This window comes from Aeromicrobium stalagmiti (assembly GCF_013283745.1).
Classification (GTDB): domain Bacteria; phylum Actinomycetota; class Actinomycetes; order Propionibacteriales; family Nocardioidaceae; genus Aeromicrobium; species Aeromicrobium stalagmiti.
On sequence record NZ_JABSTZ010000002.1, the window covers coordinates 1 to 110067 of the forward strand.

General features: G+C 70.4%; 115 protein-coding genes, 1 tRNA gene and 2 rRNA genes (1 of these 118 only partly in view). 61 read left to right on the forward strand and 57 right to left on the reverse strand.

The window, feature by feature from the left end:
- Together HQK15_RS09030 and rrf are read left to right on the forward strand one after the other, a co-directional pair.
- A 23S ribosomal RNA gene (locus tag HQK15_RS09030) occupies window positions 1–92 on the forward strand; the annotation flags it as partial.
- Between the two features lie 143 nt (window positions 93–235).
- Window positions 236–352: ribosomal RNA gene (gene rrf / locus HQK15_RS09035) — 5S ribosomal RNA — on the forward strand.
- A gap of 156 nt (window positions 353–508) precedes the next feature.
- Here rrf and HQK15_RS09040 read toward each other — a convergent pair.
- From HQK15_RS09040 to HQK15_RS09050, 3 genes are all read right to left on the reverse strand, one after another.
- Window positions 509–1090 (reverse strand): TetR/AcrR family transcriptional regulator, encoded by a 582-nt coding sequence (locus HQK15_RS09040; RefSeq protein ID WP_173491149.1) that lies wholly within the window; start codon window positions 1088–1090, stop codon window positions 509–511.
- Between the two features lie 12 nt (window positions 1091–1102).
- Entirely contained in the window at window positions 1103–2212 is a 1110-nt protein-coding gene (locus tag HQK15_RS09045) for an NAD(P)-dependent alcohol dehydrogenase (RefSeq protein ID WP_173491150.1), read from the reverse strand.
- Window positions 2213–2353: 141 nt separating this feature from the next.
- A complete protein-coding gene (locus HQK15_RS09050) occupies window positions 2354–2830 on the reverse strand; it encodes a MarR family winged helix-turn-helix transcriptional regulator (protein WP_173491151.1) in 477 nt (158 codons plus the stop codon).
- Window positions 2831–2853: 23 nt separating this feature from the next.
- On the opposite strand from HQK15_RS09050, the gene HQK15_RS09055 reads away from it, so the two are divergent.
- Window positions 2854–4917, forward strand: a complete 2064-nt coding sequence (locus HQK15_RS09055) for an MMPL family transporter (RefSeq protein WP_367649121.1) — start codon at window positions 2854–2856, stop codon at window positions 4915–4917.
- Window positions 4918–5134: 217 nt separating this feature from the next.
- Here the strand turns inward: HQK15_RS09055 and HQK15_RS09060 are convergent, their stop codons facing one another.
- On the reverse strand, window positions 5135–5983 hold the full coding sequence (locus tag HQK15_RS09060; RefSeq protein ID WP_173491152.1) for an alpha/beta fold hydrolase: 849 nt from the start codon (window positions 5981–5983) through the stop codon (window positions 5135–5137).
- Window positions 5984–6085: 102 nt separating this feature from the next.
- On the opposite strand from HQK15_RS09060, the gene HQK15_RS09065 reads away from it, so the two are divergent.
- Window positions 6086–6601: a CGNR zinc finger domain-containing protein gene (locus tag HQK15_RS09065; RefSeq protein ID WP_173491153.1), complete on the forward strand. Its 516-nt coding sequence runs from the start codon at window positions 6086–6088 to the stop codon at window positions 6599–6601.
- A gap of 193 nt (window positions 6602–6794) precedes the next feature.
- Here the strand turns inward: HQK15_RS09065 and HQK15_RS09070 are convergent, their stop codons facing one another.
- From HQK15_RS09070 to HQK15_RS09095, 6 genes are all read right to left on the reverse strand, one after another.
- Window positions 6795–7877 carry an alkene reductase gene (locus HQK15_RS09070; RefSeq protein ID WP_173491154.1) on the reverse strand — a complete coding sequence of 361 codons (1083 nt, stop codon included), beginning with the start codon at window positions 7875–7877 and terminating at the stop codon, window positions 6795–6797.
- A 138-nt stretch (window positions 7878–8015) separates the two neighbouring features.
- Window positions 8016–8837: an NAD-dependent epimerase/dehydratase family protein gene (locus tag HQK15_RS09075; RefSeq protein WP_173491155.1), complete on the reverse strand. Its 822-nt coding sequence runs from the start codon at window positions 8835–8837 to the stop codon at window positions 8016–8018.
- On the reverse strand, window positions 8837–9604 hold the full coding sequence (locus HQK15_RS09080) for an SCO1664 family protein (RefSeq protein ID WP_173491156.1): 768 nt from the start codon (window positions 9602–9604) through the stop codon (window positions 8837–8839). The genes HQK15_RS09075 and HQK15_RS09080 overlap by 1 nt, the downstream gene beginning before the upstream one ends.
- Window positions 9601–10161 (reverse strand): DUF3090 domain-containing protein, encoded by a 561-nt coding sequence (locus HQK15_RS09085; RefSeq protein ID WP_173491157.1) that lies wholly within the window; start codon window positions 10159–10161, stop codon window positions 9601–9603. The genes HQK15_RS09080 and HQK15_RS09085 overlap by 4 nt, the downstream gene beginning before the upstream one ends.
- Window positions 10162–10171: 10 nt before the next feature.
- Window positions 10172–10867 (reverse strand): histidine phosphatase family protein, encoded by a 696-nt coding sequence (locus tag HQK15_RS09090; RefSeq protein ID WP_173491158.1) that lies wholly within the window; start codon window positions 10865–10867, stop codon window positions 10172–10174.
- 38 nt (window positions 10868–10905) lie between these two features.
- The gene (locus HQK15_RS09095; protein ID WP_173491159.1) at window positions 10906–12342 is read right to left on the reverse strand and encodes a serine/threonine-protein kinase; all 1437 of its coding nucleotides are present in this window, start codon (window positions 12340–12342) and stop codon (window positions 10906–10908) included.
- A 116-nt stretch (window positions 12343–12458) separates the two neighbouring features.
- Between HQK15_RS09095 and HQK15_RS18560 the strand changes: the two genes are divergently transcribed.
- The 5 genes from HQK15_RS18560 (at window position 12459) to HQK15_RS09120 (ending at window position 18686) form a co-directional block, all read left to right on the forward strand.
- On the forward strand, window positions 12459–13250 hold the full coding sequence (locus HQK15_RS18560; RefSeq protein WP_173491160.1) for an adenylate/guanylate cyclase domain-containing protein: 792 nt from the start codon (window positions 12459–12461) through the stop codon (window positions 13248–13250).
- Window positions 13251–13320: 70 nt separating this feature from the next.
- Window positions 13321–14835, forward strand: a complete 1515-nt coding sequence (locus HQK15_RS09105) for an ABC1 kinase family protein (protein WP_173491161.1) — start codon at window positions 13321–13323, stop codon at window positions 14833–14835.
- A gap of 48 nt (window positions 14836–14883) precedes the next feature.
- A complete protein-coding gene (locus HQK15_RS09110) occupies window positions 14884–15312 on the forward strand; it encodes a Fur family transcriptional regulator (protein ID WP_173491162.1) in 429 nt (142 codons plus the stop codon).
- Window positions 15313–15328: 16 nt separating this feature from the next.
- Window positions 15329–17539, forward strand: a complete 2211-nt coding sequence (katG, locus tag HQK15_RS09115; RefSeq protein WP_173491163.1) for a catalase/peroxidase HPI — start codon at window positions 15329–15331, stop codon at window positions 17537–17539.
- A 151-nt stretch (window positions 17540–17690) separates the two neighbouring features.
- Window positions 17691–18686, forward strand: a complete 996-nt coding sequence (locus HQK15_RS09120) for an NAD(P)H-dependent flavin oxidoreductase (RefSeq protein WP_173491164.1) — start codon at window positions 17691–17693, stop codon at window positions 18684–18686.
- Window positions 18687–18867: 181 nt separating this feature from the next.
- Here the strand turns inward: HQK15_RS09120 and HQK15_RS09125 are convergent, their stop codons facing one another.
- A complete protein-coding gene (locus HQK15_RS09125) occupies window positions 18868–19635 on the reverse strand; it encodes an enoyl-CoA hydratase-related protein (protein ID WP_173491165.1) in 768 nt (255 codons plus the stop codon).
- Window positions 19636–19749: 114 nt separating this feature from the next.
- Between HQK15_RS09125 and HQK15_RS09130 the strand changes: the two genes are divergently transcribed.
- Entirely contained in the window at window positions 19750–20316 is a 567-nt protein-coding gene (locus HQK15_RS09130) for a dihydrofolate reductase family protein (RefSeq protein WP_173491166.1), read from the forward strand.
- A 15-nt stretch (window positions 20317–20331) separates the two neighbouring features.
- Here the strand turns inward: HQK15_RS09130 and HQK15_RS09135 are convergent, their stop codons facing one another.
- Window positions 20332–21960: a PucR family transcriptional regulator gene (locus HQK15_RS09135; RefSeq protein ID WP_173491167.1), complete on the reverse strand. Its 1629-nt coding sequence runs from the start codon at window positions 21958–21960 to the stop codon at window positions 20332–20334.
- Window positions 21961–22084: 124 nt separating this feature from the next.
- On the opposite strand from HQK15_RS09135, the gene HQK15_RS09140 reads away from it, so the two are divergent.
- The 5 genes from HQK15_RS09140 to HQK15_RS09160 are packed head-to-tail and all read left to right on the forward strand — an operon-like array spanning window position 22085 to window position 28045.
- Complete coding sequence (locus HQK15_RS09140; protein ID WP_173491168.1) at window positions 22085–23500, forward strand: NAD(P)/FAD-dependent oxidoreductase; 1416 nt, start codon at window positions 22085–22087, stop codon at window positions 23498–23500.
- Window positions 23497–23856, forward strand: coding sequence for a cupin domain-containing protein (locus HQK15_RS09145; protein WP_173491169.1), 360 nt, complete (start codon window positions 23497–23499; stop codon window positions 23854–23856). The genes HQK15_RS09140 and HQK15_RS09145 overlap by 4 nt, the downstream gene beginning before the upstream one ends.
- Entirely contained in the window at window positions 23853–25283 is a 1431-nt protein-coding gene (locus tag HQK15_RS09150; protein ID WP_173491170.1) for a gamma-aminobutyraldehyde dehydrogenase, read from the forward strand. The genes HQK15_RS09145 and HQK15_RS09150 overlap by 4 nt, the downstream gene beginning before the upstream one ends.
- Window position 25284: 1 nt before the next feature.
- A complete protein-coding gene (locus tag HQK15_RS09155; RefSeq protein WP_173491171.1) occupies window positions 25285–26649 on the forward strand; it encodes a flavin monoamine oxidase family protein in 1365 nt (454 codons plus the stop codon).
- Window positions 26650–26668: 19 nt separating this feature from the next.
- Entirely contained in the window at window positions 26669–28045 is a 1377-nt protein-coding gene (locus tag HQK15_RS09160; RefSeq protein ID WP_173491172.1) for an aspartate aminotransferase family protein, read from the forward strand.
- A 32-nt stretch (window positions 28046–28077) separates the two neighbouring features.
- Here HQK15_RS09160 and HQK15_RS09165 read toward each other — a convergent pair whose 3' ends face one another.
- Window positions 28078–28668 carry a TetR family transcriptional regulator gene (locus HQK15_RS09165; protein WP_173491173.1) on the reverse strand — a complete coding sequence of 197 codons (591 nt, stop codon included), beginning with the start codon at window positions 28666–28668 and terminating at the stop codon, window positions 28078–28080.
- A 94-nt stretch (window positions 28669–28762) separates the two neighbouring features.
- Between HQK15_RS09165 and HQK15_RS09170 the strand changes: the two genes are divergently transcribed.
- Window positions 28763–30196: an MFS transporter gene (locus tag HQK15_RS09170; RefSeq protein WP_173491174.1), complete on the forward strand. Its 1434-nt coding sequence runs from the start codon at window positions 28763–28765 to the stop codon at window positions 30194–30196.
- Here HQK15_RS09170 and HQK15_RS09175 read toward each other — a convergent pair.
- The gene (locus HQK15_RS09175; protein ID WP_173491175.1) at window positions 30174–31004 is read right to left on the reverse strand and encodes a PhzF family phenazine biosynthesis protein; all 831 of its coding nucleotides are present in this window, start codon (window positions 31002–31004) and stop codon (window positions 30174–30176) included. The two genes, HQK15_RS09170 and HQK15_RS09175, sit on opposite strands and share 23 nt — an antisense overlap.
- A 109-nt stretch (window positions 31005–31113) precedes the next feature.
- On the reverse strand, window positions 31114–31608 hold the full coding sequence (locus tag HQK15_RS09180; RefSeq protein ID WP_173491176.1) for an Lrp/AsnC family transcriptional regulator: 495 nt from the start codon (window positions 31606–31608) through the stop codon (window positions 31114–31116).
- Between the two features lie 121 nt (window positions 31609–31729).
- Here HQK15_RS09180 and hppD point away from each other — a divergent pair, with 121 nt between their 5' ends.
- The 4 genes from hppD to HQK15_RS09200 are packed head-to-tail and all read left to right on the forward strand — an operon-like array spanning window position 31730 to window position 36237.
- The gene (gene hppD, locus HQK15_RS09185; protein WP_173491177.1) at window positions 31730–32929 is read left to right on the forward strand and encodes a 4-hydroxyphenylpyruvate dioxygenase; all 1200 of its coding nucleotides are present in this window, start codon (window positions 31730–31732) and stop codon (window positions 32927–32929) included.
- Window positions 32930–32946: 17 nt separating this feature from the next.
- A complete protein-coding gene (locus HQK15_RS09190) occupies window positions 32947–34143 on the forward strand; it encodes a homogentisate 1,2-dioxygenase (protein WP_173491178.1) in 1197 nt (398 codons plus the stop codon).
- Window positions 34144–34150: 7 nt separating this feature from the next.
- Window positions 34151–35320, forward strand: coding sequence for a fumarylacetoacetase (gene fahA, locus HQK15_RS09195; RefSeq protein WP_173491179.1), 1170 nt, complete (start codon window positions 34151–34153; stop codon window positions 35318–35320).
- Window positions 35321–35343: 23 nt separating this feature from the next.
- Window positions 35344–36237, forward strand: a complete 894-nt coding sequence (locus HQK15_RS09200) for a phenylalanine 4-monooxygenase (protein WP_173491180.1) — start codon at window positions 35344–35346, stop codon at window positions 36235–36237.
- A 17-nt stretch (window positions 36238–36254) separates the two neighbouring features.
- Here HQK15_RS09200 and HQK15_RS09205 read toward each other — a convergent pair whose 3' ends face one another.
- Together HQK15_RS09205 and HQK15_RS09210 are read right to left on the reverse strand one after the other, a co-directional pair.
- Complete coding sequence (locus tag HQK15_RS09205) at window positions 36255–36722, reverse strand: hypothetical protein (RefSeq protein WP_173491181.1); 468 nt, start codon at window positions 36720–36722, stop codon at window positions 36255–36257.
- A 117-nt stretch (window positions 36723–36839) separates the two neighbouring features.
- Window positions 36840–37004 carry a hypothetical protein gene (locus HQK15_RS09210; protein ID WP_173491182.1) on the reverse strand — a complete coding sequence of 55 codons (165 nt, stop codon included), beginning with the start codon at window positions 37002–37004 and terminating at the stop codon, window positions 36840–36842.
- 142 nt (window positions 37005–37146) lie between these two features.
- On the opposite strand from HQK15_RS09210, the gene HQK15_RS09215 reads away from it, so the two are divergent.
- Window positions 37147–37950 carry an RNA polymerase sigma factor gene (locus HQK15_RS09215; RefSeq protein WP_173491183.1) on the forward strand — a complete coding sequence of 268 codons (804 nt, stop codon included), beginning with the start codon at window positions 37147–37149 and terminating at the stop codon, window positions 37948–37950.
- Between the two features lie 123 nt (window positions 37951–38073).
- On the opposite strand, the gene ykgO is transcribed toward HQK15_RS09215, so the two are convergent.
- From ykgO to HQK15_RS09260, 9 genes are all read right to left on the reverse strand, one after another.
- A complete protein-coding gene (gene ykgO, locus HQK15_RS09220) occupies window positions 38074–38196 on the reverse strand; it encodes a type B 50S ribosomal protein L36 (protein ID WP_173491184.1) in 123 nt (40 codons plus the stop codon).
- Window positions 38197–38255: 59 nt separating this feature from the next.
- Window positions 38256–38666 (reverse strand): alternative ribosome rescue aminoacyl-tRNA hydrolase ArfB, encoded by a 411-nt coding sequence (gene arfB, locus HQK15_RS09225; protein WP_173491185.1) that lies wholly within the window; start codon window positions 38664–38666, stop codon window positions 38256–38258.
- Between the two features lie 27 nt (window positions 38667–38693).
- A complete protein-coding gene (locus tag HQK15_RS09230) occupies window positions 38694–39284 on the reverse strand; it encodes a PadR family transcriptional regulator (RefSeq protein WP_173491186.1) in 591 nt (196 codons plus the stop codon).
- A gap of 171 nt (window positions 39285–39455) precedes the next feature.
- Window positions 39456–39887 (reverse strand): CBS domain-containing protein, encoded by a 432-nt coding sequence (locus HQK15_RS09235; RefSeq protein WP_173491187.1) that lies wholly within the window; start codon window positions 39885–39887, stop codon window positions 39456–39458.
- A gap of 69 nt (window positions 39888–39956) precedes the next feature.
- Window positions 39957–40880 carry an inositol monophosphatase family protein gene (locus HQK15_RS09240; protein WP_173491188.1) on the reverse strand — a complete coding sequence of 308 codons (924 nt, stop codon included), beginning with the start codon at window positions 40878–40880 and terminating at the stop codon, window positions 39957–39959.
- 49 nt (window positions 40881–40929) lie between these two features.
- Window positions 40930–41931, reverse strand: a complete 1002-nt coding sequence (gene rsgA, locus HQK15_RS09245; RefSeq protein WP_173491189.1) for a ribosome small subunit-dependent GTPase A — start codon at window positions 41929–41931, stop codon at window positions 40930–40932.
- 31 nt (window positions 41932–41962) lie between these two features.
- Window positions 41963–43243, reverse strand: coding sequence for a 3-phosphoshikimate 1-carboxyvinyltransferase (aroA, locus tag HQK15_RS09250; protein ID WP_173491190.1), 1281 nt, complete (start codon window positions 43241–43243; stop codon window positions 41963–41965).
- A gap of 72 nt (window positions 43244–43315) precedes the next feature.
- Window positions 43316–43801 carry a DoxX family protein gene (locus HQK15_RS09255; protein WP_173491191.1) on the reverse strand — a complete coding sequence of 162 codons (486 nt, stop codon included), beginning with the start codon at window positions 43799–43801 and terminating at the stop codon, window positions 43316–43318.
- 67 nt (window positions 43802–43868) lie between these two features.
- Window positions 43869–45491, reverse strand: coding sequence for a sigma-70 family RNA polymerase sigma factor (locus HQK15_RS09260; RefSeq protein WP_173491192.1), 1623 nt, complete (start codon window positions 45489–45491; stop codon window positions 43869–43871).
- Window positions 45492–45627: 136 nt separating this feature from the next.
- Here HQK15_RS09260 and HQK15_RS09265 point away from each other — a divergent pair, with 136 nt between their 5' ends.
- From HQK15_RS09265 to rsrA, 4 genes are all read left to right on the forward strand, one after another.
- Window positions 45628–46281, forward strand: a complete 654-nt coding sequence (locus HQK15_RS09265; protein WP_173491193.1) for a hypothetical protein — start codon at window positions 45628–45630, stop codon at window positions 46279–46281.
- 48 nt (window positions 46282–46329) lie between these two features.
- Window positions 46330–47061: an SOS response-associated peptidase gene (locus HQK15_RS09270; protein WP_173491194.1), complete on the forward strand. Its 732-nt coding sequence runs from the start codon at window positions 46330–46332 to the stop codon at window positions 47059–47061.
- Window positions 47062–47180: 119 nt separating this feature from the next.
- Window positions 47181–47810 (forward strand): sigma-70 family RNA polymerase sigma factor, encoded by a 630-nt coding sequence (locus tag HQK15_RS09275; RefSeq protein ID WP_173491195.1) that lies wholly within the window; start codon window positions 47181–47183, stop codon window positions 47808–47810.
- Window positions 47807–48076 carry a mycothiol system anti-sigma-R factor gene (rsrA, locus tag HQK15_RS09280; RefSeq protein ID WP_173491196.1) on the forward strand — a complete coding sequence of 90 codons (270 nt, stop codon included), beginning with the start codon at window positions 47807–47809 and terminating at the stop codon, window positions 48074–48076. Before HQK15_RS09275 ends, rsrA begins: the two co-directional genes overlap by 4 nt.
- A 57-nt stretch (window positions 48077–48133) precedes the next feature.
- On the opposite strand, the gene HQK15_RS19230 is transcribed toward rsrA, so the two are convergent.
- From HQK15_RS19230 to HQK15_RS09310, 7 genes are all read right to left on the reverse strand, one after another.
- Window positions 48134–48208, reverse strand: a complete 75-nt coding sequence (locus HQK15_RS19230) for a 50S ribosomal protein bL37 (protein WP_369797015.1) — start codon at window positions 48206–48208, stop codon at window positions 48134–48136.
- Between the two features lie 26 nt (window positions 48209–48234).
- Complete coding sequence (locus HQK15_RS09285; RefSeq protein WP_173491197.1) at window positions 48235–48606, reverse strand: thioesterase family protein; 372 nt, start codon at window positions 48604–48606, stop codon at window positions 48235–48237.
- 91 nt (window positions 48607–48697) lie between these two features.
- On the reverse strand, window positions 48698–50482 hold the full coding sequence (locus HQK15_RS09290) for an ABC transporter ATP-binding protein (protein ID WP_173491198.1): 1785 nt from the start codon (window positions 50480–50482) through the stop codon (window positions 48698–48700).
- Entirely contained in the window at window positions 50479–52197 is a 1719-nt protein-coding gene (locus HQK15_RS09295; protein ID WP_173491199.1) for an ABC transporter ATP-binding protein, read from the reverse strand. Before HQK15_RS09295 ends, HQK15_RS09290 begins: the two co-directional genes overlap by 4 nt.
- 45 nt (window positions 52198–52242) lie before the next feature.
- On the reverse strand, window positions 52243–53934 hold the full coding sequence (locus HQK15_RS09300) for an acetolactate synthase (RefSeq protein ID WP_173491200.1): 1692 nt from the start codon (window positions 53932–53934) through the stop codon (window positions 52243–52245).
- Window positions 53935–53971: 37 nt separating this feature from the next.
- Complete coding sequence (locus HQK15_RS09305; RefSeq protein WP_367649124.1) at window positions 53972–54889, reverse strand: DUF2785 domain-containing protein; 918 nt, start codon at window positions 54887–54889, stop codon at window positions 53972–53974.
- Window positions 54890–54947: 58 nt separating this feature from the next.
- Entirely contained in the window at window positions 54948–55631 is a 684-nt protein-coding gene (locus HQK15_RS09310; RefSeq protein WP_173491201.1) for an N-acetyltransferase, read from the reverse strand.
- Between the two features lie 47 nt (window positions 55632–55678).
- Here HQK15_RS09310 and HQK15_RS09315 point away from each other — a divergent pair, with 47 nt between their 5' ends.
- Window positions 55679–57133 carry a sensor histidine kinase gene (locus HQK15_RS09315; RefSeq protein ID WP_173491202.1) on the forward strand — a complete coding sequence of 485 codons (1455 nt, stop codon included), beginning with the start codon at window positions 55679–55681 and terminating at the stop codon, window positions 57131–57133.
- Window positions 57134–57197: 64 nt separating this feature from the next.
- On the opposite strand, the gene HQK15_RS09320 is transcribed toward HQK15_RS09315, so the two are convergent.
- Window positions 57198–57449, reverse strand: a complete 252-nt coding sequence (locus tag HQK15_RS09320) for a WhiB family transcriptional regulator (protein WP_082530375.1) — start codon at window positions 57447–57449, stop codon at window positions 57198–57200.
- Between the two features lie 159 nt (window positions 57450–57608).
- On the opposite strand from HQK15_RS09320, the gene HQK15_RS09325 reads away from it, so the two are divergent.
- The 3 genes from HQK15_RS09325 to HQK15_RS09335 all read left to right on the forward strand — a co-directional run bounded on the left by HQK15_RS09325 (window position 57609) and on the right by HQK15_RS09335 (window position 60324).
- Window positions 57609–58004 carry a hypothetical protein gene (locus tag HQK15_RS09325; protein ID WP_173491203.1) on the forward strand — a complete coding sequence of 132 codons (396 nt, stop codon included), beginning with the start codon at window positions 57609–57611 and terminating at the stop codon, window positions 58002–58004.
- A gap of 133 nt (window positions 58005–58137) precedes the next feature.
- Window positions 58138–59337, forward strand: coding sequence for an NAD(P)-dependent malic enzyme (locus HQK15_RS09330; protein ID WP_173491204.1), 1200 nt, complete (start codon window positions 58138–58140; stop codon window positions 59335–59337).
- Window positions 59338–59355: 18 nt separating this feature from the next.
- Window positions 59356–60324, forward strand: coding sequence for a zinc-binding dehydrogenase (locus HQK15_RS09335; RefSeq protein ID WP_173491205.1), 969 nt, complete (start codon window positions 59356–59358; stop codon window positions 60322–60324).
- A 39-nt stretch (window positions 60325–60363) separates the two neighbouring features.
- Here the strand turns inward: HQK15_RS09335 and HQK15_RS09340 are convergent, their stop codons facing one another.
- The 9 genes from HQK15_RS09340 to HQK15_RS09380 all read right to left on the reverse strand — a co-directional run bounded on the left by HQK15_RS09340 (window position 60364) and on the right by HQK15_RS09380 (window position 68994).
- Window positions 60364–60846, reverse strand: coding sequence for a hypothetical protein (locus tag HQK15_RS09340; protein ID WP_173491206.1), 483 nt, complete (start codon window positions 60844–60846; stop codon window positions 60364–60366).
- 43 nt (window positions 60847–60889) lie between these two features.
- Entirely contained in the window at window positions 60890–61615 is a 726-nt protein-coding gene (locus HQK15_RS09345; RefSeq protein WP_173491207.1) for an AAA family ATPase, read from the reverse strand.
- 33 nt (window positions 61616–61648) lie between these two features.
- Window positions 61649–61819, reverse strand: a complete 171-nt coding sequence (locus tag HQK15_RS09350) for a hypothetical protein (RefSeq protein ID WP_173491208.1) — start codon at window positions 61817–61819, stop codon at window positions 61649–61651.
- Between the two features lie 100 nt (window positions 61820–61919).
- Window positions 61920–62096, reverse strand: a complete 177-nt coding sequence (locus tag HQK15_RS09355; RefSeq protein WP_173491209.1) for a DUF6104 family protein — start codon at window positions 62094–62096, stop codon at window positions 61920–61922.
- 3 nt (window positions 62097–62099) lie between these two features.
- The gene (locus HQK15_RS09360) at window positions 62100–65948 is read right to left on the reverse strand and encodes a multifunctional oxoglutarate decarboxylase/oxoglutarate dehydrogenase thiamine pyrophosphate-binding subunit/dihydrolipoyllysine-residue succinyltransferase subunit (protein ID WP_173491210.1); all 3849 of its coding nucleotides are present in this window, start codon (window positions 65946–65948) and stop codon (window positions 62100–62102) included.
- Window positions 65949–66081: 133 nt separating this feature from the next.
- Window positions 66082–67125 (reverse strand): winged helix DNA-binding domain-containing protein, encoded by a 1044-nt coding sequence (locus HQK15_RS09365; protein WP_173491211.1) that lies wholly within the window; start codon window positions 67123–67125, stop codon window positions 66082–66084.
- Window positions 67126–67187: 62 nt separating this feature from the next.
- On the reverse strand, window positions 67188–67637 hold the full coding sequence (locus HQK15_RS09370) for an OsmC family peroxiredoxin (RefSeq protein WP_173491212.1): 450 nt from the start codon (window positions 67635–67637) through the stop codon (window positions 67188–67190).
- 78 nt (window positions 67638–67715) lie between these two features.
- The gene (locus HQK15_RS09375) at window positions 67716–68855 is read right to left on the reverse strand and encodes a N(5)-(carboxyethyl)ornithine synthase (RefSeq protein WP_173491213.1); all 1140 of its coding nucleotides are present in this window, start codon (window positions 68853–68855) and stop codon (window positions 67716–67718) included.
- 67 nt (window positions 68856–68922) lie between these two features.
- Window positions 68923–68994: transfer RNA gene (locus HQK15_RS09380), tRNA-Arg, on the reverse strand.
- Window positions 68995–69047: 53 nt separating this feature from the next.
- On the opposite strand from HQK15_RS09380, the gene HQK15_RS09385 reads away from it, so the two are divergent.
- From HQK15_RS09385 to HQK15_RS09400, 4 genes are all read left to right on the forward strand, one after another.
- Window positions 69048–69452 (forward strand): response regulator, encoded by a 405-nt coding sequence (locus HQK15_RS09385; protein ID WP_173491214.1) that lies wholly within the window; start codon window positions 69048–69050, stop codon window positions 69450–69452.
- A 288-nt stretch (window positions 69453–69740) separates the two neighbouring features.
- Window positions 69741–71405, forward strand: coding sequence for an arginine--tRNA ligase (gene argS / locus HQK15_RS09390; protein ID WP_173491215.1), 1665 nt, complete (start codon window positions 69741–69743; stop codon window positions 71403–71405).
- 3 nt (window positions 71406–71408) lie between these two features.
- A complete protein-coding gene (gene lysA / locus HQK15_RS09395; RefSeq protein ID WP_173491216.1) occupies window positions 71409–72803 on the forward strand; it encodes a diaminopimelate decarboxylase in 1395 nt (464 codons plus the stop codon).
- 212 nt (window positions 72804–73015) lie between these two features.
- Complete coding sequence (locus tag HQK15_RS09400; RefSeq protein ID WP_173491217.1) at window positions 73016–73513, forward strand: hypothetical protein; 498 nt, start codon at window positions 73016–73018, stop codon at window positions 73511–73513.
- Window positions 73514–73525: 12 nt separating this feature from the next.
- Here HQK15_RS09400 and soxR read toward each other — a convergent pair whose 3' ends face one another.
- From soxR to HQK15_RS09415, 3 genes are read right to left on the reverse strand one after another with little or no spacing between them, the layout of a single operon-like run.
- Window positions 73526–73972: a redox-sensitive transcriptional activator SoxR gene (gene soxR / locus HQK15_RS09405; protein ID WP_173491218.1), complete on the reverse strand. Its 447-nt coding sequence runs from the start codon at window positions 73970–73972 to the stop codon at window positions 73526–73528.
- 22 nt (window positions 73973–73994) lie between these two features.
- On the reverse strand, window positions 73995–74306 hold the full coding sequence (locus tag HQK15_RS09410) for an AzlD domain-containing protein (RefSeq protein ID WP_173491219.1): 312 nt from the start codon (window positions 74304–74306) through the stop codon (window positions 73995–73997).
- On the reverse strand, window positions 74303–75004 hold the full coding sequence (locus HQK15_RS09415) for an AzlC family ABC transporter permease (protein ID WP_367649126.1): 702 nt from the start codon (window positions 75002–75004) through the stop codon (window positions 74303–74305). The genes HQK15_RS09410 and HQK15_RS09415 overlap by 4 nt, the downstream gene beginning before the upstream one ends.
- 116 nt (window positions 75005–75120) lie before the next feature.
- Here HQK15_RS09415 and HQK15_RS09420 point away from each other — a divergent pair, with 116 nt between their 5' ends.
- The 6 genes from HQK15_RS09420 (at window position 75121) to rho (ending at window position 83061) form a co-directional block, all read left to right on the forward strand.
- Window positions 75121–76089: a zinc-binding dehydrogenase gene (locus tag HQK15_RS09420; protein ID WP_173491221.1), complete on the forward strand. Its 969-nt coding sequence runs from the start codon at window positions 75121–75123 to the stop codon at window positions 76087–76089.
- On the forward strand, window positions 76086–77450 hold the full coding sequence (locus HQK15_RS09425; RefSeq protein ID WP_173491222.1) for an MFS transporter: 1365 nt from the start codon (window positions 76086–76088) through the stop codon (window positions 77448–77450). Before HQK15_RS09420 ends, HQK15_RS09425 begins: the two co-directional genes overlap by 4 nt.
- Window positions 77451–77571: 121 nt before the next feature.
- Window positions 77572–78891 carry a homoserine dehydrogenase gene (locus HQK15_RS09430; RefSeq protein WP_173491223.1) on the forward strand — a complete coding sequence of 440 codons (1320 nt, stop codon included), beginning with the start codon at window positions 77572–77574 and terminating at the stop codon, window positions 78889–78891.
- Entirely contained in the window at window positions 78891–79955 is a 1065-nt protein-coding gene (gene thrC / locus HQK15_RS09435; RefSeq protein WP_173491224.1) for a threonine synthase, read from the forward strand. Before HQK15_RS09430 ends, thrC begins: the two co-directional genes overlap by 1 nt.
- A complete protein-coding gene (gene thrB / locus HQK15_RS09440; RefSeq protein WP_173491225.1) occupies window positions 79952–80839 on the forward strand; it encodes a homoserine kinase in 888 nt (295 codons plus the stop codon). The genes thrC and thrB overlap by 4 nt, the downstream gene beginning before the upstream one ends.
- A gap of 191 nt (window positions 80840–81030) precedes the next feature.
- Window positions 81031–83061: a transcription termination factor Rho gene (rho, locus tag HQK15_RS09445; protein WP_173491226.1), complete on the forward strand. Its 2031-nt coding sequence runs from the start codon at window positions 81031–81033 to the stop codon at window positions 83059–83061.
- A 66-nt stretch (window positions 83062–83127) separates the two neighbouring features.
- On the opposite strand, the gene HQK15_RS09450 is transcribed toward rho, so the two are convergent.
- Both HQK15_RS09450 and HQK15_RS09455 read right to left on the reverse strand, forming a co-directional pair.
- On the reverse strand, window positions 83128–84240 hold the full coding sequence (locus HQK15_RS09450) for an EAL domain-containing protein (protein ID WP_173491227.1): 1113 nt from the start codon (window positions 84238–84240) through the stop codon (window positions 83128–83130).
- 10 nt (window positions 84241–84250) lie between these two features.
- A complete protein-coding gene (locus tag HQK15_RS09455; protein ID WP_173491228.1) occupies window positions 84251–84424 on the reverse strand; it encodes a DUF1059 domain-containing protein in 174 nt (57 codons plus the stop codon).
- 171 nt (window positions 84425–84595) lie between these two features.
- Here HQK15_RS09455 and HQK15_RS09460 point away from each other — a divergent pair, with 171 nt between their 5' ends.
- The 18 genes from HQK15_RS09460 (at window position 84596) to HQK15_RS09545 (ending at window position 98208) form a co-directional block, all read left to right on the forward strand.
- Complete coding sequence (locus HQK15_RS09460; RefSeq protein ID WP_173491229.1) at window positions 84596–85081, forward strand: glutathione peroxidase; 486 nt, start codon at window positions 84596–84598, stop codon at window positions 85079–85081.
- Window positions 85082–85233: 152 nt separating this feature from the next.
- Window positions 85234–85440 (forward strand): 50S ribosomal protein L31, encoded by a 207-nt coding sequence (rpmE, locus tag HQK15_RS09465; RefSeq protein ID WP_173491230.1) that lies wholly within the window; start codon window positions 85234–85236, stop codon window positions 85438–85440.
- Window positions 85441–85526: 86 nt separating this feature from the next.
- The gene (gene prfA / locus HQK15_RS09470; protein WP_173491231.1) at window positions 85527–86606 is read left to right on the forward strand and encodes a peptide chain release factor 1; all 1080 of its coding nucleotides are present in this window, start codon (window positions 85527–85529) and stop codon (window positions 86604–86606) included.
- Window positions 86607–86610: 4 nt separating this feature from the next.
- Window positions 86611–87462 carry a peptide chain release factor N(5)-glutamine methyltransferase gene (gene prmC / locus HQK15_RS09475; protein ID WP_367649127.1) on the forward strand — a complete coding sequence of 284 codons (852 nt, stop codon included), beginning with the start codon at window positions 86611–86613 and terminating at the stop codon, window positions 87460–87462.
- A gap of 13 nt (window positions 87463–87475) precedes the next feature.
- The gene (locus HQK15_RS09480) at window positions 87476–88018 is read left to right on the forward strand and encodes a VTT domain-containing protein (protein WP_173491233.1); all 543 of its coding nucleotides are present in this window, start codon (window positions 87476–87478) and stop codon (window positions 88016–88018) included.
- Window positions 88019–88040: 22 nt separating this feature from the next.
- On the forward strand, window positions 88041–88766 hold the full coding sequence (locus HQK15_RS09485; RefSeq protein WP_173491234.1) for an L-threonylcarbamoyladenylate synthase: 726 nt from the start codon (window positions 88041–88043) through the stop codon (window positions 88764–88766).
- Window positions 88767–89888: a glycosyltransferase family 4 protein gene (locus HQK15_RS09490; RefSeq protein ID WP_173491235.1), complete on the forward strand. Its 1122-nt coding sequence runs from the start codon at window positions 88767–88769 to the stop codon at window positions 89886–89888.
- Window positions 89885–90310 (forward strand): Cg1360 family ATP-synthase-associated protein, encoded by a 426-nt coding sequence (locus HQK15_RS09495; RefSeq protein ID WP_173491236.1) that lies wholly within the window; start codon window positions 89885–89887, stop codon window positions 90308–90310. The genes HQK15_RS09490 and HQK15_RS09495 overlap by 4 nt, the downstream gene beginning before the upstream one ends.
- 135 nt (window positions 90311–90445) lie before the next feature.
- Entirely contained in the window at window positions 90446–91246 is an 801-nt protein-coding gene (atpB, locus tag HQK15_RS09500) for a F0F1 ATP synthase subunit A (RefSeq protein ID WP_367649128.1), read from the forward strand.
- A gap of 73 nt (window positions 91247–91319) precedes the next feature.
- The gene (locus tag HQK15_RS09505; protein WP_367649129.1) at window positions 91320–91529 is read left to right on the forward strand and encodes an ATP synthase subunit C-like protein; all 210 of its coding nucleotides are present in this window, start codon (window positions 91320–91322) and stop codon (window positions 91527–91529) included.
- Between the two features lie 36 nt (window positions 91530–91565).
- Complete coding sequence (locus HQK15_RS09510; protein WP_173491237.1) at window positions 91566–92120, forward strand: F0F1 ATP synthase subunit B; 555 nt, start codon at window positions 91566–91568, stop codon at window positions 92118–92120.
- On the forward strand, window positions 92120–92920 hold the full coding sequence (locus tag HQK15_RS09515; RefSeq protein ID WP_173491238.1) for a F0F1 ATP synthase subunit delta: 801 nt from the start codon (window positions 92120–92122) through the stop codon (window positions 92918–92920). The genes HQK15_RS09510 and HQK15_RS09515 overlap by 1 nt, the downstream gene beginning before the upstream one ends.
- 52 nt (window positions 92921–92972) lie before the next feature.
- On the forward strand, window positions 92973–94613 hold the full coding sequence (gene atpA, locus HQK15_RS09520; RefSeq protein WP_173491239.1) for a F0F1 ATP synthase subunit alpha: 1641 nt from the start codon (window positions 92973–92975) through the stop codon (window positions 94611–94613).
- A gap of 2 nt (window positions 94614–94615) precedes the next feature.
- Window positions 94616–95548 (forward strand): F0F1 ATP synthase subunit gamma, encoded by a 933-nt coding sequence (locus HQK15_RS09525; RefSeq protein ID WP_173491240.1) that lies wholly within the window; start codon window positions 94616–94618, stop codon window positions 95546–95548.
- Between the two features lie 5 nt (window positions 95549–95553).
- Window positions 95554–97005, forward strand: a complete 1452-nt coding sequence (gene atpD / locus HQK15_RS09530) for a F0F1 ATP synthase subunit beta (RefSeq protein ID WP_173491241.1) — start codon at window positions 95554–95556, stop codon at window positions 97003–97005.
- Window positions 97005–97385, forward strand: a complete 381-nt coding sequence (locus HQK15_RS09535) for a F0F1 ATP synthase subunit epsilon (RefSeq protein WP_173491242.1) — start codon at window positions 97005–97007, stop codon at window positions 97383–97385. The genes atpD and HQK15_RS09535 overlap by 1 nt, the downstream gene beginning before the upstream one ends.
- A gap of 23 nt (window positions 97386–97408) precedes the next feature.
- Entirely contained in the window at window positions 97409–97855 is a 447-nt protein-coding gene (locus tag HQK15_RS09540) for a DUF2550 domain-containing protein (RefSeq protein ID WP_173491243.1), read from the forward strand.
- A gap of 134 nt (window positions 97856–97989) precedes the next feature.
- The gene (locus tag HQK15_RS09545) at window positions 97990–98208 is read left to right on the forward strand and encodes a hypothetical protein (RefSeq protein ID WP_173491244.1); all 219 of its coding nucleotides are present in this window, start codon (window positions 97990–97992) and stop codon (window positions 98206–98208) included.
- Between the two features lies 1 nt (window position 98209).
- On the opposite strand, the gene HQK15_RS09550 is transcribed toward HQK15_RS09545, so the two are convergent.
- Window positions 98210–98785: a cob(I)yrinic acid a,c-diamide adenosyltransferase gene (locus HQK15_RS09550; RefSeq protein ID WP_173491245.1), complete on the reverse strand. Its 576-nt coding sequence runs from the start codon at window positions 98783–98785 to the stop codon at window positions 98210–98212.
- A gap of 91 nt (window positions 98786–98876) precedes the next feature.
- Between HQK15_RS09550 and HQK15_RS09555 the strand changes: the two genes are divergently transcribed.
- Window positions 98877–100865, forward strand: coding sequence for a protein meaA (locus HQK15_RS09555; RefSeq protein ID WP_173491246.1), 1989 nt, complete (start codon window positions 98877–98879; stop codon window positions 100863–100865).
- A 149-nt stretch (window positions 100866–101014) separates the two neighbouring features.
- On the opposite strand, the gene HQK15_RS09560 is transcribed toward HQK15_RS09555, so the two are convergent.
- The 6 genes from HQK15_RS09560 to HQK15_RS09585 form a co-directional block, all read right to left on the reverse strand.
- Complete coding sequence (locus HQK15_RS09560; RefSeq protein ID WP_173491247.1) at window positions 101015–101806, reverse strand: isocitrate lyase/PEP mutase family protein; 792 nt, start codon at window positions 101804–101806, stop codon at window positions 101015–101017.
- Window positions 101807–101854: 48 nt separating this feature from the next.
- Window positions 101855–104287: an ABC transporter permease gene (locus HQK15_RS19100; protein WP_217361572.1), complete on the reverse strand. Its 2433-nt coding sequence runs from the start codon at window positions 104285–104287 to the stop codon at window positions 101855–101857.
- Window positions 104288–104299: 12 nt separating this feature from the next.
- Window positions 104300–105064 (reverse strand): ABC transporter ATP-binding protein, encoded by a 765-nt coding sequence (locus tag HQK15_RS09570; protein ID WP_173491249.1) that lies wholly within the window; start codon window positions 105062–105064, stop codon window positions 104300–104302.
- A 113-nt stretch (window positions 105065–105177) separates the two neighbouring features.
- The gene (locus tag HQK15_RS09575) at window positions 105178–105843 is read right to left on the reverse strand and encodes a response regulator (RefSeq protein ID WP_367649130.1); all 666 of its coding nucleotides are present in this window, start codon (window positions 105841–105843) and stop codon (window positions 105178–105180) included.
- Entirely contained in the window at window positions 105840–106994 is a 1155-nt protein-coding gene (locus HQK15_RS19105) for a sensor histidine kinase (RefSeq protein WP_173491250.1), read from the reverse strand. The genes HQK15_RS09575 and HQK15_RS19105 overlap by 4 nt, the downstream gene beginning before the upstream one ends.
- Window positions 106995–107108: 114 nt before the next feature.
- Window positions 107109–107276 (reverse strand): hypothetical protein, encoded by a 168-nt coding sequence (locus HQK15_RS09585; protein ID WP_173491251.1) that lies wholly within the window; start codon window positions 107274–107276, stop codon window positions 107109–107111.
- Window positions 107277–107340: 64 nt separating this feature from the next.
- On the opposite strand from HQK15_RS09585, the gene HQK15_RS09590 reads away from it, so the two are divergent.
- Entirely contained in the window at window positions 107341–107865 is a 525-nt protein-coding gene (locus tag HQK15_RS09590) for a ferritin (RefSeq protein WP_173491252.1), read from the forward strand.
- On the forward strand, window positions 107858–108304 hold the full coding sequence (locus HQK15_RS18575; protein WP_173491253.1) for an SSI family serine proteinase inhibitor: 447 nt from the start codon (window positions 107858–107860) through the stop codon (window positions 108302–108304). The genes HQK15_RS09590 and HQK15_RS18575 overlap by 8 nt, the downstream gene beginning before the upstream one ends.
- Window positions 108305–108493: 189 nt before the next feature.
- Here HQK15_RS18575 and nucS read toward each other — a convergent pair whose 3' ends face one another.
- A complete protein-coding gene (gene nucS, locus HQK15_RS09600; protein ID WP_173491254.1) occupies window positions 108494–109171 on the reverse strand; it encodes an endonuclease NucS in 678 nt (225 codons plus the stop codon).
- On the reverse strand, window positions 109168–109557 hold the full coding sequence (locus HQK15_RS09605; protein WP_173491255.1) for a hypothetical protein: 390 nt from the start codon (window positions 109555–109557) through the stop codon (window positions 109168–109170). The genes nucS and HQK15_RS09605 overlap by 4 nt, the downstream gene beginning before the upstream one ends.
- Before the next feature lie 83 nt (window positions 109558–109640).
- Here HQK15_RS09605 and HQK15_RS09610 point away from each other — a divergent pair, with 83 nt between their 5' ends.
- Window positions 109641–110067 carry the start of a 3-hydroxyacyl-CoA dehydrogenase family protein gene (locus HQK15_RS09610; protein WP_173491256.1) on the forward strand. It continues 767 nt past the right edge of the window, so 427 of the gene's 1194 nt are visible here — the first part of the coding sequence; it begins with the start codon at window positions 109641–109643; its stop codon lies off the right edge, out of view.

Genomic DNA, 110067 nt, shown 5'->3' on the forward strand with positions numbered 1-110067 from the left:
GCCCCCAGCAGACCACTGGGTTGATAGGCCGGAGGTGGAAGCACAGCAATGTGTGGAGCCGACCGGTACTAATAGGCCGAGGGCTTGTTTCTTACAAAGATGGCTGTGCCCTCAAAAGCCAGCACCGCGTCCACTGTGAGGTTCCCGAGATATGATCGGGAACCACCCCACACCACCACACCCACGGGTTCGTGGTTGGTGAACGGGGAAGGGTTTGTTGATATCTCAATAGAGTTTCGGCGACCATGGCGAGAGGGAAATACCCGGCTACATTCCGAACCCGGAAGTCAAGCCTCTCAGCGCCGATGGTACTGCACGGGAGACTGTGTGGGAGAGTAGGACGTCGCCGGACAATCATTAGCGCGAGGCCGCCCCACTAGGGGCGGCCTCGCTGCATTGATCCAGTACTTCTGTGCGCAAGCGCCAGCTGCTGTGATCATCCAATGGCCTGTTTCGACCACCGCGGTGGTCGGAACAGGCCATTGCTGTGTCCAGGAGGTGCGAGGGGTCAGGACGCCGTGGGCCGGGGCCACCACGGTGGCATCTGGTCGCGAATGCTCTCGGCCCAGGCGACAGGATCGTCGCGGTCGCTGAGGGCCCACGCCTGGACCGAGCCGGCCAGGCCAGCGGCGGCGAACGGCACGGCCACCGGGTCGAAGACCTCGAGCGCGGTTCCGTGGCCACGCCACTCGACCAGGGCGATCTCGAGACGGCGGGCGAAGTTGGCCTCGAGGGCGTCCCGCAGGTGCGAGGAGGTGCTCGACGCGAAGGCAGCGCGGAACTGGGCACGGTCGCGGGTGATGACTCGGAACGCGTCGACCAGCGTCTCCTGGAAGTGCTCGGCCAGCTGGGGAATCGACATCTGGCTGGTGTCGGGCAGGGCGAGTGGCTGGTCCATCTCCTCGACCAGCATCGCCGTGAGGAGCTCGCCGACACCCTGGTGGTGCGTGTAGAAGCTGGTTCTGCGGACGCCGGCGACACGGCAGACCTCGCTCACTGTGATGGAGTCGAGGTCGCGGTCGACCAGCAGCCCCCGCAGCGCCTCACGGAGAGCAGCCACCGTGCGGCGCGTGCGGGGGTCGGTCGTCATGAGGCCATGGTCTCAGGCCATCGTGAGGACGGCCTTCACTGCAGCGCCCGACTGGGTGTCGGCGATGGCCTGGTCGATGTCGTCGAAGGCATACGTCGTGATGAGCTCGTCGAACGGGAAGAGCCCGGCCCGGTACAGCTGCAGCATCTGGGGGATGAAGACCTGCGGCACCGCGTCGCCCTCGATGGCTCCCACCAGGGTCTTGCCGGCTCCCGTGACCAGCGCGAGGGGGAGGACGGCGTCCGGCTTGCCCACGCCGACCAGGGCGATCGACGCGCCGAAGCGGGTGGCGTTGATCGCGTTCTCGATGACGGTCGGGACGGCGGTCGTGTCGACGGCGTAGTCGGCACCGAGACCGTCGGTGATGCCCATGATGGTGGCCACGACGTCGTCGGTGGTGCTGCCGTTCACGACGTGGGTCGCGCCGAGCTTCTGGGCGAAGGCGAGTCGCTCGTCGAGCACGTCGACAGCGATGATGGTGGTGGCCCCGGCGACCTTCGCGGCCATGATGGCGGACAGTCCGACCGCTCCGGTGCCCGAGACGATGATGCTCGAGCCGGCCGGCACGGCCAAGGAGTTGAGCACGGTCCCCGCGCCGGTCTGGATGCCGCACCCCAGCGGCCCGACGATCTCCAGGGGGACGTCCTCGGGGATCTTGACGGCGTTGCGCGCGCTGACGATGGCGTGGGTCGCGAAGGACGACTGCCCGAAGAACGAGCCGTGGACGGTCTCGCCGGCAGGTGTCTGGATCGTGGTCGACCCGTCCTCGCGGACGCCGGCGATGTTGAGCAGCATGAAGTTGAGGCAGTAGGCCTCGCGCCCGGTGAGGCAGTTGGCACAGTGGCCGCACGAGGCGAAGGAGGCGGCGACGTGGTCGCCGACGACGAAGTCGGTCACGCTGCTGCCGACCTGCTCGACGATGCCCGCACCCTCATGGCCCAGGACCAGCGGGAAGGTGCCGGGGATGTGGCCGTGGACGACCGCAAGATCGGTGTGGCACAGCCCGGTGGCGACGATCCGGACGAGGATCTCCGACGGGGTGATGTCGTCGAGGACGATGTCCTCGAAGGTGAACTCCGCGTCGGTCGCGCGGATGACGGCAGCGCGTGCAGTGGTGGTCATGGTGATGCCTTTCTCGAACGAGTGACGTCACGTCGGGGGAGCAACGTCAGGATCGTCAGAGGCCGGCGCCACAAGTACGTGACTGTTCAACTATATCGCGAGTATCGACACCTGTCGGAAAGTGTGACCGACTTCTCGCGCTCAGGCTCCGGCGGCCTCGGCGCTGGCTGCGCGGGTTGCGGTGTTGATCTGCTCCATCAGGGCCGCGGTGCGGGCCAGCTCCGCGTCGTCTTGGGTGTCGAGCACCTGGCGCATGTGGCGGGCGAGGATGCCGAACATGGATCCGCCGACGGCGATGGCCGTGTCGGTGATCTCCACGTGCACCGACCGACGATCGGTCTCGACGCGTTCACGGGTCACGTGGCCGGCGCGCTCGAGCCGGTCGAGCATGGCCGTCGTCGCCGACGGGCTCAGCCCCAGGCCGTCGCTGATGTCCTTGGGGGTCGTCGTCTCGCGATCCATGACGAGGGCGATGGCCGCCAGGTCGGTGCGATGCATCGAGTGCGTGTGGCTCATCTGCAGGATGTAGCGCTCGATCTCGCCGGCGAAGATGCGCAGCTCGCGGACGAGGTCGTCGGACGCCGCGGACCCCATGTCGCGCCGATTGGCGTTGGTCATGCCGACATCGTACTATTTCGTTCGTGGAATCATTCGATGATGGAACTAAAGTGAAGCAGCAAGCGCCTGGTCGCCGCACGTCGGTCGTCGTGACCCTGCTGTTCGTGGCGCTCTCCGCAGCGATGTTCGCCCTGGCGCCGCAGGCCCAGGAGTCTGACGCACCCACTGCAGGGCTGCCGGACTCCGCTGACTCGACGACGGTCGCCCGCCTGCAGGAGACCCTGCCCTCGAGCGATGTTGCGCCCGCGATCGTCGTCGTGAGTCGCCCGGGTGCCTCTCTCGAGGCGGGCGATCGGGCTGCCGTCGGGGACCTGGCAGACGTCCTGGGGCGGTTCACGGTCGGTGGCGGAGAGCTGAAGCCGGTCTTCTCCGACGACGGCGACGTCGCGCTGCTCGCCGTCCCGCTGACGGCGTCGAAGGGATCCGACCGGGTCGCCGACATCCGCGCTGCCGTGGCCGATGGCCTGCCGCAGGACCTGAGCGCCCAGGTGACCGGCGGGCCCGCGTTCACCGCTGACCTCGAGGACGTGTTCGCGGGCGCTGACGTGCGTCTGCTCGTCTCGACGGCGCTGGTCGTGGCGATCCTGCTGCTGGTGACCTATCGAAGCCCGTGGCTCTGGCTCGTTCCGCTCGTCGTCGTCGCGGTGGGCGACCGGGTCGCAGCCCTGGCCGTCGCAACGGCGACCCAGGTGTTCGACTACAGCGTCGACGGCTCCACGACGGGCATCACGTCGGTGCTGGTGTTCGGGGCCGGCACCAACTACGCGCTCCTGCTGATCGCCCGATACCGCGAGGAGCTGCGACGTCACGCCGACCGATTCGCCGCGATGCGCGCGGCGTGGCGCCAGGCTGCGCCGGCCATTCTGGCCAGCTCCGGCACCGTCACGCTGGCGCTGCTGACGCTCTCGTTCGCCGACACCCCGTCGAACCGTGCCCTCGGCTGGTCGGCGGCGATCGGCATCGTGGTGGCGGTCCTGTTCGGCCTCGTCGCGCTGCCGGCCGCCATGGTGCTGTTCGGGCGTGGGCTGTTCTGGCCGTTCGTGCCGCGCCTGGGCCAGGACGACCCGACGCGCACCGGTCTGTGGTCACGGGTCGGGGCCTCGGTCGTACGACGGCCCGCTTCGTTCGCCGCCGGGTCGCTGGCCCTGCTGATCCTTCTCGGTGCGGGTGCCGCCGGGCTGCAGGTCGGGCTCACGCAGAACGAGCGGTTCCGCGAGACCCCCGAGTCGGTGATCGGTCAGGAGGCGCTCGCGAAGGCCTTCCCGGCCGGCTTCGCCGAGCCGACCGTCGTGCTGGTCGAGCCGGCGGACGCCGATGCTGTGAGCGTCCGGGTGAAGGGCGTCGAGGGCGTCTCGTCCATCGCGGCCGGACCGGCGTCCGACGACTGGGCCGAGCTCGACGTGGTGCTCGACAGCGACCGGGGGTCGGACCGGGCCGCGGCGACGATCGATCGTCTGCGGGCCGAGCTCGGCGATGCTGCGCTCGTCGGTGGTCCGGACGCGCAAGACCTCGATGCCGCCGCCGCGGCCTCGCACGACCGGCTGCTCATCATCCCGGCGGTGCTGCTGATCGTGCTGGCGATCCTGCTGGTGCTGCTGAGATCGATCGTCGCGGCCGCGGTCCTGGTGCTCACGGTCGTGGCGACCTACCTGACGGCGATGGGTGCCGGGTGGTTCGTCTTCACGCACTGGTTCGACTTCCCGGCGCTCGACCTGCCGGTGCCGCTGTTCGCCTTCATCTTCCTGGTGGCGCTGGGTGTCGACTACAACATCTTCCTGGCGACCCGCGCGCGTGAGGAGTCCGCCCACCAGCCGATCGCGGGAGCCATGACGACTGCCTTGGCCGTCACCGGTGGTGTGATCACGAGTGCCGGGGTCGTGCTGGCAGCGGTGTTCGCGGTGCTGGGGGTGCTGCCGCTGGTGACGCTCACGCAGATCGGTGTCATCGTGGGCATCGGCGTGCTGCTCGACACGCTCGTGGTGCGCAGTGTCCTCGTGCCCGCGCTCGCGACCCTGATCGGCGAGCGCTTCTGGTGGCCGCGCCACCCGGGCCGCGCCGAGGAGGATGCACCGGTCAGCCGCTCGTGAGGTCGGCGACCGCGCGGGCGACGGCCCTCGATCTGTGGTGCTCGGCCAGCCAGCCCAGCCAGTCGTCGAGACCTCTGAGGTCGAGAACGTCCATCGACGGCTCCTCCGCGACCGGGGCTGGTTGGCCAAGAACCTAGCAGCGCGGATGGGCAGGACCCCCGATCAGCATCAGCCGATCGGGGGTCCGAGTCGTTGCGCAGGGATCAGCTGGCAGGGATCAGCTGGCGAGGAAGTCGAGCAGGATCGTGTTGATCTCGTCGGCGTGGGTCCACAGCAGGCCGTGCGGGGCGCCCTCGATCTCGACGTACTTCGCCGAGGGGAGCAGCTTGGTGAACTCGCGCCCCGTCGAGTCGATCGGCAGGATGTTGTCGCTCGTGCCGTGGACGATGAGCGACGGCACGTCGATCTTGGGGATGTCGGCGCGGAAGTCGGTCAGCCAGGTCGGCACGACGGCGAAGGCTGCGAACCACGATGCGCTGACGGCGGTGATCCAGCTGCCGCGCACGACGGCCTCGCTGATCCGGGTGCCGAGGTTCTCGTCGAGGTTGTAGAAGTTCTGGTAGAAGTCGTCGTACCAGCTGAACCGGTCGGCCGTGGCCGCTGCCTTGATGCCGTCGAAGACCTCGGCGGGCACGCCGGCCGGGTTGTCGTCGGTCTGGAGCAGGAACGGCTCGAGCGAGGCGAGGAACGCGGCCTTGGCGACGCGCGCCGAGCCGTAGGTGCTGATGTAGCGGCCGACCTCGCCGGTCCCCATCGAGAAGCCGACGAGCACGACGTCCGTGAGGTCGAGGGTCTCGAGCACGGTGTTGAGGTCTGCGGCGAAGGTGTCGTAGTCGTAGCCCACGGTGGGCTGGCTCGACTGCCCGAAGCCGCGGCGGTCGTAGGTCACGACCCGGTAGCCGGCGTTGAGCAGTGCGAACGTCTGCTTCTCCCACGACCGTCCGTCGAGCGGGTAGCCATGGATCAGCACGACGGTCTGGCCCGTGCCCTCGGCCAGCGGTGCGTGGTCCTCGAAGTAGATCTGGATGTCCTGGCCGTTTTCCTGGCCGACAATGACGAACGACATGATGAGCCTCTCTCGAATCTAACCGGATGAACTATTTCGTCTGGTTAGTTCCACTCAAGCACGAAGCACCTAACTCGTCAACTTCCTTGGTATGGTTAGAAGATGAACTCCCCGCCAACGCCGCCGTCGCTGCTGCTCGACCTCGTGAACTCGAGGATCGTGTGGCCCGACGGCCTGCGTGACGAGATCGGTGATGAGGCCCAGGCACGCGCCTGGCTCCGTGCGCGCGGCGGCACCGGGTCGTCCGAGGAGATCGCCGGGGCCCGCGAGGTGCGGACGGTCCTGGTGGACGTCCTGCGGGGGAATCTGGAGCGTGAGGCGCTGACGCCCTGGGTCGAGGTCATGCGCAAGAAGGCCGTGCTGGAGGCCGACGGCATGGAGTGGGTGCTCGACGTGCCCGACCGGAGCGCCGTGGGAGCTCGGGCGGTCGAGGAGTGGGCGTCGCTGCAGGCGGCGAACGGGTCGCGGATCCGTCCGTGCGCGGACCCGGACTGCCAGCACTTCCTCGTCGATCGCAGCGCGGCCAACCGGCGCAAGTGGCACTCCATGGAGGCGTGTGGCAACCGCACCAAGGCGCGGCGTCACTACGCACGGACCAAGGCCGCCGTGCAGGAGTAGCCGGCCGGTCTTCGGGTACACCGCCTTCGAGCCCGGGATTGAGACCACAGTTCGGCGGCTCGTCGAGAGCGAGCAGGGGCGACGCGTCTAGGGCGTCGGCTCTGCTCGTGCGTCAGATCGCGTGGCCCGCTGCAACGACCACGGCGCGGCCCGGATCATCCGGGACCGCGCCGTGCCAGCTCGATGCAGGTGTCTAGGCAGACGCCTCGTCGAGCGTCGGGTAGTCGGTGTAGCCCTCGGCTCCGCCACCGTAGAACGTCTCCTGGTTCGGCACGTTCAGTGCGGCTCCGGTGCGCCAGCGGACGGCGAGGTCCGGGTTGGCGATGTACTCGCGACCCACCGCGACGAGGTCGGCGAGGCCGCCGTCGACCAAGTCGGTCACCTGGTCGAGCTCGGTGACGTCGGAGAAGCCGGTGTTGGCGATGAACGTGCCGCCGAAGCGCGTCCGCAGGTCCTTGACCAGATCGGTGGTCGGGTCGGCGAGCACGCTGAGGTAGGCCAGGCCGAGCGGCGCGAGGCCGTCGACCAGGTGCGTGTACGTCGCTGCCACGTCGGCCGGATCCTCCTCGAGCACGCCCTGGATGTTGTGGGCGGGCGAGATGCGGATGCCGACCCGGTCGCCGCCGATGGCCTCGGCGACGGCTGCCGTCACCTCGAGGGTCAGACGGGCGCGGTTCTCGGGCGACCCGCCGTACTCGTCGGTGCGCTCGTTGGAGGACGGCGCGAGGAACTGGTGCAGCAGGTAGCCGTTGGCAGAGTGGATCTCGACGCCGTCGAGGCCGGCCTCGATCGCGGACTTCGCGGCGTGGACGAACTCAGCGACGATGCCGGGGATCTCGTCGGTCGCCAGGGCCCGCGGGACGACGTGATCGACCGAGCCGTTCGCCGTGATCATCTTCCCGGGCGCGGGGATCGCGCTGGGCGCGACGGTCTCGAGGCCGTTCTTGTTGTCAGGGTGCGCGATGCGTCCCACGTGCATCAGCTGGACCACGATGCGTCCGCCGTTGGCGTGCACCTCGTCGGCGACGGCACGCCAGCCGGCGACCTGCTCGGGGGTGTGGATGCCCGGCGTGTCGAGGTAGCCCTGGCCGACGGCGCTGGGCTGGGTGCCCTCGGTGATGATGAGGCCCGCTCCGGCGCGCTGCCCGTAGTAGGTCACGGCGATGTCGCGCGGCACCTGGTGCTCGCCGGCGCGGTTGCGGGTGAGGGGCGCCATCACGAAGCGCTGCGGAAGATCCCAGGTGCCGACCTTGATCGGCTCGAACACATCAGACATACCTGCTCCTGAACGTTGCGGAGGCGCGATCGGTGGACACGCGCCTTCGGGTTCAACGCCTTTGCGCAAGGAGCATTCCGACCTGGCGGTGTGGGACACCCGACACCCGTCTCGGCGTGCAGGAAGGGCCGATCCGTGTCAGTCGGCGTAGCCCTCGCGGTAGGTCGGGTGCTGCGGCACCCACCCGGTGGCCCGGAGCCGGGCGTTGGACAGTCGCTTGCCGTGGCCGAGCGCGGGGTCGGCCACGGGGGGAGCGGGCACGTCGAGCCCGGCGGCGAGATGGGCCGCCACGTCGCCCAGAAGGGCGGGCTCGTCGTCAGTGCCGACGTAGAGGCGACCGGGTGCCTCGGCGCGGGTGAGCAGGTGGACGGCCGCGGCCGCGGCGTCGTCACGGTGGATGCGGTTGGTCCAGCGGTTCGGGTCGGTGACGTTGCCCTCACGGACCTGCGTGACGAGCCGCGCGGTGCCACGGCCGTAGAGCCCGGAGAGTCGCAGCACCGTCCCGGCAGGCACCCGCTCCGCGAACAGCCGCTCGGCCTCGAGCAGCATGCGCGCGGGACCGTCGGCGGGCTGCGGCGGGGTGTCCTCGTCGAGGATCTCGTCGCCGGGCACGTCACCGTAGACGCCCGTGGACGAGATCAGCACGGCACGCCGTGGCACCTGGGCGGCACGGTCGAGCGCGTCGAGGGCCCGGCCCATCCCGTCGACGTAGGTCGCGCGATAGCTCTCCTCGCTGCGTGGTCGGGCCGTCAGCGCGACGACCAGCAGGCCGAGGTCGAGCGGGGGGAGGGCAGGCGCCTCGCGCGACAGGTCGACCGCCAGCCCCTGCAGGGGCTCGGGGACGAGCTCGGCCCGACGACGGATCGCCACGACGCCGTGGCCGCGCGCGGCCAGCCGCAGACCGATGTCGGCGCCGAGGTCGCCGCAGCCGACCAGGAGGACGTCGGGTGTGGGGCCCATCAGAACGGTGGCCAGGGGATCGCGGGCATCTCGCCACGGGGAGCAGGGAACGTGCCCCGGCGCAGCAGCCCCTCGCACCGGCCGATGAGTGCTGCGATCTCGACGTCGTTGACGAGCGGTGCGAGCACCGCCGCGAGATCGCCGTCGAGCGCAGCACGGACCCGCTCGACGGCGGCGATCTCGTCGGTGTCGAGGGGCTCGTCCAGCCAGCCCCACAGGACGGTGCGCAGCTTGTGCTCGGCGTGGAAGGTCAGACCGTGGTCGATGCCGTGCCGGTGGCCGCCCGCCATCTCCAGGACGTGCCCGCCCTTGCGATCGGCGTTGTTGACGACGATGTCGAACACGGCCATGCGGCGCAGCTCGGGGGTGTCCTCGTGGATCAGGGAGACCCGGCGATCGCGTCCGTCGTAGCCGTCGAAGACGTGGCGCCACCCGTGGTCGGGCATCCTGCCTGCGAGCACCAGGTCGACGGCGTCCTGCTCCGGATCGGTGTCCTGCCACAGCTGGACCATGCCGGGGCCGAGCGGGCCGTCGCGCAGCCAGGTGCGAGGCACGACGTCGCCGCCGAACACCTCGGAGACCAGGTAGGCAGCCACCTCGCGGTGCGCGAGGTGGCCATCGGGGAAGTCCCAGAGGGGCTGCTCGCCCGAGATCGGCTTGTAGACCACGGCGACGTCGCCGATGCGGCCGACGAAGGTGGCGTTGGATGCCGGCATGATGCGGCCCTCGAGCTCGAGGTCACCGTCGAGGTCGAGGTCGGTCGTCACCGGAACCCTTCGGGCAGCTCGCAGACGTGGTCGTCAGAGTCCATCGGGACGCTGCACAGCGGGCAGATCGGACGTCCGGCGCCGACCACCTCGCGGGTCCGCTTGGAGAACGCGCGGGCACTGCCGACCGGGATGCGGACGAGCAGGACCTCCTCGGGCTCCATCTCCGCGAGGTCGAGCGTCTCGAGCTCCTCGGGATCGACGACCAGCACCGGGAACGCCTCGATGACGACCTGGGCGGTCGACGGATCCCAGCCAAGACTCATCGCGCCGGCGCGGAACTGCTCCTCGACGGGCTGCTCGAGCGGGTCGTTGTCGACGAGACCGGCCGGCGTGAGGGCAGGGACGCTGAACGGGTTGCCGTCCTCGGCCATCAGCTCGTCGAGCACCTCCTCGATCTTCTCGGCGAGGGCGGCAGACTGCTCCTTCTCGATCGCGACGCTGACGAGCTGCTTGCCGGAGCGGGCCTGGAGGAAGAATGTCCTGGCGCCGGGCTCGCCGACCGTGCCGACGACGAACCGGTCCGGCCAGTCGAATCCGTGGACGAGGGGAGGCATGGGTTCCATGTTAGGCGGGAGCCCCGGGACCCGCTCCTCCGCCGACCGCTGCGTCGTCGCCGGCGGGCTTGGCGCGCAGCCACGACAGGTCACCGGCATCGGTGTTGGTCGCGACCACGTCGGGCCGCGCTGCGCCGTAGCGCACGATCGAGACGGATGCCGGGTTGACGTTGATGCGCTGGAACAGGTCGAGGTGCATGCCGAGGGCGTCGGCCAGGATCGACTTGATGATGTCGCCGTGGCTGACCGCGACCCAGACGGCGCCGGGACCGTGCTCGGCCTCGAACGCCGCGTCGTGACGGCGGATCGCAGCGACCGACCGGGCCTGCATCGTGGCGAGGGACTCGCCTCCGGGGAAGGCCGCGGCTGACGGCTGGCCCTGGACGACCTTCCAGAGGTCTTCCTTCGCGAGCTCGGCGAGCTTGCGGCCCTGCCACTCGCCGTAGTCGCACTCCGTGATGCCCTTCTCGATCGCCGTCGAGAGGGAGTCGGGCTGCTGCTGCAGGATCGCGCGGGCCGTCTGGCGGCACCGCTCGAGCGGACTCGTCACGAGACCGACCAGCGGGACGACGGACAGGCGCTCGCCCGTGCGGGCGGCCTGGGTGCGACCGGTCTCGTCGAGCTTGACGCCGGCGGTCCGTCCGGCGAGGACGCCGCTCGCGTTGGCGGTGGTGCGTCCGTGCCGGACGAGGATGACGGTGGCCATGACCGTGAGCCTAGTGAGTGCCACCGAGCGCGGTCGCGCTACGTGGCGCCGGAGATCAGGAAGCTGTCGCCGGACCGCACCAGCTGCAGGGTCACGCTCTCGGTGCGCTGGCGGTCGTCGTAGTCGTAGTCGTAGGTGTACGACACCGTCATCGCGTCCGGATCGCCGCGCACGTCCTTGACGTCGAGGTTGCTGACCCCGCCCCAGAACGACTCGTAGCCGGCGATCCCGCCGCTCTGGTCCTGGTACTCCGGGGTGAGCATCGCGAACCCCGCCTCGGGGTCGTTGCTCGCGGCCACCAGGTAGTCGGCCGCAAAGCCCTCCAGCTGCTCGGCCGTCGTCGCGCCGTCGCCGGCCCCGGGCGACTGCTCGGAGCTGGTCGCACCGGCGCGGGGTGCATCGGTCGCCGGCTCGTCGCCGCGTGTCAGCAGGGTCACGAGCACGATCGCCGCGACCCCGACGGCTGCACCCACTGCCAGGGCGCGGGGGGAGGGGATCGACGGCCGACGGCGAGCGGCGTCGGGTGACGTGGTGGGAACGTCCGCGGGGGCACCGAGGGGCCTGAACGCCGTGGTCGCCGAGGGCTCGGGCGTGCTCGGCGCGCTGGGGAGGGGGAGGTGCATCGTCGCCGGCTGCCGCGCGGGAGCCGGGGCCGACGACGGCGGGACGTCATTCGACGGCAGGCCGACGAGCTCGGCGACTGACCGCTCGACCGCGGCCATCGTGGGGCGGGCCGACGCGTCGTGCTGCATCATCGCCGTCACGAGTGGCTCGAGCGACGACGAGGCATCGAGGGTGGGTGGCTGCTCGTGGACGATGCGATACATCGCCCCCAGCACGTTGTCGCCCACCTCGTACGGGGGCATGCCCGTGAGTGCGTGGAAGATCGTCGCGCCGAGCGACCAGACGTCGCTGGCGGCCGTGGCCGGGCGGCCGGTCGCGACCTCGGGCGAGAGGTAGGCCGGTGAGCCGGTCAGGATGCCGGTCTGCGTCAGTGAGGCGTCGGCGTGGGCGCGGGCGATGCCGAAGTCGGAGAGCTTCGCGGTGCCGTCGGGCGTCAGCAGGATGTTGGACGGCTTGACGTCGCGGTGCACGATGCCGTGATCGTGGGCGGCCGCGAGCGCCCCGGCGACCTGGTGGAGGAGCGGTCCCACGTCGTCGGGGCTCAGCGCGCCGTCCTCGGCGATGAGCCCGGCCAGGCTCGCACCACCGACGTGCTCCATCACGAGCCACTGCTGCCCGTCGTGATCGACGAGGTCGAACACGGCGACGACGTTCTGGTGGTTGACCCGCGCGGCGAGATGGGCCTCACGCTCCGCCCGGGCGAGGTCGGGCGTGCCTCCGCCGGGCGCCATGCCGAGCTGCTTGATCGCGACCCGGCGGTCCAGCACGGTGTCGTGACCGAGCCACACCGTGCCCATGCCCCCACGACCGATCTCCCGGATCAGCTCGTAGCGGTCGGCGAGCAGCGTCAAGGGCCCGTGGCGCGCCCGCTGGCGGGGAGCGCGAGGTCGAGGGGCATGTCCACCATCCAACTCCACCTGACCGTTCGCGCAAGGTGAGGGGGGCCTCCACCCACTACGGTGGTTCCGTGTCAGCCCTCGAGGTCGTGCTGGCGGCGTCGACCGCCGCGCTCGCGACAGCACTGGTGGTCGTGGTGGTGCGGCTCGGGCGAGCGCGCCGCGAGCTGGCCCACGTCCAGGCCCAGCTCGACCGACCTCGCCTGGTGCCGTCGCCCACCGACGCGGTCCGCACGGTGCTGGGGACGGCCATGAAGGTCCGCGACCACGGGTTCGGAGGGGCGTTCCGCAGCTCGATCGACGACCTGCTGCAGTGGGCGGACGTCGAGCGCCCTGACCTGGCGCGGCTCGCGTCGACCGATGGCACGGTCACCATCATGTTCTCCGACATCCAGGACTCGACGGCCCTCAACCACCGCCTCGGTGATCGCGGCTGGGTCAGGCTCCTGGCCCGCCACGACCGCATGCTGCAGCGGGCGATCGACGCCCATGCAGGTCATGTCGTCAAGACCCAGGGAGACGGCTTCATGGTGGCCTTCGCCGAGGCGTCGCAGGCCGTCGGTGCGGCGTTCGACATCCAGCGCGAGCTGGCGCGGGTCCGTCCCGGCTCGCGGCTGCACGGCGTCGCGGTGCGCATCGGCGCCCACAAAGGATCGGCGGTCCGTCGCGACAACGACCTGTTCGGTCGCAACGTGGCGTTCGCGGCGCGCGTGGCCGCCCAGGCCGACGGGGGAGAGGTGCTGGTCAGCGAGGCCCTGGTCGGCACGCTCGGCGACGCCGTGACCGTCCTCGAGACCCGCGAGGCCGTGCTCAAGGGCGTGCCGGGAACGCACCGGATGCACGTGCTGGACTGGCGCCCGTAGCGCTGAGTGTGTCGAGCGTCGCCCGCCCGGACCCCTCGCACATTCTGTAGGTATGTGACATTCTCCGAGTATGACAACGCTTCCTGACGTCCCCGTTCTCGCCGCCCCGCCGCGGGTGGACGCGCTGATCCGCGCGTCGAGGCGGCTGGCCGACGTGCCGGGCCTGACCGAGCAGGCGCTGCGCTGGCACCAGGAGGCGGACGCCCGCCGCGCCGCCGTGGCGCGTGACGCCCGACGGCTGGCGGCGCCGCGTCTGTGGCCCGACACCGTGGCGTCCTTCGCCTCGACCGGATGGCGGGTGCTCACCGCTGCCGCGCCGGGGGCGCCGTTCCAGCTGCTCGCCGCGGCCTCGGCCGCGGTCGGGCTGCGGATCGAGCCCGCTGACGTGAGCGCGGGGACGCTCGCCCGGGTCCAGCGGCTGGTGCGCGAGAGCGGACCGGCGTACGTCAAGCTCGGTCAGTTCATCGCGACCGCGGACGGGCTCCTCCCCGACGAGTGGGTCACGGCGTTCGCGTGGTGCCGTGACGAGGCCCCGCCACTGGCCCCCGGTGTCGCGCTCGAGGTCGTCGAGCGCGAGCTCGGGCCGCTGCGTGGCCGGCTCGCGTGGCTCGACGACGAGCCGATGGCGGCCGGGTCGATCGGACAGGTGCACCGCGGCCGGCTCGACGACGGCACCGACGTCGTCGTCAAGGTCCGCCGTCCTGGCCTGCTCCGGCGGTTCCGCACGGACGTCGAGACCCTGGCCCTCGCGGCCGCAGCGGCCGAGCGGTTCAACGGTGGCGCGCGGTCGGCCAACCTGACCGGCTTCGTCGAGCTGTTCGCCCAGCTGGCGCTCGAGGAGCTCGACTTCCGCCTCGAGGCGGCCAACCTGGTCGACTCCAGCGCGGTCCTCGAGGCGCTGGGCGCCGAGCACATGATGGCGCCGCGACCGGTGCCCGGCATGGTGACCGAGCGGGTCCTGGTCATGGAGCACCTGCCCGGCGTCTCCTACGCCCGGCTGGACGGCACGAGCAACGTCGACGGGGAGCAGCTGCTGCACCTGGGCATCAAGGGCGTGCTCGAGGCGACGCTCAAGCACGGGGTGTTCCACGGCGACCTCCACGCCGGCAACGTGCTGATCGACCCGTCGCGCGGGACGTTCTCGCTCGTCGACTTCGGCATCGCCGGTCGCCTGGACGCCGCGCAGCGCGCAGGTCTCGTGCAGTACCTCGCGGCGTGGGCCGTCAACGACGCCGCCGGCCAGATCGAGGCGATGAGGGCCTTCGGGGCCATCTCGCCGGACGCCGAGGTCGGCCCCCTGGTCGACGAGCTCCAGATCGAGCTTGACCTGCTGCGTGACCGCACGCGGGGCGAGGTGACCTTCGACCAGCTCGGCGTGACGCTGGGCCGCCTCCTGCAGGTGATGGCCCGCAACGGGTTCCGCATGCCCAAGGACCTCGTGCTGTTCTTCAAGAACCTGCTCTATCTCGCCGGGTTCGCGGCCAGCGTCGCCCCCGAGACCGACGTGCTCGCCGTCGTCCAGGACATCCTGCTCGACCTCCTGCTCGACCCGGCCGCGGTCGACGGGGCGACCTTCACCGTCTGATCACCTGGCGTTTCTTGACTCGTTCAAGATTGCCGGTAGGGTCGTCCCATGACCACGACGGCCGAGCTCGAGCGCGAGCTGCGCGAGGCCTCGCTGCGCGTCACCCGGCCCCGTCTGGCGGTCCTGGCCGCGGTGCACGACCACCCGCACGCCGACACCGACTCGATCATCGGGGTCGTCCGGCAGTCCGCCGGTGACGTGTCCCACCAGGCCGTCTACGACGTCCTGAAGGCGTTCACGGCTGCGGGCCTCGTGCGTCGCATCCAGCCCTCCGGCTCCGTCGCGCGCTACGAGTCGCGGGTCGGAGACAACCACCACCACGTCATCTGCCGCTCGTGCGGCTCGATCGCCGACGTCGACTGCGCTGTCGGCGAGGCCCCGTGCCTGCACGCCTCCGACCACCACGGCTTCACGATCGACGAGGCCGAGGTCATCTACTGGGGCACCTGCCCTGCCTGCACGTCCACCCATCCCTGACCCGAGAGGATCGCTCATGTCCGAGCCCACCAACGCCGAAGTCGGCGAGATGAACGAGACGTCCGCGAAGTGCCCGGTCGCGCACGATCGTGCGCCCTATCCCACGCAGGGTGGCGGCAACCGCGGCTGGTGGCCCCAGCGCCTCAACCTCAAGATCCTCGCCAAGAACCCGGCCGAGTCCAACCCGCTCGGCGGCGACTTCGACTACGCCGCGGCGTTCTCCTCGCTCGACCTCGCCGAGGTCAAGGCCGACATCGCCGCCGTGCTGACCGACTCCAAGGACTGGTGGCCGGCCGACTACGGTCACTATGGCCCGTTCATGATCCGCATGGCGTGGCACAGCGCCGGCACCTACCGCGTGAGCGACGGGCGGGGCGGTGCAGGTGCAGGCCAGCAGCGGTTCGCGCCGCTCAACAGCTGGCCCGACAACGGCAACCTCGACAAGGCCCGTCGCCTGCTGTGGCCGGTCAAGAAGAAGTACGGCCAGAATCTCTCCTGGGCCGACCTGATGGTGCTCACGGGCAACGTCGCGCTCGAGACCATGGGCTTCGAGACGTTCGGCTTCGCCGGCGGTCGTGCCGACGTGTGGGAGCCCGACGAGGACGTCTACTGGGGACCCGAGACCGAGTGGCTCGGTGGTGAGCGCGGCGGCGAGCAGCGCTACTCCGGCGACCGTGACCTCGAGCAGCCGCTCGCGGCCGTGCAGATGGGCCTCATCTACGTCAACCCCGAGGGCCCCGAGGGCGTCCCGGACCCGCTGGCGTCGGCGCGCGACATCCGCGACACGTTCGCCCGCATGGCGATGAACGACGAGGAGACCGTCGCCCTCATCGCCGGCGGCCACACCTTCGGCAAGACCCACGGCGCGGCCAACCCCGACGACTACGTCGGCATCGAGCCCGAGGGTGCGGGCCTGGAGGAGATGGGCCTGGGCTGGAAGGGCTCGTACGAGTCCGGCAAGGGTGAGCACGCCATCACCTCCGGCCTCGAGGTCACCTGGACCTCGACCCCGACGCAGTGGAGCAACGGCTACTTCGACAACCTCTTCGGCTACGAGTGGGAGCTCACCAAGAGCCCCGCGGGCGCGCACCAGTGGCAGCCCAAGGACGGCGCGGGCAAGGACGCCGTCCCCGGCCCCGCCCCGGACTCGGCGCGTCGCGTGCCGACGATGCTGACGACCGACCTGGCGCTGCGTGTCGACCCGATCTACGAGCCGATCTCGCGTCGCTTCCACGAGAACCCGGCCGAGTTCGCCGACGCGTTCGCGCGCGCCTGGTTCAAGCTGACGCACCGCGACATGGGTCCGATCCAGCGTTACCTCGGCCCCGAGGTCCCCAACGAGGTGCTGCTCTGGCAGGACCCCGTGCCTGCGGGCGTCGCGCTCTCCGACGAGGACGTCGCCGCGCTCAAGCAGCAGATCCTCGCGTCGGGCCTCACGGTGTCGCAGCTGGTCTCGACCGCATGGGCGGCGGCCTCGTCGTTCCGTGCGAGCGACAAGCGGGGCGGCGCCAACGGCGGTCGCATCCGCCTCGAGCCCCAGGTCTCGTGGGAGGTCAACAACCCGGCGCAGCTGCGCACGGTCCTGACCGCCCTGGAGCAGGTCCAGGCGGCGTTCGGCAAGCCCGTCTCGATCGCCGACCTGGTCGTGCTCGGTGGCGCAGCAGCCGTCGAGAAGGCCGCTGCCGACGGTGGCGTCGACCTCACGGTGTCGGTCTCGACCGGCCGCGGCGACGCCTCGCAGGAGGAGACCGATGTCGAGTCGTTCTCCTACCTCGAGCCCAAGGCCGACGGCTTCCGCAACTACGAGGCCAAGGGCAACCGCCTGCCGGCTGAGTACCTGCTCGTCGACAAGGCCAACCTGCTCGGCGTCACGGCGCCGGAGATGACGGCGCTGGTCGGCGGACTGCGCGTCCTCGGCACCAACCACGACGGCTCCGACACCGGCGTGCTGACCGCGACCCCGGGCGTGCTGACGAACGACTTCTTCGTCAACCTGCTCGACCTCGACACGCAGTGGGCGCCGATCGACGAGGACTCGACGCTGTTCCGCTCGTCGGGCAGCGGCTCCTGGACCGGCAGTCGCGCCGACCTCGTGTTCGGCTCGAACTCCGAGCTGCGTGCGCTGGCCGAGGTCTATGCCGCCGACGACGCCAAGGAGAAGTTCGTCCGCGACTTCGCGGCCGCCTTCGCCAAGGTGCTCGACGCCGATCGGTACGACCTGGCCTGATCCGCCGCCTGGCGAGGCCCCCATCCGGCACACCAGCCGGGTGGGGGCCTCGTCGTCTGTGATGCCGCTCACAGCATGTATGCAACTAGTTGCACATACGTCGGAGTCGACCTAGGCTCGGTGGGTACCGTCTCGACGTCCAAGGAGTCCCATGGCACTCGTCCCCGCCCTCGCCGGTCCGCTCACGCTCCCCGTGGTCGGATCACCGCTGTTCATCTGCTCGGGTCCCGAGCTCGTGGGCGCCCAGTGCAGGGCCGGCATCATCGGCTCCTTCCCGGCGCTCAACGCGCGCCCCGCGTCGTTGCTGGGTGACTGGATCGCCCAGATCACCGAGGAGAACGCGACCTTCGCGGCCGCCCACCCCGACCGGCCGGTCGGGCCGTTCGCCGTCAACCAGATCGTCCACCGGTCCAACGACCGGCTCGAGCAGGACATGGCGGTGATCGTCGAGCACCGGGTGCCGATCGTGATCACGTCGCTGGGCGCCCGCACCGAGATCAACGACGCGGTCCACTCCTACGGCGGCATCGTGCTGCACGACGTCATCAACGACGAGTTCGCCCACAAGGCGATCGACAAGGGTGCCGACGGCATCATCGCCGTCGCGTCGGGCGCGGGCGGGCACGCCGGCACGCAGTCGCCCCTGGCGCTGATCCGGGAGATCCGGGCCTGGTTCGACGGTCCGCTGCTGCTCTCGGGTGCCATCGCCCACGGCAGCTCGATCCTCGCGGCCCAGGCGGCGGGCGCCGACATGGCGTACGTCGGCTCGGCGTTCCTCTCGACGCACGAGGCGAACACCGCCGAGGGCTACAAGCAGATGATCGTCGACTCCACGGCCAAGGACATCGTCTACAGCAACCTGTTCACCGGCATCCACGGCAACTACCTGCGCGGCAGCATCGAGGCCGCCGGCATGGACCCGGACGACCTGCCGGTCTCTGACCCGTCAGCCATGAACTTCGGCTCCGGCAGCGGCTCGGAGGCCAAGGCGTGGAAGGACATCTGGGGATCGGGCCAGGGAATCGGCGCGATCCAGGACCGGATGTCCGTCGCCGAGCTCGTCGAGAGCCTGCGGGTCCAGTACGACGAGGCGATCGATCGCCTGGCGGCCGTCACCGCTCGCCCTGAGCTGGTCCCGACCGCCTGACCTCACGTGGCAGGTGGATCCGCAACGTCGCCGGCTGGTGGCAGGTGGATCCGCAACCTCGCCGGCTCGTGGCAGGTGGATCTGCAACCCCATGGCGTCGTTTGAGGTTGTCGATCCACCTCCCTGGGGAGGTGGGGGCCGATGAGGTTGTCGATCCACCGCCCGGGCGGGGCGCCTGTGGTCAGCGGCTCGAGATCGCCTCGCGCAGCGCCCGGACGTTGGCGGTGAATGCCGGACGCGTCACCGACCATGCCTGCGCCTCGGTCTCGACTGCGAGCATCGTGGCGTGGTCGGGCGTCTGCTGCGACTGGCGCAGGGTCGACACCAGGCGACGGGCCAGCACCGGCTCGACGTCGTCGAGGCGTGCGCCGAGACCGAGGGCGGTGTCGAGCAGGTCGCCCGGCTCGACCACCTGTGCCACGAGGCCGACCTCGAGGGCACGCTGGGCGTCCCACCGCTCCTGGAACAGCACCGCCAGCGTGGCCTGCTGGTGGCCGACCGCCCGCTCCAGCAGCCAGGTGTGACCGCCGCCGGGGTGTATCCGCAGCTGGGTGAACCGGGTGTCGAAGCGCGCGGCCGTCGAGGCGATGCGCACGTCGCAGGCCAGGGCGAGGTTGAGGCCTGCGCCGACGGCCGGCCCGTTGACCGCGGCGACGGTGGCCAGCGGGGAGTGCAGCACGCGCAGGAACCCCTCATAGACCTCGCGCACGTCGTCGAAGTCGCCGTCGGCGGACTTCTCGAGGGTGGAGAGCTCGGCCCCGGCACAGAACGCCGAGCCGCTGCCGGTGACGACCAGCGTGCTCACGGCCGGATCGGACTCCGCACGGGTCACGTCCTCTCCGATCGATCGCACCATCTGCGACGTCAGGATGTTGCGCCGGTCGGGATCGTCCAGCGTGAGCAGGGCGGTCGAGCCGTGGATCGTCAGGGTCGTGGGCCGTGAGGTCATGGGGTCACGGTAGTGCTCGAGAAAATCTGTCGAGAGATGTGTTCCGTCGTGTCGATTGCCGTCGCCCCCGTTCGAAGACAGAGTGACAGTGTCCTCACCTCACAGGAGAAACCCATGCGTCCACTCATCATCACCGCGTTCACGTCCCTCGACGGCGTCATGGAGGCACCCGGGGGAGAGCCGGGCTACCGCAACGCTGGCTGGACGTTCAAGAACATCGAGTTCGTGCCCGAGGCCTATGAGATCAAGGGCCGCGAGCAGGAGGAGGCCGGGGCGCTGCTGCTCGGCCGGACGTCGTACGAGTCGTTCGCCCCGGTGTGGCCGACGATGGTCGACGAGTTCGCGGGCTACAACGCGATGCCCCGCTACGTCGTCTCCACGACGCTGGAGCACGACGACGCCCGGTGGCCGGCGACGGTGCTGCGCTCGATCGACGACGTCGCGGCGCTCAAGGAGACCGAGGGTGGTCCCATCTCGGTCCACGGCAGCGCGACGCTCGGCCAGGGCCTCGCGGATGCCGGACTCGTCGACCGCTATCACCTGCTGGTCTTCCCGGTCCTGCTGGGCGCCGGCAGGCGGCTGTTCAGCGAGGCCGACCGGGATGCGACCCAGCTCTCGCTCGCGGAGCACGACACCTACTCCAACGGCATCCAGAAGCAGGTCTTCGACGTCGTGCGCTGAGCGTGGGACGCGCCGTCAGGCGGGCGAACCGCCCTGACGGATGTCGTGGACGAGCAGGGCGACGCCGAGGGACAGGGACGAATCGGCGTCGTCGAGGTCGACCATGAGGATCGACTCGATCTTGCGGAGCCTGCCGTACAGGGCCTGACGGCTGATGTGGGCGGCCTGGGCGACGGCGGCCTTGTTGCCCTGCAGCCGGACGTAGGTGCGCAGCAGGTCGACGAGGCCGCCGCCGCGCTCGGCCTCGTGGGCGAGCAGGGGACCCAGCTCGGACTCGGCGAACCCGAGCAGGCGCTCGTCGTCCTGGAGCTGGGCGACCAGCCCCCGCAGCCTGACGTCGGTCGACCGAAACCACGGTGCCGAGGTCGCCGGCAGAGCGCGGGCGGCCTCGGCGATGTGGGCCACGGTCCGCATCCGGGACGCGGCCACCAGCAGCGTGCTGCTCGAGCGGCCCACGCCGAGCACGGGTCCAGACGACGGTGACGGTGTCACCGACCGAGCGGGAAGGGCCCGGGCGAGGGCCTCGAGGGCGGTGTCCTCGCGGGTCGACGATCGCAGCGCCATGATGATGCCGACGCGCTCGTCGCCGATGCCGCCGGCGATCGCGCTGACCCGTGCCTCGCGCAGTGCCTCGAAGATCGACTCGAGCTGCGCACGAGCCCGACGCTGGCGAGCGATCTGGTCGGGCAAGGACGTGGGCTCGAACAGCGCCACGACCGGCACGTAGGTCGGAGCGGCTCGCATGCCGAGGGCCCGGGCGCGGGCCAGCCCGTCCGCCTCGTCCTGCACGCGGCCCTCGACGAGCTCCTGCAGCAACGACTCCTGGGCCTGGAACTGCAGACGGGTCGCGTCGCGCTCGACGAGGCGCGAGAGCTGGAGCGCCTGGGCCGCACGCTGCATGACCATCGCGGTGCGCTCGGGGTCGACGGCGCGACCCGGAGCCACGAGCCGGCCCCACGGCGAGCCACGCAGCCCGACCGGACAGGTCAGCCAGCCCTCGGGGCCCGACGGCCCGGGCTCCTCGAGCACGGGGGCGCGACGGGACCGCTCCTCCCAGCCACGCAGCAGGTCGCCGGGAGCCTGCTCGTGCTGGGCGAGCGCCACGACGTGATGACCGGCGTCCTCCAGCACGACGGCCGCGTCGATCAGGTCGGACGCCTCAGCCACGATCGCGGAGGCGTCGGCGCTGTCGAGGCTGAGGTTGGTGAACACCTCGTGCGTCCGCTGGGCGAACTCGAGCCCGAGGTACTGCTCGCCGACGATCAGGCGGTGGACGGCCTCGGTGATCGACACGAAGCGGACCGGCGCGTGCAGCGCGACCAGTGGCAGGCCGAGACGCCGGGCGTCGCTGACGAGTATGTCGGGCAGCGCGGGCAGTCGGGGCCCCAGCTCCACGATCAGCCCGCACGCGCTGGACCGTGCGAGCTGCTCCACGAACCGCGCCGGGTCGGCCGTGGGGCCGACGAGCGGGAGACCCGTGGTGAGGACGACCTCGTGACCGCCGAGGAGGTCCTCCATGTCGTCGACCTCGGTCACGTGCACCCAGCGCACCACTCGGTCCAGGTCGTCCTGACCTGCGAGGACCTCGGGGCGGCCGGAGGCCACGACGTCGAGCGCCAGCATGGTGCGCAGTGTCAAGGACATGACGACCATCGTACGACCAGAGGTTGACACAGTGTCCACCTGCGAAGCGTGAACGCAACACCTTGACCATGGTGTCGACGGGCCGGGGAGGGGAGGATGGGAGCACCGACGTCCAAGGAGCCTGATGAGCCGCCACAGCACGGTGTTCGAGCGCCAGGCTCCCGCGCCCGGTCTCGTGGACGACGCGCTCCGCCCGTCCCGCCACGGCGTGTTCTGGCTCGACGACGTGTCGCCGGCCGACCACCCGCAGCTGGTGGGTGCACGCGACGCCGACCTGACGATCGTGGGAGGTGGCTACTGCGGCCTCTGGACGGCCGTGCTGGCTCAGCGACGTGACCCCTCGGCGCGCATCGTTCTGCTCGAGGCCGAGACGATCGGCTGGGCGGCGTCGGGCCGCAACGGCGGGTTCGCCGAGGCGAGCCTGACCCATGGTGAGGACAACGGGCGCAGCCGCTGGCCCGACGAGTACGACACCCTCGAGCAGATGGGGCTGGACAACCTCGACGCCCTCGAGCGCGACGTGGCCGACCTCGGGATGGACGTCCAGCTCGAGCGCACCGGCGTCCTCAACGTGGCCTACGAGCCGCACCAGGTCAGGTGGCTCCAGGAGGACGACCACGGCGAGTGGCTCGACCGCGAGGCGGTGCAGGCGCAGATCGCCAGCCCGATCTTCGCGGCCGGTCGCTGGGTCAAGGACGACAGCGCGCTGGTACACCCTGCGCGTCTCGCCCACGAGCTGGCGCGGGTCGCGGTCGACCTGGGCGTCGAGATCCACGAGCACTCGGCGGTGTCCGGCCTGCACTCGGGCCTGCGGGGGGCGGTCGACGTCCGGACCTCCCGCGGCGTGGTGCGCAGCCGACAGGTCGCGCTCGCGACCAACGTGTTCCGACCGCTGCTGCGTCGGGCCCGCCTGGCGACCGTGCCGGTCTACGACTACGTGCTGATGACCGAGCCGCTCAGCGCGGCCCAGCAGGCGTCGATCGGCTGGCACAACAGGCAGGGCGTCAGCGACCTGGCCAACCAGTTCCACTACTCCCGGCCGACGGCCGACGGCCGGATCCTCTACGGCGGCTACGACGCCGTCTATCACGCCGGCCGGCAGGTGCGCCCGGAGTACGAGGACCGCGACGCGTCGTACCGGACGCTGGCGTCGCACTTCTTCACGACCTATCCGCAGCTCGAGGGGCTGGGCTTCAGCCACCGGTGGGCCGGCGCGATCGACACGTCGACCCAGTTCTGCGCGTTCCACGGACTGGCCCGTCGTGGCCGCGTCGCGTACGCCGGCGGCTTCACCGGCCTCGGTGTCGCGGCGACCCGGTTCGCCGCGGAGGTCATGCTCGACCGGCTCGCCGGGGAGTCGACGCCGCGGACCCAGCTGGAGATGGTGCGCAAGAAGCCGCTGCCGTTCCCGCCCGAGCCGTTCGCCAAGATCGGCATCGAGGCCACCAAGTGGTCGCTGGACCGGGCAGACCACCGCGAGGGGCGGCGCAACCTGATGCTGCGCACGCTCGACCGGCTCGGGCTGGGGTTCGACTCGTGACGGCCCGGGTGCTCAGCGCCGACGCGCTGGCCGCTGCGCTGACCTTCGACGGGCTCGACCCGGCCGACGTCGTCGCCGGGACGCCCACCGCCTCGTCGTCGACGCTGCTCGACGCCGGTGTCGAGATCGGCATCTGGGAGCTCACCGGGGGAACCGTCACCGACACGGAGGCCGACGAGGTCTTCGTCGTCCTGTCAGGGCGTGGCGAGGTGGCGTTCGAGGACGGCGAGGTGGTGACTGTCGGGCCCGGCTGCGTCGTGCGCCTCCGGGCGGGCGAGCGGACGACCTGGACCATCACCGAGACCCTGCGCAAGATCTACGTCCTGCTGCCCGACCCGGAGGATTCCCCCGCATGACCGACACGATCCAGAACTACGTCGACGGGTCGCTGGTCGACTCGGCCGCGACCGACTTCATCGAGCTCGTGGACCCGACGACGGGCCGGGCCGACGGTCGGTCACCGATCTCGACGGCCGATGAGGTCGACGCGGCGTTCGCGGCAGCGCTCGCGGCGTCGAAGGGCTGGAGGCGCACGACGCCCAAGGCGCGTCAGCTGGCGCTGCTGCAGATCGCCGACGCGATCGAGGCGGCCCGTGACGAGCTGGTCGACCTGCAGGCTCGTGACACGGGTCAGGTCAAGGCGCACATCGCGACCGAGGAGATCGACCAGGGTGTCGACCAGCTGCGGTTCTTCGCAGGTGCCGCGCGTCTGCTCGAGGGAAAGGCGACGGCCGAGTACGTCGAGGGGCTGTCGTCGAGCATCCGGCGTGAGCCGATCGGCGTCGTTGCCCAGGTGACGCCGTGGAACTATCCGTTCGCGATGGCGATCTGGAAGATCGCGCCGGCGCTCGCGGCGGGCAACACGATCGTCCTCAAGCCCAGCGACACGACCCCGCGGTCGACCGTGCGCCTGGCCGAGATCGCCGGCGAGATCCTGCCCGCGGGTGTCTTCAACGTCGTCAACGGCAACGCCGACACCGGCCGGCTGCTGGTCGAGCACCCGGTGCCGGGCCTCGTCGCGATCACCGGCTCGGTGCGCGCCGGCATCGAGGTCGCCGTCTCGGCAGCCCGCAACCTCAAGCGGGCCCATCTGGAGCTGGGTGGCAAGGCCCCGGCCGTCGTGTTCGCCGACGCCGACCTGCAGGCCGCCGCCGAGGGCATCGCTGTCGGCGGGTTCTTCAACGCGGGCCAGGACTGCACCGCCGCGACCCGGGTGATCGCGCACGAGAGCGTCCACGACGAGCTCCTCGCCCTGCTGGTGCAGCAGGCCAGGTCGTCCGCGCCGGGCCAGCCCGACGACGACCAGGCGGCCTACGGCGCGCTCAACAACGCCGGTCACCTCGCGTCGGTGGAGGCGAAGATCGCTGGCCTGGGCGACCACGCCACGATCGAGACGGGCGGCTCCCGCGTGGCCGGCGACGGCTTCTACTTCGAGCCCACCATCATCTCCGGGGTGAGGCAGGACGACGCGATCGTGCAGCAGGAGGTGTTCGGACCCGTGCTCACGATCCAGCCCTTCACGACCGATGACGAGGCGACCGACCTGGCCAACGACGTGCCCTACGGTCTCGCCGCGAGCGTGTGGACCAAGGACCACGGCCGGGCGCTGCGGATGACCGCCGACCTCGACTTCGGCTGCGTGTGGGTCAACACTCACATCCCGTTCTGCTCCGAGATGCCACACGGTGGATTCGGCGCGTCGGGGCACGGCAAGGACCTGTCGGCGTACGGGCTCGAGGAGTACACCCGGGTCAAGCACGTCATGAGCAACGTGGAGGCATGAGATGACGGACAGCACTCCGACGAGCACCCAGGTGGACGTCCTGGTGGTCGGCGCGGGAGCGACGGGGCTCTCGGCCGCGTACGCCGCGCAGAAGGCCGGGCGCTCGGTGCTCGTGCTCGAGGCACGCGAACGGGTCGGCGGGCGGCTGTGGACCGACGAGGTCGACGGTGTCGACCTCGAGATCGGCGGCCAGTGGGTCTCGCCCGACCAGGAGGCGCTGCTCGCGATGCTCGAGGAGCTTGGCCTCGAGACCTTCGAGCGCCACCGCGACGGCGACTCGGTCTACGTCGGGCTCGACGGGGTGCGCCGGACGTTCACCGGCGAGGTCCTGCCGGTCGACCCCGAGGTCGAGGCCGAGATGAACCGGCTCACCGAGGTGCTCGACGAGCTCTCGGCGCAGATGGATCCTGCACGCCCCTGGGAGATGCCCGGGGCGCGAGAGCTCGACCAGGTCACCTTCCTCGCGTGGCTCGAGCAGGGGTCGACCCATGCCGAGGCGCGCGACAACATCGCGATGTTCATCGCCCAGGCGATGCTGACCAAGCCCGCCCACACCTTCTCCGCCCTGCAGGCCGTGCAGATGGCCGCGAGCGCCGGCAGCTTCAGCAACCTCGTCGACTCCGAGTTCATCCTCGACAAGCGCGTCATCGGCGGCCTGCAGCAGGTGCCGCTGCGCCTGGCTGAGCACCTGGGTGATGCGGTGCGGACCTCCCACGACGTCGAGAAGGTCCGCTGGACCGACGCGGGCGTCACGGTGACGTCCGGCGACCTGACCGTCACGGCACGGCACCTGGTGCTCGCGATCCCGCCGACCGCGGTCACCCGGGTGCGGTTCGAGCCGCCCCTGCCCTCGATCCAGCGCGAGACCCGTCAGCACCACTCGTTCGGCCAGGTCATCAAGGTCCACGCGACCTACGCGACCCCGTTCTGGCGCGAAGCGGGCCTCTCGGGCACGGCCTTCAGCCCCTACCTGACGGTCCACGAGGCGTACGACAACACCAATCACGACGAGGAGCGCGGCACGCTCGTGGGCTTCGTGTCCGACGAGCAGGCCGACACCGTGCTGGCGCTCGACGCCGACCGTCGGCGCGAGCTGATCCTCGAGTCGCTGGCGACCTACTTCGGGCCCGAGGCGACCACGCCGCTGACGTACTTCGAGAGCGACTGGACGTCCGAGGAGCTCGGCAGCGGTGCGTACGGTTCGAGCTTCGACCTCGGCGGCCTGACCCGGTTCGGCCCGCGCCTGCGGGAGGCCGTCGGGCCGATCCAGATCGGCAGCTCCGACGTCGCCGGCCTCGGCTTCCAGCACGTCGACGGCGCCCTGCGCGTCGGTGCCGAGCTGGCCCAGAACATCATCCATCCCTGACGCACGAGAGGTGTGAGTCATGAACGTCCCCAGTCCCGATCACGACCGGCTGCAGCAGTCGGCGCGCGACCACCTGATCCTGCACTTCGCGAAGCAGGAGGTCGACGACCTGCTGGTGCTCGACCGCGGCGAGGGGCCGTATGTCTTCGACACGCAGGGGCGTCGCTACATCGACGCACTGTCGAGCCTGTTCTGCTCGCAGCTCGGCTACTCCTACGGCGACGAGATGGCCGAGGTCGCGTCGGCGCAGCTGAAGAAGCTCGCGTTCAACACCAACTGGAACACCGCCCACCCGCCGGCGATCGAGCTCGCCGAGCGCATCAGTGGTCTCGCGCCGGCCGACGACTACCGGGTCTTCTTCACCGGCGGCGGCTCCGAGTCGGTCGAGTCCGGCTGGAAGCTCGTGCGGGAGCACTTCATCGCGATCGGGCAGCCTCAGCGCACCAAGGCGATCGCCCGGCGCACCGCCTACCACGGCGTGACGCTCGGAGCGCTGTCGTTCACCGGCGTCATGCCGTTCAAGGACGGCTTCGGCGCACCCCCGATCGACGTCAGCCACGTGTCGAACACCAACGCGTTCCGTGCGGCCGACGCCGGCGACCCGGAGACGTTCACGCGCCGGCTGCTCCACGAGATGGAGGCGGCGATCGTCGCGGCCGGGCCCGACGAGGTCGCGCTCATCATCGCGGAGCCGGTGCAGAACGCCGGTGGCTGCCTGACGCCGCCGCCCGGCTACTGGGCGGGGCTGCGCGAGCTCGCCGATCGTCACGGCGCGCTGCTGATGGCCGACGAGGTCATCACCGGCTTCGGCCGCATCGGTGAGTGGTTCGCTGTCTCGCGCGAGGGCGTGGCGCCCGACCTGATCAGCGTCGCGAAGGGCCTGACCTCGGCCTATGCGCCGATGGGTGCGCTGCTGGCGCGGTCACGGGTGCTGGAGCCGCTCGTCGATGCGCAGCGGGTCTTCCGTCACGGCATCACGTTCGGCGGTCATCCGCTGAGCGCGGTCATGGCGCTGAAGAACATCGAGATCATCGAGCGCGACCACGTGCTCGAGAACGTCCGGGACCAGGCGGGGCCGCTGGAGGGTCGCCTGCAGCACCTGCTCGACCTGCCGATCGTCGGCGACGTGCGGGGGGCCGGCTTCTTCTGGGCCATGGAGCTCGTCAAGGACGATGCGGCCACCCGGTTCGACCAGGACGAGCGCAACGACCTGCTCAGGGGCTTCCTGCCGAGGCGGCTGCGCGAGGCCGGCCTCATCGCCCGGTGCGACGACCGCGGGGACGCGGTGCTGCAGATCGCGCCGCCGCTGATCAGCGACGCCGCCCTGCTCGACGACATCGTCGCCGGCCTCACCGACGTCCTGCGTGATGCCGGCAAGCACATGGGCGTCGGCTGATCCAGCCCTGACCCCGGGTGGGACGGGCGGTGCTAGGCGCTGACTGACTCCATCGCCTCGTCGAGGAGCGCCGCGAGCGGCACGCCCGGGTTCTCGGCCCATGCCACTTGGGCGGCGTCGAAGCAGGCGAGTGCGCTGCCGGTCACCGCGACGGCCCGGGTGTCGGGCCCGCGACGCCGTCGACGGGCCGAGAGGCGTTGGGCGACGAGCGGTGCGAGCAGCTCGGTCCAGAGCGCACGGCGCTCCTGCTGGGTCGCCCGCAGCGCCGGCTCGTCGCGCAGCATCAGCTGCAGGGGTCGAGCGACGTCGGCGTGCTCCTCCTGCAGCTCGACGAGGTGCTGGAACGCTGCGCGCAGGGCGGGCCACGCCGGCTCGTCGGTTGGACGGGCGCGCAGGGCATCGCCGATGCGGTCGCCGGACTCGATGAGGCGCGACAGGACGAGCTCGTCCTTGCCGGTGAAGTAGCGGAAGAACGTGCGTCGTGACATCCCGGACGCCTCGGCGATCTGGTCGATCGTCGTGGCCTCGAAGCCCTGCTGGGCGAACAGCCGCCACGCGTGGCGCGCCACCTCGTCACGCACCGCAGCACGGGCGTGGTCGCGCAGGGTCATCTCGGCAGTCATGGCCTGATCATAGCGCGAGTGCCCCGATTGGCACTTGGTGACACAGTGGGCATATGGTGTCTCTGTTCCCCTGTCTCTGTGGAAGAAGCGACTCATGACCGACCACGTCCTCGCGACCTCACCGGTGCGCACCACCTCCCCACGACGGGCGACCCTCGAGCTCGTCATGGTGGGCCTGGGCGCCCTCGTCGTGGCGCTGGCCCAGTCGTTGCTGATCCCCGTGCTGTCGATCCTCCCGGCCGAGCTCGACACCTCGGCGAGCAACGTCAACTGGCTGCTCACGTCGACCCTGCTCGCCGCCGCGGTGTCGGTGCCGATCATGGGCCGGCTCGGCGACATGTACGGCAAGCGGCTCCTGCTGCTGGTCGCAGTCGGCGCGCTGGTGGTCGGCTCCCTCCTGACCGCCGTGACGGACAACATCGGTCTGCTCATCACCGGCCGCGCGATCCAGGGCGTCTCGGCGGCGGCGATCCCGCTGGGCATCAGCCTGCTCGCGGCGGTCCTGCCGCGCGAGAAGGTGGGCTCGGCGATCGCCCTCGTCAGCGCAATGCTCGGCATCGGTGGCGCGCTGGGGCTGCCGCTGGCCGGCTTCGTCGCGGAGCACGCCGACTTCCACGTGCTGTTCTGGATCACCTTCGGGGCCGGCCTGGTCGCGTTCACGGGCATCCTGACGATCGTGCCCGAGGCCCCGGGACGCAGCGGCGGCCGCGTCGACTACGTCGGCGCCGTGCTGCTCGCCGCAGGTCTCATCTGCCTCCTCCTCCCGCTGGCCCAGCGGTCTGCCTGGGGCTGGGGCGACCCCCGCATCTGGATCCTGCTGGCGGCCTCCGTGGTGATCATCGCGGTCTTCGGCTGGACGCAGCTGCGGACCGCGGACGCACTGGTCGACCTCCGGGCGCTCGGGCGGCGCCCGATCGTGCTGACCAACGTCGCCTCGATCCTGTTCGGGTTCGCGCTGTTCGCCTCGTTCATCGGCACCGCGTCGTACGTCGAGGCGCCCGAGTCGAGCGGCTACGGCTTCGGGTCGAGCCTGCTCGTCGGGGGCCTGGCCATGCTGCCGGGCGGCCTGGCGATGCTGCTGCTCTCGCCCGTCGCGGCCAGGCTCATCGAACGTCGCGGCGCCCCGCAGACCCTCGCGCTCGGGGCCGTGATCGTCGCCGCGGGCTTCCTCCTGCGCATCGTCGTGCACGACTCGCTGTGGCAGGTCATCGTCGGCGCCACGATCGTGGGGGCCGGCACGGGCGTCGGCTATGCCGCGATGCCGGCGCTGATCAACGCGCACACGCCGCCCGGCGAGATCGCCGCGGCCAACGGGCTCAACTCCCTGTTCCGCAGCCTGGGCAGCTCGCTGGCCAGCGCGATCGGCGGCAGCATCCTGGCCGCGAACACGGTGCTGATCGGCAACATCGCGGCGCCGTCACTGACCGCCTACCAGCAGCTCTTCGCGATCTGCGGCGGTGCGGCGGTGCTCGCCGCGGTGATGGTGCTGCTGATCCCGCACCGGGCTACAGCGCCACCGACCCCGTGACGCCGACGGTCGCCTGACCACCGACCCAGACGTCGTCGTCCGTCCGGTCGACGTGCACGCGGCCGCGGCGCTGCAGCCGCGTGCCCTGGGCGGCGACGTACGACGCAGGGGCACGGCCGGTCGACGTCAGCCACTGCCCGATCGACGCGTTGAGGCTCCCGGTGACGGGGTCCTCGCCGATCGATCCGGGCACGAAGGCGCGGACCTCGAACGCCGCGTCCGATCCATCGGGGTGGGGCCCGACGACGCCCACCTTGTCGATCACCCCGAACCGTGCGGGGTCAGGATCAAGCGCGAGGACGGTCCGAGCGCTGTCGAGGAGCAGGGCGGCCCAGCCGGGCCCGTTGTCGGCCCAGGTGGCGTCGACGACCCGGGCCGGGTCGAGCCCGAGCGCGGCGACGACCTCGGCGAGCTCGCCGGGATCGATGGGCCCGTCCCGCAGCAGCGGGGGAGCGGCGAAGGCGAGCCGGTCGCCGTCGACCCGCACGCGCACGAGGCCCGCGGCGCACTCCTGCACCAGCTCGTCGTCCCGCCGGGGACGTCCGCCGGCAGCCAGCCAGGCGCGGGCCGACCCGAGGGTCGGATGCCCCGCGAACGGCAGCTCGCGCGCCGTCGTGAAGATGCGGACCCGGTAGTCGGCGTCCGGTGTCGACGGCCGCAGCAGGAAGGTCGTCTCGGACAGGTTGGTCCAGCGGGCGAAGCCGGCCATCTGCTCGTCGTCGAGGTCGTCGGCATCGTGCACGACGGCGACCGGGTTGCCGAGCGTGAGCTCGGAGGCGAACACGTCGACCTGGCTGAAACCGCGCATGTGTCGACGCTAGCAACGCTGGTGCGGAAGGCGGTCGCCGCACCGCGATCGCGACGGAGCCTGTCGGCGGACGCCATCGGCCCTCAAGCGGCTCGCCGAGCAGGACCCGTCAGGCGGGTCGGAACGACGGTGACCGCGTCGGTCCCTCTGCGGCCCCCTTGCGCAGCATCGGCAGGACGCGCGGAGGGACCAGCTCGGACAGCACGATGACGCTGGTCGACCTGGCCACCGACCCGGACTGGCTGATGTGCAGCAGCGTGTCCTTGAGGTCCTCGTGCGACGTCGCGGCGATCTTGCACACGACGTCGGCGTTGCCGCTCGTGATGTAGGCCTCCAGCACGTTGGGCAGCGAGTCGAGCTCGACGGTCACTGCGTCGAGCGAGCCCTGGACGATCTCGAGCGTCACGAACGCGAGCACGGGATGGCCGGCTGCGACCAGGTCGATGTCAGGGCCGTAGCCGGTGATGACGCCGGCCTCCTCGAGCTTGGCGAGGCGGGACTGCACGGTCGCACGGGCGACGTGGGTGAGCCGGGACAGCTCGAGGTCGCCGACCCGCGGGTGGGCGTGCATGGCCTCGACGAGTGCGACATCCAGCTGGTCCATCGTGACTCCATCTCGTCAATCTGCCTAGTTGCTTGTCTCCATGATGCGCTGTGTTGGCATGGTTGACCACCTTGCAGTGGGCCGGTTGCCCATCCGGGACGCATGGGGTGTGCTGGGTCACATGACCCTCGACCTGACCGACGCCGAACGCCTTGCCGACCTCGATCTCGCCCAGCTGCGTCAGCTGGTCGGTCTGGTCGAGCACGATCCCGCGACCGACCCGTTCCCCGTCACCGGCTGGGACGCCGTGGTGTGGGCCGTCGGCAACGCGACGCAGTCGGCGCACTTCTACATGTCCGCGTTCGGCATGGACCTCGTCGCCTACTCAGGCCCGGCGACCGGCAACCGCGACCACCACGCGTACGTGTTGGAGAGCGGTGCGGTGCGGTTCGTCCTGAAGGGTGGCGTCGACCCGGACAGCCCCGTGCTCGACCACCACCGTCTGCACGGTGACGGCATCACCGACATCGCGCTCGAGGTGCCCGACGTCGACACCTGCATCGACCACGCCCGGGCCGAGGGCGCCACGATCCTCCAGGAGCCGCACGACGTCACCGACGAGCACGGGACGGTGCGGGTCGCAGCCATCGCGGCCTATGGCGACACCCGCCACACCCTGGTCGACCGCAGCGGCTACGACGGGCCCTACCTGCCGGGCTACGTCGCCCGGTCGTCGTCGCTGGTGCGAGCCGCCGACGCGCCCAGACGCATCTTCGAGGCGCTCGACCACGTGGTCGGCAACGTCGAGATCGGCCACATGGACGAGTGGGTCGACTTCTACAACCGGATCATGGGCTTCACCAACATGGCCGAGTTCGTCGGCGACGACATCGCGACCGAGTACTCGGCCCTGATGAGCAAGGTCGTGGCCAGTGGCAACCACCGCGTGAAGTTCCCGCTCAACGAGCCGGCCGTCGGCAAGAAGAAGTCGCAGATCGACGAGTACCTGGAGTTCTACCGCGGCCCGGGTGCGCAGCACCTCGCCCTCGCGACCCACGACATCGTCGAGACCGTCGACCGGCTGCGCGCCGCCGGCATCGAGTTCCTCGCGACGCCCGACTCCTACTACACCGACCCGGCGCTGCGCGAGCGCATCGGTGAGGTCCGGGTGCCGATCGACGAGCTGCAGTCGCGGGGGATCCTCGTCGACCGCGACGAGGACGGCTACCTCCTGCAGATCTTCACCAAGCCGATCGGCGACCGTCCCACCGTCTTCTTCGAGCTCATCGAGCGGCACGGGTCGCTCGGCTTCGGCAAGGGCAACTTCCAGGCGCTGTTCGAGGCGATCGAGCGCGAGCAGGCGCTCCGTGGCAACTTCTAGGGCAGGGGGCAGCTGAGATGGCGCACTACCGCCGGGCCGGCAGCATCCCGCCCAAGCGCCACACGCAGCACCGCGCCCCCGACGGCTCGCTCTACCGCGAGGAGCTGATGGGGGAGGAGGGGTTCTCCTCGGACTCGTCGCTGCTCTACCACCGGGGTGTCCCCTCGGCGATCGTCGACACCCGGACGTGGGAGCTGCCCGACCTCTCGACGACGCCCAACGAGCCGCTGCTCGCACGCCACCTCGCGCTGCACGACCTCTTCGACGATCGCGCCGGCCGTAACCTCGTCACCAGCAGGCGCCTCGTGCTCGCCAACGCCGACGTGCGCATCTCCTACGTCGTGGCGGACGAGGCGTCGCCGCTCTACCGCAACGCGACGGGCGACGAGTGCGTGTTCATCGAGGACGGCTCGGGGACCCTCGAGACGGTCTTCGGCGACATCGCCTTCGGGCCGGGCGACTACCTCGTCGTGCCGCGCGCCACGACCCACCGCTGGGTGCCCTCCGTGGGCCCGGGCAACGAGGCGGGCGTCCGGGCGTACTGCATCGAGGCCAACAGCCACATCAGCCCCCCGCGGCGCTATCTCTCCAAGTTCGGCCAGCTGCTCGAGCACGCTCCCTACTGCGAGCGCGACCTGCGGGGCCCGGGCGAGCCCCGGATGCTGGACGAGACCGATGTCGAGGTCTTCATCAAGCACCGCGGCTCCGGACCGCTCGGCCTCGGCGGATCGGTCCACGTCGTGCCGCAGCACCCGTTCGACGTCGTGGGCTGGGACGGGTGTCTTTATCCGTATGCGTTCAACGTCGCCGACTTCGAGCCGATCACCGGCCGGGTGCACCAGCCGCCGCCGGTGCACCAGGTCTTCGAGGGCACCAACTTCGTGATCTGCAACTTCGTGCCGCGCAAGGTCGACTACCACCCGCTGGCGATCCCGGTGCCCTACTACCACTCCAACGTCGACTCCGACGAGGTCATGTTCTACGTCGCCGGTGACTACGAGGCGCGCAAGGGATCGGGCATCGGCCGCGGGTCGGTGTCGCTGCACCCGGGCGGCCACTCGCACGGCCCGCAGCCGTCGGCGATCGAGGCGAGCCTCGGGGCGGAGTCGTTCGACGAGCTGGCGGTCATGGTCGACACGTTCCGTCCGCTCGAGCTGGGCGAAGGGGGACGGGCCTGCGACGACGGTCAGTACGCCTGGTCGTGGGGTCGGTGACGGCGGCATGACCGACTTCGGCCGCACGACGTTGCCCTACTGCTCGTTCGTCCGCCCTGGCGACGACAGGGCGTGTGTCGGCGTCGGCATCGGCACGGACGTCCTCGACCTGACGGCCGCCGCGGCGACCGTGGTGCCCGGGCGACGTGACCTGTTCGGTGGCGGGTCGCTGGACGCGTTGCTCGCCGCCGGGCCGCAGGTGTGGCACGAGGTGCGGTTGGCGCTGGCTACCCACGTCGAGCGGGATGACGCGGCTCTCGCCGAGCACCTCCTGCCTGGTGGCGACGTCGAGCTGCTCCTGCCCTTCGCGGTCGCCGACTACGTCGACTTCTACGCCTCGGAGCACCATGCCACCACCGTGGGCCGGATCTTCCGCCCCGACGGCGAGGCACTTCCGCCGAGCTGGAAGCACCTGCCGATCGGCTACCACGGTCGCGCCGGGACGGTCGTGGTGTCGGGGACGCCGGTCCGCCGTCCGTCCGGCCAGACCCGCGCGGCCGACGGCACGGTCGGCTTCGGCCCGACCGCCCGGCTCGACCTCGAGGCCGAGATCGGCTTCGTCGTCGGGGCGGCGTCGACCCCGGGCGAGCCGGTGCCGATCAGCGCGTTCGACCAGCACGTCTTCGGCATCTGCGTCGTCAACGACTGGTCCGCGCGCGACATCCAGGCCTGGGAGTACGTGCCCCTCGGCCCGTTCCTCGGCAAGTCGTTCGCGACGTCGGTGTCACCGTGGATCGTGCCCCTGGCCGCGCTCGAGCACGCTCGGGTCTCCCCACCGCCCCGCGACCCCGAGCCGCTGCCCTACCTGCGCGACGAGCAGCCGTGGGGCCTCGACCTCGAGCTGGTCGTGACGATCGAGGGCACGGTCGTCTCGCGGGCGCCGTTCTCGTCGGTGTACTGGACGGCTGCGCAGATGCTGGCCCACCTGACGGTCAACGGGGCGTCGTTGCGAACGGGTGACCTGTACGCGTCGGGCACCGTCAGTGGGCCGGAGGCAGGCCAGCGCGGCTCCCTGCTCGAGCTGTCGTGGAACGGCGCGGAGCCCGTGACGCTCGACGACGGGTCCACCCGCACGTTCCTGCGCGACGGAGACCACGTCTGCATCGCCGCCACGGCGCGGCTGGCCGACGGCACGCACATCGAGCTGGGTCAGGTCGACGGACAGGTGATCGCATGACGCGATCGCCGTGAGGAGGAACCATGTTCGAAGAAGGTCAGTACTTCGCACCGGTCGTCGCCAGGGGTGACGGCAGCCTGTCCGTGCAGCTCGGAGCCGGTCACCCGGGACTCGACGACCCGGTCTACCGCGAGCGTCGTGACCTCATCGCCACGACGGCCGACCGGTGGACGCCGGGCGAGCCCGCGCCGCAGGTGGCCTACACCGACGCCGAGCACGAGGTGTGGCGCGTCGTGTGCGACGACCTGGCCGACAAGCACCGCACCTACGCGTGCCGGGAGTTCCTCGAGGGCAAGGAGGCCCTCGGCCTGCCGCTCGACCGGGTGCCCCAGCTCGAGGAGCTCTCCGACCGCATCGAGCCCCTGACGGGCTTCCGCTATCGACCGGCCGCCGGCCTCGTGCCGCTGCGCGACTTCTACGGGGCGCTGGCCGACCACGGCTTCTGGGCCACGCAGTACGTCCGTCACCACTCCGTGCCGCTCTACACGCCGGAGCCCGACGTCCTGCACGAGGTGGTGGGCCACGGCAACACCCTCGCTGACCGCCGGTTCACCGACCTCTACGAGGCAGCGGGTGCGGCGGCGCGGCGGGTCGAGACGGAGGGCGCTCTGGAGTTCGTCAGCAAGGTCTTCTGGTTCACGCTGGAGTTCGGCGTGGTGCACGAGGCCGACGGGCTCAAGGCGTACGGGGCGGGCATCCTGTCGAGCCCCGGCGAGATCGAGGAGTTCCGCGGCATGACGATCAGGCCGCTCGACGTGGTGACGATGGGCACGACCGACTACGACATCACGCACTACCAACAGGTGCTGTTCGCGGCCGACTCCTTCGCCCACGTCGAGGACGTGGTGGGAGGCTTCTGGGCGAGCTGCGACGACGAGTCGATCGGCGCCCTGCGGGCGTCCGTCGGGGTCGGCTGACCCCGACGGCGTCGGGACTACATCCCGAGCAGCGTCTCGAGCAGCCCCTTCTTGGGCGGCTTCGGCGTCGGGCTGGGCTCGGGCTCAGGTTCGGGCTCGGGCGCCGGCGGCGGCGGTGCGGTGGTCGGGGCCGTGGTCCGCCGGTCCCCGCCCGAGGGGGTCGTCGGATCGGCCGCAGAGCTGCCGGTGCCGGTCGCCGGGGAGGGCTTCTTCTTCGTCGAGCCTGCATCGTCCGAGGTCGTCGACGCGTCGGACGAGGAGTCCGCCGCGTCGTCGTCGCTCTTCGCCTCGTCGGAGCCGGGGTCGTCGTCGGCCGCAGTGGCGCTGCCGCCGGTGACGGTCGGCGAGTCACCGCCTGCCACGGGGAGTCCGGCTGCGCTCGTCGTCGGGGCGTCGTCGCCGCGGGCGAACGTCACCACGGTCGCCGTGGCGACGGTCGTCATGACGGCGGCGGTGATGACGCGCGAGGTCTTCGTGATCCGCATGGGAGGGCTCCTGGCGGTGGGTCGGGGTCGGCCGAGGGGAGTGTGCCGAGCCCCCAGACTATCGGCTGCGACGACGCCGGATCCCGGGAACGACGCAGATCACGTCGCCCGCGGACGTCAGCCGACGGGGTCGGGCTGCGTCGCCGGCTCGCGGTCGGGCTCGACTCCGGGCTCGGCGTCAGGGAGCACCTCGGGGAAGGCCGGGTCGGGCAGGTCAGGGGTCTCCGGGCGATCGGGCTCGTCCTCGCCGGGCAGCACGGGTTCGGGGGGTGCGACGGTCATGGGTCCTCCTGGGGTCGGTGGGATCAGGCGTACCCGCGGGAGCGCTGGTCAACCGTCCGATCAGGGCATCGAGAAAATCTGTCGAATTTGTGGTTGCAGACACCAATCCAGGGCAATCACCGTGTCGAACCAAAAAAGAAACATGCAGTTACACCCTCACGACTCGGGGGAGATCCAGGGGCAGACCGTGCAGCAGCAGGACCATCAACCTGAGTGCACCGCGCTCGCCGAGCTCGACCAGCTCGACGACATTCATCTGATCGAACGCACCCGCGAGGGCTGCACCGATGCCTTCGGCGAGCTCTATGCGCGCTACGAGCACTCGGCGCTGCGTCTGGCCCGTCACCTCGGGCAGCGCGAGGAGTCCGACGACGTCGTGTCCGAGGCGTTCGCCCGCATCTTCGACCTGCTGCAGCGCGGCAAGGGGCCGCAGGAGGCGTTCCGGGCCTATCTCTACACCGCGATCCGCAACGAGTGTGCCCGGCGCGCGCGGGCCGTCCAGCGGGTCCGGCCGACCGACGACGACGCCGTGATCGATCGCGCCGTCGACCTCGGGGACGCAGGTGTCGACCAGTTCGAGCGCGAGAGCGTGCGCGCGGCGTACGAGTCGCTGCCGGTCAGGTGGCGCACGGTCCTGTGGCAGCTCGACGTCGAGGGACACAAGCCGCAGGACCTCGCGGACGATCTCGGCATCTCGCCCAACAGCGTCTCCGCACTGGTCTACCGTGCGCGGTCAGGGCTGCGGGAGGCGTACGTCCAGCAGCACGTCAACGCGGAGCCGGTGGGCGGGTCCTACCACCTGGAGATCCGGTCGAAACTCGCAGTCGTCCTGCGGCAGGCGGCGTCGGTCCGCGATCAGGAGCGCGTGCACGCCCACCTCGCGACGTGCGAGAAGTGCATGGCGGTCTACCTCGAGCTCCGGGACATCGTCGGACACGTGGCCTGACCCCGGGTGGTCTGACCGCGGGTGGTCCGGGCGCCGGCTCGCGGCGAGGTGCACGACGAACGACGACGCCGTGGCTGCCTCTCGGGCGAGCTCACGGCGTCGTCGGATCCGGGTGCCGCGTCCCTAGCCCTGGCGGGCCTTGAGGCGCGGGTTGTTCTTGTTGATCACGAACGTGCGACCGCGGCGGCGGACGACCTGTGACCCGGGCTGGTTCTTGAGCGAGGCGAGTGAGTTGCGGACCTTCATGACTGTCCTTCCTGGGCCGGAACATACCGGCACAGATGACAACCGTTGTCAGGTGGCTGCTATTCCCAGCTGCCGCTGCGGCCCTGCTTGACCGAGCTGCGTCGCTTCTTGGCGTCGAGGCGGCGCTGCTTCGACCCGCGGCTGGGCTTGGTCCGGTGGCGAGTCTTCGGCGGGATGACAGCCTGCGTCAGCAGCTCCTCCAGGCGGGTGCGCGCGGCCTCGCGGTTGCGATGCTGCGAGCGGTACTGCGACGACACGACCGTGATCGTCCCGTCGACCAGGCGGTTGCTCAGCCGGGTCGCGGCCAGCTCCTTCTGCGAGGGGGAGAGCACGGTGGTGTCGCTGAGCGACCAGATCAGCTCGACGCGGGTGTCGGTCGTGTTGACGTGCTGACCGCCCGCGCCCGACGAGCGGGAGAACCGCCAGGTCATCTCGCTCTCGGGCAGTCGCACGATTCGGTCATGGCTCATCGTCGGCCAGACTAGTCGTCGGCCGACTCAGTCGTCCGCGAGGATCTGGTACATCGCCCTGCGGGCGTCGTCGACGACCGCGTTGGCCTTGTCGCGCTGCTCGGGCGTGCCGGCCTGGGCCACCTGCTTCCAGGCGTTCATGAACGCCTTGAGGTTGCTGGCGAACTCGTGCATCTCGGGGCGCTGGTCGCCCTGGGCGGCCTCCCACGGGGTGCCGAGCTCGTCGCGGTGCTCGGTGACGTAGGCGTTGCCCTCGTCGGTGAGCGTGGCGGTCTTGCGGCCGTCGACCCGTTCGAACGTGAGCAGGCCCTCGTCCTCGAGCTGCTGGAGCACGGGATAGATCGAGCCTGGGCTGGGGCTCCAGGCACCCTGGCTCCGCTGGCCGATCTCCTGGATCAGCTGGTAGCCGTGCTGGGGCTCCTCGGCGAGCAGGAGCAGTGCCGCAGCGCGGACGTCGCCGCCGCGGCCTCCGCGTCGTCGGCCACGAGGACGACCGGGGCCGGTGCCGCCGAAGCCGAGGTCGCGACCGAGGTCGCCGCCGAATCCACGGTCCGGATTGTGCCTGCCGCGCCGGCGATCGGCCGGACGGCGCATGTCTGAGAAGTCATTGCTTCGCATGGGGGTCTCCCATTCTTGTTCTGTATCGACTGTGTTGTCGATGCCTTAACGATATATCGAAAAGGTATCGAGCGTCAACCTCAGAAACCGCGAGTGGCGCAGACCGCGGAAAATGGGACGGCGTGTCGTCCGGATCTGCGCCACTCGCGGTGGGGATTGCGCCAGTCGGGATCAGCCGCCCGCGACGTAGCTGTTGAGCTGGTCACGCTCGAACTCCAGCTGCTCCATGCGGTGCTTGACCGCGTCCCCGATGCTGAGCACGCCCACGAGTCGGCCGTCCGCAAGGACGGGGACGTGACGGATGCGGTGCTCGGTCATGATCGCCATGAGGCCACCGAACGAGTCCTCGGGGGAGCACACGCGAACGTCGGTCGTCATGATGTCGGACACCGCCATCTCGCGGGCGTTCTCGGTGCCGCGGAGCTTGCGGACGATGTCGCGCTCGGAGACGATGCCGAGCATCGCCGACCCGTCGGTGCTCACGACCAGGGCGCCGACGTTCAGGTCGGCGAGCCGGTCCATGAGCTCGCGCACCGTGGCGTCGGGAGCGATCGTGTAGACCGCGTCACTCCCCTTGGATGACAGGACATCGTTCACGCGCATGCGGGACTCCACTTCCTCGGTTCCTCGCACTGTAACCCCGGTCACACCCCGGGCGCGAGGGCCGAGAGGCTACGGGGCGTCGTCCGCCGGCTCCCGGGTGAACTCGAAGGCACGGACGTTGTCGGGCTCCGGCGGAGCCCAGTCGTCGTCCTCGGGCTCGTCGGTCCACGACTGGTCGGGCGGGCCCTGGTCGGGAAAGTGCCCGACATAGGCCATCGCGGCGTCGTGCAGCCGGGTGTTGGTCGCGAGCGCGTTGTCGCCCCACGGCCCCGGAGCGCCGGCCAGGCTCGTGAAGGTCCCGCCGGCCTCGCGCACGATGATGTCGAGCGCGGCCATGTCCCAGACCTTCAGCTCGGGCTCGGCCGCGATGTCGACAGCGCCCTCGGCGAGCAGCATGTAGGACCAGAAGTCTCCGTAGGCCCGGGTGCGCCAGCAGCGGCGCATCAGGGCGGCGAACGCATCGCCCTTGCCGATCGCGTCCCACCCGCCGAGCGAGGCGTAGGACAACGACGAGCTCTCGAGGTCGGAGACCTGGGAGACGCGGATCTCGCGCGACGACATCAGGGACTTGCCGGTGTAGGCGCCGGTGCCCTTGCTGGCCCACCAGCGGCGGCCCAGCGCGGGGGCCGAGACGCACCCCGCCACGATCTCGCCGTCCTCCTCCAGCGCGATGAGCGTCGCCCAGACGGGCACGCCGCGCACGAAGTTGGACGTGCCGTCGATCGGGTCGATGATCCAGCGACGTCCGCCGGGACCGTTGGAGCCCTCGTCCTCGCCCTGCTCCTCGCCGAGGACGACGTCGCGGGTGCGGGCGGACTTGAGGGTGCGCCGGACGGCAGCCTCGACGGCCTGGTCGGACTCGGTCACGTACGTCATGTCCGGCTTGGTGTCGACCTCGAGATCGATGGCGCCGAAGCGGTCCATCGAGAGGTTGTCAGCGTTGTCGGCGAGCACGTGGGCGAGGCGCAGGTCGTCGTTGTACGAGTGAGCCATGGCCCTCAGGGTACGGCGTTGGCAGCGCGAAACGCCGGTCGGCACACCCCTAGTAGTCGTCCTTCTGGTCGCGGCTGGCGAGGATGCGGCGGAACGACTCGACCCGTGCCGTCGCCAGCGTCCCGTCGGCGACCGCGACGTCGAGGGCGCACTCCGGCTCGGTGGCCGAGTGCAGGCAGCCGCGGGGGCAGTCGCGCGCGGCGTCCTGCAGGTCGGGGAACGCCTTGATGATGTCGTCGACCTCGACGTGGGCCAGGCCGAAGGAGCGGATGCCGGGAGTGTCGATGATCCAGCCGCCGAACGGCAGCTCGAGGCTGATCGCCGACGTCGAGGTGTGGCGGCCGCGTCCGGTGACGGCGTTGACATAGCTGACGGAGCGGTGGGCGTCGGGCACCAGCGCGTTGACGAGGGTGGACTTGCCCACCCCGCTGTGCCCGACCAGGACGCTGGTGCGGTCGCGCAGGACGTCGCGCACGGACTCGAGGTCGCCGTCCTGGCGGGTGACGACCACACGGACCCCGAGCGGCTCGAACATCGCACGGATCTCGTCGGGAGAGCCCAGGTCGGCCTTGGTGAGACAGACCAGCGGCTCCATGCCGGCGTCGAACGCCGCGACCAGGCAGCGGTCGATGAGGCCGGCGCGGGGCGGGGGGTCGGCCAGCGCGGCGACGATCACGAGCTGGTCGGCGTTGGCGACGATGATGCGCTCGATCGGGTCGTCGTCATCGGCGGTGCGACGCAGCACGGTGCGTCGGGGGGTGACCTCGACGATGCGGGCCAGGGAGCCCTCGTCTCCGCTGACGTCGCCGACGACGCGCACCTCGTCACCGACGATGACGCCCTTGCGACCGAGGTTGCGGGACTTCATCGCGGTGATGGTCCGGGCGGCCGAGCCGGTCGCGGCGTCGAGGGTGACGGTGTAGCGGCCGCGGTCGATCGTCACGACCCGCGCGGTGTCGGCGTCGTCGTAGTTGGGCCGCACCTTGGTGCGTGGACGGGTGTGGCGGCGCGGCCGTTCGAACCGGGCGTGCTCGTCGTCCTGCCGGTTCACGGGGCCACGTCCGACGCTCGACCGAGCTCGCTCATCGGGTCATCAGACGTTCCCAGACGGCGGCGAAGTTGGGGTAGGTCTTGATCGTGGTGACGACGTTCTCGACGTAGAGGTCGGGCACCTTCAGCGCGATCACGACACCGGCGTGGGCCATGCGGTGGTCGTCGTAGGTGCGGAACGTGTCGGCGTGCAGCGGCCGCGGGCGGACGAGCAGCCCGTCCTCGAGCTCCTCGGCGTCGCCGCCCAGGCGGTTGATCTCGGTGACCAGTGCGGCGAGGCGGTCGGTCTCGTGGCCGCGCAGGTGGGCGACGCCGGTGAGGCGGGACGGCGTGGTGGCCAGTGCGGCCATGGCTGCGATGACCGGCGTCAGCTCGCCGACGTCGTGCAGGTCGAGATCGACCCCGGTGAGCTCTGGCCCGGCGGCGAAGAGGAGGTCGTCGCCGTCCTGCCGCACGGTGCCACCGAAGGCGGGGACGATGTCGCGCCAGGCGTCGCCGGCCTGGTCGGTGTCGGCAGGCCAGTTGCGGATGCGGACGTCGCCGCCGGTGACCAGCGCTCCGGCGATGAAGACGCCGGCGTTGGAGAGGTCGGGCTCGATCTCGACGTCGAGGGCGTCGATCGTCCCGGGGTGGACGACCCAGCGGTCGGGCTCGTCGGTGTCGATGCGGACACCGCGACGCCGCAGCTCGGCGACGGTCATCTCGATGTGCGGCATCGAGGGCAGGGTGGTGCCGGTGTGGCGCAGGTCGAGCCCCTGGCCGAACCGGGCGCCGACCAGCAGGAGGGCGGAGACGAACTGGCTCGAGGATGAGGCATCGATCTCGACGGTGCCACCGGCGACGTGGCCGGTGCCGTGCACGGTGAAGGGCAGCGAGCCGCGTCCGCCGTCGTCGACCTCGACGCCCAGGCTGCGCAGGGTCGCGATCGTCGTCGCCATGGGGCGCACCCGGGCGTGCTCGTCGCCGTCGAACGTGACCGGTGCGTGGCCCAGCGCGGCGAGGAGGGGGACGAACCGCATGACGGTGCCTGCCAGCCCGCAGTCGACCGTCGCCGGCGCATCGCTCGTGCTGCTGGGCGGGGTCACGGTCCAGGTCATGCCGTCGCGCTCGATCGTCGTGCCGAGCGTCGTCAGTGCCGCCGCCATGAGGTTGGTGTCGCGGGATCCGAGGGGCCGGGTGACGACCGACGGGCCGTCGCCGAGCGCGGCGAGGATCAGGACGCGGTTGGTCAGCGACTTGGACCCGGGGACGAGGACCTCGCCGGAGAAGGGCGTGTCACGGTGGGGGGCGAGCCAGGGCAGCGGAGCAGTCATCGGCCCCAGCCTATCGGCGGCTCGGCGCGGTCCCTGCGCAAACCTGCCCCTCGCGCCGAAAACCTGCGGTGGTCAGCTGCGGATGTGGTCGAGCTGGTCCGCGACGGACGACGCCGCCTCGGTGACCTTGTCCTTGGCGCGGCGTCCGATGAACTTCTTGTGCGGGTCGGGGTCGAGCGTCGCCATCAGCAGCCCGCCGGTCATCGACATGTTCTTGAGGAAGTGGATCCGCTGGTTGGCGCGGGCCGCGGGGTCGGTCTCGTCCCAGTAGCGGTGGCCGGCGACCGTCGTCGGCGGCAGCGTAGCGGCGAGCGCGAACGCGGCGATGCGGGGGAAGCGTCCAGTCGCGAGGGCCAGTCCGCCGGCCAGCTGGACGGCGCCGTTCAGACGGGTGAGGTTCGAGCCGTTGACCGGCAGCTCGGGCGCGACCTTCTTGATGAGGTCGGCCGTGGGCTGGGCCTTCTGGGCCCGTGGGCCGGGACTCTTCAGGGCCATCGCGCCGCCGTAGACGAACATCGACGCCAGCATCGGACGGGCCACCGCACGCAAGAGGGTCATGGATCATTCATACCCGACCCGCTCCCGGGGGCAAGTCGCGCCGGGGCCACGGAGGCCCGGGCAGCGGTCAGAGCAGCAGGAGATAGGGCGCGGATCGGAACGCCACGCTGTTGTTGGTGGGCTGCGGGTCGTCGGCGGCCGTGACGGTGATGGTGCCCGACGGGCGCAGGCCGCGCGCCTTCGCGACGAAGGTCGTCCCCTCGCCGGCGGGAAGGGTCGTGGTGCAGGTCAGCGTCGTGAGGCGCTGGTTGCGGACCGCGCCGCCGCAGTCCCAGCCCGGGCTGACGACACCGCGGAACTGGACCCGCCGGGTGAACTGCATCGTCATCGTGACCGCCTGGTCGGCGGCCCGCCCGGAGGTGGCGGCCGTGACGGGGATCGTGAACCGGCGCTGCAGAAGAGTGTCGTCGTTGGTGATGACGTACGCCCCGATGCCGTAGTCGGTGGGCACGATCGGCTCGGGCGGCGGCTGGGTGGCCGCCGGTGGCTCGGTCGCCGGCTCGGACGTCGGCTCCGGAGTCGGCTCCGGAGTCGGCTCGGCCGTCGGTTCGACGGTCGGCTCGATCGTGGGCTCGATCGTCGGCTCCACGCTGGGGGTGGGGTCGGGGGTCGGTGCCGGCTCGGCGGTCGCTCGGGCCTCGGGCGACGGTGTGGGCACCTCGGCCCGCGGGGCTGCCGAGACGATCGGCTGCTCCTTGGCCGTGGTGCCGAAGTCGGTCGTCACGGCGACGGTGCCGGCCGCGGCGACGCTGGTGACGACGGCTGCGGCGACCACTCCCTGGGTGCCTGCCCCCGCGATGGCCGATCCGGCGATCTTGACCGGCTCGACGACGAGCTTGGCGGCCTGGGCGGCGACGAGCTTAAGCCCCACGGCTCCTGCGCCCGCCCCGATCGCCGTGGCACCGGCCGCCGCCGCGACGTAGCCGGTGAACGCCGTGCCCAGCAGGGCCGGACCGAGGATGCCCGACAGGTTGGAGTTGACCTCGGCGAGCTCGAGGTAGAGACCCGTGCAGCGGCTGCAGCCGTCGAGGTGGTCCTCGACCTTGACGGTGTCGCGGGCAGACAGGCCCTTGCGGACGTACCCGCCGAGCAGGCCTGTCGTCTTGCGGCAGCTCTCGTGCAACGTCGGGGCCAGGTGCCCCTGCAGATAGGCCTGCCGCAGGCCCTCGCGGGCCCGGTAGGCGAGCGCCGAGACGCTGTTGGCGCTCATGCCGAGCAGGGGGGCGATGTCGGCGGGCTTCTGCCCCTCGACGTCGAGGTGCCACAGGACGAGCTGCCACCGCTCGGGCAGCGACGAGAAGGCCGCCGCAGCGGCGCCCTGCTCGAACCGCATCTCGGCCGGGTCGACGAACTCGACGGCTCGGTCGAGCTCGGCCTCGTCATCGGTGCTGCGGACGCGCTTGCCGGCGCGGATGCGGTCGATGTGCAGGCGGCGGATCGACGTCAGCAGGTAGGCGCGGAAGGACTCGTCGGGCCCCTTGCCGTCCTGCAGCGTCGACAGCACCCGGATGAACGACTCGGCGACGAGGTCGTCGGCATCAGGACCGCGGACCAGCTGGCGGGCCATGCGCATCGCGGCATCGCGGTGTCGTCCGAAGAGCTCGCCGTACGCATCGGTGTCGCCCGAGCGGACGGCAGAGATGAGATCGGCGTCGCTCGACTCGGCTCTGGTGCTGAGCTGTTCTGACACGTCGTGGCCTCCGCTCCCACCAACGACTCAGCCATGATCCGGTCACGAATGACGTCGAGAACTTTCTTCACGAAATCGCGTCATGCGGCGTCCGGTCATCCGTCTCCTTCCTGTCCGACTGCGAGAGGAGTGTCGAATGTCCAGCTCGGGATCGAACCTCGACCTCCTGCGCGACGCTGTCCGCGAGGGCGCATCGGACGTGGTTGACGTTGCACACGAGGTGGGAGCGAGTGCAGCGCAGTGGGGCGTCCCGCTCCACGAGGTCCTGGACCACGTGGAGCGGGCCTTCGCCCCGGACCAGCCATCCTTCGCGGCGACCCGCGCGGCCGCGGTCGCCTGGGCCGAGCGGGCCCTGGTGCGGCACGCGGACATCTCGTGCGAGGACCCGCTGACGTCGTTGGCGACCGTGCCGTACGTCCGGTCGCGACTCGCCGAGATCTATCGCGGTGCGGAGAACGTCGGTGGGCGTGCGTCCGACTCGACCGCGGTCGTGGTCGTGGAGCTGCCGCGGTCGCACGTGGGCCACGAGCTGGAGCTGTCGTTGCGTGCGCTGCACGTCGCGGAGATCCTGCGGTCGGTGTTCGCAGGCGACGAGACGGTGGCCCAGCTGACGCCGCGACGATTCGCGGCGCTCGTGGCACGCGATCGCACCGACGACATCACCCTCAGCCTGCTGGCGATGCTGCTCGACCGGGCCGTGGGGGAGCACGGTCAGTCGCGCCTGTGGGTGGAGCAGCTGCCGGCGTCGGTCGACGGCGTCGCGCAGGTCCTGGCCGGCCTCTGCGAGTAGCCCCTCGGGCCGCAGCCACGTGTCGGTGCCCTGTGGCACGCTGGACGCATGTGCGGGCGCTACGCGACGACCCAGACCTCGGCCACCCTCCACCAGGCGTTCGAGATCGACCTCGCCAACTCGTTCGTCGAGCTCGAGGCCGACTACAACATGGCCCCGACCAAGCTCGCGCCCGTCGTGATCGGCCGCCGGTGCGACGAGACGCCCGAGTCGGCGCCGCCGCAGCGTGAGCTCCTGACCGCCCGCTGGGGCCTGATCCCGAGCTGGGCCAAGGATCCGTCGATCGGCAGCCGGATGATCAACGCCCGCTCCGAGACCGTGGCCGAGAAGCCGGCGTTCAAGAAGGCGTTCGCCCGACGCCGCGCGCTCGTGCCGGCCGACGGCTACTTCGAGTGGTACGCCCCAGAGCCTGTCGAGGGCCAGAAGAAGCCGGCCAAGCAGCCGTTCTACATCACCCCGAAGGACGGCTCGGTGCTCGCGATGGCCGGGCTCTACGAGTTCTGGAAGGACCGCGAGGCCGACGAGTGGGTCGTCAGCTACACGATCCTCACGACCACGGCCGAGGACGCGCTGGGGCACGTCCACGAGCGCATGCCGCTGTTCCTCACGCCCGATGCGTACGACGCGTGGCTCGACCCGTCGCCGCGCTCCGCCGACGACCTCCTGGGGCTGCTCGTGCCTGCTGCTCCGGGGCGCCTCGACGCCTTCGCGGTGTCGACGGCGGTCAACAACGTCCGCAACAACGGGCCCGAGCTGATCGTGCCGCTCCCCGCGGAATAGCAGCACCCCTCCCGCGGTTGAACAGCGCAGGAGGACAGATGCTGACACACGCCACACGGACTGACTCGTCGATCACACCACTCCGCCCCCGTCCGACTCCGGGAGTAGGCTGGGAGGCGATGACAGTCACCGCTGATAACCCTGAGATCCCCGACGCACGGGAGACCGAGACCCCGGAGCAGCAGCAGGCCCGCTTCGAGGCCGACGCGCTGCCCTTCCTCGACCAGCTCTACTCGGCTGCCCTGCGCATGACGCGCAACCCGCACGACGCCGAGGACCTCGTCCAGGAGACCTTCTCGAAGGCGTTCAGCGCCTTCCACCAGTTCAAGCCGGGCACCAACCTCAAGGCCTGGCTCTACCGCATCCTCACCAACACCTACATCAACTCCTACCGCAAGAAGCAGCGTCAGCCGCAGCAGGTCACCGACGAGATCGAGGACTGGCAGATCGCGCGGGCGGAGTCGCACGGCTCGTCGGGCCTGAAGTCCGCCGAGATGGAGGCGCTCGAGCACCTGCCCGACAGCGACGTCAAGGACGCGCTGCAGGCGCTGCCCGAGGACTTCCGCTACGCGGTCTACCTCGCCGATGTCGAGGGTTTCCCCTACAAGGAGATCGCCGAGATCATGGACACGCCGATCGGCACCGTGATGTCCCGACTGCACCGCGGACGTCGTATGCTCCGCGAGATGTTGGCCGACTACGCCCGTGACCGTGGCATGGCCGTGACCGGAGTGGGTGACAAGGCATGAGCAACTGCGACGGACCTGACTGCGAGAAGGCGCTCGAGAACCTCTACCTGTTCATCGACCAGGAGATCGACACCGCCAGCTGCGCCGAGATCCAGACCCACATCGACGAGTGCACGACGTGCCTGACCGAGTACGACCTCGAGCGCGTGGTCAAGAGCCTGGTGTCCCGGTCCTGCTCCGAGGTGGCCCCCGAGCCGCTGCGCGAGAAGGTCCTGATGTCGATCCGCACGGTTCAGGTCACGATCACCGAGCAGAAGGCGCGCTGACGGCATCAGCTGCTCCAACGAAGAAATCCCCGTCCGGTGGACGGGGATTTCTTGGTTTCACGCGTTGGGGCGCTTGCCGTGGTTGGCGCCCTTCTTGCGGCGTGCACGACGCTTGCGGCCAGTCTTGCCCATGGTGTTCCTCCTCGAAAGTCGACGCCTCAGTCTCCCACAGGCGTGATCCGCGACAGAAATCGCTCCCGGTCGACGGCCACGCGGCGTACCTCGCCGCTGGCGAGCAGGGCTCCGGCGGCGTCCAGCGCGACGACCTGGAAGCGCACGAGCCGACCGTCGGTGTGCACGACGGTGGCGGTCGCGGTGACCGTGGCGCCCACCGGGCTGGCGACGAGGTGCTCGATCTCGACGCGCGTGCCGACGCTGGTCTGCTCCGGGGGCAGGTCGAGGGCGGCGCAGGTCGCCTCCTCCAGCCAGGCGAGCACCCGTGGCGTGGCCAGGACGTCGAGGTCGCCGGACCCCAGCGCGCGAGCCGTGTCGGCATCGGTGACGACGTGCGTGACGGAGGCAGATTCCATCCCCCGACCCTAACGCTGACGAGACCTTTACCGCCCCCCGAGGAGAGCGTTCCGGCCCCTCGAGGAGAGGGTTGGCGCCCCTCCCAGGGCGCTAAAGGTCTCGTCGAGGGGCCGTCAAGGTCTCGTCAGCGGCGGGGGAGGACCAGGCGGACCACAGGTCCGCGTAGCGACCGCCGGCGCCGACAAGGTCGGCGTGACTGCCCTCCTCGACGATGCGACCCTCGTGCATCACGACGATGCGGTCGGCCGACTGTGCCTGGGTCAGTCGGTGCGCGACGACGAGGGACGTCCGTCCGCGCGTGACGGCGGTCGCCGCGTCCTCAAGCTCACGGGCTCCTGACGAGCCTGCTTCTGCGGTGGCCTCGTCGAAGACCGCGACGAGAGGGTCGTGCAGGAGCACCCTGGCCAGGGCGAGCTGCTGGGCCTGCGCCGGTGTCAGGGGGTGCCGGTGGTCGCCGACGACGGTGTCGAGCCCACTGGGCAGTGCCTCGACCCAGGGGAGGGCGCGCACCGTCGCCAGCGCCGAGCGGATGTCGGTGTCGTCAGCGCCGGGTCGGGCGAGGTCCAGGTTGTCGCGCACGGTGCCGGAGAACACGTGGACGTCCTGGGTGACCAGGGCGATGCCGGCGCGGACGTGGGACGGGTCGAGCGTCGCGAGGTCGATGCCACCGATGCGGACATGCCCCGAGGTGGGCTCGAGGAGCCCGGCCGCGATCGCGCCGAGGGTGCTCTTGCCGGCGCCGGTCGCGCCCACCAGGGCCACGCGCTCGCCGTCGGCGACCGTGAGGGTGACGTGGCTCAGCACCGGCCGCCCCGCGACGTAGGCGTGGCTGATGCCGCTCAGCTCGAAGGCGCCTGAGGTCACCGGCGACGCCTCGCGAGGTGGCGGCGTCGGATCGAGGAGGGCCACCCCGGCCAGTCGGGCCAGCGACGCGCCGGCCGACTGGATGTCGTCGAAGATCATCAGCAGGGCGCCGATGGGGTTGAACAGGCGGTGGAAGTACAGCGCAGCGGCTGTCACGGCGCCGACCGTGGTGAGGTCGTCGCGCACGAGCAGGAACCCGGTGCCGAGCACGAGGCTCAGGCCGATCAGCTCGGACCGGTTGGTCCGTGCCCCGAAGCGGGTCAGCAGCCTGAAGACGTCGAGCGTGATGGTCATGGCGTGGCGAGAGTGGTGGGTGATCCGGTCGATCTGCGCCTGCTCACGCGACAACGCCCGCAGCGTCGACGCCCCCTGCAGGCCGCTGACCAGCACCTCGGCGCGCTCGCCCTGTGCGATGCGCTCACGCCGGTAGTACGGGCCCGACCGCGGGAGGTACCAGCGCAGCCCCAGGGCGTAGAACGGGGCCGACGCGAGGCCGGCGAGGCCGAGGCGCCAGTCGAGGGCGAACAGCCCGCCTGCGGTGAAGACGACCGCCACCAACGACCCGATGAGCAGCGGGATGATCCGCGTGAGCGACTGGGCGACTGCGCGGACGTCGTCGCCCATGCGGGACAGGAGGTCGCCGGCACCGGCCTCCTCGAGGCGGATGCTGTCGAGGTGCAGCGCACGGTCGAGCGCCTGCTCGCGCAGCTCTGCGAGGGCGGGCTCGCCGGCCTTGGCCAGGAAGGTCACCGACAGCGACGTCGCGACGCCGGCGACGACGGCCGCGAGGGCGATGAGGACCGCGCCGTCCCGGACCCGGGAGGTCGGCCCGTCGCCGGTGACGGTGTCGACGATGTCGCCGAGCACCCACGGGGCGACCAGTCCGGCGAGGCCCGCGACGACGAAGGCGGCAGCGGCCACGAGCAGCGGCCACCGGTGCGTACGCAGCAGGGCGGCGGCAAGACGGCTCGTGTCGCGGCGGCTCGCGATCGGGAGCAGGTGGCGGGTCATCGCAGGACCGTCTCGCGGTAGTCGTCACGGAGCGCGAGGCCGTGGTGCGTCCCGCTCGCAAGGAGCCGTCCCTCGCCGATCATCAGCACCCGGTCGGCGACGGCGAGGATCGCCGGGCTCGAGGTGATGACGACCGTCGTGCGCTCGGACCCGGTGTGATGACGCAGCCGCCGCACGCCGTCGGCGATCCGCTGCTCGGTCATCGCGTCGACGGCGCTGGTGGGGTCCTGCAGGACCAGGATCGGGGCGCGGGTCGCCAGGGCCCGGGCCAGGGCGATGCGCTGCCGCTGGCCGCCGGAGAACGTGGCCGCTCCTGCGGTGACGGGCTGCTGCAACCCGTCGGGGTGCAGCGCGACGACGTCGCCGGCGGCTGACGCCGAGAGCACCTCGTCGAGCTCTGCCTCGTCGAGCGCTGCGTCGGGGTCGATGGCCGACCGCAGCGTGCCCTCGAACAGGTCGACGTGGTGCTGGCTCACGACGACCGCGGTGCGCAGGGAGTCGATCGTGAGGTCGTCGACCGGGTGCCCGCCGAGCATCACGTGACCGCCGCTGCGGTCGGCGACCGGCACCTCGCCGCGCAGCAGTCGCACGAGGGTGTCGCTGCTGATCGGGTCGTCGACCACGATCCCGACCAGCTCTCCCGCCTGCGGGGCGAACCCGAGGTCACGCAGCGGGCCGGTGGTCACCGACGAGACCTCGAGACGGGGTCGGGGATCGTCCAGGACGACAGAGCCGTGGGTCGCGAGGGGTGGCGTGTGCAGGAAGTCGACGACCCGACGCGCCGACGCGAACGACTGCGCGGTCTGCGCACTCGTCTGGCCGAGGCCGGCGATGGGCTCGGCGAGGAACTGGGTCAGGCCGACGATGGCCACGAGCTCGCCGATGGTGATGCTGCCCTCGAGCGCACGCGTCCCGGCGAGCCAGGCGACGAGCGCGAGGAACAGCCCGCTGAGCGTCGCCGTGAGGCCGTGCATGTAGCCGACGGAGCGGGCGGTGCGGATGCTCGCGTCGCGGGCCGATGCGCTGTGCCGGCGGTAGCGCGTGATCGCGACGTCCTCGGCCCCGACGCCCTTGAGCGGCCGCAGCCCCTTGACCAGGTCGGTGGCGAACCCGGTCGCCGTGGCGATGCCGGCCTGCTGGTCAGTGGTGTGGCGGGCGATCAGGGGCGTGACGACCTGGATCACCACGAGCACGAGAGGGACGCCGACGAGCACGACGACGCCGAGCACGACGTCGATGCTGAACAGCACGACTGCGCTGAGGACGACGCCGACGAGCCCGGCGAGGGTGTAGCCGACGTCCCACAGGAACTCGCCGATCGTCTCGGCGTCGGAGGTCGCCAGTGACAGCGTCTCGCCGGGCAGCAGGCCCGTGCGTGCACCGTCGGGGCCCAGCACGTGCTCGCTGACCTCGACCCGCAGCTGGTGCATCTCCAGCTGCAGCGCGCCGACGCCGAGGTGCGCCCCCCAGCGGTAGGAGTAGCTGAGCACCGCGAACAGCAGCACCAGCGCTCCGCCCCACGTGGCGAGCTCGACAGCATCACCCGTGGCGACAGCTCGGTCGATGATGACGCCGATGACCACGGGGACGAGGGCCTCGCACAGGAGCCACGTCGTGACGAGGGCGTAGCAGCCGAGCAGAGGGCCGCGATGGCGGCGGATGCCGCGGCGAAGGAGTGCAGCCGCGGTCCGTGGTGGATCAGGGACGACAGGCACCGGGTAAGGGTAACCTCACCCGGTGACTGCCTGTCACCCCGAGGGTCAGATGCCGGTGGTCGCGCGCGGGTAGGCCGCGTCGACGTCGGTCATCACGTTGACGAGATAGGGGACGCCCGACGCGAACGCCCGGTCGATCGCCGGTCCGATCTCCTTCGGGTCGGTGACCATCTCGCCGCCACCGCCGAGCGCCGTGACCACCTGGTCGTAGCGCGTGTGCGGCGCCAGGTCGGCCGCGACGTCATAGCCGTAGAGCCACTGCATCGGGCCCTTCTCGAGGCCCCACGCGGAGTTGTTGCCGACGATCATGACGATCGGCAGGTCGTGACGGACCAGCGTGTCGACGTCCATCAGCGACATGCCCGCGGCGCCGTCGCCGTAGAGCAGCACGACCTGGCTGGACGGGCGGGCGATGCGGGCGGCCATCGCCGCGCCCATGCCGGCACCGAGGCAGCCGTACGGCCCCGGGTCGAGCCATCCGCCGGGCCGCTTCGGCTCGACGAACTTGCCGGCGAACGACACGAAGTCGCCGCCGTCGCCGATCACGACGGCGTCGTCGGCGAGGCGGGGGAGCAGCTCGCCGTAGATGCGGGCGGGGTGGATCGGGTCGGCCTCGGCCGTCAGCAGCTCCTGGTCGCGGGCCGTGGCGGCGGCGACCTCGGTCTGCAGCGTGCTGAGCCACGGCGTCCAGTCCGGCTTGCTGCCCGGTGCTGACTGCAGCGCCGACAGCAGCCCGGTGAACACCGACGTCAGGTCGCCGCTGGCGGAGCCGGCGAGCGCAGCGTGGCCCGAGAGCTGTCCGGGGGAGTCGGCCAGGTGCACCGTCCGGGCCGGGGTCGCACCGTCCTTGCCGCCGAAGATGCCGTAGCCGAGGCGGAAGTCCAGCGGGGTGCCGACGACGATGACGAGATCGGCCTGGTTGAACGACGTCGACCGCGCCTTCGTGACGAGCTGCGGGTGACCGCCCGGGACGAGGCCGCGGCCCATGCCGTTGGCGATGACGGGGATGCCGGTCTCGGTGACGAAGTGCAGGGCGGCCTCCTCCGCGCGGTCGGCCCACACGTCGGTGCCGAGCACCAGCACGGGGCGCTGCGACGAGGCCAGCAGCCCGGCGACCTGACGCAGGGCGTCGGCGTCGGGCTCGATCGCGGCCGTCGTGCTGCCCTGCGACGTGAAGGTCGCGGGGGCGCTGTTGAAGAACTCGTCCATCGGGACGTCGACGAACGTCGGGCCGCGATGCGACGAGCCGGCCAGGGTGAAGGCCTCGTCCATCGTCGGAGCGATGTCGGCCACGGTGTGCGCCGTCGTCGCCGACTTGGAGATCGTGGAGAAGATCGGCGGGTGGTCGAGCTCCTGCAGGCTGCCGGTGCCCCAGCGGTTGTTGGGCGCGCGCCCGCCGACCACCACGAGCGGCGAGCCGGAGAAGCTCGCCTGGGCGACCGGGCTGACGCCGTTGGTGATGCCCGGGCCCGCGGTGAGGACGGCGAGACCCGGCGTACGGGTCAGCTTGCCGATCGCCTCGGCGGCGAAGACGGCCGTCGGCTCGTGACGGACGTCGATGATCGGCATGGCCGGCTCGGCCTTGACGGCGGCGTCGTACATCGGGAACACGTGGGCGCCGGAGAGGGTGAACATGGTCTCGACGCCGTGGGCGCGGGCCACGTCGAAGGCGTGGATGCCGCCGTGCGGCGGGGCAGCGGCGGTCGTCTCGCCCTGGTCGGTGGGTTCAGTCGTCATGTGACGCACGTTACTGGACGGTAGGCAGCGACGGGTCTCAGCCGAGGGGACGCGCCCGTGTCGTCGGCCGGTAGAGCCACGGCTGCTCGGCCCTGATCTGGTCGAGCACGGCCAGCAGGAGGTCGGCGCGGTGGGCCGGCTGCTCGGCGAAGAGCTCGGCGTCGGAGCGCAGGTCGTCGCGGCCCTGCACGCCCAGCGCGAGCTGCAGGTGCAGCGCGCGCAGGAACGATGACGTGTTGCGGACGCCCGGCGAGGGCCACTCAGCCTCGAGGTGCCCGCGGGTGCGCGGGGGCTTGATGCCCTCGCCGAGGCGGGCGAGCCACGGCTCGACGATGCTGGGGTCGAGCTCGTTGCGGTGCAGCAGCGTCATGACGGCGTACGCGAGGCGATCCTCCTCGCCGTGGCGCCAGATGTAGGCGGTCGGCGTCAGCACCCGGTCGGCGATGACGTCGAGCAGCACCGTCAGCTCGAGCCGGCCGAAGTGGCGCGACCGTGCCAGCGCGGCCAGCAGGTCGGCCCCGTGCGCGATCGAGTTGGCCCAGCCCTGCTCGGGGATCCAGCCGCGGTGGTCCTGCTCGCGGACGTACCAGGCCGTCGCCCGGTCGCCCCAGTCGAGGACGGAGGCGGACGTCATGAGGTGCTCGTTGTTGTCGCGCCCGATGATCTCCGCGAGCATCAGGGCGCTGTAGGACCGCCGCATGACTGAGACGTCTCCGTCGTGCCCGAGCCCGTAGCGCAGCCCGGGGGCGATGCCGTCGCCGAGCCCGCTGAGCAGCTGGTCGTAGACCCCGCGGGTGATCCAGGTCGTCAGCAGGGGATAGGCGAGGTCCTCGCGGGTGCGGGGATTGGGGTGCCCGAGCATCTCGACGAGCTCGACGGTGCACTCGTCGAGGCCGCGGTCGGCGGGGACGTCCATCCCGCTCTGCATCACCGATTGCCAGTACGCCTCAGACACCGTGCCATCGTGCCACGCACGGCGCGCTGAGCTGAACCCGTGCGACACACGTCCGGAGCTAGCCGGAGGTGTGCCACACCTGCGCCGAGCCGATCGGCGTGAACCCGGCCCGCAGGAACGCGCGCAGCGAGGCGGCGTTGCCGGGGGCGACCATCGCGACGACGGGCTCGCCGGGTGGCACCTCGGACAGCGCCGCACGGATCGCGTTCGTCGCCGCCCCCGCCCCTTGCCGGCTCGCCGCCACCTCGACCGACATCTCGGTCAGCCCGGCCAGCCCGGTGGCCAGGATCACGAGCACGTCGTCGTCACCGGTCTGCTGAGCCGGGACGTAGGCCCGGACGTCGTCGCGGAGCCTGCGGGCGAAGTCGATCCGCGGGTGGCCGGTCTTCTCGGAGCGGGCAACGAGTCGATGCCCGGCGGCGGCGACCGAGGTGCCCGCCGCCACCAGCAGGACGTCGAGGGAGTCGATGTCGTGGCGACCGACGTGAGCGCCGGCGAGCGCCGTGACGACGCGCGGATCGCTCAGGCCTCCCCGTCCGTCGGCGGCGAGCTCGGCGACCTCGTCGGGCACGGCGCGGCCGTCGCCCAGGCACAGGAAGCCGTGGCCGGTGAGCGAGACCACGGCCTCGAGCGCCGGTCGCCACGCCGGCAGCCGCTCGACCCGCCCGTCGGCCGGAGGGAACCGACCGGCGAGGGCCGCCCGCACCACGGTGCTCAGCGGATGGGCGGGGCCGTCTGTCATCGCGCCATCGTGCCACGACGTCGAGGTGCTGCTGACAAGATGGACCCGTGCCCTCGCTGGACGACATCGCGCAGTTCCAGACGTCGCTGAACGCCGACGACGTCGCGTGGCTGCACGCCCTGGTGACGGACTGGCAGATCATCGCCGACCTCTCGTTCTCCGACCTGGTGCTCTGGGTGCCGGACGGGGAGTCCAAGGGGATGTGGGCGGGGGCGCAGATCCGACCCACGACGGGGCCGACGACGTTGCTCGAGGACGTTGCCGGCACGTTCGTGCCGACGGGCCGCGGCGACCAGCTGGAGATCGCGCTGACGAGCGGCAAGCGGGTGGCCGAGCACGTCGAGGAGGAGCACGACGGCACGCGCATCCGGGTCGAGGTCATCCCCGTCTGCCGGGGTGCCAGGACGATCGCGGTCATCTCGCGGCGCAGCGCCGAGTCGGGTCTCCGGACCGCGAGCACGCTCGAGAACGCCTACTTCGAGGCGTCCCGCGAGCTGGCCGAGATGATCCGCCGCGGTGAGTTCCCCCTGCCGGGCACCCGCACCGATCTCGCCGACTCGCTGCGGGTCGGCGACGGATTCGTCCGCACCGACGCGTCGGGGGTGGTCCGCTACGCCAGCCCCAACGCGATGTCGGCCTACCGGCGGCTGGGGCTCGTCGGCGACCTCGTCGGCACGCACCTGGGGGACGTCACGACCGGGCTCGTCGACCGCCGACCGACCGACCGGGGTGCCCGCGGCCTGCTGCGCGGCGACGAGAGCATCGAGGCCGAGATCGAGAACGGCCAGGCGTCGCTCCTGCTCCGCGTCATCCCGCTGCTGGCCGCCGGACGCCGCAGCGGCTCGCTGATCCTGCTGCGCGACGTGACCGAGCTGCGGCTGCGCGAGCGCGAGCTGGTGTCCAAGGAGGCGACGATCCGCGAGATCCACCACCGGGTCAAGAACAACCTGCAGACGGTGGCCGCGCTGCTGCGTCTGCAGGGGCGCCGGATGGAGAACCCCGAGGCGAGGGCCGCGCTGGAGGAGGCCGTCCGCCGGGTCGGCTCCATCGCGCTCGTCCACGAGACGCTCAGCCAGTCCTTCAGCGACTTCGTCGAGTTCGACGAGATCGCCGACCGCCTGCTGCGGACGGTGCTCGACGTGTCGGACGGGCCGGCCGGCGCCAACCGGGTGACGGCCGAGCGGTTCGGCACCTTCGGCCTGCTGCCCGGGTCGTGCGCGACCCCGCTCGCGATGGTCCTCACCGAGCTGATCCAGAACGCCGCCGAGCACGCGTTCGACGAGCGCGGCGGCACGTTGACGCTGGCCGTCAACCGCATCCGCGACAAGATCCGGCTGCGGGTCAGCGACGACGGCGCAGGACTGCCGCCCGGTTTCGACCCCGCGGCCAGCCTCGGCCTGTCGATCGTGACGACCCTCGTCGAGGGAGAGCTCGACGGCACCCTCGCGTTCGAGACGCGGGTCGGCGGCGGCACCACCGTCGCGATCTCGCTGATCGTCTGAGACCTGCGGATACAAAGAACCCCGCGGCCGTCAGGCCACGGGGTTCACCGATACGTGCGTACGTTCAGGCAGTACGAATACGTGCCCGAGCATTGCGGCGCTTCAGCGTACGACGTTCGTCTTCGCTCAAGCCTCCCCACACACCGTGGTCCTGTCCGGACTCGAGTGCCCACTGAAGGCACTGCTCGCGGACATCACAGCGGCGGCATACGACCTTGGCCTCTTCGATCTGCAAGATGGCAGGACCCGTGTTGCCGATGGGGAAGAAGAGCTCAGGGTCCTCATCAAGGCAAGCCGACTTGTGGCGCCAGTCCATGGGGACACTCCTTCCCGTTCGGTGTTGCGCCCACAGGCAGGACTGTTTGTCCTGATCAGCGGGCATTGGACTCCATGGTTTCAATATTTCGGGAGGTTTACAAGGGCAACGCCACGCGGTGAATTGTCGGATCGGTCACACGGTGCCTACGCTGGCGCCGTGACGTCTTCTGGACGGCCGTCCGGGACGGCCAGAACTCTCCTGCTGGTGGCGGCCGCGGTCGTCGCCGTGGAGTCCCTGACCTTCCTCGTGCTGGCCGTGCTGGAGGCCGCAGACGTGTCGTCGGAGCGGGTCGGGCTCGGCGTGGGGACCACGCTGTTCCTGCTCGTGATCGGCGGCGGCATCGCGTGGGCGGCGTGGCGCGTGACCGAGGGCGACGCCTGGGCCCGCAGCCCCTTGGTGCTCTCGCAGATCATCCTGCTGGGGCTGGCGTGGAACTTCCGCGGCGACCCGCCCTGGCTCTCACCGCTGGTGGCGGCCCCGGCGGTCATCGTGCTGGCGGCGCTGCTCTCGCCTCCGGTGACCCGTGCACTGAGCGGTCCGTCCTCCGTGTGAGAGACTGAAGGTCGGGCACAACCCGTGACTTCTCGCTCCGGCGGGACAGCAGATCTGCGGCACGAATGCCGCGCCGGCAACCTGATCGGTGCCGAGGACCAGTACGGATACGTTCCCGAGGATTTCCCCACTCATGGTTGCGACAGACATCGACGTGCAGACAAACGCCCCCGATCCCGACGACCCGGTGTTCGCCCTGCACCGCGGCGGCAAGATGAGCATCAGCTCGACCGCCGAGGTCAACAACGCGTACGACCTCTCGCTCGCGTACACCCCGGGCGTGGCCCGGGTGTGCGAGGCGATCGCCGCCGACCCCGAGGTCGCCCACGACTACACGTGGGTCTCCAACACGGTGGCCGTCGTGACCGACGGCACCGCGGTGCTCGGTCTCGGTGACATCGGACCGGCCGCCGCGATGCCCGTGATGGAGGGCAAGGCGATCCTGTTCAAGCAGTTCGGCGGGGTCGACGCGATCCCGGTCGCGCTCGCCACGACCGACGTCGACGAGATCGTCGAGACGATCGTGCGGCTCGCCCCGACGTTCGGCGGCATCAACCTCGAGGACATCTCGAGCCCGCGCTGCTTCGAGATCGAGCGTCGCCTCATCGAGCGCCTCGACATCCCCGTCTTCCACGACGACCAGCACGGCACCGCGGTGGTGACGCTCGCGGCGCTGATCAACGCGGCGCGGCTCACCGACCGCTTCCTCGAGGACTTCAAGATCGTCATCTCCGGTGCTGGTGCGGCCGGCGTGGCGATCATGAAGATCCTGCAGTCGGCCGGCGCGCACAAGATCGCCGTCGTCGACCGCGCTGGCGTCATCCATCCCGGGCGTGACGACCTCAACGAGGTCAAGCAGTGGATCGCGACCGAGACGGCCGGCTGGGCGCGTCCCGGCACGATCTTCGACGCCCTCGACGGCGCCGACGTGTTCATCGGCGTCTCCGGCGGCACGGTGCCCGAGGAGGCCGTGGCCCGCATGGCGCCCGACGCGATCGTCTTCGCGATGGCCAACCCGCACCCCGAGGTGCACCCCGACGTCGCGCGTCGCCACGCCCGCGTCGTGGCCACGGGCCGCTCGGACTTCCCCAACCAGATCAACAACGTGCTGGTGTTTCCCGGCATCTTCCGCGGCGCCCTCGACGTGCGGGCCACCCGCATCTCCGAGGGCATGAAGCTCGCGGCCGCGCACGCCATCGCCGACCTGGTCGGTGACGACCTGAGCGAGACCTACGTCATCCCGTCGCCGTTCGACCCCCGCGTCGCGACGGCCGTCTCGCGAGCGGTGACCGACACCGCCCGCCGTGAGGGCCTGGCCCGACGCCCGTACTGATCCGACCCGAGGAGCTCCATGTTCGCCGTCTACGCCGGCCAGATCGTCCCCGACAACCCGCTCGACGGCCTCGTCGTCGGTGAGCGTCCCGATCCGCAGGTCCCCGACGGATGGACGACGGTCACCGTCAAGGCGGCCTCGATCAACCACCACGACGTCTGGAGCCTGCGGGGCGTCGGCCTCGGCGAGAAGTCGCTGCCGATGATCCTGGGCTGTGACGCGGCCGGCTACGACGAGGACGGCAACGAGGTGCTGGTGCACGCCGTCATCAGCGACCCGTCGTGGCGCGGTGACGAGACCCTCGATCCCCGGCGGTCGCTGCTCTCGGAGCGCCACCAGGGCACGTTCGCCGAGAAGGTCGCGGTGCCGACGCGCAACGTGGTCCCCAAGCCTGCGGGCCTGTCGTTCGCCGAGGCTGCCTGCCTGCCGACCGCCTGGCTCACGGCCTATCGCATGCTGTTCACCCAGTCGGGGCTCAAGCAGGGCGACACCGTGCTGGTGCAGGGGGCGGGAGGTGGCGTGGCCACGGCCGCCATCACCCTGGCCCGAGCCGCGGGGTTCCGCGTCTACGCCACGAGCCGTGACGAGGACAAGCGCGCCAAGGCCATCGAGATCGGTGCGCACGAGGCGTTCGAGTCCGGTGCCCGGCTGCCGAGCAAGGTCGACGCCGTCATGGAGACCGTCGGCGCGGCGACGTGGTCGCACTCGGTCAGGTCGATGCGCCCCGGAGGCACGATCGTCATCTCCGGCGCGACGTCGGGCGACGCCCCGTCGCACGCCGAGCTGACCCGGATCTTCTTCCAGCAGATGCGCGTCCACGGGTCCACGATGGGCACCCGCGACGAGCTGCACGCGCTCGCGCAGTTCATGGACGTCACCGGCACCCGCCCCCTGATCGACCGCGAGATCGCCATGGACCAGGCCGCGGACGGCCTGCAGAGCATCATCGACGGCTCGGTCTTCGGCAAGATCGTGCTGACCCTGTAGGCCTGACCCTGTAGGTCTGGCCCTGTCGGTCAGTCCAGGTCAGTCCGCGGGTGTCCAGCGGACGCCACCGTCGTCGCACATCAGCGTCGTCTCGGCGGCTCCGCCCGGCAGGCACCGCCCGTCGACCAGGGTGCGTCCCTTCAGCGGCACGTCGAGGCGCACCTCGTGCTGCACGGGCGGGTTGCTCGGGCATGTGGCGGCCCGCGGGTCGGGGTCGACGGTGCTGAACGTGACGACGACCCGCGTCGTCGTGATCTCGACGAGCGGGTCGGCGACCTCGCCGGTCACCCCGTTGTTGCAGGCGAGACGGCTGACGTCGGCGGTGAACGACGTGGAGGAGGGGGCCAGGCGCTGGCCCGGCGCGAGGTCCCAGGTGGCGGCCGGTCCGGGCACGACCTCTCGCGCGGTCGGTGATGGGTCCGACGATCCACGTGACGCAGCGGAGTCGTCGTCGCCCTGCGACGAGCAGGCGGCGAGCAGCAGGACGGCGGTCGCCGTGACGGCCGGACGAAGAAGGTTCATGGGGGAGGATGTCCGCCACACGGCCTGCGGTCTCGCCCTCGGATCAGTCGTCGGCGAGCGTGTGTCGCAGGTAGCGCATCGGGGCGTCGAGGTAGGCCTTCTGGTGCCGGACGAGCTCGAGCTCGTCCCACGCCGCCTCACGCAGGCCCCAGTCGCCGACCTCGAGGACGTGGGCGCCCGGCATCGAGGCCAGGACGGGGGAGTGCGTCGCGCACAGCACCTGCCCTCCGGCGGCGGCGATGTCGTGCAGGACCCGGATCAAGGTCAGGCTCGAACGGAACGACAGCGCGGCCTCGGGCTCGTCGAGGCAGTAGAAGCCCGGCGAGTCGAACTTGCGCTTGAGCACCTCGAGGAACGACTCGCCGTGGCTCATCGCGTGGTAGTCGGGCTCGCGCGGGCCGCGGTGGTCGTCCATGTAGGTGTACCAGCCGTGCATCGTCTCGGCGCGCAGGAAGAATCCCCAGCGCCCCGCACCGATGCCCCGCTGGACCCGCAGGTCCTCGTGCAGGCGCGACTCGGTCGACCGGGTCTCGTGGCGTCCGTGGGCCGTGCCGCCCTCGGGAGACAGCCCGTAGGCCACGGCGACGGCCTCGACGAGCGTCGACTTGCCTGACCCGTTCTCACCCACGAGGAACGTGACCCCGTGCGGCAGGTCGAGACCCTCGTCGAGCACCTGGGCGACGGCCGGGATCGTGGCCGGCCACTCGCTGCGGTCGAGCTCGGGCCGGGGGGCGTCGACATGGACGACGGGCGGCTGGTCGAGGTTCACCCCGTCACCTTGGCACCCGCCACCGACAAGACGTCAGTCCAGCACGTCGGTGTCGTCGATGTCGGACGCCATGGCCCAGATCATGTCGGCCGGATAGGTGCGTCCGGCGTGCTCGGCCTGGAGGTGGGCGTCGACCCGGGCGACGAACTCGTCGTCACGTCCGGTGATCGGGGTGCCGCAGGGGCACGTCAGCAGCTTGGCCATGTGGTTCCACCTCTCGAGGTGCAGCGTGGGTGGTCTCGACAGTCCGACGCCTTCGGCGTGAGACGCTCGACCTGGTACGACGTCCGCTCGCGGGGCTCGCTCAGTCGTCGTCATCGTCGAGGCGGGCGAGCCAGGTGGCGAGCCGCTCGACCGGGATCTCGAAGTCGGGGTTCAGGTCGACGAACGTGCTGAGCTGCTCCGCCAGCCAGGCGAAGGTAACCTCTTCGTCACCCCGCCTGGACTGGAGCTCCTCGATCCCGCGATCCGTGAAGTACATCGATCAGCTGAAGGCCTGCTGCATGAGCGTGGCCTGCTCCTCGACGTGACGGTTGTGCGAGCCGACCGACGGTGCCGACGACTCCGGACGCGAGACACGCTGCAGCGGCAGCCCCTCGAGCTCGCCGGTGAAGTGCAGCGCGACGTGCGGCCACGGACCCTGGTTGGCGGGCTCGTCCTGCACCCAGCGCACCTCGCGGGCGTTCGGGTACTTCGCGAGCTCGGCCGTCAGCTCGGCCAGCGGACGCGGGTAGATCTGCTCGAGGCGGACGATCGCGGTGCGGGAATGGCCCGACTCGCGCTTCTCCCGCTCCGCCATGAGGTCCCACGTGATGCGGCCCGAGCAGACGAGCACGCGCTCGACGGCGGACGGATCGGCCACCTCGTCACCGATGACCGGACGGAACGTGCCCGTCGTGAAGTCGTCGGGCTGGGAGGCCGCGGCCTTGCTGCGCAGCATCGACTTCGGCGTGAAGACGATGAGCGGACGGTGCTCGCTCTCCAGGTTCTGGCGGCGCAGCAGGTGGAAGTACGACGCGGGGGTCGACGGCTGTGCCACCGTCATCGCCTCGTCGGCGCACAGGTCGAGGAAGCGCTCGATGCGGGCCGACGAGTGGTCGGGCCCCTGTCCCTCGTAGCCGTGGGGCAGGAGCAGGACGACGCCCGACTTCTGGCCCCACTTGGTCTCGCCGGCCGAGATGTACTCGTCGATGACGGACTGGGCGCCGTTGACGAAGTCGCCGAACTGCGCCTCCCACATCGTGAGCGCCTCGGGCCGTGCGACCGAGTAGCCGTACTCGAAGCCGAGGGCGGCGTACTCGCTCAGCAGCGAGTCGTAGACGTAGAACGTCGACTGCTCGTCACCGACGTGCGACAGCGGGGTCCACTCGTCGGCATTCGTGCGGTCGATGATCGTGGCGAACCGCGACGAGAACGTGCCACGGCGGGTGTCCTGGCCGGCGAGGCGCACGGGGCGCCCGTCGAGCAGCAGGGAGCCCATCGCGAGGATCTCGCCGGTGCCCCAGTCGATCGGACCGGCCGAGATCGACTGCGCACGGCGCTGCAGCTGAGGCAGCACCTTCGGGTGGACCGTGAAGCCCTCCGGCACGTTGGTGTAGGCGTCGGCGATGGCCTTCATCGTCTCGGGCGTGATCGCGGTGACGAGCTCGCCGGCGTGCTCGGGCTTGTCGGGGTAGTCGGGGGTGCGGGTGTAGCCGGGATCGGCTGCCGCCTCCTTGACCTCGGCGAAGTTGCGCTCGAGCTGGGCCTGGTAGTCGCTCAGGGCGACCTCGGCCTCCTCCAGCGTGATGTCGCCACGACCGACGAGCGCCTCGGTGTAGAGCTTGCGCACCGACTTCTTGGCGTTGATCGTGTCGTACATCAGCGGCTGCGTGAAGCTGGGGTCGTCGCCCTCGTTGTGACCGCGACGGCGGTAGCAGACGAGGTCGATCACGATGTCCTTGTGGAACGTGCGGCGGTACTCGTACGCCAGCTGTGCCACGCGGATGCAGGCCTCGGGGTCGTCGCCGTTGACGTGGAAGACCGGCGCCTGGATCATGCGGGCGACGTCGGTGCAGTACGTCGACGAGCGCGACGACGAGGGCGAGGTCGTGAAGCCGACCTGGTTGTTGACGATCAGGTGGATCGTGCCGCCGGTGCGGTAGCCGCGCAGCTGCGACAGGTTGAGCGTCTCGGCGACGACTCCCTGACCGGCGAACGCCGCGTCACCGTGGACGAGGACCGGGAGCACGGGGAAGGCCGCGCCCTGGTTGAGCCGGTCCTGCTTGGCCCGGGTGATGCCCTCGAGCACGGGGTCGACGACCTCGAGGTGCGAGGGGTTGGCCGCGATCGAGACCTTGACCTTGTCGCCGTTGCCCGAGGTGAACTCGCCCTCGACGCCCAGGTGGTACTTGACGTCGCCGGAGCCCTGCACGGTGCGCGGGTCGATGTTGCCCTCGAACTCACGGAAGACCTGGCTGGGGCGCTTGCCGGCGATGTTGACCAGCGCGTTGAGGCGGCCGCGGTGGGCCATGCCGATGCAGACCTCGTCGAGCTTGTCGGCCGCTGCGGCCTCGCAGATCTCGTCGAGGAACGGGATCGTGGTCTCGCCGCCCTCGAGGCTGAAGCGCTTCTGACCGACGAACTTGGTCTGCAGGAACGTCTCGAAGGCCTCGGCCTGGTTGAGCTTCTGCAGGATGCGCAGCTGCTCCTCGCGCGGCGGCTTGGTGTGCGGACGCTCGATGCGCTCCTGGAACCACTCGCGCTCGGCCGGCTCCTGGATGTGCATGTACTCGATGCCGATCGTGCGGGCGTACGAGTCGCGCAGGATGCCGAGGATCTCGCGCAGCTTCATGAAGCGCTTCTCGCTCTTGAACGAGCCGGTCGCGAACTCGCGGTCGAGGTCCCACAGGGTGAGGCCGTGCGACGCGGTGTCGAGGTCGGGGTGCATGCGCGGTGAGCTGTCGAGCGGGTTGGTGTCGGCCATGAGGTGGCCGCGGACCCGGAACGCGTGGATGAGCTCGAGGACGCGGGCCTGCTTGTGGACCTCGTCGTCGTGGCTGACCGGGATGTCCTGGGCCCACCGGATGGGCTCGTAGGGGATCTTCAGCGCGCGGAAGATCTCGTCGTAGAAGCCGTCCTCGCCGAGCAGCAGGGCGTGGATGCGCTTGAGGAACTCGCCCGACTGCGCGCCCTGGATGACGCGGTGGTCGTAGGTCGACGTCAGCGTCATCATCTTGGAGATCGCCATCTGGGCGAGCGTGTGGTCGGACGCACCCTGGAACTCCGGCGGGTACTCCATCGAGCCGACGCCGATGATGACGCCCTGGCCCTGCATGAGGCGGGGGATCGAGTGGTTGGTGCCGATGCCGCCGGGGTTGGTCAGGCTGACCGTGGTGCCCTGGAAGTCGGTGACCGCGAGCTTGTTGTCGCGGGCCTTGGAGACCATCGTCTCGTAGGCGGCCCAGAACTCCGCGAACGTCATGGTGTCGGCGGCCTTGATCGACGGCACCAGCAGCGTGCGGGACCCGTCGGGCTTCTTCAGGTCGATCGCGAGACCGAAGTTGATGTGCTCGGGCTTGAGCTGGTTGGGCTTGCCGTTCACGACCTCGAAGCCGGTGTTCATCTCCGGCATGGCCTTGAGGGCCTTGACGATCGCCCAGCCGATGAGGTGGGTGAACGACACCTTGCCGCCACGAGCGCGGGCGAGGTGGTTGTTGATGACGACGCGCTGGTCGAACAGCAGCTTGACCGGCACGGACCGGACGCTCGTCGCGGTCGGGACCTGCAGGCTGGCGTCCATGTTGGCGACGGTGCGGGCCGCGGCGCCGCGCAGGACCAGGTGCTCCACCTCGCCGGGGCCGGCCTGGGGCGCGTCCTTGGCGTCGGGGGTGGCCGGGGCGGGGGTCGCAGCAGCGGCCGGGGGCGCAGGGGGAACGGGCGCCACCGGAGCAGGTGCGTCGGGCGCCTTCTCCTCGGGAGGAGCCGCCGTGGGCGGCGTGGTCTTGGGGGCCGGCGGCTGCGTCGACTCCGGAGACGTCGGCGGCGGCGTGGGAGCCGCGGTGTCGGCGGCCGGAGCAGCCGAGGCCGCGGGAGCCGCGGCGGGGGCTGCAGGCGCCTCGGCCGTGGCCGGGGCGGCACCGTTGGAAGCGGCGGCGTCGCCGACCAGTCCGACACCGTCACCGGTCTGGAAGAACGAGACCCAGGTGGCGTCTACGGACGACGGGTCCTCCTGGTAGCGCTCGTACATCTCCTCGACGAGCCACTGGTTGGTGCCGAAATCAGGGGTTGAATGGTCTTGTGAGGACTCGGCCACAGCCTCGATCGCCTCTTCCGATTGTGTGCTGGCGCGCATGTGAAAACGTCGATTAACAGGGTAACGCGGCGTCCCAGCAACCTGCAGGCAGGCTCGACCCGGAGACCGTGTCCCTCTCACCGTGCCACGGCGCGGGCGCAGATGAGCCCGTTTTGGCCGACGAGAGTGAGGCTCAGGCGCCGATCACGAGCTCGGGCTCACGGTCGACGAACCGGCCGAACGCCGCAGCCTCCTGCTCGATCGCCCGCAGCGTGCTCTTGGTCACGTGCGTGGAGGACGTGACGTCGATGCGGACGGTCCTGGCCGCGACGGTGCGGGTCCAGGTGCCGGCGAGCCGCCCGCGGACCATCAGCAGGCCGCTGCCGCGCATGACGTCGTGCACGGTGCCGGCGAACATCGCGTAGTCGTCGGGCTCGCGGGCGTAGGAGACGTACTCGTCGAAGTTCGAGAGCAACCACGCGGCGGGCACGTCGGCCTCCACGGGCTCGTCGAGCCGCCAGTGGGCGACGCCGTCGACGTCGAGCGGAGCGAGCTCCGCCAGCTCGATCGCGCGACGGCTCTCGGTGAGCGTCAGGCTCGTCCACCACGCGAGGTCGTGGTCGCGGAACGGGCCGTGCCCGCGGGCATAGCGGCGGGCCACCTCGGCCAGCAGGTCGTCACGGCCGGGGACGCTGCGCGGCCCGAGCAGCCGGTAGGTGTGCTGCTTGCCGCGCATCGGGCCGTTGACGACCAGCGCGTCGACCTCGGCCTGCATGACCACGTGAGCGACGGCCTGGCCGGTGATGTCGAGCCCGGACGCCGCCAGTGCGGCGGCCAGGTCGGCGCGGGGGTGGGCCCGGCCGTCGGCCAGTGCCTCCAGCAGGACGGTGACCCCGCGCGCGACGACGTCGTCGGTCAGGCCGATCGTGCGGTTGGTCGACCTGATCAGGCGCTCGACGCGCGGGCCTGTCAGTGCCAGCAGCCAGTGCAGGTCGTCGGGGTCGACGAAGTGCCAGGTCGGTCGCAGGACGTGGGTGCGCCAGAACTCACCGCGGGCGAAGGCCGCCTGCAGATCAGCGAGCGTCAGGTCGCGGGTGCGTCGGGCCACGGACCACAGCGCCATGTCGTGCAGCTGGGACTGCACGCAGCCGAGGTGCCGGACGACGTCGCGTGCGGAGTCGAATCGCGGCGCGTCGAGGCCCTGGGCGTGCAGGCGTCCGGGGATCGTCGGCTTCACGGCCCCAGCATGCCGCAGCCCGCCGACGGATCGGCGGGCTGCGGCAGGTGGCGACGGGGTGTCTAGGCGGTCTCGAGCGCGGCGTCGAGCGTGATCTCGGGAACCGACGCCAGGGCCTTGCTGAGCGGGCAGCTGACCTTGGCGTCCTCGGCGGCCGCCTGGAAGCCGGCGTCGTCGATGCCCTCGACCTCGCCGCGGACCGTCAGGGCGATCTTGTGGATCTTGAAGCCCTTGTCGTCCGGGTCCTCGCCGAGCGTCACCTTCGCGGTCGTCTCGATCGAGATGGGCGTCGCGCCCTTCTGGCCGAGGATCGCGGTGAGCTGCATCGTGTAGCAGGACGAGTGCGCGGCGCCGAGGAGCTCCTCGGGGTTGGTCGCGCCTCCGCCGTCCTCCGACGACCGCTTCTTGAACGACATCTCGAACGTGCCGAGGCCGGAGTCGGTGAGCTCGACCTGTCCGGATCCGTCGTCGAATCCGCCGTCCCAGGCCGTGCGGGCTGTGCGTGTCGGCATGCTGAAGTCCTCTCGTCGATGTCTGTGCTCTCGACGCTACTGCGGACAGTTGAAACCGCAACCAGGGCTGCGCCGACGTCAGAGGACGAGGTGGGGGTGCTCCGCCGAACGCTTCTGGAACGCGAGGATGTCGGGGTTCTGGATGACGCCCTCGCGGATCTCGATCGCGCGACGGATCGTCTCGTCGGCGTCCCACGAGGTCGGCCCGGCGAGGACCTTGGCGACGTAGGGCAGCAGCGCCTGGCTGATCTCCCACGTCGCGGAGTTCCACAGGTAGGACGGGCTGTGGTCGACCGCGTAGTAGGTCACGCCGTTGCCGACCGTGAACGTCGGGTCGTCGAACGACGTCGGGCGGGCCCACTCGAACCCCATGCCCTCGTCGCACGAGACGTCGACGACCAGGGTGCCGGACGCCAGCGTCGGCAGGTCGGCGTCCATGAGGAACGACATGGGGGAGTTGGGGTCCTGCAGCACGCAGTTGACGATGACGTCGTGCTCGGCGAGCAGCGCCGGCATCGGGACCCACTCCTGGTCGACGAACGCGCGGCTCTCGGCCGGTGACGCGGCCGGGTCGAAGTGCACGATGCGGGCGGAGTGGATCGGCGCGCTCACGGCGGCCACGCCGCGCTGCGTGAAGATGTCGACGTCGTGGATGCCGTGGGCGCTGAGCGCCGTCACGGCGCCGCGGGCGGTCGCCCCGAAGCCGATGACCGCTGCCGTCAGGCGGCGACCGTAGTTGCCGGTCAGGCCGGCGATCTCCATGCCGTGCAGCACCGAGCAGTAGCCGGCGAGCTCGTTGTTCTTGTGGAACACGTGGAGCAGGAAGTTGCCGTCGCCGCTCCAGTGGTTCATGGCCTCCCAGGCCACGAGGGTCAGCCGACGGTCGATCGCAGCCTGCGTCAGCGCAGCGTCCTGGACGCAGTGCGGCCAGCCCCAGAGGGTCTGGCCCTCGCGCAGCTCGAGCAGGTCGGCTGCGCTGGGCTTGGTCAGCAGGATGACGTCGCAGCCCGCGATCAGCTCGGCCCGGGTGAGGATGCCGCCGACCAGCGGGCGCAGCTCGTCGTCGGAGTAGCCGAAGCCCTCGCCGTACCCCTCCTCCAGGAAGACGGACGGCCGGACGGCGTCGGTCAGGCGCTCGAGATGGCGCGGGTGGATCGGCAGCCGGCGCTCGTTCTCCTTGGCCGTGCGGGCGATGACGCCGAGGGTGAGCTGGTCCATGCGGACTCCAGAGCTGGGTGTTCCACAGGGAATCGGCTGCTCCGGCGTCGGCTCCTCGAGAGGAGGGCGCCCCCGGCAGGATTCGAACCTGCGCTTCCGCCTCCGGAGGGCGGCGCTCTATCCCCTGAGCTACGGGGGCCAATGCGGCCAACTGCGGTGTGAGCCTACCCCACGGCGACTACCGTGGTGCGCATGCCCAGAGTGCTCGTCGTCGACGACACCCCCTCGATCCGCTTCCTCATCCGGACCAACATGGAGCTGGCCGGATTCGAGGTCGACGAAGCGGTCGACGGGGTGGACTGCCTCGACGTCCTGCGGCGCATGGAGACCCTGCCCGACGCCCTCACGGTCGACGTGATGATGCCCCGTCTCGACGGCATGGCGACCGTCACGGCGATCCGGGCCGACCCCCGGCTCCGCCACATCGCGATCATCATGGTGACCACGCAGGGACACCCCGCCGACATCCAGCGGGCCAACCAGGCCGGCGTCGACGCGTACGTCACGAAGCCCTTCGACCCGGACTTCCTCATCCTGACGGTGCGCGACGTGATCGCCCGGCTGTCCGGCCGGGGGCAGGACGACGGTGTCTCGTGACCACGTCACGAGAACACGCTGTCTCTTGAAACCTCGTCCTGCCGGACGTACCGTTTTCAGCACACGGAGAGGAGGTGGTCCCAAGAATGTATTCGTCTTGGACTTGTGAGGTGGCTGTCCGCTAGTCGCGGACCCCAGTTCAGCAATCAACTGGACCGGTGACGGCGAATACCCGCAGTCATCCGACCCGCAGGGCGTCGAGTGTGTCCGCTCGACCAGGGGCTTCGGCCCCAGCCCTGCGGGTCGTCCATGTCCGGGCACGGTTCGCCGGGCCGATAGTCTGGGCGGGTGACTCCTGACCAGCTCTCCGCCACCATCGTCGAGGCTCTGACGGGCCTCACCGCCGCGGGCGACATCACCTTGCCGGACGGCGTTCCGTCCGAGGTCGTCGTCGAACGCCCCAAGGTCAAGGACCACGGCGACTACGCGACCAACATCGCGCTGCAGCTGGGCAAGAAGGCTGGCATGAACCCGCGTGAGTTCGCGCAGCTGCTGGCCGACCGACTGGCCGGTGCCGACGGCATCGCCAGCGCCGAGATCGCGGGCCCCGGCTTCCTCAACATCCGCGTCGACGCCGGTGCCCAGGGCGCGCTGGCGCCGCAGATCGTCGCGGCCGGTGCGGCGTACGGCACGAGCGACCTCTACGCCGGTCAGAAGGTCAACCTCGAGTTCGTCAGCGCCAACCCCACGGGACCGATCCACATCGGCGGCGTGCGCTGGGCGGCGGTCGGTGACTCGCTCGGCCGGATCCTCACCGCGATCGGTGCCGACGTCACCCGCGAGTACTACTTCAACGACCACGGCGTGCAGATCGACCGCTTCGCGCGGTCCCTGCTGGCCGACGCCCGCGGCGAGGACGCCCCCGAGGACGGCTACGGCGGCCAGTACATCCACGACATCGCCCAGACCGTCCTGGCGAAGCACCCCGACGCGGCGACGCTGCCCGACGCCGAGGCGCTCGAGACGTTCCGTGCCGAGGGCGTCGACCTGATGTTCACCGAGATCAAGCAGAGCCTGCACGACTTCGGGGTCGACTTCGACGTCTACTTCCACGAGAACGACCTGCACGAGTCGGGCGCCGTCGATCGTGCGATCGCCCGCCTGCGCGAGCTCGGCATGATGTACGAGCAGGACGACGCGACGTGGCTCAAGACCTCGGAGTTCGGCGACGACAAGGACCGTGTCGTCATCAAGTCCGACGGCCAGCCGGCCTACATCTCCGGCGACCTGGCCTACTACCTCGACAAGCGCGAGCGGGGCTTCGACCGCTGCCTCATCATGCTGGGCGCCGACCACCACGGCTACGTGTCGCGGATGATGGCGATGTGCGCCGCGTTCGGCGACACCCCCAAGGTCAACCTCGAGCTGCTCATCGGCCAGCTGGTCAACCTCGTCCGCGACGGGCAGCCGCTGCGCATGAGCAAGCGAGCCGGCACCGTGCTGACGCTCGAGGACCTCGTCGAGGCGATCGGCGTCGACGCCGCCCGCTACGCGCTGGCCCGCTACTCCACCGACTCCACGATCGACCTCGACCTCGACCTGTGGGCCAAGCAGACGAGCGACAACCCGGTCTACTACGTCCAGTACGCCCACGCCCGCCTCTCGTCGATCATCCGCAACGCGGTCGACCTGGGCGTCGTGATCGACGAGGCGACGTTCGACCCGTCCCTGCTGGTGGTCGACCAGGAGGGCGCGCTGCTGCGCTCGCTCGCCGACTACCCGCACGTGGTCGCCCGCGCTGCCGAGCTGCGCGAGCCGCACCGGGTCGCGCGCTACCTCGAGGACACCGCGGCGGCGTTCCACAAGTTCTACGACGTCGCCCACGTGCTGCCCAAGGGCGACGAGGAGCCGTCAGACCTGCACCGGGCCCGGCTCATGCTGGTGGCGGCGACGCGCCAGGTCATCGCCAACGGCCTGGGCCTGCTCGGCGTCAGCGCCCCGGAGAGGATGTAGTCGATGCGCTCCCACGAGGCCGGTGCCCTGCACGGGCAGGCCGGCGACCGCGGTCCCGCCTGGCTCAAGAACCCCGAGGACCCCAACCAGCTCGTCGGGCACCTGTGGTCCGACGGCGTGTCGAAGATCGACGGGGTCCTGACCGTCGCCGGCGAGTCGGTCGCCGACCTCGCCGAGCAGTTCGGCACGCCCACGTACGTCGTCGACGAGGACGACTTCCGGCGTCGTGCGCGTGGCTTCAAGGAGGCGTTCGCCGGGGCCGACGTCTACTACGCGGGCAAGGCGTTCCTGTGCGTCGCCGCGGCCCGCTGGATCGCCGACGAGGGACTCAACCTCGACGTCTGCACCGGGGGAGAGCTCGCCGTCGCGCTCAAGGCGGAGTTCCCGCCCGCGCGCATCGGCCTGCACGGCAACAACAAGTCGGTCGCCGAGCTGCGCCGGGCGCTGGAGGTCGGGGTCGGTCGCATCATCATCGACTCCGTCGAGGAGATCGCGCGCCTGCGTGACCTGACCGCCGAGCTCGGCGTCACCGCGCCGGTCATGATCCGCGTGACCGCCGGCGTCGAGGCCCACACGCACGAGTACATCTCGACCTCGCACGAGGACCAGAAGTTCGGCTTCTCGATCAGCGGCGGCGACGCCCTCGACGCCGTGCGGCGGGTCATGGCGGAGCCGGGTCTCGACCTGCGGGGCCTCCACTCGCACATCGGGTCGCAGATCTTCGTGACCGACGGCTTCGAGGTCGCGGCCCGACGGGTGCTGCGCCTGCACGCCGAGGTCGAGAAGGAGCTCGGCGTCGCGATGCCCGAGTTCGACCTCGGTGGCGGCTTCGGCATCGCCTACACGACCCAGGACGATCCGTCGTCGGCCGCAGACCTGGCCCGCGGCATGCTCAAGATCGTCGACGACGAGTGTGCCGCGATGGGCATCGCGGTGCCGCACCTGTCGATCGAGCCCGGGCGCGCGATCGCCGGCCCGTCGACGTTCACGCTCTACGAGGTCGGCACGACCAAGACCGTGGCGCTCGACGGCGGTGCCGCGCGTCGCTACGTCTCGGTCGACGGCGGCATGAGCGACAACATCCGTCCGGCGCTGTACGGCGCCGACTACTCCTGCACGCTCGCGTCGCGCACGTCGGAGGCGCCGGCGGTGCTGAGCCGCGTGGTCGGCAAGCACTGCGAGTCAGGCGACATCGTGGTCAAGGACGAGTTCCTGCCCGGCGACGTGACGGCGGGCGACCTGATCGCGGTGCCCGGCACCGGCGCCTACTGCCGCTCGTTGGCCAGCAACTACAACCACGTGCCGCGCGCCGCCGTCGTGGCGGTCCGTGACGGTGAGGCGCGGGTCATCCTGCGGCGCGAGACCGAGGACGACCTCCTCGCGCTCGACATCGGCTGAGGGTCGTGACCCACCGTCAGGTGGCTCGGTTCGCGGTGATGGTGGTCGTCGCGACGACGATCAACCTGGCGACCAGCTTGGCGGGCTGAGCCGCCCGGTGACCGTGTCGGTCGTGGCGAGCGCGCGAAGTTCAGGGATTTCCCCACCTGTGCGGTCGGTGTGCGCCGCCTAGATTCGGCGGTGTCCCTTCCGGGACGCCGAAGGAGACTCCCATGTCCGCGTACGACCTCGACCCCACGCAGGAGATCGAGCCCGATCCCGGTCGGCGCCCGCCCCGAACGAGACTGCTGGTCGTGGTCGCGCTGGCCGTCGTGGCCGTCGTGGCGGCCGCGGTCTTCTTCCTGACCTCGGGCGGCGCCGATGCCGAGGACGACGTCTCGGACGACCCGACGTCGTCCGCGACGGCCGATCCGAGCGAGGACCCGGCATCGGACGAGCAGGACCAGGGAGGCGCGGGAGCCGCGACGCCGGCGCCGGGCGATGCCCCGCTGGAGGACCTCGGGCCGGACGGCGGCCCGGGGGAGGAGGCCGACGACGGCCAGGGCGCCGGCGGCGGGACGGTGCAGGTCGACCCCGACGACCTGGCGCCCGAACCGGTCGACCCCGACGTCGTGCAGCCTGATCCCGTCGACCCCGACCAGTTCCAGCCCCAGCCGACGCTCAAGCCGGTCAAGCCGCCGACCAAGCTGCCGCCCACCTTCAAGCCGTAGTGCTGGCGGCCCTCACCGGCGCTGGAGCCGTCGGGGGCCGGAGCCGCCGGTCCCGAGCACGTCGTCGGTGTTGTAGAGGGCGCAGCTCTTCAGCGACAGGCACCCGCACCCGATGCACCCGTCGAGGTCGTCCCGCAGGCGTTGCAGGTGGTCGATGCGGGCGTCCAGGTCGCTGCGCCACCCCCGCGAGAGCCTGGACCAGTCGGCCTTGGTCGGCACCCGGTCGTCCGGCAGGGTCGACAAAGCCTCCCGGATGACCGCCAGCGAGATGCCGAGGCCCTGGGACACCCGGACGAACGCGATCCGGCGCAGTACGTCGCGGTGGTAGCGGCGTTGGTTGCCGGCCGTGCGACGAGACGTGATCAGGCCTTCACGCTCGTAGAAGTGCAGCGCCGAGACCGCGACGCCTGAGCGGTGAGCGACCTCGCCCGGGGTGAGGTCGGGATGCTTCGTCGCCATGACCTCAACCATAGATGAGGTCTCAGGTCAGTGCCCGCAGCAGCGCTGTGACACCGACGGCTGCGGCGACGGCGAGGACGAGCGGTCCGCGACGCACGAGGATGACGCCACCGACTGCCACGCCGACGGTGTGGGCGCCGACGTGCCACTCGTCCCGCACGGCGAACGTGCTGGTCAGCACCAGGGCCGCCAGCAAGGCAGGTGCCATGAGGGTGATCACTCCCGTCATCCGCGCCGGGATCTCGCGTCCGCCCAGCGCCACCGGCCCGACGCCCTTGATCACGGCGGTGACGACGGCGCAGCCGGCGATCGTCCACCAGATGGTGGCCGTCATGCTGCCTCCTCCGGACGGCGGCGCAGGCCCCACAGGGCCACGAGGCTCGCGGCGAGCACGGGGACGCCCGCCGGGGCGACCTGCACGAGCGCCAGCGCCACGAGCCCGCCGGCGACGGCGACGGCGAGGGTCGTGCGGTCCTTGACCTCGGCGATGACCAGGGCGAGGAAGAACGTCGGATAGATGGCGTCGAGGCCCAGCCGGGAGGTGTCGCCGAACACGTCGCCGCCGAGCGCCCCGAGCAGGCCGCCGGCGACCCAGCTGACGTACTGCGGCGCCGTGGAGCCGAACAGGAACCATCGGTCGAACGTGCCGTCGCCGCGGTTGGCCATCGCCCACGACGCGTCGACGATGGCCTGGCCCTGCGCGGCCCGCCAGGGCGCCCGTCCGGGCATCGACGGCCCGATCGCGATGCCCATGGGCAGGAAGCGGGAGTTCATCAGCGCCGCGGCAGCGACGGCTGCCCCTGCGGTGCCGCCCGACGCGAGGATCGTGACTGCGGCGAACTGGGCCGAGCCGGCGAAGACGATCGCCGACATGACGACGACGGCGACGGCCGAGAAGCCGGCGTCGCGGGCGAAGATGCCGAACGACATCGAGAGCAGGAAGCCCACGGCGGCGTAGGGGAGTGCCGCCCGGAACCCGGCCCGGAGGGAGGCGGTCCGATCGGGACCGGTCGGGTCGGGGTGGCGGGGCACTGATCCACCCTCGCACCTGGGGGCGGCGGCGTCGAAGCGACCTCCGTCACGCCGACTTGACCTGAACATGACTTGAGGTTGTGGAGTGGTCCCTACATCGACCACGAAGGAGAACCATGCACGCGATCAGGCAGCACGAGCTCGGCGGACCGGAGGTCCTGCGTCACGAGGAGCTGGACGACCTGGAGGCGGGTGAGGGTCAGGTGCGGCTGGCCGTCCAGGCGGTCGGCGTCCACCTCGTCGACACGTTCATCCGCAGGGGTGAGTTCTTCGTCCTGGCCGACCTGCCGACCGTGCCGGGTCGGGAGGTCGCCGGAGTCGTCGACGCCGTGGGTGCCGGCGTCGACGACGCCTGGCTGGGCCGACGCGTCGTGACGCACCTGGGTCTGACCGGCGGCGGGTACGCCTCGCAGGCCGTTGCGCCCTGGACCCGCCTTCACCGGGTGCCCGACCCGATGCCGCTCGACACGGCTGTCGCGGCGATCGGCACCGGCCGCACCGCCGTCGGGGTGCTCGACCACGTCGGCCTCGGTGCTGACGACGTGGTCGTCGTGACGGCGGCGTCGGGCGGTCTCGGAGCCATGCTGGTGCGCGCGGGACTGCACGCCGGCGCCACCGTCGTCGGGCTGGCCGGTGGACCCGACAAGCTCGAGGTGGTCCGCGCGCTGGGCGTCGACGTCGTCGTGGACTACCGGCAGGACGGGTGGGACGACCAGGTGCGCCGAGCGCTGGGCGCCACGGGGGCGACCGTGGTCCTGGACGGCGTCGGCGGTCGCACGTCGTTGCTGGCGTACGACCTGCTCGCGCCGGGCGGGACCCTGGTCAACTACACGGCCGCCGACCCGGGCGACTACGGCGATCCGGACCGCTCGATGGCCTCACCGCTGGGACCCGACTGGATGGACGGACGCCCGGGTGGACTGCGTGCGGCCGAGGAGGAAGCACTGGCCCGCGCGGCTGACGGCAGTCGCGTCCCGCTCGTGGGCTCCCGGTTCGCCCTGTCCGACGCGGCCGACGCCCACCGCGCCCTGGAGGCGCGTCAGACGCACGGCAAGGTCGTCCTGATCCCCGACACGTTCCTGTGACCGCCGTCGTCCCGGGCGCCGAGCGGTTGTGGACCGGCCCGCACGGGCGGGTCGTGATCGGCATCTTCTCGCTGGCGTTCCTCGTCGCGTTCGAGTCGCTGGCCGTCGCCACCGTCATGCCTCTCGTCGCCGACGAGCTCGACGGACTCGGCCTGTACGCGTTGTCGTTCGCAGCGCCGATCGCTGTCGGCATCGTCTCGATGACGCTGGCCGGACCGCTCATGGATCGCGGCGGGCCGGGACGAGGGCTGCGCGCCGGTGTCGCGGTGTTCGTGGTCGGCCTGCTGGTGGCGGGCCTGGCGCCGAGCATGCTCGTCTTCCTGGTCGGTCGCGCCGTGCAAGGTCTCGGCATGGGCTTCGTGGGGGTCGGCCTGTACGTCGTGATCGGTCAGACCTTCCGCGAGGACATGCGGGCCCGGGTGTTCACGGTCATGACGAGTGCGTGGGTGCTGCCGGCGCTGGTCGGGCCGTTCGTCGCCGGATCGATCGCCGATCTCGTGGGCTGGCGCTGGGTCTTCCTCGGAGTCCCTGTCGTCGCCGTGGCGTCGCTGGCCCTCGTCCGGGCGGCCCTCGACGCGATCGAGGGCGATCGGGCCGTGGAGGTCGACCGCCGCCGGGTGGGGTGGGCCGTCGTGGTCGCGGGCGGGGTGCTGGGCGTCAGCCTGGCCGGTCAGCGTGACGTCCCGTGGTGGCCGCTCGTGCTCGTGGGGTCGCTCGGGGCCGCCGTGGTGTTCGCGACCCGCCTCCTGCCCGCAGGCACGTGGCAGGGGCGACGTGGCCTTCCCAGCGTCGTCGCGACACGAAGCCTGCTGAGTGCGGGATTCTTCGGTGCCGAGACCTATGTCCCGCTGTCCCTCGTCGAGCACCGGGGGATGAGTGTGGCCCACGCGGGTCTGCTCCTGACCGGTGCGGCCGTGCTGTGGTTTGCCGGGTCGTGGCCCGCGGCCCACGTGGCCGCGTTGTCGTCCAAGCCGCTGCGGGTCCGCCTGGGATCGGTGTGCGTGCTGATCGGCATCGGCGCAGGATTCCTGACGTTGCTCGAGCCCGTGCCGATCGCGGTCGTCGCCGGTGTCTGGGCCGTCGGAGGCTTCGGGATGGGGATGGCGGCATCGACGCTCGGCGTCCTGCTGCTCGACCACTCCGAGCCCGGGGAGCAGGGCGCCAACAGTGCCGGCATGCAGACGAGCGACGCGGTCTCGCAGTCGCTCGTGCTCGCGCTCGGCAGCGTCGTGTTCGCCGTGACGCTGACGGTCGACGAGATGCTCGCGTACGTGCTGGTGCTCGCGATCGCGGCCGCCGTCGGCGCGGCGGCGGTCGCGATGTCGCTCCGGGTCGTCCCCCGTGTGCGGCCGGACCGGTGAGGACGGGGAGAGGTCGCCCCGGCGACATCGGGCCCTGGTCTCCCGTCGTGGCGGCGTGCGCGGTCTGTCCACCGGGAAGGGGAGTGGCCCGGACGATCGCGTCCGCCGATACCCTTGTGCGGTGAGCGCTTCTTCGTGGTCCCCCGGTCGCCCGCTCCGTGTCGCCCTGCTGGGCTGCGGAGTCGTCGGCACGGAAGTCGCCCGTCTGCTCACGCGCGACGCCGACGAGCTCGCCCAGCGCGTCGGCGCGCCGCTCGAGCTGGCCGGCATCGCCGTCCGCCGTCTGGGTCGCGATCGCGACCTCGACCTGCCGGCCGACCTCTTCACCACGGACGCCGCCGGGCTCGTGTCGCGCGGCGACATCGACGTCGTGATCGAGGTCATCGGTGGCATCGAGCCTGCCCGTGAGCTGATCCTGGCGGCACTCGAGAACGGTGCCTCGGTCGTCACGGCCAACAAGGCGCTCCTGGCCGAGGACGGCGCGACGCTGTTCGAGGCGGCCCACAAGGCCGAGCGCGACCTCTACTTCGAGGCTGCCGTGGCCGGCGCCATCCCGATCGTCCGTCCGTTGCGCGAGTCGCTGGCCGGCGACCGGGTGCAGCGGGTGCTGGGCATCGTCAACGGCACCACCAACTTCATCCTCGACGCGATGACGACCACGGGGCAGGGCTTCTCCGAGGCGCTCGACGAGGCCCAGCGCCTCGGCTACGCGGAGGCCGATCCCACGGCCGACATCGAGGGCTTCGACGCCGCCTCCAAGGCCGCGATCCTCGCCGGTCTGGCCTTCCACACCCGCGTGACGATCGGTGACGTGCACCGTGAGGGCATCACCGACGTCACCGCGGCCGACGTGCGATCCGCCGACGAGATGGGCTGCGTCGTCAAGCTGCTCGCGATCTGCGAGAAGCACGAGACGCCCGACGGGCCGGCCGTCTCCGCCCGGGTGCACCCCGCGATGATCCCGCTGTCGCACCCGTTGGCCAGCGTCCGCGGCGCCTACAACGCGGTGTTCGTCGAGAGCGAGTCCGCCGGCCAGCTGATGTTCTACGGTCCCGGAGCCGGCGGGGCGCCCACCGCGAGTGCCGTGCTGGGCGACGTCGTCTCGGTCGCCCGCAACCGCCGCAGCGACGTTTTCGGCCCCGGCGAGTCGACCCACGCGCAGCTCGAGGTGCTCGACATGGGACGGGCCCGCACGCGCTACCACGTGTCGATCGACGTCGACGACCGCGCGGGCGTCCTGGCATCGGTCGCCAGCGCCTTCGCCGACTACGGCGTCTCGATCAAGACCGTCCGCCAGGAGGGCAGCGGGTCCGACGCCCAGCTCGTCATCGTGACCCACGAGGCCGAGGACGCGGCGCTGTCCGCCACGGTCGCCTCGTTGCGCGGGCTCGACATGGTGCGCGACGTGACGTCCGTGATGCGCGTCGAGGGAGGATTCTGATGGCACACCTGTGGAGAGGCGTCATCGAGGAGTACCGCGAGTGGCTCCCCGTCACGGCCGAGACCCCCGTCATCACGCTGGGGGAGGGCGGCACGCCGCTCGTCCACTCCGCGTGGTTGTCGGGCATCGTGCGTGGTGACGTGTGGGTCAAGGTCGAGGGCAACAACCCGACCGGCTCGTTCAAGGACCGCGGCATGACGGCCGCCGTGTCGGTGGCCGTCGGCGAGGGCGCCAAGGCCGTGGTCTGCGCCTCGACGGGCAACACGTCGGCGTCGATGACGGCCTACGCCGCCAAGGCCGGCCTGACGCCGATCGTGCTGGTGCCGCACGGCAAGATCGCCGCGGGCAAGATGGCCCAGGCCGTCATGCACGGCGCCGAGGTCATCCAGGTCAAGGGCGGCTTCGACGAGTGCCTGCAGCTGTCGCGCGCGCTCGCCGACAAGTACCCGGTCGCGCTCGTCAACTCGGTCAACCCCGTCCGCCTGCAGGGCCAGAAGACGGGCTCCTTCGAGATCGTCGACGCCCTGGGCGTGGCACCCGACCTGCACGTCCTGCCGGTCGGCAACGCCGGCAACATCTCGGCCTACTGGCTGGGTTACCGCGAGTACGCCGAGGCCGGCCTCGCCCAGAAGACGCCCCAGATGTGGGGCTTTCAGGCGAAGGGCTCCGACCCCATCGTCCAGGGCGCGCCGATCCCGCACCCCGAGACGATCGCGACCGCGATCCGCATCGGCAACCCCGCGTCGTGGCACCTCGCGACCGAGGCCCGCGACACCTCCGGCGGCCGCATCGGCTCGGTCAGCGACGCCCAGATCCTGCAGGCACAGCGTGACCTCGCCTCGCACGACGGCATCTTCGTCGAGCCGGCCTCTGCCGCCGGTGTCGCCGGGCTCCTCGAGGCGGCCGCGGCCGGCGAGGTCGAGGCAGGCCAGACGATCGCCGTCACCGTCACCGGTCACGGCCTCAAGGACATCGACACCGCGCTGTCGGGTGCCGGCGCCCTGGTCGACGCGATCATCGAGGCGGACGTCGACGCCGCGGCCGAGGCCGCGGGCCTGCTGTGACGTTCGTCGACGGCGCGGTCACCGTCAGGGTGCCGGCCTCGAGCGCCAACCTGGGGCCCGGGTTCGACGCGCTCGGGCTCGCGCTCTCGCTGCACGACACGATCACCGCCGAGGTCATCGACTCCGGTCTCGAGATCCACGTGACAGGCGAGGGCCAGGACGGTGTGCCGCTCGACGAGACGCACCTGGTCGTCGAGGCCATGCACGCGGCGTTCGACCTGCTGGGCGGTCGCCCGTCGGGTCTCCGGCTGACGTGCGACAACCGCGTCCCCCACGGTCGCGGGCTCGGCTCGTCCGCCGCGGCCATCGTCGGCGGCATCGTGCTGGCCCGTGCGCTGGTCGACGGCGGCGACGACCTCCTCGACGACGCGGCCGCCTATCAGCTCTCGGTCGACCTGGAGGGGCACCCCGACAACGTCGCGGCGGCCTTCTTCGGCGGTCTGACGATCGCGTGGATCGACGGCGCGGCCGCCGAGGTCGAGCGCCTGGCCACCGATGTCGAGGTCACGGTGTTCGTGCCGCCGGCCGCGGTGTCGACCAAGAAGGCCCGCGGGCTCCTGCCCGAGACCGTGCCCCACGCCGACGCCGCCCGCAACGCCGGGCGCGCGGCGCTGCTCGTGGCTGCCCTGACCGGTGCCCCCCACCGCCTGATCTCGGCGACCGAGGACTGGATCCACCAGGGCTATCGGTCCGAGGCGATGCCCGACTCCTACAAGCTGCTCCGCCAGCTGCGCGTCGACGGGGTCCCGACGATCATCTCGGGCGCCGGACCCACCGTCCTGGCGTTCGCCCGGGGGGTCGCTGATCGCGCTCCGTCCGGCTGGGCCGCGCACGAGCTGACCGTCGACCAGACCGGCGCCGAGGTCGTCCGCGACACCGTCTGAGCAGATGAACCCAACGGGAATGACGGGTGCCCCGATGGTGTTATGGTGATTGAGTCGGAGTCGAGTTCATCTCCCCGACAGTGACAGCAAGTGAGCAGTGCCACTCAAGCCGCCCGTCGGATACGGGCAAGCCTTTCTGCGATCCGGCCTTCCGGACCACTGGCCTTGTGGCCTCATCCTAAGGAACCTACGTGACTGAAACCTCCACGACGCCTGATGCCTCTGCGTCCTCGACCGCTGCGGCCGCCCCCAAGAAGACCGGGGGAAGCCTGGGCGGCAAGGTCCTCGCCGAGCTGCAGGAGATCGCGGCCGACCTGGGCATCGCAGGTGCCGAGAAGATGCGCAAGGGCGCCCTCATCGACGCCATCAAGATCGCCCGCGGCGACGCCGGCACGTCCACGAAGGCGGCCGTCAAGGCCGCTTCGGGCCCCGCCGTCGTCGACACCGCCGACGCTGCGCCGGTGATCGTGCCGCCGAGCAAGAACGAGCCGGCCGCGACCGAGACTGCCGAGGAGGCGCCGGCCAAGGCCCAGCGACCGACCCGCGCCTCGCGTGCCAAGGCCGCCAAGAAGGAAGACGCCGCCGGCGACCAGGCCGACGCCAAGGACGAGTCGGCCAAGAGCGAGTCGGCCAAGAGCGACTCGGGCAAGAACGAGTCGGCCAAGAGCGACTCGGGCAAGAACGAGTCCGCCAAGGGCCAGGGCGCCAGGAACGACAGCGCCGCCGACGAGTCCAAGGACGACGACGGTGACACCGGACGCGGACGCGGCCGGGGCCGGGGCCAGAACGGTGGCGACAACAACCGCAACCAGAACGGCAACCAGGGCAACGGCGGCGGCAACAACCAGGGCCGCAACCAGAACCGCAACCAGAACGCCAACCAGAACAACCAGCAGAACGCCCAGAACGCGCAGAACACCCAGGGCAACCAGAACGCGCAGAACAACCAGGGCAGCGCCGCGACCGACGAGGACGACGAGACCGGTGGTCGCCGTCGCAACCGTCGCGGTCGCAACCGCAACGGTGCGGGCGGCCGCGGCAGCATGGACGTCGACACGTCCTACACCGAGGACGACGTCCTGGTGCCGGCCGCCGGCATCCTCGACATCCTCGACAACTACGCCTTCGTCCGGACCACGGGCTACCTGCCGAGCGAGAACGACGTCTACGTGTCGCTCTCCATGGTCCGCAAGTGGGGCCTGCGTCGCGGCGACGCCGTGGTCGGCCAGGTGCGTCAGCCCCGTGAGGGCGAGCGCAAGGAGAAGTTCAACCCGATGGTCAAGATCGACTCGGTCAACGGGATGGCCCTCGAGGAGGCGACCAAGCGCGTCGAGTTCTCCAAGCTGACGCCGCTCTACCCGTCGGAGCGTCTGCGCCTTGAGAGCGAGGCCGGCGGACTCACCGGTCGCGTCATCGACCTCGTCTCGCCGATCGGCAAGGGACAGCGCGGCCTCATCGTCTCGCCGCCCAAGGCCGGCAAGACGATGATCATGCAGCAGATCGCCAACGCGATCACGACCAACAACCCCGAGTGCCACCTGATGATCGTCCTCGTCGACGAGCGTCCGGAGGAGGTCACCGACTTCCAGCGCACCGTCAAGGGCGAGGTCATCTCCTCGACCTTCGACCGCCCGGCGACCGATCACACGATGGTCGCCGAGCTCGCGATCGAGCGCGCCAAGCGACTCGTCGAGCTGGGCCACGACGTCGTGCTCCTGCTCGACGGCATCACCCGCCTGGGCCGTGCCTACAACCTCGCCGCGCCGACGTCCGGACGCATCATGTCCGGTGGCGTCGACTCGTCTGCGCTCTACCCGCCGAAGAAGTTCTTCGGTGCGGCCCGCAACATCGAGGACGGCGGCTCGCTGACCATCCTCGCGACCGCACTGGTCGAGACCGGGTCGCGCATGGACGAGGTCATCTTCGAGGAGTTCAAGGGCACCGGCAACTGGGAGCTGCGCCTGCGCCGCGACCTCGCCGACAAGCGCATCTTCCCCGCGGTCGACGTCGACGCCTCGAGCACGCGCCGTGAGGAGCTGCTCATGGGCCAGGACGAGCTCAGCGTGGTCTGGAAGCTGCGTCGGGTGCTCTCGGGCCTGGAGAGCCAGCAGGGTCTCGAGCTCATCCTCGACAAGCTGAAGAAGACGCCGACCAACGGCGAGTTCCTCCTCGGCATCAACAAGACGCTCCCGCAGGAGGGTGCAGCCGCCAACGGCAGCTGATCCACCATCGGTGACAGGGGCGCATCCGGGTGACCGGGTGCGCCCCTTCGTCGTCCGGCAGCGCGGTCAGCCCGCCCCGAGGGCCGACAGGTGCGCGACGAGGTCCTCGATGCGCAGGATGCCCACGAAGCGCCCTGCGGCGTCGGTGCAGACCAGGGGCAGGAACCGCACGGCGCGCGGACGGGCCATCGCCCGGGCGACGGCGTCGGCGGCCGGCGTGTCGATGTTGACCGTCATGATGTCGGCGGCCTCCCAGCGTCCGAAAGTTCCCCGCTCGAGCAGCGAGACGGGATGGTCGGCGTCGTCGATCACGACCACGGTCTCGAACCCCGACGCGTCGGGCAGGACGCTCCTGGCCGCAGCGAGGTTGCGGGTCGTGTAGGCCTGCTGCACGAGGGAGCGCAGGACGCCGTCGCTCGCGGAGGTCCAGGTCGGCAGTGCCGTACGCGCCGGCAGCCGGATCTCGGGCCACACCGACCGTGCGTCACCGATGAACGGCCCCTGCGCCAGTGGGACGCCGAGCTCCGACAGGGTCCGCAGCTCGGCGGCAGTCCCGACGGTCTCGGCCAGGATCCAGGCGTCGAGCTGGGCCGCGAGACGTCCGGTGACCTCGATCGCCGCGCGCTTGGCCGCCGACTCGTCGAGCCCGCTGACCCACGCCCGTCCGAGCCGCACGATCGACGGCCGAAGGCGGATGATGCTGCCCAGCTCCGGCTGTGCGGTGTCGCGACCGCCGACCGAGATCCGTGCCCCGCGGGACCGGTGCTCGTCCAGGGCCGGGTCGACCGACCCGACGACGTCGGGGGAGAAGTCGGTGATGTCGAGGATGATGCCGGCGAGATCGCCGTGGTCGCGCAGCGCGGCCAGCACGGCGGCGTCTCCGACGAGGTCGAGCGGCACCGGGATCGAGATGAAGGTGTTGGTCGGCAGCGAGCCGTGGGCCGACAGGGCCGTCCTGAGCAGACGGGTCGCCCGGAGGGCGCGGTCGTCGTCCGTGGACGCCCCGGGCATCGGCACGGCCTGGTAGCCGGCCGCGGTGCCGCGGGCGACGTCGAGGATCGGCAGGTAGCCGACCGAGCCGTCCGTACCTGCGCCGGCCGCGGCCTCGGGCCGCGGCGGGGGATCGGTGAGCGTCATGCGTCGTGCCACCGGGCCGACGTCGTCGGGGGTGCTCGTCATGGTGACGAGCTCAGACAGTGACGATGTGGGCGCGCACGGCCGACACGAGATCGGCCGACACCTCGACCAGCCCGTGGTCGGCCACCGCGTGGGCAGCGACGTGGGCGAGGATGTCGTCCTCGGTCGAGCAGACCCAGCTGGCCTCGCAGTCGGGAACGACGTCTCCACACGCGAATGTCTTCATGGTCGGACCTCCCAATCCGGCGGGCGTCGCTCCTCGTGACTGACCCTGCTGGTCGCGAGCCCGAATGGGCCCCAGAGTAGGGCAGTTCTGCTCTGCCGTGCGGGCAAATGACGAAGCCCGGTCCCCGACTTTCGGATGGTCCTCGTCGTCGCCGCACCCTAGGCTGGCTGCATGACCACCGCATACGACTTCTCCGCCACCGCCATCGATGGCACCGAGCGCCTCCTCGCCGACTACAAGGGCAAGGTGCTGCTCGTCGTCAACACCGCCACGCAGTGCGGCTTCACCCCCCAGTTCAAGGGGTTGGAGGAGGTCTACAAGGCGTATGTCGACCGCGGCCTCGTCGTCCTGGGCTTCCCGTGCGACCAGTTCGGGCACCAGAACCCCGACGGCGACGAGGGCACCGCGACCTTCTGCGAGAAGAACTTCGGTGTCACGTTCCCGCTGTTCTCCGAGATCGAGGTCAACGGCGACGGAGCGCACCCGCTCTACAAGTGGCTCAAGCAGGAGAAGGGCGGCCTCGGCCCGTCGAAGATCAAGTGGAACTTCACCAAGTTCCTGATCGACGCCGAGGGCAACGTCGTCAAGCGCTACGGCTCGGCGACCAAGCCCGAGAAGATCAAGGGCGACATCGAGAAGCTGCTTCCCCAGGGCTGAGCGGTGGCAGAGCCACCGAGGACGGGGCGGGGCGAGGGAATATCCACGACCCCGATTTCCTTGTAACGGGTGCCAACTGGCACAATCAATCCTTGGTTCTGGTTCACGGATCGCAACAGGCGATACGACCCAGCGACCGCCGAGAGGACACCATGAAGAAGAACGTTCACCCCGACTACGTCGAGACCCAGGTGACCTGCACCTGCGGCAACTCGTTCACGACCAAGAGCACGGCGCCCGAGGGCGTCCTGCGCGCTGACGTGTGCTCGGCCTGCCACCCGTTCTACACCGGCAAGCAGAAGATCCTCGACACCGGCGGCCGCGTGGCTCGCTTCGAGAAGCGTTACGCCAAGAAGTAGCGACCTGCCAGCGCCGACCCCTGCCCCTCGGGCACGGGTCGGCGCTGTCGTTCGTCGTCCCCCCACGCAGATCCAGGAGCCACCAGATGTTCGAGGCAGTCGAGACCCTCGTCGCCGAGCACGCCGAGCTCGAGCAGCGCATGGCCGACCCGGCCGTGCACTCCGACCCGGGGCTGGCCAAGAAGCTGGGGCAGCGCTACGCCGAGCTGACCGCGATCGTGAAGACGTTCCACGACTTCCAGCAGGTCACTGACGACCTCGAGGCCGCGCGCGAGCTCGCGTCCGAGGACGCCTCGTTCGCCGCCGAGATCGAGACGCTGGAGCCCCGCCTGCACGAGCTGTCCGAGCGGCTGCAGCGGCTGCTCGTCCCGCGCGACCCGGCCGACGCCAAGGACATCATCATGGAGATCAAGGGCGGCGAGGGTGGCGAGGAGTCGGCCCTGTTCGCCGGCGACCTGCAGCGGATGTACTCCCGCTACGCCGAGCAGCGTGGCTGGAAGACCGAGATCATCGACGCCACCGAGTCGGCGCTCGGCGGCTTCAAGTCCGTCACGATGGCCGTCAAGGCCAAGGGCACCCCCGAGCCGGGCGAGGCGCCGCACGCCCTGCTGAAGTTCGAGGGCGGCGTGCACCGGGTGCAGCGCGTCCCGATCACCGAGTCGCAGGGTCGCATCCACACGTCCGCCGCGGGCGTCCTGGTGCTGGCCGAGGCCGAGGACATCGACGTCGAGATCCACGACAGCGACCTGCGCATCGACGTCTACCGCTCGTCGGGCCCCGGCGGCCAGAGCGTCAACACGACCGACTCGGCCGTGCGCATCACGCACGTCCCGACCGGCATCGTGGCCAGCTGCCAGAACGAGAAGAGCCAGCTGCAGAACAAGGAGCAGGCGATGCGCATCCTGCGGTCCCGCCTCCTCGACGCCGCCCAGGCCGCGGCCGACGCCGAGGCGTCCGACGTCCGCAAGTCGCAGATCCGCACGGTCGACCGCTCCGAGCGCATCCGCACCTACAACTTCCCCGAGAACCGCCTGTCCGACCACCGCACGGGCTTCAAGGCCTACAACCTCGACCAGGTCATGGATGGCGCCCTCGACGACGTCATCAAGTCCTTGGTCGACGCCGAGCTCGCGGAGCGTCTGGCGTCGGTCGAGTCCGGCTCGTGACCGCGTGACGGGCGTACGGTCGCAGGCCGAGCGGCTGCTCGAGCAGGCGACGACCGATCTCGAGGCCGGGGGAGTGTCCTCCCCCCGCCACGACGCCGAGGTGCTGCTGAGCCACGTGACCGGCGTGCCGCGCATGATGCTGCTGGGCAGCGCCCGTCCCCACGGCCTCCAAGTGCAGACCTTCCAGGCGCTCGTCGCGGCCCGCGCCTCGCGCGTCCCGCTGCAGCACCTCACCGGCTCGGCCGCGTTCCGCTACGTCGACGTCGAGGTGGGACCGGGCGTCTTCGTGCCGCGCCCCGAGACCGAGCTGTTGGCGGGCTGGGCGATCGAGCACGCGCAGGCGATCGACACGCCGGTCGTCGTCGAGCTGTGCGCCGGGGCGGGAGCGATCTCGTTGTCGGTCGTCCACGAGGTGCCCGGAGCGCAGGTCCACGCGGTCGAGCTCGACGAGCCCGCCTACGAGTGGGCGCAGCGCAACCTCGTCGGCACGGGTGTCGATCTGCGCCTCGGCGACATGGCCGAGGCCTTCGGTGACCTCGACGGTCAGGTCGACGTCGTCGTGGCCAACCCGCCCTACATCCCGCTCGACGCGTGGGAGAGCGTCGCTCCGGAGGCCCGCGACCACGACCCCGCGCTCGCGCTGTGGTCGGGCGACGACGGTCTCGACGCGATGCGCGTCGTCGACCAGGTCGCCTGGCGGCTGCTGAAGCCCGGGGGAGTCGTGGGAGCCGAGCATGCCGACGCCCAGGGCGAGTCCGCTCCGGCCGTGTTCACCCCGCGGTGGGCCGACGTGCGCGATCACCGGGACCTCGCCGACCGTCCCCGCTTCGTCACTGCCACCAAGCCGCGCCGCTAGGCTCTGACGCATCATGGGCCTCGACGAGCTGGGACTGATCGGCGCTGCCATCGCCGTGGGTCTCGGTGCGGCGGTCCTGCCGGTGTTCGTCAACGCCGAGGTCTACGTCGTCGCGATCGGCGCCACGGTCAACAGCCGGCCGTTCCTCGCCCTGCTGATCCTCATCCACGTCATCGCCACCACGATCGGCAAGGCGTTCGTCTTCCAGCTGGCCCGCAAGGGCACCAACAAGATCCGGATGGTCGAGCCGAGACCTCCCCGCAGCGCCTTCTCGGCGCGCCTGCGTCGGATCGGCCGATGGATGTCGGGCACCCGCTTCTTCCAGTGGATCAAACGGGTCAACGACTGGCTGCTGACGCTGCTCGACCGTCCCTACTCCGGCGGGCTGACGGCCTTCATGTCGTCGCTCATCGGCATTCCGCCGCTGGCGATCGTGACGATCCTCGCGGGAGCGTCGAAGCAGCCGCAGTGGCTGTTCCTGACGATGGTGTTCACCGGGCGCCTCATCCAGTTCCTCGCCATCGCCTTCCTGCTCCACCAGGTCAGCTGGTTCTGAGCCCGGCGCCTAGGATGGCCGGGTGAAGTTCGACTGCAGTGTTGACGAGGAGTTCGACCGAGGTCTGCTGGCGGCACAGGCAGCGCTCGAGGAGGGCAAGCTCGTCGTCCTGCCCACCGACACCGTCTACGGCCTGGCCGCCGACGCCTTCTCGCCGCGTGCCGTCCAGAACCTCCTCGACGCGAAGGGTCGCGGGCGCGACATGCCGCCGCCCGTGCTCGTCGGCGCGCCCACGACGCTCGACGCGCTCGCGGTCGACATCCCCACCTGGCTCCGGTCGATGGTCGAGGCCCTGTGGCCCGGGCCCCTGACGATCATCTGCCACCAGCAGCCGTCCCTGACGTGGGACCTCGGCGAGACGCACAACACGGTGGCCATCCGGATGCCCGACGACAAGCGGGCTCTCGCCCTGCTCAAGCAGACCGGCCCGCTCGCCGTCAGCAGCGCCAACACGACGGGGGAGCCGGCCGCGCAGACGATCGAGCAGGCCCAGGACATGCTCGGGGGGCGCGTCGCGGTCTACCTCGACGGCGGTCCGACGTCGTCCGGCGTTCCGTCGACGATCGTCGACGCGACGGGCACGACGCCGCGCGTGCTGCGCCAGGGCGCCGTGCCGCTCGACGTGCTCCACACGTTCAACAACACGATCGAGCCCGCCGACGAGCCCAGCACCGAAGCGCCCAGCACCGAAGCGCCCACCACCGAGCCGCCCGGTTCCGACGACTCCAGCGCCGAGGATCCGGCCTAGATGCGCGAGTACCTCGTCGTCTTCGGTATCGCGCTCGGCGTCACCTACCTGCTGGCCTCGATCGCCCGTCAGATGGCCTACCGCTTCGGTGCCGTCGCGCGGGTGCGCGACCGCGACGTCCACGCGATCCCGACGCCCTACTTCGGCGGCCCGGCGATGCTGGGCGGCATCATCGCGGCCTACCTCGTCGCGACGAACCTGCCGTTCCTCTCGCTGGCCGACGACGGCGTGTTCAAGGACGCGCAGGCGGTCGTCCTCGGTGGCGCCGTCATCTGCCTCGTGGGCATCGTCGACGACCTCTACGAGCTCGACGCCCTGAGCAAGTTCGCCGGGCAGGTGCTCGCCGGCGTGATCGTCGTGGCCCAGGGGGTGCAGTTCGTCTACCTGCCGCTCTACGGCAACTACATCGGCCTCGACCAGGTGCAGGCCATGATCTTCACGGTGCTGCTGATCGTCGGCACGGCCAACGCCGTCAACTTCGTCGACGGCCTCGACGGCCTGGCCGCCGGCATGGTCGCGATAGGCGCGGTGGCGTTCTTCGCCTACGCCTTCATCCTCGCGGTCGAGAACGGCGAGACCCGCGCGATCGCCGCGGCCCTGCTGACCGCGTCGCTCGCCGGTGCGTGCATCGGCATCCTGCCGCACAACTTCTTCCCGGCCCGCATGTTCATCGGCGACTCGGGCTCGATGCTGATCGGCTTCGTCCTGGCGTGCTCGTCGATCAGCCTGACCGGCCAGTTCCCGGCCACCGAGCTGTCCGAGGGCATCGGGGGAGCGGAGGCGAGCTTCCTGCCGGCGCTGCTGCCCCTCATCCTGCCCTTCACGATCCTGCTCGTGCCGTTCGTCGACCTGGCGCTGGCGGTGGTGCGACGCACCCGCGCCGGACGCTCGCCGTTCAGCCCCGACAAGATGCACATCCACCACCGCCTGCTCGAGATCGGTCACTCGCACCGCCGCGCCGTCCTGCTGATGTACGCCTTCGCGGGTCTCGTCGCGTTCGGCAGCGTCGTCATCAGCCTGTTCAGCGGCTGGCAGTCGATCGCCGGCTTCAGCGCCCTCGCCGTGGTGACGATCGCCGCGGTGTTCCTGCTCCCCAAGCTCGAAGAGAAGGTCTGGTCATGACCCAGCCACGTTCCACCATCGCCACGACGATCCGCTCGGTGGTCCTGCCCGTCCTGACGGTGACCGTGGTCGCCGTGGTCGTCGCCGCACTCGTCGGGGGAGCCGACTCGGCCGTCGGTGCGCTCGTCGGCGGCCTGCTGGTCGCGGTCTTCCTGAGCTCCAACACGTCGGTCCTCGAGACCACCACGAAGGCCAATCCGCAGCTCGCGCTGCTGGTCGCGCTGACCCTCTTCACGGGCAAGGTGGCCGTGATGCTGGTCCTTCTGGCGGTGTTCACGAGCTCCGACCAGGTGGCCGACCACATCGACTCCAAGTCCCTCGGTCTGACCCTCCTGGCGGCGTCCCTGCTGTCGACCGTCCTGCAAGTCGTTGCGTACCGCAATCAGCGCGTACCCACCTATGACCTGAGTAACAAGGACTGACCAGACCCTGATAGCCTCGGCACTGCGAACGGAACCCGCGCCACGCGCCTGGGTTCGTCGCACGACAATGACGCTGGCCGTATGCCCCATCGACGCAAGTCGCGGGCGACCGCGCCATGAGACAAAGGTGAATGAGTGACGCTCGCCTCGATCACGTTCGCTGGCTCCGAGAGCCCGCCGAGCCCCGGACCGGCCGACTTCGATCTGCCCGCGGTGTTCCACATCGGTGAGTTCGGCGTCACCAAGCCGATGCTGCTGGTGGTGCTGTCCGGCTTCCTGATCGTGGGTCTGTTCGCGCGGCTAGCCCGGCCCGCCGCGGTCGTTCCCGGTCGCGGCCAGTTCGCCGGCGAGCTCGTCTACGGATTCGTCCGCAACGGCATCGCCCGCGAGAACATCGGCTCGCACGACTTCATGAAGTTCGTCCCCTACCTGTTCACGATCTTCCTGTTCGTGCTGGTCAACAACTTCTACGGCCTGGTCCCGTTCATCCAGTTCCCGTCGATGTCGCACATCGGCTACCCGATCGCGATCGCCGTGATGAGCTGGATCGTCTACAACGGCGCGGGCATCGCCAAGAAGGGCTTCGTCGGCTACCTCAAGCACGAGACCGTGCCGGCCGGCATGAAGGGCCCGATCCTCCTGCTGCTGGTGCCGCTGGAGTTCCTGTCCAACATCCTGCTGCGTCCCATCACGCTGACGCTGCGTCTGTTCGCGACGATGTTCGCGGGCCACCTGCTCCTCATCCTGTTCTCCCTCGGCGGCGAGTACCTGCTGCTGCACTCGGAGAACGCCCTGCGCTACCCGGCCGGCATCGTGTCGATCCTGCTGGCGATCGCCATCAGCTTCCTGGAGATCCTCATCATGTTCCTCCAGGCGTACGTGTTCACGCTGCTCTCGTCGATGTACATCGGCGAGGCGCTGGCCGACGAGCACTGAGCAACCCCCAGACCAACAACTTCATATCCCCACCCGCGACGCTCGACCGAGCGTCACAACGAAAGGAAATGCCGTGGGAGGCACTCTCAACATGATCGGCCTCGGCCTGGCTGCCATCGGGCCTGGTATCGGCGTCGGCCTCATCTTCGCCGCGTTCGTCACCGGAGTCGCTCGTCAGCCCGAGGCTGAGGGCAAGCTGCGCCAGATCGCCATCCTGGGATTCGTCCTCGCCGAGCAGTTCTTCATCATCGCGCTCGCGCTGGCGTTCGTCCTCAAGCCGTAGCACCGCCGGACTATTTCCAACTGACAGGGTCAAGCCATGCTTTCGACAATCCTTGGTGCAGCCGGAGACGCTGCTGAGACGGAAGAGGAACTCAATCCTCTGATCCCTCACACCGCTGAGATCATCATCAGCGCTGTCGTCTTCCTCCTCATCTTCTTCCTGCTGAAGAAGATCGTCATCCCGATGTTCGAGAAGGCGTACGCGGAGCGCACTGCTGCCATCGAAGGTGGCATCGAGGAGGCTCAGGCTGCCCAGAAGGAAGCCAGGGCCGCTCTCGAGCAGTACACCGCGCAGCTCGCCGGAGCGCGTCAGGAGGCTGCGGCCATCCGCGAGGAGGCCAAGGAGCAGGGCGCGCAGATCATCGCCGAGCTGCGGGCCCAGGCCCAGGCCGAGGCCGAGCGCATCACCTCGACGGCGCACGCGCAGGTCGAGGCCGAGCGTGCTCAGGTCCTGGCTCAGCTCAAGGGTGAGGTCGGATCCATGGCCACCGCGCTCGCGGGTCGCATCGTCGGCGAGGTTCTCGACGACTCCGCGGCCCAGAAGCGTACGGTCGAGCGCTTCATCGCCGAGCTCGAGGAGTCGGCCAACTGATGCGTGGCATTTCAGCGAAGTCGCTCCAAGAGGTCCTTGCCGCCGTCGGTGCGGTCAAGGGCTCGACGGGCGACCTCGGAGCCGAGCTGTTCAACGTCGTCTCGACGCTGGACCGCGAGCCGGCGCTCCGCCGCGTGCTGACCGACCCGTCGACCGAGGCGCAGGCCAAGGCCGGGCTCGCGAAGCAGGTCTTCGGCCAGCAGGTCAGCGCCGACGCGCTGACGGTCGTCCAGGCCGCGGTCAGCGGACGCTGGGCCTCGGGCCGCGATCTCACCGACGGTCTCGAGACCGCCGGCGTGACCGCGCTGGTCGCCGCTGCTGATGCAGCCGGTGAGCTCGACGCGGTCGAGACCGAGCTGTTCGAGGTCGGCCGCTTCGTGCGGTCCGACGCCGAGCTGCGCCAGGTCGTCTCCGACCGGGCGCTGCCGGCAGCAGCCAAGGGCGAGCTGCTGGGCAACCTGCTCGGCGGCAAGGTCACCGCGACCACGCTGGCGCTGGCCTCCCAGGCCGCCGCTGCACGCACGGGGTCGTTCGAACGTGTCCTCAGCGCGTTCGGCGAGACGGCAGCGGCTCGCCGCAGCCGTCTGCTCGCCGAGGTGCGGGTCGCCTACGAGCTCGACGACACCGAGAAGAACCGCCTGGCCGCCGCGCTGGGCACGAAGTACGGACGGGACGTCCACCTCAACATCGTCATCGATCCCTCGGTCATCGGAGGCATCTCCGTCTCCGTCGCCGGCGAGGTGGTCGACGGCTCCATGTCCACGCGCCTCGAAGTCGCCCGCCGGCGTCTTGCAGGCTAGAACCACCCTCCCCGACAGCACCCTTTTCACAACCAAGAAGGCAGGCAACAACATGGCGGAACTCACGATCCGTCCGGACGAGATCCGCGACGCGTTGCAGAAGTTCGTGGCCGACTACAAGCCGAGCGCCGCTGCGACCGAAGAGGTCGGCATCGTCGCGAGCGCCGGTGACGGCATCGCCCGTGTCGAGGGCCTTCCCTCGGCCATGGCCAACGAGCTCCTCGAGTTCGAGGACGGCACGCTGGGCCTTGCGCTCAACCTGGACGTCCGCGAGATCGGTGTCGTCATCCTGGGTGAGTTCTCCGGCATCGAGGAGGGACAGACCGTCCGTCGTACGGGCGAGGTCCTCTCGGTCCCCGTCGGCGACAACTACCTCGGCCGCGTCGTCGACCCGCTCGGCACCCCGATCGACGGCCTCGGCGAGATCAAGACCGACAAGCGCCGTGCGCTGGAGCTCCAGGCTCCCAACGTCATGCAGCGCAAGAGCGTCCACGAGCCGATGATGACCGGCCTCAAGGCCATCGACTCGCTGACGCCGATCGGCCGTGGCCAGCGTCAGCTGATCATCGGTGACCGTCAGACGGGCAAGACCGCGATCGCGATCGACACGATCATCAACCAGAAGGAGTTCTGGGAGAGCGGCGACCCGACCAAGCAGGTTCGCTGCATCTACGTCGCGATCGGCCAGAAGGGCTCGACCATCGCCGCCGTGCGTGGCGCCCTCGAGGACGCCGGCGCACTGGAGTACACGACGATCGTCGCCGCTCCCGCGTCGGACTCGGCTGGGTTCAAGTACCTCGCCCCCTACACCGGCTCGGCCATCGGCCAGGAGTGGATGTACGCGGGCAAGCACGTGCTGATCATCTTTGACGACCTGTCGAAGCAGGCCGAGGCCTACCGCGCCGTGTCGCTGCTGCTGCGTCGTCCGCCGGGACGTGAGGCATACCCGGGTGACGTCTTCTACCTGCACTCGCGTCTGCTCGAGCGTTGCGCCAAGCTCAGCGACGAGCTGGGCGCCGGCTCGATGACGGGTCTGCCGATCATCGAGACCAAGGCCAACGACGTGTCGGCCTACATCCCGACCAACGTCATCTCGATCACCGACGGTCAGATCTTCCTGCAGTCCGACCTCTTCAACGCCAACCAGCGTCCCGCGGTCGACGTCGGCATCTCGGTGTCGCGCGTCGGTGGTGCAGCGATGCAGAAGTCGATGAAGTCCGTCACCGGATCGCTCAAGGTCGAGCTCGCCCAGTACCGCGCGATGGAGGCGTTCGCGATGTTCGCGTCCGACCTCGACGCCGCGTCCAAGCAGCAGCTCGCCCGTGGCCAGCGCATCATGGAGCTGTTCAAGCAGGGTCAGTACGCGCCGTTCCCGGTCGAGAACCAGGTCGTCTCGATCTGGGCCGCCTCGGCGGGCAAGCTCGACGCCGTGCCGGTCGAGGACATCACGCGCTTCGAGACCGAGTTCCTCGACTACCTCAAGCGTTCGCACAGCGAGGTTCTCGCCGCGATCCGTGAGACCGGCAAGTTCGAGGACGACAACAAGCAGGCTCTCGAGGCTGCCTACGACACCTTCACCGATCAGTTCGAGACCTCGGACGGCGGCTCGATCAAGGCCGGCCACGAGGAGTTCGAGGCCCTCGCCGACGAAGACGTCGAGCAGGAGCAGATCGTCAAGCAGAAGCGGGGCTGACGATGGCGGCATCGGTACGCGAGCTACGCGCGAAGATCAGGTCGACGCAGGCGACCAAGAAGATCACGCGCGCCATGGAGCTCATCGCTGCGTCGCGCATCATCAAGGCGCAGCAGCGAGCGGCGGCGGCAGCGCCGTACGCCCGCGAGCTCACGCGCGCCGTGTCTGCCGTCGCCACCTTCTCCAACGTCGACCACCCGTTGACGACGGAGAAGGAGAACGCCACGAAGGCGGCCGTGCTGGTCATCGCGAGCGATCGCGGTCTGGCCGGCGCCTACTCGACCTCCGTCATGAAGGAGGCCGAGCGCCTCGTCGAGAAGCTGCGTGGCGAGGGCAAGGACGTCGACCTGTACCTCTCGGGTCGCAAGGCCGAGGCGTACTACAACTTCCGCGGGCGTGAGTTCGTCCAGTCGTGGACGGGCTTCTCCGACAAGCCGGAGTACTCGCACGCGCGGGAGATCGGCAACACGCTGGTCCGTACCTTCAACATCGACGAGACCGATGAGGAGGCCATCGACCCCGCCCTCGCGGCGGACGAGCTCCACGTGGTCTTCACGCGGTTCAAGTCGATGCTGGTGCAGGAGCCGGATGTCATCCGTCTGCTCCCGCTCGAGGTCGTCGAGGGCACCGAGGCTCCCGCAGCCGACGACGTCCTCCCGCTCTACGAGTTCGAGCCGTCGGCGCACGAGGTGCTGGACGCACTGCTGCCCAAGTACGTCCACAGCCGCATCTACTACTGCCTGCTGCAGGCCTCGGCCTCGGAGCTCGCAGCACGTCAGAAGGCGATGAAGTCGGCCACCGACAACGCGCAGGACCTCATCGAGAAGTACACCCGAACAGCCAACCAGGCCCGCCAGGCCGGTATTACCCAGGAGATCAGCGAGATCGTGGGCGGCGCCAACGCGCTTGCTGACGCCTCCGCTGGGAGTGAGTGAGAGAGATGCCTACCAACACCGCAGACACCCAGACCACCGAGCTGGCCACCGGCCGGGTCGCCCGGGTCATCGGCCCGGTGCTCGACATCGAGTTCCCCAGCGATGCCATCCCGGACATGTACAACGCGCTCAAGGTCGACACCGAGGTCGCAGGCGTCAAGGAGACCCTGACCCTCGAGGTCGCGCTCCACATCGGTGACGGCCTGGTCCGCGCGATCAGCCTGCGTCCGACCGACGGCATCGTCCGCGGTGCGACGGTCACCAACACCGGCGGACCCATCACGGTCCCCGTCGGCGACCAGACCCTCGGCAAGGTGTTCAACACCACCGGTGACGTCATGAACCTCGAGGAGGGTGAGGTCTGGGAGGTCAAGGAGCGTCGTGGCATCCACGCCAAGGCTCCCGACTTCGACCAGCTCGAGTCCAAGACCGAGATGTTCCAGACCGGCATCAAGGTCATCGACCTGCTGACGCCCTACGTGCTCGGTGGAAAGATCGGCCTCTTCGGTGGTGCAGGCGTCGGCAAGACGGTGCTCATCCAGGAGATGATCGCCCGTGTGGCCCGCGACCACGGTGGTGTGTCGGTGTTCGCCGGTGTCGGCGAGCGCACCCGTGAGGGCAACGACCTCATCGTCGAGATGGAGGAGGCCGGCGTCCTCGGACAGACCGCCCTCGTCTTCGGCCAGATGGACGAGCCGCCGGGAGCGCGTCTTCGCGTCGCCCTGTCGGCCCTGACGATGGCCGAGTACTTCCGCGACGTGCAGAAGCAGGACGTGCTGCTGTTCATCGACAACATCTTCCGCTTCACGCAGGCCGGCTCCGAGGTCTCCACGCTGCTGGGCCGTGTGCCCTCCGCCGTGGGCTACCAGCCGACGCTGGCCGACGAGATGGGCGTGCTCCAGGAGCGCATCACCTCGACGCGTGGTCACTCGATCACCTCGCTGCAGGCGATCTACGTCCCGGCCGACGACTACACCGACCCGGCTCCGGCGACCACGTTCGCGCACCTCGACGCCACGACCGAGCTCAACCGTGAGATCGCGTCGATGGGCATCTACCCGGCCGTGGACCCGCTGACCTCGACGTCGCGCATCCTCGACCCGCGCTACATCAGCGCTGACCACTACAACACCGCGAACCGCGTCAAGAGCATCCTGCAGCGCAACAAGGAGCTCCAGGACATCATCGCGATCCTCGGTGTCGACGAGCTCAGCGAAGAGGACAAGACGCTCGTGTCACGCGCGCGTCGCATCCAGCGCTTCCTGTCGCAGAACACCTACGTGGCCAAGCAGTTCACCGGCATCGAGGGCTCGACGGTCTCCATCGACGAGACCATCGACGGCTTCACCAAGATCTGCGACGGTGACTACGACCACGTGGCTGAGCAGGCCTTCTTCATGTGCGGCGGTCTCGAAGACGTCGACAAGAAGTGGGAAGAAATCCAGAAGAGCCTCTGATGGCAGATCCGATTCAGATCGAGCTGGTGGCCGCCGACCGCGTCGTGTGGTCGGGCCAGGCGCGCGAGGTCATCGCCCGCACCGTCGAGGGTGACCTCGGCGTGCTGGCGGGCCACGCGCCGCTGCTGTCGCTCCTGGTCCCCGGCGTGGTGGAGATCTACCCCTTCGAGGGTGGTGACACCGTCTTCGCCGCTGTCGAGGAGGGCTTCTTGTCGGTTGCCGACAACCACGTGTCGATCCTGAGCGAGGACGCGTTCCTCGCCTCGGAGATCGACGCGGCGGCGGTCAAGGCCGACCTCGAGGCTGCGCAGAAGGACGAGGACGGCGCCGCCGTCCTGCGTGCCGAGGCCAAGCTGCGCCTCGTCGACAAGGCGTCCTGACGCACTGAGAGGGGGGATCGCCCGTGCCGCTGTGGTGGTGGTTGGTCGATGCCCTCGCGTTCGTCGTGGCGGCGCTGGTGCTGCTGGTCGTCGGGCTCCTGGTCCGTCGGCGGGTGCTCGCGCGATCCGGTGGCACGTTCGAGATGAGCGTCAACCGGGGCGCGGACGCCCAGGCGAGCGGGTGGATGCTGGGGCTGGCGGTCTATCGCGACACCGAGCTCGAGTGGTTCCGCACCTTCTCGCTGTCGATGCGACCGCGCTACCGGTTCACCCGCGGCGACGTGCGCATCGATGGGCGGCGTGAGCCGGTCGGCCACGAGGTGCATGCGATCCATGCGGGTCACCTCATCGTCGGCACCCAGAACGCCTCGGGCGTGCAGCAGTTCGCGATGAGTCCCAACGCGCTGACGGGGCTGCTGTCGTGGCTCGAGTCGTCACCGCCGGGCCAGCGCGTCAACAACGTTCTCTGACCCGCGACACGTCGTGGCTCTGAGGCGGCCGTACAGGTTCCCCGCATCTGTTGACGGTTTCACCGCTGCGGGGAGACAATCGGGTCAGTTCTTCGGGCCACCCTGCCCGTCCCCCTGGAACAAGAAGGTGTCACGTGTTCAAGCGTCTCGTCATTGCGGCATCCGTGTCGGTCGTCGCCTTCATCGGCCTTGGCCCCGGGGCCGGAGCCTCCGCTGACACCGCGACTCAGGACGTCAGCGTCAAGGCCGTCCAGTACAAGGTCAAGAGCCCCGGTCGCATCATCGACTGGGACGCACCCGCGCCGGCACCCGGCGACGGTGGTGCGACCACCCAGCGCATCGACTGGGACTGATCTAGTCGCGCTCGCCGCCGGGAACCCAGAGCACGTCGCCCTGCTCCCGGTTGGCGTGGCGCCCCAGGATGAACAGCAGGTCGCTGAGCCGGTTGAGGTACTTCGCGGTCAGCACGTTCATGGTGTCTCCGTGCTCCTCGAGCGCGGCCCACGCCGACCGCTCGGCTCGGCGGACGACGGTGCAGGCGATGTGCACCGCCGCGGCGGAGGGCGTCCCTCCGCGCAGGATGAAGGAGCGGAGCTTGGGCACCTGCTCGTTGTAGTGGTCGCACCATGCCTCGAGCCGGTCGATGTAGTCCTGCTCGACCCGCAGCGGGGGGTACTCGGGGTTGTCGACGACGGGGCACGACAGGTCTGCGCCGACGTCGAACAGGTCGTTCTGGATGCGGGTGAGCACCGTGACGACCTCGTCCTCGAGACCGCCGACCGCGATGGCGAAGCCGATCTGGGCATTCGCCTCGTCGACGTCGGCGTACGCGGCCAGGCGCAGGTCGAGCTTGCTCGTGGTGCTCATGTCGCCGAGGTTGGTGGTGCCGGCGTCGCCGGTCCGCGTGTAGATCCGGGTGAGGTTGACCATGGTGGCGATCCTAGGACGTCCATGCAATGTGAGCCATAACGCCCCGTCGAACCAGTGACCGCTCAGGTTACGGAGAGGTAACCTGACCCCCATGCCTGACAAGTCTGCGCCTGACAAGCCCTGGGTGATGCGCACGTACGCCGGACACAGCTCTGCCGCTGAGTCCAACGCGCTCTACCGTCGCAATCTCTCGAAGGGGCAGACCGGCCTCTCGGTCGCGTTCGACCTTCCGACCCAGACGGGCTACGACCCGGACCACGAGCTGAGCCGGGGCGAGGTGGGCAAGGTCGGTGTGCCGATCCCACACCTCGGAGCGATGCGACGCCTGTTCCAGGACATCCCGCTCGAGACCATGAACACCTCGATGACGATCAACGCCACCGCAATGTGGCTGCTCGCGATGTACCAGGTCGCGGCCGAGGAGCAGGGCGTCGACCCGGCGCAGCTGCAGGGCACGACACAGAACGACATCATCAAGGAGTACCTGTCGCGCGGCACGTACGTCTTCGGTCCGGCGCCGTCGCTGCGTCTGACGACCGACATGATCGCGTACACCGTGACGACGATCCCGAAGTGGAACCCGCTTAACATCTGCAGCTATCACCTGCAGGAGGCCGGCGCGACGCCCACGCAGGAGCTGGCGTACGCCCTGACGACCGCGATCGCGGTGCTCGACTCGGTGCGGGACTCCGGCCAGGTGCCGCCTGAGGAGTTCGAGAAGGTCGTCGGTCGCATCTCGTTCTTCGTCAACGCCGGCGTCCGCTTCATCGAGGAGATGTGCAAGATGCGCGCCTTCGGGCGGCTGTGGGACGAGATCACCCGCGAGCGCTACGGCGTTCAGGATCCCAAGATGCGGCGTCTGCGCTACGGCGTCCAGGTCAACTCGCTGGGCCTCACCGAGGCGCAGCCCGAGAACAACGTGCAGCGCATCGTGCTGGAGATGCTGGGCGTGACGCTCAGCAAGGACGCGCGCGCCCGCGCCGTGCAGCTGCCGGCGTGGAACGAGGCCCTCGGCCTGCCCCGTCCGTGGGACCAGCAGTGGTCGCTGCGGCTGCAGCAGGTGCTCGCCTTCGAGTCCGACCTGCTGGAGTACGACGACATCTTCGAGGGATCGGTCGTCATCGAGGCCAAGGTCAACGAGCTGATCGAGGGCGCGAAGGCCGAGATCGACCGGGTCCAGGCCATGGGTGGCGCCGTCGCGGCCGTCGAGTCCGGCTACATGAAGCAGGCGCTCGTCGGGTCGCACTCGGAGCGTCGGGCCAGGATCGAGGCCGGCGAGATGAAGGTCGTGGGCGTCAACTCCTACACCGAGACCGAGCCGTCACCCCTGACCGCCGACCTCGACGGCGCGATCATGACCGCCGATCCCGAGGCCGAGGCCAATGCCGTCGCCGACGTGCAGGCCTGGCGCGCCGATCGCGACCAGGGCGCGGTGGACGAGGCGCTGCAGCGCCTGCAGCGTGAGGCCAAGACCGAGACCAACCTGATGGAGGCGACGCTCGAGGCCGTGCGCGCCGGGGCGACTGTCGGCGAGTGGGCCGGAGCGCTGCGCGAGGTGTTCGGCGAGTACCGCGCACCCACGGGCGTGAGCGGCGTCGCGAGCATCGCCGAGGCCGGTGCCGAGCTGGCTGCCGTCCGTGAGCGGGTCCGTGAGACCGGCGAGGCGCTGGGCACCCGCCTGCGCTTCCTGGTCGGCAAGCCGGGCCTCGACGGGCACTCCAACGGCGCAGAGCAGATCGCCGTCCGCGCCCGTGACGCGGGGTTCGAGGTCGTCTACCAAGGAATCCGGCTGACCCCGGCACAGATCGTGGCGGCTGCGGTCGCCGAGGACGTGCACGCGGTTGGCCTGTCGATCCTGTCCGGCTCGCACATGGAGCTGGTGCCGGAGGTGCAGAAGGCCATGGCCGCGGCCGGTCTCGACGACGTCCCGCTCATCGTCGGCGGCATCATCCCCGACTCCGACGGCCGCAAGATGGAGGCTGCCGGGGTCGCTGCGGTGTTCACGCCCAAGGACTTCGGCATGACGTCGATCATGGACCGCATCGTCGACGAGATCCGCAAGGCCCGCGGCCTCAGCTGACCCCATTGCGGTTTACCACGGTCCCTACGGAGACCTCGTCCGCCCGGGGGAGCTGTCCCTCGGGCGGACGACGTTTGCCCCGGGCGGATCCTCGCCGCATTCGGTTTGCGTAGGGACCGTGGTAAACCGTAGGTGGGGTGGGTGGCGAGCTAGTTGAGGACGCGGAAGTCGGCAGGCAGGCCTCCGCCGGCGACGATGTCGGTCGTCAGGTCCTGCAGCGCCATGAGGGCCACGGACTGGCTGAACGGTCCGTAGGACACCCGGGCGACGCCGAGCTCCTGCATGCGGGCGAGCGGCACGGAGCCGGGAGCACCGATGAGGGTGAGCTTCTGCGGTCCCCACGCGTCGACGAACGCCACGATGTCGTCCTCCGACACCGCTCCCGGCACGAACACGACCGGTGCGCCCGCCGCGAGATAGGCCGAGCCGCGCTCGATCGCGTCGGCGAGGACGTCGGCGTGGGGGCGGTCCCCGGCCTTGACGAAGGCATCGGTACGGGCGTTGAGCACGAAGTCGATGCCCTCGGCCTGTCCGGCGGCGAGGACGGCCTCGACGGCGGCCACGGCCTCGGACAGCGGCTTCATCTGGTCCTCGAGGTTGGCGCCCACGACGCCGACGGAGATGGCCTTGCGGGCCGTCTCGCCGGGGTTGCCGTAGCCGGCCTCGAGATCGGCGGTGACCGGCAGGTCGGTCGCCGAGACGACCGTGCCGACGGCCTCGATCATGAGCTCGATGGGGATGTTCTCGCCGTCCTCGTAGCCGTAGGCCGCGGCGATCGAGTGGCTGGCGGTGGCGAGGGCCGTGACGCCCTCGACCTCGGAGACGACGCGGGCGCTGATGGCGTCCCACACGTTGACGACCTTGAGCAGCTCGGGGGCTGCGTGCAGGGCGAGGAGCTGCTGGGACTGGGCTGCCAGGAATTCAGTGTCGAGTTCGGTCATGACACCACCGTAGGAGCCCAGCCCCAGAAGGGCATCCCTGGCGTGCGGTCAGTCCGCGACGAGCCCCGCGGCGGGGGCGATCCTCGCGGCTCGCCGGGCAGGCAGCACGCACGCCGCGAGACCGGCGAGAGCCGCGACGAGGAGGATCAGCGCGATCTGCCCCCACGGCATCGTCAGGCTGGGCGATGTGGCGAAGACGCCGATCGACGCCGTCTTGACGCCGAACCATGCGTACGCCGTGCCGAGCCCCACACCGAAGACCGCCGAGACCCCCGCCATCAGCAGGGCCTCGAGCGCCAGCATCGCCCGCAGTCCTGACCGGTCGAGGCCCAGCGCCCGCAGCAGCGAGTTCTCGCGCACCCGCTCGAGCACCGAGAGGCTCAGCGTGTTGCCGACCCCGATGAGCGCGATCAGCACCGCGATCGCGAGCAGGCCGACGGTCACCGCGAGCACGACGTCGAGGATCTTCAGGATGTCGGCCCGCTCGGTCAGGCCTCCCGACACGGTGAGGTCGGAGGTCTCGCCGATCGCGCTGACCGCCGACATGATCTCGCGCGGGTCGGCGTCGTCAGCGGCGCGCAGCCACACCGCACGGGTGCTGGTCGCGCCTCCCATCGTGTCCAGCGTCGACGCGCGGACGATCGCGGCGTCACCGATGCCGGAGACGAACCGAGCCGTCATCTGCTGCGGCCCGGTGCTGGTCCGGACGGTCACGGTGGTGCCGGGCTCGTCGACGGGGAGCGCGGTGGACGACACAGGAAGCAGGATCTCGTCGGCTGCGAGCTCATCGATCGCGTCGTCGCCGTGCACCAGCGCGAGTGCATCCGGGTCGGCACCCAGCACGGTCAGCGTGTCGTCGCCGACCTCGGCGGTCCGGCCGGGCAGGGCGGCGACGCGGGAGGCCCCGTCGACGTCGCGGACCTCGTCGACGACCCGGTCGGGGACTGCTCGGTCCGCGGCGGTCACCATCAGGTCGATCGGGTGGTTGGTGTCGAGCGAGGTGTTGACCTTGTGCGAGATCGACGAGGCTCCGACGACGACGGACGTGATGAGCGTGACGCCGATGAGCAGCGCGGTCGACGTGGCAGCGGTGCGCCGCGGGTTGCGCAGCGAGTTGAGGTGCGCCAGCCGGCCGGCCAGCCCGAGTCGACGGGCGATGGGCCCCGCCGCCCGGATGGCCGTGGGCACGAGGACGGGGGTGAGCAGCAGGACACCGATGAACGAGAGCATCCCGCCGACCATGCCGACCGGAAGCGATCCGCCGATGCCCAGCACGAGCGCGGCGCCCCCGACGAGGAGCAGCACGGCTGCCGCGGCGAGGCGGACCGCGCCGGACCGCGAACGGATCTCGACGACGTCCTGAGGGTTCAGCGCGGCCAGCGGCGACTGCCCCCCGGCGCGCTGGGCCGGCGCATAGGCGGCCGCGGCCGTGACGGCGATGCCGAGCAGGGCGGGGACGAGCACCGCGCCGAGCGTCAGAGCGGGTGTTCCCATGGGTGTGTCCGGCGAGAGGCCGTGGATGAGCACGACCCCGAGGAGCGAGATGCCGTAGCCGAGCGCGACGCCGAGCAGCGAGCCGATGACACCGAGCAGGGCGCCCTCGGCCACCACCGACCGGGCGACCTGGGCGCGGAGCGCGCCCACGCACCGCAGCAGTGCCAGGTCGCGGGACCGCTGGGCCAGCAGGATCGTGAACGTGTTGGCGATGACGAGCGCTCCGACGAACAACGAGATGCCGGCGAAGACGAAGATCAGCTTCGCGAAGATGTCGATGCCCTGGGTCGCCTGCAGCCACTGGTCACGCAGGTAGGCGGCGCCGGTCATCACCGTGGCGTCGCCGGCGACCCGGTCGAGCCGGTCGGCGACCGCGCCGGCGTCGCCGCTGGTCGCGATGACGAGGTCGAGCGGGAAGCCGATCGTGTCGCGGCCCTCGAACGACGTCTCGGGCAGGTAGAGGCTCGCCGTGAGCGGGCCGCCGGCGGCCTCGACGGTGCCGGTGACGGTGAGCCGGCGGTCCTCACCGCCGACCGAGAGCGTGACGGTGTCGCCGACCGACACGTCGTGCGCCGTCGCGCTGCTCGTGGACAGGGCCACCTCGTCGTTCGACGACACCGACGGCAGGCGCCCCGACGCGGCCTGCTGCCAGCGCAGGGCCGGAGCAGTCGCGATGCTGCCGAGCGAGACGTCCTGGGGGCCGTCGGGGAACCGGACGCCTGCGTACGACGCCCAGCTGGTCGCGACGGCCGCGACGCCGGGATCAGCCGCGGCGCGACGGGCCAGCGTGGCGAACGCCGTGGGCTCACCGGCGCCGGTCACGGCCACGTCGGCACGACCGTACTGCTGGGTGACGGCCTGGCGTGAGCCCTCCCGGGCGGCGGCGCTCAAGGCGTTGATCGAGACGATGAAGCCCGTGGCGATGACGATCGCGAGGAGGGCTGCGACGTAGCGGCGGGCGTACGTCCGCATGGAGGCGATGATCACGGTGCGCACGGTTCACCCGCCGATCGAGCGCAGGGCGTCGAGGATGTCGTCCTGCGACGGGTCGTCGATCTGCCCGGCGACACGGCCGTCGGCGATCACGACGACCCGGTCGGCATACACCGCGGCCGACGGCTCGTGCGTCACCATGACGGTCGTCTGGCCGAGCTCGCGGACGGAGCGGCGCAGGAACCCGAGCACCTCGGCGCTGGTCCGGCTGTCGAGGTTGCCGGTCGGCTCGTCGGCGAAGACGATCTGCGGCCGGCTGATCAGCGCCCGGGCGATCGCCACGCGCTGCTGCTGTCCGCCCGAGAGCTGTGACGGTCGATGGCCGAGCCGGTCGCCGAGGGCCAGCACCGTGACCAGCTCGTCGAACCAGGCCCAGTCCGGGTCGGCACCGGCGAGGTCGAGGGGGAGCAGCATGTTCTGCTTCGCAGTCAGCATCGGCAGCAGGTTGAAGGCCTGGAAGACGAAGCCGACGTGGTGCCGGCGAAAGCGGGTGAGGTCGTTGTCCGACATCGTCGCGAGCTGCTGGTCGCCGACGACGACGTCACCGGAGGTGGCCTGGTCGAGCCCGGCGAGGCAGTGCATCAGGGTCGACTTGCCCGAGCCCGACGGCCCCATGATCGCGGTGAAGCGGCCGCTCTCGATCGTCAGGTCGACGCCCGCGAGGGCGTGCACCTGGGCCTCGCCGGTCCCGTAGACCTTGGTCAGGCCGCGGGCCTGCGCGGCGATGCCGGGGACCGTCGGGCGGTGGTCGAGGACGTGAACGGTGTTCATGGAGCTCCTGGTGCGTGAGGCGATGTCGTCCCCACCACGCTAGGAAGATCGGGCGCGTCGATCGTCAGCCCCGAGGCCCGTCCTGCGGGCGCCGCGTCATACCTGGGTCGTAGTCACGGACCGGGGGAGACCAGACCCGTGTCGTAGCCGAGCACGACGAGCTGCACCCGGTCGCGCGACCCGGTCTTGGCCAGGACACGACCGACGTGGGTCTTGACCGTGGCCTCCGCGAGGAACAGGTCGGTGGCGATCTCGCCGTTGGACCGGCCGTGAGCGATGAGTCCGAGGACCTCCCGCTCCCGCTCCGTCAGGGCGGCCAGGCGTGGGTCGTCGTCGGGGTCAGGGGGAGCGGCACTGCCGAGGAAGCGCTCGAGCATCCGGCGGGTCGCGCTGGGTGCCACGACGGCGTCGCCTGCGTGGACGTCGCGGATCGCGCTCAGCAGGACCTCGGGCTGCGCGTCCTTGAGCAGGAAGGCCGAGGCGCCGGCGTGCAGGGCGTTGTAGACGTACTCGTCGAGGTCGAACGTCGTCAGCACGACGACCCGGGGCCGGTCGGCACGCGCGGCCAGCACACGGGTGGCCTCGACCCCGTCCATGCGGGGCATGCGCACGTCCATCAGCGCGATGTCGGCGGACGTCACGGCGAGCTGCTCGGTGGCGGCGACGCCGTCACCGGCCTCGCCGACCACCACCATGTCGTCCTGGGACTCGATCAGCATGCGGAACCCGGCCCGGACGAGCTGCTGGTCGTCGACGAGGAACACGCGGATGGCGCTCACGACGTCACCACCGGCACGACGGCGCGCACGCGGAAGCCCCCACCGGGTCGTGGGCCCGCCTCGACCTCACCCGCGTGCACCGCGATGCGCTCGCGGATGCCCAGGATGCCGTGGCCCTGGCCGTCGTCGGCCGTGGCGGCGCCCCGACCGTCGTCGTCGACCTGGACCTGGACGGCGTCGGCCGTGACCTGGACGTCGACCGAGGCGGACACCTCGGGTCCCGCGTGCTTGAGCGTGTTGGTGAGCGCCTCCTGGACGATCCGGTAGGCCGTGAGGCCCGTGGCGGCGTCGAGGCCGTCGAGCGGCCCGGCGACCTGCAGGTCGATCGTGAGACCGCTGTCGCGCAGCTGCTGCACGAGCTCGGGGATGTCGCGGGCGCCCGGCATCGGCGCGAGGGCCGGGTTGCTGTCCTCGTCGCGGAGCAGGCCCAGCAGCTTGCGCATCTCGGTCAGGGACGACCGGCCGGTGGCCGAGATCGTCCGCAGCGTCTCGAGCGCCTGCTCGGGTCGCTTCTGCGCGGCGTAGAGAGCGCCGTCGGCCTGGACCACCATCACCGACAGGCTGTGGGCGACGACGTCGTGCATCTCGCGCGCGATGCGTGCTCGTTCGGCGGCCGTGGCGATCTGCGTCTGCTGGGCGGCGTCACGCTCCAGCTGGGCGGCCCGGTCCTCCAGGCTCGCGACGTACGCCCGTCGGGTCCGGGCGAGGTAGCCGAGCAGCCACGCCGCGAACACCATCGTGGCGAGGGTGATGAAGGCGAAGAACAGGGTGTTGATGTCGTAGACACCGTTGGACCACTGGAACGAGGCGATGACGGCGCCGAGGAACCCGGTCGCCAGTCCGGCCCAGACGGCCCAGACGGGGCCGTAGGCCGCGATCGCGTAGAGCCCCAGCAGCAGGGCGACGTCGCCGTAGCGCGGGCCGGGCTCGGAGGCCACCTGCACGAGCAGCCCGAGGCAGATGAGGGTGAAGGACGCCACCGTCGCGCGCCGCCGCAGCGCCAGCGGGGCGAGCAGGGCGATGTCGAGCAGGAAGATGTCGTCGCCCTGCACGCCGAGCAGCACGAGTGGCACGAAGATGAGCACGGCGACGAGCAGGACGTCGAGCCAGGCGGAGTCGAGTCGGCGCAGCAGCTCGGATCGGTCGCGCATGCCGACCACCCTAGTTCGGTGCGCTCCTCGCGTCGTCCACCCACGGGATGAGCCTGAGGCAAGCCATTCCTTCGTGGCGGCGCTGCGCGCAGGTGCCCTAGGCTCGAGGCGTCGTCAGGCGGCGATCTTGCTCTTGGACTTCGAGCCCTTCGAGACCTTGACCAGCTTGCGCTTCTTGACGGTGTAGCCCGCAGGAAGCGTGCCTTCCTTCATCATCCTCAGAGGGCAGCGCTTGCAGGCAGGCTTGTCGCTGCAGCACTTCTTCTTCGGTGGCTTGGGCATGACGACAACGGTACCAGTGTGAGGTGAGGCTCGCCTTATGCGCGACAATGGGAGCATGGGACACATGGCAGCACCAGCATTCGTCGAGCGGCTCAACGAGCAGATCGGCCACGAGTTCGCCGCACACCAGCAGTACGTCGCCATCGCGACCTACTACGACGCCCTGACGATGCCCCAGATGGCTGCGTTGTTCTACCAGCAGGCGCAGGAGGAGCGCGACCACGCCATGATGATGGTCCAGTACCTCCTCGACGCCGACCACACGCCGACGATCCCGGCGCTGCCGGCTCCCCGCGTCGACTTCGGCGACGTCATCGAGCCCGTCGCCGCAGCGCTGGAGCAGGAGAGGCGCGTCACCGAGCAGATCAACGACCTGACGCGCATCGCGCGCGACAACAACGACTTCGCCTCCGACCAGTTCATGCAGTGGTTCATCAAGGAGCAGGTCGAGGAGCTCTCCAAGATGAGTGACCTGCTGGCGGTCGTGACCCGCTCGAAGGACGACTACGAGCGCATCGAGGACTGGGTCGCCCGCGAGGACCAGGGTGGCGAGTCCGACCCGACCGCGCCGCGCATCGCCGGTGCGTAGGAGCCTTCTGGCGCTCGTCGCCCTCGCAGCCCTCACCGGCTGCGGCTCGGGCGACGGGTCCGACGGCGGCAGCGACGCTGCAGGCGGGGGAGCCGGGACGGGCGCCGCCGACGATGCCGCGACGTCGCTGACGATCGTGGTGACCCTCGACGAGGGCGTCGAGCCCAAGACCTACACGCTGACGTGTGACCCGGCCGGCGGCGACCACCCGCAGCCGGAGCAGGCCTGTGACGCGATCGCGGCAGCCGGCACCGAGGTCTTCGAGCCGGTCGGTGCCGACCAGGCCTGCACCGAGATCTTCGGCGGCCCCCAGGTCGCGACGGTCACGGGCACCTATGACGGCTCGGACGTCGATGCGACGTTCAGCCGTCAGGACGGTTGCGAGATCGACCGCTGGGAGAAGCTCGGCGCCACGGTCTTCGCCGTCCCCCTGCAGTGACCCCTGCCCCCCGGGGCGGTGGATCTGCCACCGTTACGCCCGGTGGCCGGAGCAGCGGTGGATCTGCCACCGTCGAGACGCCGTCTCGGCCTGTGAAGGTGGATCTTCCACCGCAACGGACCCGTTGAGGTGGCAGATCCACCGTCACAGGGATGGTGAGGTGGCGAATCCACCTGTCCCGGGGCGGTGCTAGAACAGGCGGAGGCTCGGGTCGTCGATGCCGCGGAGCTCGTCGTAGTTGACGACGACGCACTCAATGCCGCGGTCAGTCGCCAGCACCCGCGCCTGGGGCTTGATCTCCTGGGCGGCGAAGATGCCGCGCACGGGGCGCAGCGCGGGATCGCGGTTCATGAGCTCGAGGTAGCGGGTCAGCTGCTCGACGCCGTCGATGTCGCCGCGGCGCTTGATCTCGACCGCGACCGAGGAGTTCGTGGCGTCCTTGCAGAGTAGGTCGACCGGCCCGATGGCGGTCATGTACTCGCGACGGACCAGGCTCATGCCCTCGCCGAGCGTCGTGGTGTGCTCGGCCAGCAGCTCCTGCAGGTGCTTCTCTACGCCGTCCTTCTGCAGGCCCGGGTCGATGCCGAGCTCGTGCGCGGTGTCGTGCAGGACCTCCTCGATGCGGATGCGCAGCGTGTCGTCGGTCTTGCCCGCGGTGACGGTCCACTCGGCCACGCCGTCGTCGGCAGTGCCCTCGCGGAGGGTGCAGGGCGGGCTCATCCAGTTGAGCGGCTTGTAGGAGCCGCCGTCGGAGTGGATCAGCACCGAGCCGTCGTTCTTGACCATGATCAGCCGGGTGGCCAGGGGCAGGTGGGCAGCGAGCCGTCCTGCGTAGTCGACCTGGCAGCGGGCGATGACCAGCCTCACTTCACCCTCGTGGCGGTGCCGAGGGTGAACACGAGCGTGTCGCCCTTGATCGTGCCCTCGTCGGTGTCGCCGTCGTCGCCGACCAGCGAGATGGTGTCGCCCTCGACGGAGTACTTGCCGGTGCGGAAGTCCTCGATGCCCATGTAGTCCTGGACGAAGGTGCCGTCCTCGATGAGGTGCAGCACGTAGTCCTCGGCGGGGATCTCCCAGTCGCCGCGGACGGCGACCGCGCCGTCGGTGGTCGGGTCGACCGAAGGAGCCTCGGAGGTGATGGCCGGCGTGGGCGTCGAGGTCGTCGGCGACGTGACGTCGTCGGAGACTGCGTCGGACCCGCACCCGGCCAGAGCCGTCAGAGCGATGCCGATGCCGGCTGTGGCCATCGTCATACGTCGTTTCATCGTTCTCCCATATTGACCAGCGGCGGTGTCACGTTAGTGTGTCACGACCGCTTTATTACTGAGGAGTAGCCATGCAGGAAATCGTCGATCGCCTTGCAGCCGGGGACCCGGCCGCCGACATCGCGCGGAAGCTTCTGCTGCCGTACCTCAACCACGCCGCGACGATGTACGAGAGCGGCTACGCCACCGCGCCCGACATCGACGCCGCGATGCGCTTCGGCTGTGGCTACCCGATCGGTCCGCTCGCCCTCGTCGACGCCCTCGGCGCCCAGTCCGTCGCGACCGGTCTCGACAAGCTCTACGCCGAGACGGGCGACGAGCTGCACCAGCCCGCAGCCGTCCTGACGACCCAGGCCGCCGACGGCACGACGTTCGCCGCAGCCGCAGCAGCCGGTGGCGACGCAGCCCCGCAGCTGCGCCACGAGATCAACCGGGTCGGCGTCGTCGGCACCGGCACGATGGCCTCGGGCATCGTCGAGGTCTTCGCCAAGGCCGGCT

Excerpts from the sequence above, each read along its gene's own strand:
- HQK15_RS09605 (WP_173491255.1), bottom strand. The coding sequence starts at position 109,557 with ATGACGATGGCCACAGCCGGCATCGGCATCGCTCTGACGGCTCTGGCC.
- HQK15_RS09235 (WP_173491187.1), bottom strand. The coding sequence starts at position 39,887 with ATGCGCGTGAACGATGTCCTGTCATCCAAGGGGAGTGACGCGGTCTAC.
- atpD (WP_173491241.1), top strand. The coding sequence starts at position 95,554 with ATGCCTACCAACACCGCAGACACCCAGACCACCGAGCTGGCCACCGGC.
- HQK15_RS09140 (WP_173491168.1), top strand. The coding sequence starts at position 22,085 with ATGAGCCGCCACAGCACGGTGTTCGAGCGCCAGGCTCCCGCGCCCGGT.
- HQK15_RS09410 (WP_173491219.1), bottom strand. The coding sequence starts at position 74,306 with ATGACGGCCACCATCTGGTGGACGATCGCCGGCTGCGCCGTCGTCACC.
- HQK15_RS09105 (WP_173491161.1), top strand. The coding sequence starts at position 13,321 with ATGACAACGCTTCCTGACGTCCCCGTTCTCGCCGCCCCGCCGCGGGTG.
- HQK15_RS09290 (WP_173491198.1), bottom strand. The coding sequence starts at position 50,482 with ATGACCCGCCACCTGCTCCCGATCGCGAGCCGCCGCGACACGAGCCGT.
- HQK15_RS09570 (WP_173491249.1), bottom strand. The coding sequence starts at position 105,064 with ATGAACACCGTTCACGTCCTCGACCACCGCCCGACGGTCCCCGGCATC.
- HQK15_RS09230 (WP_173491186.1), bottom strand. The coding sequence starts at position 39,284 with ATGCGAAGCAATGACTTCTCAGACATGCGCCGTCCGGCCGATCGCCGG.
- HQK15_RS09215 (WP_173491183.1), top strand. The coding sequence starts at position 37,147 with ATGCAGTTACACCCTCACGACTCGGGGGAGATCCAGGGGCAGACCGTG.
- HQK15_RS09070 (WP_173491154.1), bottom strand. The coding sequence starts at position 7,877 with ATGTCTGATGTGTTCGAGCCGATCAAGGTCGGCACCTGGGATCTTCCG.
- HQK15_RS09340 (WP_173491206.1), bottom strand. The coding sequence starts at position 60,846 with ATGAACCTTCTTCGTCCGGCCGTCACGGCGACCGCCGTCCTGCTGCTC.
- HQK15_RS09590 (WP_173491252.1), top strand. The coding sequence starts at position 107,341 with ATGGCAGCACCAGCATTCGTCGAGCGGCTCAACGAGCAGATCGGCCAC.
- arfB (WP_173491185.1), bottom strand. The coding sequence starts at position 38,666 with ATGAGCCATGACCGAATCGTGCGACTGCCCGAGAGCGAGATGACCTGG.
- HQK15_RS09480 (WP_173491233.1), top strand. The coding sequence starts at position 87,476 with ATGGGCCTCGACGAGCTGGGACTGATCGGCGCTGCCATCGCCGTGGGT.
- thrC (WP_173491224.1), top strand. The coding sequence starts at position 78,891 with ATGGCACACCTGTGGAGAGGCGTCATCGAGGAGTACCGCGAGTGGCTC.
- katG (WP_173491163.1), top strand. The coding sequence starts at position 15,329 with ATGTCCGAGCCCACCAACGCCGAAGTCGGCGAGATGAACGAGACGTCC.
- HQK15_RS09265 (WP_173491193.1), top strand. The coding sequence starts at position 45,628 with ATGTCCAGCTCGGGATCGAACCTCGACCTCCTGCGCGACGCTGTCCGC.
- HQK15_RS09160 (WP_173491172.1), top strand. The coding sequence starts at position 26,669 with ATGAACGTCCCCAGTCCCGATCACGACCGGCTGCAGCAGTCGGCGCGC.
- HQK15_RS09460 (WP_173491229.1), top strand. The coding sequence starts at position 84,596 with ATGACCACCGCATACGACTTCTCCGCCACCGCCATCGATGGCACCGAG.
- HQK15_RS19105 (WP_173491250.1), bottom strand. The coding sequence starts at position 106,994 with ATGCGCGACCGATCCGAGCTGCTGCGCCGACTCGACTCCGCCTGGCTC.
- HQK15_RS09040 (WP_173491149.1), bottom strand. The coding sequence starts at position 1,090 with ATGACGACCGACCCCCGCACGCGCCGCACGGTGGCTGCTCTCCGTGAG.
- HQK15_RS09385 (WP_173491214.1), top strand. The coding sequence starts at position 69,048 with ATGCCCAGAGTGCTCGTCGTCGACGACACCCCCTCGATCCGCTTCCTC.
- HQK15_RS09585 (WP_173491251.1), bottom strand. The coding sequence starts at position 107,276 with ATGCCCAAGCCACCGAAGAAGAAGTGCTGCAGCGACAAGCCTGCCTGC.
- HQK15_RS09205 (WP_173491181.1), bottom strand. The coding sequence starts at position 36,722 with ATGCGGATCACGAAGACCTCGCGCGTCATCACCGCCGCCGTCATGACG.
- aroA (WP_173491190.1), bottom strand. The coding sequence starts at position 43,243 with ATGACTGCTCCGCTGCCCTGGCTCGCCCCCCACCGTGACACGCCCTTC.
- HQK15_RS09335 (WP_173491205.1), top strand. The coding sequence starts at position 59,356 with ATGTTCGCCGTCTACGCCGGCCAGATCGTCCCCGACAACCCGCTCGAC.
- HQK15_RS09330 (WP_173491204.1), top strand. The coding sequence starts at position 58,138 with ATGGTTGCGACAGACATCGACGTGCAGACAAACGCCCCCGATCCCGAC.
- rpmE (WP_173491230.1), top strand. The coding sequence starts at position 85,234 with ATGAAGAAGAACGTTCACCCCGACTACGTCGAGACCCAGGTGACCTGC.
- HQK15_RS09155 (WP_173491171.1), top strand. The coding sequence starts at position 25,285 with ATGACGGACAGCACTCCGACGAGCACCCAGGTGGACGTCCTGGTGGTC.
- HQK15_RS09320 (WP_082530375.1), bottom strand. The coding sequence starts at position 57,449 with ATGGACTGGCGCCACAAGTCGGCTTGCCTTGATGAGGACCCTGAGCTC.
- HQK15_RS09450 (WP_173491227.1), bottom strand. The coding sequence starts at position 84,240 with ATGACGAGCACCCCCGACGACGTCGGCCCGGTGGCACGACGCATGACG.
- HQK15_RS09560 (WP_173491247.1), bottom strand. The coding sequence starts at position 101,806 with ATGACCGAACTCGACACTGAATTCCTGGCAGCCCAGTCCCAGCAGCTC.
- HQK15_RS09175 (WP_173491175.1), bottom strand. The coding sequence starts at position 31,004 with ATGCGCGGTTTCAGCCAGGTCGACGTGTTCGCCTCCGAGCTCACGCTC.
- hppD (WP_173491177.1), top strand. The coding sequence starts at position 31,730 with ATGACCCTCGACCTGACCGACGCCGAACGCCTTGCCGACCTCGATCTC.
- soxR (WP_173491218.1), bottom strand. The coding sequence starts at position 73,972 with ATGGCGACGAAGCATCCCGACCTCACCCCGGGCGAGGTCGCTCACCGC.
- HQK15_RS09165 (WP_173491173.1), bottom strand. The coding sequence starts at position 28,668 with ATGACTGCCGAGATGACCCTGCGCGACCACGCCCGTGCTGCGGTGCGT.
- HQK15_RS09060 (WP_173491152.1), bottom strand. The coding sequence starts at position 5,983 with ATGTCGTTCGTCATTGTCGGCCAGGAAAACGGCCAGGACATCCAGATC.
- HQK15_RS09490 (WP_173491235.1), top strand. The coding sequence starts at position 88,767 with ATGCGCGAGTACCTCGTCGTCTTCGGTATCGCGCTCGGCGTCACCTAC.
- HQK15_RS09085 (WP_173491157.1), bottom strand. The coding sequence starts at position 10,161 with ATGCCTCCCCTCGTCCACGGATTCGACTGGCCGGACCGGTTCGTCGTC.
- HQK15_RS09355 (WP_173491209.1), bottom strand. The coding sequence starts at position 62,096 with ATGTACTTCACGGATCGCGGGATCGAGGAGCTCCAGTCCAGGCGGGGT.
- HQK15_RS09555 (WP_173491246.1), top strand. The coding sequence starts at position 98,877 with ATGCCTGACAAGTCTGCGCCTGACAAGCCCTGGGTGATGCGCACGTAC.
- HQK15_RS09550 (WP_173491245.1), bottom strand. The coding sequence starts at position 98,785 with ATGGTCAACCTCACCCGGATCTACACGCGGACCGGCGACGCCGGCACC.
- HQK15_RS09110 (WP_173491162.1), top strand. The coding sequence starts at position 14,884 with ATGACCACGACGGCCGAGCTCGAGCGCGAGCTGCGCGAGGCCTCGCTG.
- HQK15_RS09180 (WP_173491176.1), bottom strand. The coding sequence starts at position 31,608 with ATGGACCAGCTGGATGTCGCACTCGTCGAGGCCATGCACGCCCACCCG.
- HQK15_RS09275 (WP_173491195.1), top strand. The coding sequence starts at position 47,181 with ATGACAGTCACCGCTGATAACCCTGAGATCCCCGACGCACGGGAGACC.
- prfA (WP_173491231.1), top strand. The coding sequence starts at position 85,527 with ATGTTCGAGGCAGTCGAGACCCTCGTCGCCGAGCACGCCGAGCTCGAG.
- ykgO (WP_173491184.1), bottom strand. The coding sequence starts at position 38,196 with ATGAAGGTCCGCAACTCACTCGCCTCGCTCAAGAACCAGCCCGGGTCA.
- atpA (WP_173491239.1), top strand. The coding sequence starts at position 92,973 with ATGGCGGAACTCACGATCCGTCCGGACGAGATCCGCGACGCGTTGCAG.
- HQK15_RS09135 (WP_173491167.1), bottom strand. The coding sequence starts at position 21,960 with ATGTCCTTGACACTGCGCACCATGCTGGCGCTCGACGTCGTGGCCTCC.
- HQK15_RS09120 (WP_173491164.1), top strand. The coding sequence starts at position 17,691 with ATGGCACTCGTCCCCGCCCTCGCCGGTCCGCTCACGCTCCCCGTGGTC.
- HQK15_RS09270 (WP_173491194.1), top strand. The coding sequence starts at position 46,330 with ATGTGCGGGCGCTACGCGACGACCCAGACCTCGGCCACCCTCCACCAG.
- HQK15_RS09200 (WP_173491180.1), top strand. The coding sequence starts at position 35,344 with ATGTTCGAAGAAGGTCAGTACTTCGCACCGGTCGTCGCCAGGGGTGAC.
- HQK15_RS09420 (WP_173491221.1), top strand. The coding sequence starts at position 75,121 with ATGCACGCGATCAGGCAGCACGAGCTCGGCGGACCGGAGGTCCTGCGT.
- HQK15_RS09190 (WP_173491178.1), top strand. The coding sequence starts at position 32,947 with ATGGCGCACTACCGCCGGGCCGGCAGCATCCCGCCCAAGCGCCACACG.
- fahA (WP_173491179.1), top strand. The coding sequence starts at position 34,151 with ATGACCGACTTCGGCCGCACGACGTTGCCCTACTGCTCGTTCGTCCGC.
- HQK15_RS09495 (WP_173491236.1), top strand. The coding sequence starts at position 89,885 with ATGACCCAGCCACGTTCCACCATCGCCACGACGATCCGCTCGGTGGTC.
- HQK15_RS09125 (WP_173491165.1), bottom strand. The coding sequence starts at position 19,635 with ATGACCTCACGGCCCACGACCCTGACGATCCACGGCTCGACCGCCCTG.
- HQK15_RS09065 (WP_173491153.1), top strand. The coding sequence starts at position 6,086 with ATGAACTCCCCGCCAACGCCGCCGTCGCTGCTGCTCGACCTCGTGAAC.
- HQK15_RS09285 (WP_173491197.1), bottom strand. The coding sequence starts at position 48,606 with ATGGAATCTGCCTCCGTCACGCACGTCGTCACCGATGCCGACACGGCT.
- HQK15_RS09150 (WP_173491170.1), top strand. The coding sequence starts at position 23,853 with ATGACCGACACGATCCAGAACTACGTCGACGGGTCGCTGGTCGACTCG.
- HQK15_RS09510 (WP_173491237.1), top strand. The coding sequence starts at position 91,566 with ATGCTTTCGACAATCCTTGGTGCAGCCGGAGACGCTGCTGAGACGGAA.
- HQK15_RS09090 (WP_173491158.1), bottom strand. The coding sequence starts at position 10,867 with ATGGCCACCGTCATCCTCGTCCGGCACGGACGCACCACCGCCAACGCG.
- HQK15_RS09370 (WP_173491212.1), bottom strand. The coding sequence starts at position 67,637 with ATGCCGACACGCACAGCCCGCACGGCCTGGGACGGCGGATTCGACGAC.
- lysA (WP_173491216.1), top strand. The coding sequence starts at position 71,409 with ATGCGCTCCCACGAGGCCGGTGCCCTGCACGGGCAGGCCGGCGACCGC.
- HQK15_RS09130 (WP_173491166.1), top strand. The coding sequence starts at position 19,750 with ATGCGTCCACTCATCATCACCGCGTTCACGTCCCTCGACGGCGTCATG.
- HQK15_RS09075 (WP_173491155.1), bottom strand. The coding sequence starts at position 8,837 with ATGGGCCCCACACCCGACGTCCTCCTGGTCGGCTGCGGCGACCTCGGC.
- HQK15_RS09210 (WP_173491182.1), bottom strand. The coding sequence starts at position 37,004 with ATGACCGTCGCACCCCCCGAACCCGTGCTGCCCGGCGAGGACGAGCCC.
- HQK15_RS09045 (WP_173491150.1), bottom strand. The coding sequence starts at position 2,212 with ATGACCACCACTGCACGCGCTGCCGTCATCCGCGCGACCGACGCGGAG.
- HQK15_RS09310 (WP_173491201.1), bottom strand. The coding sequence starts at position 55,631 with ATGACAGACGGCCCCGCCCATCCGCTGAGCACCGTGGTGCGGGCGGCC.
- HQK15_RS09350 (WP_173491208.1), bottom strand. The coding sequence starts at position 61,819 with ATGGCCAAGCTGCTGACGTGCCCCTGCGGCACCCCGATCACCGGACGT.
- HQK15_RS09360 (WP_173491210.1), bottom strand. The coding sequence starts at position 65,948 with ATGCGCGCCAGCACACAATCGGAAGAGGCGATCGAGGCTGTGGCCGAG.
- HQK15_RS09170 (WP_173491174.1), top strand. The coding sequence starts at position 28,763 with ATGACCGACCACGTCCTCGCGACCTCACCGGTGCGCACCACCTCCCCA.
- HQK15_RS09535 (WP_173491242.1), top strand. The coding sequence starts at position 97,005 with ATGGCAGATCCGATTCAGATCGAGCTGGTGGCCGCCGACCGCGTCGTG.
- HQK15_RS09240 (WP_173491188.1), bottom strand. The coding sequence starts at position 40,880 with ATGGCTCACTCGTACAACGACGACCTGCGCCTCGCCCACGTGCTCGCC.
- HQK15_RS09375 (WP_173491213.1), bottom strand. The coding sequence starts at position 68,855 with ATGGACCAGCTCACCCTCGGCGTCATCGCCCGCACGGCCAAGGAGAAC.
- HQK15_RS09400 (WP_173491217.1), top strand. The coding sequence starts at position 73,016 with ATGTCCGCGTACGACCTCGACCCCACGCAGGAGATCGAGCCCGATCCC.
- HQK15_RS09050 (WP_173491151.1), bottom strand. The coding sequence starts at position 2,830 with ATGACCAACGCCAATCGGCGCGACATGGGGTCCGCGGCGTCCGACGAC.
- HQK15_RS09455 (WP_173491228.1), bottom strand. The coding sequence starts at position 84,424 with ATGAAGACATTCGCGTGTGGAGACGTCGTTCCCGACTGCGAGGCCAGC.
- rsrA (WP_173491196.1), top strand. The coding sequence starts at position 47,807 with ATGAGCAACTGCGACGGACCTGACTGCGAGAAGGCGCTCGAGAACCTC.
- HQK15_RS09515 (WP_173491238.1), top strand. The coding sequence starts at position 92,120 with ATGCGTGGCATTTCAGCGAAGTCGCTCCAAGAGGTCCTTGCCGCCGTC.
- HQK15_RS09255 (WP_173491191.1), bottom strand. The coding sequence starts at position 43,801 with ATGACCCTCTTGCGTGCGGTGGCCCGTCCGATGCTGGCGTCGATGTTC.
- HQK15_RS09300 (WP_173491200.1), bottom strand. The coding sequence starts at position 53,934 with ATGACGACTGAACCCACCGACCAGGGCGAGACGACCGCCGCTGCCCCG.
- HQK15_RS09525 (WP_173491240.1), top strand. The coding sequence starts at position 94,616 with ATGGCGGCATCGGTACGCGAGCTACGCGCGAAGATCAGGTCGACGCAG.